This window comes from Paraburkholderia aromaticivorans (genome assembly GCF_012689525.1).
Taxonomy (GTDB): Bacteria; Pseudomonadota; Gammaproteobacteria; order Burkholderiales; family Burkholderiaceae; genus Paraburkholderia; species Paraburkholderia aromaticivorans_A.
The window spans coordinates 4,128,391-4,238,695 of sequence record NZ_CP051516.1 but is presented as its reverse complement, the minus strand read 5'-3'; the positions used below and the strand labels follow the sequence as shown (position 1 = coordinate 4,238,695).

At 62.8% G+C, this 110,305-nt stretch carries 122 protein-coding genes, 1 tRNA gene and 1 riboswitch (2 of these 124 running past the window's edge); of the genes, 91 read left to right on the top strand and 32 right to left on the bottom strand.

Annotated elements, in window-relative coordinates:
• The 24 genes from rplP to HF916_RS52190 form a co-directional block, all read left to right on the top strand.
• A protein-coding gene (gene rplP, locus HF916_RS47420) for a 50S ribosomal protein L16 (protein ID WP_013340739.1) crosses the window boundary here: on the top strand, positions 1-188 show its 3' end. Its footprint begins 229 nt before the window's first position; the window shows 188 of its 417 coding nt (coding positions 230-417); its start codon lies off the left edge, out of view; the stop codon is at positions 186-188.
• Positions 189-198: 10 nt separating this feature from the next.
• Positions 199-393: a 50S ribosomal protein L29 gene (rpmC, locus tag HF916_RS47415; RefSeq protein ID WP_007180130.1), complete on the top strand. Its 195-nt coding sequence runs from the start codon at positions 199-201 to the stop codon at positions 391-393.
• Positions 390-662, top strand: a complete 273-nt coding sequence (gene rpsQ / locus HF916_RS47410) for a 30S ribosomal protein S17 (protein ID WP_007180129.1) — start codon at positions 390-392, stop codon at positions 660-662. The genes rpmC and rpsQ overlap by 4 nt, the downstream gene beginning before the upstream one ends.
• 297 nt (positions 663-959) lie before the next feature.
• On the top strand, positions 960-1,328 hold the full coding sequence (gene rplN, locus HF916_RS47405) for a 50S ribosomal protein L14 (RefSeq protein WP_006052212.1): 369 nt from the start codon (positions 960-962) through the stop codon (positions 1,326-1,328).
• 9 nt (positions 1,329-1,337) lie between these two features.
• Positions 1,338-1,646: a 50S ribosomal protein L24 gene (gene rplX / locus HF916_RS47400; RefSeq protein ID WP_074766156.1), complete on the top strand. Its 309-nt coding sequence runs from the start codon at positions 1,338-1,340 to the stop codon at positions 1,644-1,646.
• Between the two features lie 17 nt (positions 1,647-1,663).
• Positions 1,664-2,203, top strand: a complete 540-nt coding sequence (gene rplE, locus HF916_RS47395; protein ID WP_006052214.1) for a 50S ribosomal protein L5 — start codon at positions 1,664-1,666, stop codon at positions 2,201-2,203.
• Positions 2,204-2,210: 7 nt separating this feature from the next.
• Complete coding sequence (gene rpsN, locus HF916_RS47390; protein ID WP_168795438.1) at positions 2,211-2,516, top strand: 30S ribosomal protein S14; 306 nt, start codon at positions 2,211-2,213, stop codon at positions 2,514-2,516.
• 14 nt (positions 2,517-2,530) lie between these two features.
• A complete protein-coding gene (gene rpsH / locus HF916_RS47385; RefSeq protein WP_006052216.1) occupies positions 2,531-2,926 on the top strand; it encodes a 30S ribosomal protein S8 in 396 nt (131 codons plus the stop codon).
• Positions 2,927-2,944: 18 nt separating this feature from the next.
• A complete protein-coding gene (gene rplF / locus HF916_RS47380; protein WP_168795437.1) occupies positions 2,945-3,475 on the top strand; it encodes a 50S ribosomal protein L6 in 531 nt (176 codons plus the stop codon).
• 12 nt (positions 3,476-3,487) lie between these two features.
• Positions 3,488-3,853 carry a 50S ribosomal protein L18 gene (rplR, locus tag HF916_RS47375; RefSeq protein WP_012434568.1) on the top strand — a complete coding sequence of 122 codons (366 nt, stop codon included), beginning with the start codon at positions 3,488-3,490 and terminating at the stop codon, positions 3,851-3,853.
• Positions 3,854-3,867: 14 nt separating this feature from the next.
• The gene (gene rpsE, locus HF916_RS47370; protein WP_006052219.1) at positions 3,868-4,386 is read left to right on the top strand and encodes a 30S ribosomal protein S5; all 519 of its coding nucleotides are present in this window, start codon (positions 3,868-3,870) and stop codon (positions 4,384-4,386) included.
• A gap of 10 nt (positions 4,387-4,396) precedes the next feature.
• A complete protein-coding gene (gene rpmD / locus HF916_RS47365; RefSeq protein WP_007180126.1) occupies positions 4,397-4,579 on the top strand; it encodes a 50S ribosomal protein L30 in 183 nt (60 codons plus the stop codon).
• A 29-nt stretch (positions 4,580-4,608) separates the two neighbouring features.
• Complete coding sequence (rplO, locus tag HF916_RS47360; protein ID WP_011490050.1) at positions 4,609-5,043, top strand: 50S ribosomal protein L15; 435 nt, start codon at positions 4,609-4,611, stop codon at positions 5,041-5,043.
• A gap of 46 nt (positions 5,044-5,089) precedes the next feature.
• Positions 5,090-6,436 (top strand): preprotein translocase subunit SecY, encoded by a 1,347-nt coding sequence (secY, locus tag HF916_RS47355; RefSeq protein WP_168795436.1) that lies wholly within the window; start codon positions 5,090-5,092, stop codon positions 6,434-6,436.
• 8 nt (positions 6,437-6,444) lie between these two features.
• A complete protein-coding gene (gene infA, locus HF916_RS47350) occupies positions 6,445-6,663 on the top strand; it encodes a translation initiation factor IF-1 (protein WP_004521905.1) in 219 nt (72 codons plus the stop codon).
• Positions 6,664-6,683: 20 nt separating this feature from the next.
• Positions 6,684-6,800, top strand: a complete 117-nt coding sequence (rpmJ, locus tag HF916_RS47345) for a 50S ribosomal protein L36 (protein ID WP_004199844.1) — start codon at positions 6,684-6,686, stop codon at positions 6,798-6,800.
• A gap of 41 nt (positions 6,801-6,841) precedes the next feature.
• The gene (gene rpsM, locus HF916_RS47340; protein WP_012434566.1) at positions 6,842-7,207 is read left to right on the top strand and encodes a 30S ribosomal protein S13; all 366 of its coding nucleotides are present in this window, start codon (positions 6,842-6,844) and stop codon (positions 7,205-7,207) included.
• 28 nt (positions 7,208-7,235) lie between these two features.
• Complete coding sequence (rpsK, locus tag HF916_RS47335; RefSeq protein WP_006052224.1) at positions 7,236-7,640, top strand: 30S ribosomal protein S11; 405 nt, start codon at positions 7,236-7,238, stop codon at positions 7,638-7,640.
• A 147-nt stretch (positions 7,641-7,787) separates the two neighbouring features.
• Positions 7,788-8,411, top strand: coding sequence for a 30S ribosomal protein S4 (rpsD, locus tag HF916_RS47330; RefSeq protein WP_168795435.1), 624 nt, complete (start codon positions 7,788-7,790; stop codon positions 8,409-8,411).
• 124 nt (positions 8,412-8,535) lie between these two features.
• Entirely contained in the window at positions 8,536-9,513 is a 978-nt protein-coding gene (locus tag HF916_RS47325) for a DNA-directed RNA polymerase subunit alpha (protein WP_006052226.1), read from the top strand.
• Positions 9,514-9,682: 169 nt separating this feature from the next.
• Complete coding sequence (gene rplQ / locus HF916_RS47320; protein WP_006052227.1) at positions 9,683-10,075, top strand: 50S ribosomal protein L17; 393 nt, start codon at positions 9,683-9,685, stop codon at positions 10,073-10,075.
• A gap of 170 nt (positions 10,076-10,245) precedes the next feature.
• The gene (gene cutA, locus HF916_RS47315; protein WP_168795434.1) at positions 10,246-10,578 is read left to right on the top strand and encodes a divalent-cation tolerance protein CutA; all 333 of its coding nucleotides are present in this window, start codon (positions 10,246-10,248) and stop codon (positions 10,576-10,578) included.
• Positions 10,571-12,451, top strand: coding sequence for a protein-disulfide reductase DsbD (gene dsbD / locus HF916_RS47310; protein WP_168795433.1), 1,881 nt, complete (start codon positions 10,571-10,573; stop codon positions 12,449-12,451). The genes cutA and dsbD overlap by 8 nt, the downstream gene beginning before the upstream one ends.
• Before the next feature lie 53 nt (positions 12,452-12,504).
• A complete protein-coding gene (locus HF916_RS52190; protein ID WP_168795432.1) occupies positions 12,505-12,609 on the top strand; it encodes a hypothetical protein in 105 nt (34 codons plus the stop codon).
• 246 nt (positions 12,610-12,855) lie between these two features.
• Here HF916_RS52190 and hemB read toward each other — a convergent pair whose 3' ends face one another.
• Together hemB and yihA are read right to left on the bottom strand one after the other, a co-directional pair.
• Positions 12,856-13,854, bottom strand: coding sequence for a porphobilinogen synthase (gene hemB / locus HF916_RS47300; protein WP_168795431.1), 999 nt, complete (start codon positions 13,852-13,854; stop codon positions 12,856-12,858).
• Between the two features lie 249 nt (positions 13,855-14,103).
• Positions 14,104-14,757, bottom strand: coding sequence for a ribosome biogenesis GTP-binding protein YihA/YsxC (gene yihA, locus HF916_RS47295; RefSeq protein ID WP_168795430.1), 654 nt, complete (start codon positions 14,755-14,757; stop codon positions 14,104-14,106).
• A 264-nt stretch (positions 14,758-15,021) separates the two neighbouring features.
• Between yihA and HF916_RS47290 the strand changes: the two genes are divergently transcribed.
• The 5 genes from HF916_RS47290 (at position 15,022) to msrQ (ending at position 21,126) form a co-directional block, all read left to right on the top strand.
• Entirely contained in the window at positions 15,022-15,675 is a 654-nt protein-coding gene (locus HF916_RS47290) for a c-type cytochrome (RefSeq protein ID WP_116118439.1), read from the top strand.
• Positions 15,676-15,792: 117 nt separating this feature from the next.
• The gene (locus tag HF916_RS47285; RefSeq protein ID WP_168795429.1) at positions 15,793-18,015 is read left to right on the top strand and encodes a cytochrome c biogenesis protein ResB; all 2,223 of its coding nucleotides are present in this window, start codon (positions 15,793-15,795) and stop codon (positions 18,013-18,015) included.
• Positions 18,016-18,019: 4 nt separating this feature from the next.
• Positions 18,020-19,225, top strand: coding sequence for a c-type cytochrome biogenesis protein CcsB (gene ccsB, locus HF916_RS47280; protein ID WP_168795428.1), 1,206 nt, complete (start codon positions 18,020-18,022; stop codon positions 19,223-19,225).
• 189 nt (positions 19,226-19,414) lie between these two features.
• A complete protein-coding gene (gene msrP / locus HF916_RS47275; protein WP_168795427.1) occupies positions 19,415-20,410 on the top strand; it encodes a protein-methionine-sulfoxide reductase catalytic subunit MsrP in 996 nt (331 codons plus the stop codon).
• An 11-nt stretch (positions 20,411-20,421) separates the two neighbouring features.
• The gene (gene msrQ, locus HF916_RS47270; RefSeq protein WP_206001994.1) at positions 20,422-21,126 is read left to right on the top strand and encodes a protein-methionine-sulfoxide reductase heme-binding subunit MsrQ; all 705 of its coding nucleotides are present in this window, start codon (positions 20,422-20,424) and stop codon (positions 21,124-21,126) included.
• A gap of 85 nt (positions 21,127-21,211) precedes the next feature.
• On the opposite strand, the gene lysA is transcribed toward msrQ, so the two are convergent.
• Positions 21,212-22,474: a diaminopimelate decarboxylase gene (gene lysA, locus HF916_RS47265; RefSeq protein ID WP_168795426.1), complete on the bottom strand. Its 1,263-nt coding sequence runs from the start codon at positions 22,472-22,474 to the stop codon at positions 21,212-21,214.
• A gap of 9 nt (positions 22,475-22,483) precedes the next feature.
• Positions 22,484-22,822, bottom strand: a complete 339-nt coding sequence (lptM, locus tag HF916_RS47260) for an LPS translocon maturation chaperone LptM (RefSeq protein ID WP_168795425.1) — start codon at positions 22,820-22,822, stop codon at positions 22,484-22,486.
• 35 nt (positions 22,823-22,857) lie between these two features.
• Here lptM and cyaY point away from each other — a divergent pair, with 35 nt between their 5' ends.
• The gene (cyaY, locus tag HF916_RS47255) at positions 22,858-23,175 is read left to right on the top strand and encodes an iron donor protein CyaY (RefSeq protein WP_168795424.1); all 318 of its coding nucleotides are present in this window, start codon (positions 22,858-22,860) and stop codon (positions 23,173-23,175) included.
• Between the two features lie 125 nt (positions 23,176-23,300).
• On the opposite strand, the gene HF916_RS47250 is transcribed toward cyaY, so the two are convergent.
• Positions 23,301-25,700: a penicillin-binding protein 1A gene (locus tag HF916_RS47250; RefSeq protein WP_168795423.1), complete on the bottom strand. Its 2,400-nt coding sequence runs from the start codon at positions 25,698-25,700 to the stop codon at positions 23,301-23,303.
• 253 nt (positions 25,701-25,953) lie between these two features.
• On the opposite strand from HF916_RS47250, the gene pilM reads away from it, so the two are divergent.
• The 7 genes from pilM (at position 25,954) to HF916_RS47215 (ending at position 33,456) form a co-directional block, all read left to right on the top strand.
• Complete coding sequence (pilM, locus tag HF916_RS47245; RefSeq protein ID WP_168795422.1) at positions 25,954-26,946, top strand: type IV pilus biogenesis protein PilM; 993 nt, start codon at positions 25,954-25,956, stop codon at positions 26,944-26,946.
• Positions 26,943-27,662 (top strand): fimbrial assembly protein, encoded by a 720-nt coding sequence (locus HF916_RS47240; RefSeq protein ID WP_168795421.1) that lies wholly within the window; start codon positions 26,943-26,945, stop codon positions 27,660-27,662. The genes pilM and HF916_RS47240 overlap by 4 nt, the downstream gene beginning before the upstream one ends.
• Complete coding sequence (locus tag HF916_RS47235; protein WP_168795420.1) at positions 27,659-28,591, top strand: hypothetical protein; 933 nt, start codon at positions 27,659-27,661, stop codon at positions 28,589-28,591. The genes HF916_RS47240 and HF916_RS47235 overlap by 4 nt, the downstream gene beginning before the upstream one ends.
• On the top strand, positions 28,591-30,348 hold the full coding sequence (gene pilQ / locus HF916_RS47230) for a type IV pilus secretin PilQ (protein WP_168795419.1): 1,758 nt from the start codon (positions 28,591-28,593) through the stop codon (positions 30,346-30,348). The genes HF916_RS47235 and pilQ overlap by 1 nt, the downstream gene beginning before the upstream one ends.
• Before the next feature lie 194 nt (positions 30,349-30,542).
• Positions 30,543-31,094 (top strand): shikimate kinase, encoded by a 552-nt coding sequence (locus HF916_RS47225; RefSeq protein ID WP_106284162.1) that lies wholly within the window; start codon positions 30,543-30,545, stop codon positions 31,092-31,094.
• The gene (gene aroB, locus HF916_RS47220; protein WP_168795418.1) at positions 31,094-32,179 is read left to right on the top strand and encodes a 3-dehydroquinate synthase; all 1,086 of its coding nucleotides are present in this window, start codon (positions 31,094-31,096) and stop codon (positions 32,177-32,179) included. Before HF916_RS47225 ends, aroB begins: the two co-directional genes overlap by 1 nt.
• A gap of 119 nt (positions 32,180-32,298) precedes the next feature.
• Entirely contained in the window at positions 32,299-33,456 is a 1,158-nt protein-coding gene (locus tag HF916_RS47215; RefSeq protein ID WP_240975872.1) for a deoxyguanosinetriphosphate triphosphohydrolase, read from the top strand.
• 134 nt (positions 33,457-33,590) lie between these two features.
• On the opposite strand, the gene HF916_RS47210 is transcribed toward HF916_RS47215, so the two are convergent.
• A complete protein-coding gene (locus HF916_RS47210) occupies positions 33,591-33,971 on the bottom strand; it encodes a DUF883 family protein (protein ID WP_168795416.1) in 381 nt (126 codons plus the stop codon).
• A 351-nt stretch (positions 33,972-34,322) separates the two neighbouring features.
• Entirely contained in the window at positions 34,323-35,048 is a 726-nt protein-coding gene (locus HF916_RS47205) for an OmpW/AlkL family protein (RefSeq protein ID WP_168795415.1), read from the bottom strand.
• A gap of 187 nt (positions 35,049-35,235) precedes the next feature.
• Here HF916_RS47205 and HF916_RS47200 point away from each other — a divergent pair, with 187 nt between their 5' ends.
• The 3 genes from HF916_RS47200 (at position 35,236) to HF916_RS47190 (ending at position 42,525) form a co-directional block, all read left to right on the top strand.
• A complete protein-coding gene (locus HF916_RS47200) occupies positions 35,236-35,943 on the top strand; it encodes a transposase (protein ID WP_007180173.1) in 708 nt (235 codons plus the stop codon).
• Between the two features lie 294 nt (positions 35,944-36,237).
• On the top strand, positions 36,238-40,941 hold the full coding sequence (locus HF916_RS47195) for a glutamate synthase-related protein (RefSeq protein WP_168795414.1): 4,704 nt from the start codon (positions 36,238-36,240) through the stop codon (positions 40,939-40,941).
• Between the two features lie 114 nt (positions 40,942-41,055).
• Complete coding sequence (locus HF916_RS47190; protein ID WP_168795413.1) at positions 41,056-42,525, top strand: glutamate synthase subunit beta; 1,470 nt, start codon at positions 41,056-41,058, stop codon at positions 42,523-42,525.
• A gap of 166 nt (positions 42,526-42,691) precedes the next feature.
• On the opposite strand, the gene HF916_RS47185 is transcribed toward HF916_RS47190, so the two are convergent.
• Together HF916_RS47185 and HF916_RS47180 are read right to left on the bottom strand one after the other, a co-directional pair.
• Entirely contained in the window at positions 42,692-43,966 is a 1,275-nt protein-coding gene (locus HF916_RS47185; RefSeq protein WP_168795412.1) for a D-amino acid dehydrogenase, read from the bottom strand.
• A 17-nt stretch (positions 43,967-43,983) separates the two neighbouring features.
• Complete coding sequence (locus tag HF916_RS47180) at positions 43,984-45,243, bottom strand: MFS transporter (RefSeq protein WP_168795411.1); 1,260 nt, start codon at positions 45,241-45,243, stop codon at positions 43,984-43,986.
• A 335-nt stretch (positions 45,244-45,578) separates the two neighbouring features.
• Between HF916_RS47180 and HF916_RS47175 the strand changes: the two genes are divergently transcribed.
• Positions 45,579-46,529, top strand: a complete 951-nt coding sequence (locus HF916_RS47175) for a tyrosine-protein phosphatase (RefSeq protein ID WP_168795410.1) — start codon at positions 45,579-45,581, stop codon at positions 46,527-46,529.
• Between the two features lie 178 nt (positions 46,530-46,707).
• Here the strand turns inward: HF916_RS47175 and HF916_RS47170 are convergent, their stop codons facing one another.
• A complete protein-coding gene (locus tag HF916_RS47170; protein WP_168795409.1) occupies positions 46,708-47,979 on the bottom strand; it encodes an ATP-binding protein in 1,272 nt (423 codons plus the stop codon).
• Complete coding sequence (locus tag HF916_RS47165) at positions 47,976-48,716, bottom strand: response regulator (RefSeq protein ID WP_012434533.1); 741 nt, start codon at positions 48,714-48,716, stop codon at positions 47,976-47,978. The genes HF916_RS47170 and HF916_RS47165 overlap by 4 nt, the downstream gene beginning before the upstream one ends.
• A gap of 409 nt (positions 48,717-49,125) precedes the next feature.
• Here HF916_RS47165 and HF916_RS47160 point away from each other — a divergent pair, with 409 nt between their 5' ends.
• The 4 genes from HF916_RS47160 (at position 49,126) to HF916_RS47145 (ending at position 50,972) form a co-directional block, all read left to right on the top strand.
• The gene (locus HF916_RS47160; protein ID WP_168795408.1) at positions 49,126-49,308 is read left to right on the top strand and encodes a hypothetical protein; all 183 of its coding nucleotides are present in this window, start codon (positions 49,126-49,128) and stop codon (positions 49,306-49,308) included.
• 45 nt (positions 49,309-49,353) lie between these two features.
• A complete protein-coding gene (locus HF916_RS47155; RefSeq protein ID WP_308706150.1) occupies positions 49,354-49,521 on the top strand; it encodes a DUF6726 family protein in 168 nt (55 codons plus the stop codon).
• Between the two features lie 3 nt (positions 49,522-49,524).
• On the top strand, positions 49,525-50,238 hold the full coding sequence (locus HF916_RS47150) for a hypothetical protein (RefSeq protein ID WP_168795407.1): 714 nt from the start codon (positions 49,525-49,527) through the stop codon (positions 50,236-50,238).
• Between the two features lie 62 nt (positions 50,239-50,300).
• A complete protein-coding gene (locus HF916_RS47145) occupies positions 50,301-50,972 on the top strand; it encodes a flagellar basal body L-ring protein FlgH (protein ID WP_168795406.1) in 672 nt (223 codons plus the stop codon).
• A gap of 73 nt (positions 50,973-51,045) precedes the next feature.
• On the opposite strand, the gene HF916_RS47140 is transcribed toward HF916_RS47145, so the two are convergent.
• From HF916_RS47140 to HF916_RS47120, 5 genes are all read right to left on the bottom strand, one after another.
• On the bottom strand, positions 51,046-51,774 hold the full coding sequence (locus tag HF916_RS47140; RefSeq protein ID WP_168795405.1) for a response regulator: 729 nt from the start codon (positions 51,772-51,774) through the stop codon (positions 51,046-51,048).
• A gap of 89 nt (positions 51,775-51,863) precedes the next feature.
• Positions 51,864-52,505: a hypothetical protein gene (locus HF916_RS47135; RefSeq protein ID WP_168795404.1), complete on the bottom strand. Its 642-nt coding sequence runs from the start codon at positions 52,503-52,505 to the stop codon at positions 51,864-51,866.
• A gap of 98 nt (positions 52,506-52,603) precedes the next feature.
• Positions 52,604-53,065, bottom strand: a complete 462-nt coding sequence (locus HF916_RS47130) for a hypothetical protein (protein ID WP_168795403.1) — start codon at positions 53,063-53,065, stop codon at positions 52,604-52,606.
• Between the two features lie 435 nt (positions 53,066-53,500).
• The gene (locus HF916_RS47125) at positions 53,501-54,301 is read right to left on the bottom strand and encodes an SDR family oxidoreductase (RefSeq protein WP_168795870.1); all 801 of its coding nucleotides are present in this window, start codon (positions 54,299-54,301) and stop codon (positions 53,501-53,503) included.
• Positions 54,302-54,306: 5 nt separating this feature from the next.
• Positions 54,307-56,058 (bottom strand): ABC transporter ATP-binding protein/permease, encoded by a 1,752-nt coding sequence (locus HF916_RS47120; RefSeq protein WP_168795402.1) that lies wholly within the window; start codon positions 56,056-56,058, stop codon positions 54,307-54,309.
• A 380-nt stretch (positions 56,059-56,438) separates the two neighbouring features.
• Positions 56,439-56,562: riboswitch (TPP riboswitch) on the top strand.
• Between the two features lie 214 nt (positions 56,563-56,776).
• On the opposite strand from HF916_RS47120, the gene HF916_RS47115 reads away from it, so the two are divergent.
• From HF916_RS47115 to tatC, 29 genes are all read left to right on the top strand, one after another.
• Positions 56,777-57,907, top strand: a complete 1,131-nt coding sequence (locus HF916_RS47115; RefSeq protein WP_168795401.1) for an FAD-dependent oxidoreductase — start codon at positions 56,777-56,779, stop codon at positions 57,905-57,907.
• 80 nt (positions 57,908-57,987) lie between these two features.
• On the top strand, positions 57,988-58,185 hold the full coding sequence (gene thiS, locus HF916_RS47110) for a sulfur carrier protein ThiS (protein ID WP_074265857.1): 198 nt from the start codon (positions 57,988-57,990) through the stop codon (positions 58,183-58,185).
• A 56-nt stretch (positions 58,186-58,241) separates the two neighbouring features.
• A complete protein-coding gene (locus HF916_RS47105; protein ID WP_168795400.1) occupies positions 58,242-59,057 on the top strand; it encodes a thiazole synthase in 816 nt (271 codons plus the stop codon).
• The gene (thiE, locus tag HF916_RS47100) at positions 59,054-60,157 is read left to right on the top strand and encodes a thiamine phosphate synthase (RefSeq protein WP_168795399.1); all 1,104 of its coding nucleotides are present in this window, start codon (positions 59,054-59,056) and stop codon (positions 60,155-60,157) included. The genes HF916_RS47105 and thiE overlap by 4 nt, the downstream gene beginning before the upstream one ends.
• A gap of 95 nt (positions 60,158-60,252) precedes the next feature.
• A complete protein-coding gene (locus tag HF916_RS47095; protein WP_168795398.1) occupies positions 60,253-61,074 on the top strand; it encodes an ABC transporter ATP-binding protein in 822 nt (273 codons plus the stop codon).
• Positions 61,071-61,838: a lipid asymmetry maintenance ABC transporter permease subunit MlaE gene (gene mlaE / locus HF916_RS47090; protein ID WP_168795397.1), complete on the top strand. Its 768-nt coding sequence runs from the start codon at positions 61,071-61,073 to the stop codon at positions 61,836-61,838. The genes HF916_RS47095 and mlaE overlap by 4 nt, the downstream gene beginning before the upstream one ends.
• A gap of 91 nt (positions 61,839-61,929) precedes the next feature.
• Positions 61,930-62,481 carry an outer membrane lipid asymmetry maintenance protein MlaD gene (gene mlaD, locus HF916_RS47085; RefSeq protein ID WP_168795396.1) on the top strand — a complete coding sequence of 184 codons (552 nt, stop codon included), beginning with the start codon at positions 61,930-61,932 and terminating at the stop codon, positions 62,479-62,481.
• Between the two features lie 11 nt (positions 62,482-62,492).
• Positions 62,493-63,527: an MlaA family lipoprotein gene (locus tag HF916_RS47080; RefSeq protein ID WP_168795395.1), complete on the top strand. Its 1,035-nt coding sequence runs from the start codon at positions 62,493-62,495 to the stop codon at positions 63,525-63,527.
• Positions 63,528-63,641: 114 nt separating this feature from the next.
• Positions 63,642-64,274 carry an MlaC/ttg2D family ABC transporter substrate-binding protein gene (locus HF916_RS47075; protein WP_168795394.1) on the top strand — a complete coding sequence of 211 codons (633 nt, stop codon included), beginning with the start codon at positions 63,642-63,644 and terminating at the stop codon, positions 64,272-64,274.
• Complete coding sequence (locus tag HF916_RS47070) at positions 64,271-64,564, top strand: STAS domain-containing protein (RefSeq protein WP_168795393.1); 294 nt, start codon at positions 64,271-64,273, stop codon at positions 64,562-64,564. The genes HF916_RS47075 and HF916_RS47070 overlap by 4 nt, the downstream gene beginning before the upstream one ends.
• Before the next feature lie 171 nt (positions 64,565-64,735).
• Positions 64,736-65,668, top strand: coding sequence for an ABC transporter ATP-binding protein (locus HF916_RS47065; protein ID WP_168795392.1), 933 nt, complete (start codon positions 64,736-64,738; stop codon positions 65,666-65,668).
• Positions 65,665-66,420, top strand: a complete 756-nt coding sequence (locus HF916_RS47060; protein WP_168795391.1) for an ABC transporter permease — start codon at positions 65,665-65,667, stop codon at positions 66,418-66,420. The genes HF916_RS47065 and HF916_RS47060 overlap by 4 nt, the downstream gene beginning before the upstream one ends.
• Positions 66,421-66,435: 15 nt before the next feature.
• Positions 66,436-66,675: a BolA family protein gene (locus HF916_RS47055; protein ID WP_168795390.1), complete on the top strand. Its 240-nt coding sequence runs from the start codon at positions 66,436-66,438 to the stop codon at positions 66,673-66,675.
• Between the two features lie 111 nt (positions 66,676-66,786).
• On the top strand, positions 66,787-68,049 hold the full coding sequence (gene murA, locus HF916_RS47050) for a UDP-N-acetylglucosamine 1-carboxyvinyltransferase (RefSeq protein WP_168795389.1): 1,263 nt from the start codon (positions 66,787-66,789) through the stop codon (positions 68,047-68,049).
• Positions 68,046-68,744, top strand: coding sequence for an ATP phosphoribosyltransferase (gene hisG, locus HF916_RS47045; RefSeq protein ID WP_168795388.1), 699 nt, complete (start codon positions 68,046-68,048; stop codon positions 68,742-68,744). The genes murA and hisG overlap by 4 nt, the downstream gene beginning before the upstream one ends.
• Before the next feature lie 53 nt (positions 68,745-68,797).
• Positions 68,798-70,120: a histidinol dehydrogenase gene (gene hisD, locus HF916_RS47040; protein ID WP_168795387.1), complete on the top strand. Its 1,323-nt coding sequence runs from the start codon at positions 68,798-68,800 to the stop codon at positions 70,118-70,120.
• A 169-nt stretch (positions 70,121-70,289) separates the two neighbouring features.
• Positions 70,290-71,360 carry a histidinol-phosphate transaminase gene (gene hisC / locus HF916_RS47035; protein WP_168795386.1) on the top strand — a complete coding sequence of 357 codons (1,071 nt, stop codon included), beginning with the start codon at positions 70,290-70,292 and terminating at the stop codon, positions 71,358-71,360.
• 115 nt (positions 71,361-71,475) lie between these two features.
• Positions 71,476-72,063 carry an imidazoleglycerol-phosphate dehydratase HisB gene (gene hisB, locus HF916_RS47030; protein ID WP_064267519.1) on the top strand — a complete coding sequence of 196 codons (588 nt, stop codon included), beginning with the start codon at positions 71,476-71,478 and terminating at the stop codon, positions 72,061-72,063.
• A gap of 89 nt (positions 72,064-72,152) precedes the next feature.
• Entirely contained in the window at positions 72,153-72,773 is a 621-nt protein-coding gene (locus tag HF916_RS47025; protein WP_116143896.1) for a MarC family protein, read from the top strand.
• The gene (hisH, locus tag HF916_RS47020; RefSeq protein WP_168795385.1) at positions 72,770-73,411 is read left to right on the top strand and encodes an imidazole glycerol phosphate synthase subunit HisH; all 642 of its coding nucleotides are present in this window, start codon (positions 72,770-72,772) and stop codon (positions 73,409-73,411) included. Before HF916_RS47025 ends, hisH begins: the two co-directional genes overlap by 4 nt.
• Positions 73,412-73,625: 214 nt before the next feature.
• Positions 73,626-74,378: a 1-(5-phosphoribosyl)-5-[(5-phosphoribosylamino)methylideneamino]imidazole-4-carboxamide isomerase gene (gene hisA, locus HF916_RS47015; protein WP_168795384.1), complete on the top strand. Its 753-nt coding sequence runs from the start codon at positions 73,626-73,628 to the stop codon at positions 74,376-74,378.
• A 235-nt stretch (positions 74,379-74,613) separates the two neighbouring features.
• The gene (gene hisF, locus HF916_RS47010) at positions 74,614-75,387 is read left to right on the top strand and encodes an imidazole glycerol phosphate synthase subunit HisF (protein WP_168795383.1); all 774 of its coding nucleotides are present in this window, start codon (positions 74,614-74,616) and stop codon (positions 75,385-75,387) included.
• 1 nt (position 75,388) lies between these two features.
• A complete protein-coding gene (hisI, locus tag HF916_RS47005) occupies positions 75,389-75,799 on the top strand; it encodes a phosphoribosyl-AMP cyclohydrolase (RefSeq protein WP_206001992.1) in 411 nt (136 codons plus the stop codon).
• Positions 75,796-76,191: a phosphoribosyl-ATP diphosphatase gene (locus HF916_RS47000; protein WP_168795381.1), complete on the top strand. Its 396-nt coding sequence runs from the start codon at positions 75,796-75,798 to the stop codon at positions 76,189-76,191. The genes hisI and HF916_RS47000 overlap by 4 nt, the downstream gene beginning before the upstream one ends.
• Before the next feature lie 92 nt (positions 76,192-76,283).
• Positions 76,284-76,679 carry a DUF4870 family protein gene (locus HF916_RS46995; protein ID WP_168795380.1) on the top strand — a complete coding sequence of 132 codons (396 nt, stop codon included), beginning with the start codon at positions 76,284-76,286 and terminating at the stop codon, positions 76,677-76,679.
• An 81-nt stretch (positions 76,680-76,760) separates the two neighbouring features.
• A complete protein-coding gene (locus HF916_RS46990; RefSeq protein WP_106284199.1) occupies positions 76,761-77,126 on the top strand; it encodes a histidine triad nucleotide-binding protein in 366 nt (121 codons plus the stop codon).
• 237 nt (positions 77,127-77,363) lie between these two features.
• The gene (tatA, locus tag HF916_RS46985; protein WP_168795379.1) at positions 77,364-77,603 is read left to right on the top strand and encodes a Sec-independent protein translocase subunit TatA; all 240 of its coding nucleotides are present in this window, start codon (positions 77,364-77,366) and stop codon (positions 77,601-77,603) included.
• A gap of 39 nt (positions 77,604-77,642) precedes the next feature.
• The gene (gene tatB, locus HF916_RS46980) at positions 77,643-78,161 is read left to right on the top strand and encodes a Sec-independent protein translocase protein TatB (protein ID WP_168795378.1); all 519 of its coding nucleotides are present in this window, start codon (positions 77,643-77,645) and stop codon (positions 78,159-78,161) included.
• Between the two features lie 34 nt (positions 78,162-78,195).
• Positions 78,196-78,975: a twin-arginine translocase subunit TatC gene (gene tatC, locus HF916_RS46975; RefSeq protein ID WP_168795377.1), complete on the top strand. Its 780-nt coding sequence runs from the start codon at positions 78,196-78,198 to the stop codon at positions 78,973-78,975.
• Between the two features lie 131 nt (positions 78,976-79,106).
• Here the strand turns inward: tatC and HF916_RS46970 are convergent, their stop codons facing one another.
• Positions 79,107-80,348 carry a Do family serine endopeptidase gene (locus HF916_RS46970; protein ID WP_168795376.1) on the bottom strand — a complete coding sequence of 414 codons (1,242 nt, stop codon included), beginning with the start codon at positions 80,346-80,348 and terminating at the stop codon, positions 79,107-79,109.
• 19 nt (positions 80,349-80,367) lie between these two features.
• On the opposite strand from HF916_RS46970, the gene HF916_RS46965 reads away from it, so the two are divergent.
• The 8 genes from HF916_RS46965 to HF916_RS46930 all read left to right on the top strand — a co-directional run bounded on the left by HF916_RS46965 (position 80,368) and on the right by HF916_RS46930 (position 87,020).
• Positions 80,368-81,114 (top strand): Nif3-like dinuclear metal center hexameric protein, encoded by a 747-nt coding sequence (locus HF916_RS46965; protein ID WP_168795375.1) that lies wholly within the window; start codon positions 80,368-80,370, stop codon positions 81,112-81,114.
• A gap of 231 nt (positions 81,115-81,345) precedes the next feature.
• Positions 81,346-81,966: a ubiquinol-cytochrome c reductase iron-sulfur subunit gene (petA, locus tag HF916_RS46960; RefSeq protein WP_012434493.1), complete on the top strand. Its 621-nt coding sequence runs from the start codon at positions 81,346-81,348 to the stop codon at positions 81,964-81,966.
• Complete coding sequence (locus HF916_RS46955; protein ID WP_168795374.1) at positions 81,966-83,345, top strand: cytochrome b; 1,380 nt, start codon at positions 81,966-81,968, stop codon at positions 83,343-83,345. The genes petA and HF916_RS46955 overlap by 1 nt, the downstream gene beginning before the upstream one ends.
• Before the next feature lie 21 nt (positions 83,346-83,366).
• Positions 83,367-84,122, top strand: a complete 756-nt coding sequence (locus tag HF916_RS46950; protein ID WP_168795373.1) for a cytochrome c1 — start codon at positions 83,367-83,369, stop codon at positions 84,120-84,122.
• A gap of 95 nt (positions 84,123-84,217) precedes the next feature.
• Positions 84,218-84,829: a glutathione S-transferase N-terminal domain-containing protein gene (locus tag HF916_RS46945; protein WP_006052302.1), complete on the top strand. Its 612-nt coding sequence runs from the start codon at positions 84,218-84,220 to the stop codon at positions 84,827-84,829.
• A gap of 68 nt (positions 84,830-84,897) precedes the next feature.
• Entirely contained in the window at positions 84,898-85,407 is a 510-nt protein-coding gene (locus tag HF916_RS46940) for a ClpXP protease specificity-enhancing factor (RefSeq protein ID WP_168795372.1), read from the top strand.
• A 19-nt stretch (positions 85,408-85,426) separates the two neighbouring features.
• Positions 85,427-85,502: transfer RNA gene (locus HF916_RS46935), tRNA-Thr, on the top strand.
• A gap of 393 nt (positions 85,503-85,895) precedes the next feature.
• The gene (locus HF916_RS46930; RefSeq protein WP_168795371.1) at positions 85,896-87,020 is read left to right on the top strand and encodes a methyltransferase; all 1,125 of its coding nucleotides are present in this window, start codon (positions 85,896-85,898) and stop codon (positions 87,018-87,020) included.
• A 52-nt stretch (positions 87,021-87,072) separates the two neighbouring features.
• On the opposite strand, the gene HF916_RS46925 is transcribed toward HF916_RS46930, so the two are convergent.
• Positions 87,073-88,338 (bottom strand): TIGR03862 family flavoprotein, encoded by a 1,266-nt coding sequence (locus tag HF916_RS46925; RefSeq protein ID WP_168795370.1) that lies wholly within the window; start codon positions 88,336-88,338, stop codon positions 87,073-87,075.
• 382 nt (positions 88,339-88,720) lie between these two features.
• On the opposite strand from HF916_RS46925, the gene HF916_RS46920 reads away from it, so the two are divergent.
• On the top strand, positions 88,721-88,930 hold the full coding sequence (locus HF916_RS46920) for a DUF1059 domain-containing protein (RefSeq protein WP_168795369.1): 210 nt from the start codon (positions 88,721-88,723) through the stop codon (positions 88,928-88,930).
• 89 nt (positions 88,931-89,019) lie between these two features.
• Here the strand turns inward: HF916_RS46920 and HF916_RS46915 are convergent, their stop codons facing one another.
• A complete protein-coding gene (locus HF916_RS46915; protein WP_012434486.1) occupies positions 89,020-89,340 on the bottom strand; it encodes a hypothetical protein in 321 nt (106 codons plus the stop codon).
• A gap of 385 nt (positions 89,341-89,725) precedes the next feature.
• Between HF916_RS46915 and HF916_RS46910 the strand changes: the two genes are divergently transcribed.
• Complete coding sequence (locus tag HF916_RS46910; RefSeq protein ID WP_168795368.1) at positions 89,726-90,568, top strand: class I SAM-dependent methyltransferase; 843 nt, start codon at positions 89,726-89,728, stop codon at positions 90,566-90,568.
• Positions 90,569-90,612: 44 nt separating this feature from the next.
• On the opposite strand, the gene HF916_RS46905 is transcribed toward HF916_RS46910, so the two are convergent.
• The gene (locus HF916_RS46905) at positions 90,613-91,167 is read right to left on the bottom strand and encodes a DUF1415 domain-containing protein (protein ID WP_168795367.1); all 555 of its coding nucleotides are present in this window, start codon (positions 91,165-91,167) and stop codon (positions 90,613-90,615) included.
• A 91-nt stretch (positions 91,168-91,258) separates the two neighbouring features.
• Positions 91,259-91,903 carry a TetR/AcrR family transcriptional regulator gene (locus tag HF916_RS46900; protein WP_168795366.1) on the bottom strand — a complete coding sequence of 215 codons (645 nt, stop codon included), beginning with the start codon at positions 91,901-91,903 and terminating at the stop codon, positions 91,259-91,261.
• Positions 91,904-92,060: 157 nt separating this feature from the next.
• On the opposite strand from HF916_RS46900, the gene HF916_RS46895 reads away from it, so the two are divergent.
• Positions 92,061-93,344 carry an MFS transporter gene (locus HF916_RS46895; RefSeq protein WP_168795365.1) on the top strand — a complete coding sequence of 428 codons (1,284 nt, stop codon included), beginning with the start codon at positions 92,061-92,063 and terminating at the stop codon, positions 93,342-93,344.
• Positions 93,345-93,522: 178 nt separating this feature from the next.
• Positions 93,523-94,116, top strand: coding sequence for a nitroreductase family protein (locus HF916_RS46890; RefSeq protein WP_206001991.1), 594 nt, complete (start codon positions 93,523-93,525; stop codon positions 94,114-94,116).
• 54 nt (positions 94,117-94,170) lie between these two features.
• Here HF916_RS46890 and HF916_RS46885 read toward each other — a convergent pair whose 3' ends face one another.
• Positions 94,171-95,646 carry an MFS transporter gene (locus HF916_RS46885; protein WP_168795363.1) on the bottom strand — a complete coding sequence of 492 codons (1,476 nt, stop codon included), beginning with the start codon at positions 95,644-95,646 and terminating at the stop codon, positions 94,171-94,173.
• A 189-nt stretch (positions 95,647-95,835) separates the two neighbouring features.
• Between HF916_RS46885 and HF916_RS46880 the strand changes: the two genes are divergently transcribed.
• Positions 95,836-97,086, top strand: coding sequence for an Hsp70 family protein (locus tag HF916_RS46880; RefSeq protein ID WP_168795362.1), 1,251 nt, complete (start codon positions 95,836-95,838; stop codon positions 97,084-97,086).
• Between the two features lie 110 nt (positions 97,087-97,196).
• Here HF916_RS46880 and HF916_RS46875 read toward each other — a convergent pair whose 3' ends face one another.
• Entirely contained in the window at positions 97,197-97,400 is a 204-nt protein-coding gene (locus tag HF916_RS46875; RefSeq protein ID WP_060858913.1) for a cold-shock protein, read from the bottom strand.
• Positions 97,401-97,882: 482 nt separating this feature from the next.
• Here HF916_RS46875 and HF916_RS46870 point away from each other — a divergent pair, with 482 nt between their 5' ends.
• Positions 97,883-99,478: an APC family permease gene (locus HF916_RS46870; RefSeq protein WP_168795361.1), complete on the top strand. Its 1,596-nt coding sequence runs from the start codon at positions 97,883-97,885 to the stop codon at positions 99,476-99,478.
• Positions 99,479-99,564: 86 nt separating this feature from the next.
• On the opposite strand, the gene HF916_RS46865 is transcribed toward HF916_RS46870, so the two are convergent.
• The 7 genes from HF916_RS46865 to HF916_RS46835 form a co-directional block, all read right to left on the bottom strand.
• Positions 99,565-100,350 carry a DODA-type extradiol aromatic ring-opening family dioxygenase gene (locus HF916_RS46865; protein WP_168795360.1) on the bottom strand — a complete coding sequence of 262 codons (786 nt, stop codon included), beginning with the start codon at positions 100,348-100,350 and terminating at the stop codon, positions 99,565-99,567.
• Positions 100,351-100,508: 158 nt separating this feature from the next.
• Positions 100,509-101,108: a UbiX family flavin prenyltransferase gene (locus HF916_RS46860; RefSeq protein WP_168795359.1), complete on the bottom strand. Its 600-nt coding sequence runs from the start codon at positions 101,106-101,108 to the stop codon at positions 100,509-100,511.
• 44 nt (positions 101,109-101,152) lie between these two features.
• Entirely contained in the window at positions 101,153-101,464 is a 312-nt protein-coding gene (grxD, locus tag HF916_RS46855; RefSeq protein ID WP_012434475.1) for a Grx4 family monothiol glutaredoxin, read from the bottom strand.
• Positions 101,465-101,568: 104 nt separating this feature from the next.
• Positions 101,569-102,432 (bottom strand): peptide chain release factor N(5)-glutamine methyltransferase, encoded by an 864-nt coding sequence (gene prmC, locus HF916_RS46850; RefSeq protein WP_168795358.1) that lies wholly within the window; start codon positions 102,430-102,432, stop codon positions 101,569-101,571.
• Positions 102,433-102,439: 7 nt separating this feature from the next.
• Complete coding sequence (gene prfA / locus HF916_RS46845) at positions 102,440-103,522, bottom strand: peptide chain release factor 1 (RefSeq protein ID WP_168795357.1); 1,083 nt, start codon at positions 103,520-103,522, stop codon at positions 102,440-102,442.
• A 122-nt stretch (positions 103,523-103,644) separates the two neighbouring features.
• Positions 103,645-104,931 (bottom strand): glutamyl-tRNA reductase, encoded by a 1,287-nt coding sequence (gene hemA, locus HF916_RS46840; RefSeq protein WP_168795356.1) that lies wholly within the window; start codon positions 104,929-104,931, stop codon positions 103,645-103,647.
• 63 nt (positions 104,932-104,994) lie between these two features.
• Positions 104,995-105,705 (bottom strand): response regulator transcription factor, encoded by a 711-nt coding sequence (locus HF916_RS46835; RefSeq protein WP_168795355.1) that lies wholly within the window; start codon positions 105,703-105,705, stop codon positions 104,995-104,997.
• 204 nt (positions 105,706-105,909) lie between these two features.
• Between HF916_RS46835 and HF916_RS46830 the strand changes: the two genes are divergently transcribed.
• From HF916_RS46830 to HF916_RS46820, 3 genes are read left to right on the top strand one after another with little or no spacing between them, the layout of a single operon-like run.
• Positions 105,910-106,164, top strand: coding sequence for a hypothetical protein (locus HF916_RS46830; protein ID WP_168795354.1), 255 nt, complete (start codon positions 105,910-105,912; stop codon positions 106,162-106,164).
• Positions 106,165-106,183: 19 nt separating this feature from the next.
• Positions 106,184-107,998, top strand: coding sequence for an aminopeptidase P family protein (locus HF916_RS46825; RefSeq protein WP_168795353.1), 1,815 nt, complete (start codon positions 106,184-106,186; stop codon positions 107,996-107,998).
• A 31-nt stretch (positions 107,999-108,029) separates the two neighbouring features.
• Positions 108,030-108,653: an HAD family hydrolase gene (locus HF916_RS46820; protein ID WP_168795352.1), complete on the top strand. Its 624-nt coding sequence runs from the start codon at positions 108,030-108,032 to the stop codon at positions 108,651-108,653.
• A 21-nt stretch (positions 108,654-108,674) separates the two neighbouring features.
• Here HF916_RS46820 and HF916_RS46815 read toward each other — a convergent pair whose 3' ends face one another.
• Complete coding sequence (locus tag HF916_RS46815) at positions 108,675-109,796, bottom strand: DUF748 domain-containing protein (protein ID WP_168795351.1); 1,122 nt, start codon at positions 109,794-109,796, stop codon at positions 108,675-108,677.
• Positions 109,797-110,102: 306 nt separating this feature from the next.
• Positions 110,103-110,305, bottom strand: partial view of an energy-dependent translational throttle protein EttA gene (gene ettA / locus HF916_RS46810; protein ID WP_168795869.1) — the final stretch only. Its footprint extends 1,465 nt past the window's final position; only the last 203 of its 1,668 coding nucleotides appear in the window; its start codon lies beyond the right edge, outside the window; the stop codon is at positions 110,103-110,105.

The window sequence follows — 110,305 nt, the reverse complement described above, 5'->3', positions numbered from 1 at the left end:
AGCCGGCTGAAGTACGGATGGGTAACGGTAAAGGTAACCCTGAGTACTACGTCGCAGAGATTCAACCGGGCAAGATGCTGTACGAAATGGACGGCGTAACCGAAGAGCTGGCACGCGAAGCGTTCCGTCTGGCTGCAGCTAAGCTGCCGCTCAAGACGACGTTTATCGTGCGTCAGCTCGGCGCCTAAGGAGCAAATGATGAAGGCTTCCGAACTTCACCAGAAAGATCAGGCCGCGCTCAACAAGGAGCTGTCGGACCTGTTGAAGGCGCAATTCGGCCTGCGCATGCAACTCGCGACCCAGCAGCTCACCAACACGAGCCAGCTGAAGAAGGTCCGTCGCGACATCGCACGTGTGCGGACCGTCCTGACTGAGAAGGCGAACCAGAAATGAACGATAGCGTAAAAACCTCGCTCAAGCGGACGCTGGTCGGCAAGGTCGTCAGCAACAAGATGGACAAGACGGTCACCGTGCTGGTCGAGCACCGCGTGAAGCACCCGATCTACGGCAAGTACGTTGTGCGTTCGAAGAAGTACCACGCGCACGACGATGCGAACACGTACAACGAGGGCGATCTCGTTGAAATCCAGGAAACGCGTCCGATTTCGAAGACGAAAGCTTGGGTTGTGGCTCGCCTGGTCGAGGCTGCTCGCGTCATCTGACGCCGCAAAGTTGTAGAAGCAACTAGTAACTGAAATCGCAGTAAGTTTCGCTTGCAAGGCCGGGATTATTTGTTATAATCTCGGTCTTCCCTCTTTTATGGGAGCCCCGTCGCGGGCGAAGTTGGTGGGGGAAGCGGTTCAGGCGCCAGTCTGTTCCGAAGGATTCACCGGATTGCGATGGCGGGTTTCGTTTGCCGTCGCTGCTGTTCATACCCAAGCAGCCGATTGGCTGACGGGACCAAGACTGACCGGGTACGCCATGGTGGTGTGACCGGATTAAGTTGGGAAAGATAAACCATGATCCAGACCGAAACTCGGCTTGAAGTGGCCGACAACACGGGTGCGCGTGAAGTCATGTGCATCAAGGTGCTCGGCGGCTCGAAGCGTCGTTATGCCAGCATTGGCGACATCATCAAGGTGACCGTCAAAGAAGCAACGCCGCGCGGGCGCGTGAAGAAAGGCGAAATTTACAACGCCGTGGTGGTTCGCACCGCTAAGGGCGTGCGCCGTCAGGACGGCTCGCTGATCAAGTTCGATGGCAATGCCGCAGTGTTGTTGAATGCAAAGCTCGAACCTATTGGCACCCGTATTTTCGGGCCTGTCACGCGCGAGTTGCGCAGCGAACGATTCATGAAGATCGTTTCGTTGGCACCTGAAGTGCTGTAAGGAGTCGCGATGAACAAGATTCGCAAAGGTGACGAAGTTATCGTCATCACCGGCAAAGATAAAGGCAAGCGCGGCGTCGTGCTGTCCGTTGGCGAAGACAAAGTGATTGTCGAGGGCATTAACCTCGTCAAGAAACACGTCAAGCCGAACCCGATGAAGGGTACGACGGGCGGTGTAGAAGCCAAGACGATGCCGCTGCAAATTTCGAACGTCGCATTGGTCGACGCGAATGGCAAGGCGTCGCGTGTAGGCATCAAGGTCGAAGGAGACAAGAAAGTCCGTTTCCTTAAGACGACCGGTGCCGAGCTGAGCGCCTGACGCTGCGGAGTAAAAAAATGGCTCGTTTGCAAGAGTTTTACAAAGAGAAGGTTGTACCCGGCCTCATCGAGAAGTTCGGTTACAAGTCCGTGATGGAAGTGCCGCGCATCACCAAGATCACCCTGAACATGGGCCTTGGCGAAGCGGTTGCTGACAAGAAGATCATCGAAAACGCCGTTGGCGACCTGACGAAGATCGCAGGCCAGAAGCCGGTGATCACGAAGGCACGCAAGGCAATCGCTGGCTTCAAGATCCGTCAAGGCTATCCGATCGGTGCAATGGTCACGTTGCGTGGTCAAGCAATGTACGAATTTCTGGACCGTTTCGTGACGGTCGCGCTCCCCCGGGTGCGTGACTTCCGTGGCGTCTCGGGTCGTGCGTTCGATGGTCGCGGCAACTACAACATCGGTGTGAAAGAGCAGATCATTTTCCCCGAAATCGACTACGACAAGATCGACGCACTGCGTGGGCTGAACATCAGCATCACGACGACTGCGAAGACCGACGACGAAGCAAAGGCTCTGCTCGCCAGCTTCAAGTTCCCGTTCAGAAACTGAGGTTACCGTGGCTAAACTGGCACTGATCGAACGTGAAAAGAAGCGTGCTCGCCTGGCCGCTAAGTACGCTCCCAAGCGTATTGAGCTGAAAGCGATCATTGGCGATATGAGCAAGTCGGACGAAGAGCATTACGCAGCACGTCTGGAACTGCAACAACTGCCGCGCAACTCTAACCCGACCCGTAAGCGCAACCGTTGCGCAATTACTGGTCGCCCGCGTGGCACGTTCCGTAAATTCGGGCTGGCGCGTAACAAGATTCGCGAAATCGCGTTCCGCGGCGAGATCCCTGGCCTGACCAAGGCGAGCTGGTAATAGGAGAAACGTAAATGAGCATGAGTGATCCTATCGCCGATATGCTGACTCGCATCCGCAATGCGCAGATGGTTGAGAAAGTCTCGGTGACTATGCCCTCGTCGAAAGTCAAGGTTGCGATTGCGCAGGTCCTGAAGGACGAAGGCTATATCGATGATTTCGCAGTGAAGTCCGAAGGTGCGAAGTCTGAATTGAACATCGTGTTGAAGTACTACGCCGGCCGTCCGGTCATCGAGCGCATTGAACGCGTCTCGAAGCCTGGTCTGCGTGTGTACCGCGGCCGTAACGACATCCCCGTGGTCATGAATGGCCTCGGCGTGGCAATCGTGTCGACGCCGAAGGGCGTGATGACGGACCGCAAGGCGCGTGCAACGGGCGTTGGCGGCGAAGTCATCTGCTACGTCGCTTAAGGCCGAAAGGAGAGAAACATGTCTCGAGTAGGTAAAAGCCCGGTCGCGCTGCAAGGCGCAGAAGTGGCCCTGAGCGACGATTGCATTACCGTCAAGGGTCCGCTGGGTACGATTTCGCAGGCTGCGAACAGCCTCGTGAAGGTGGTGAACGACAACGGCACGCTGAAGTTCGAGCCGGTTGGCGAAAGCCGCGAAGCGAATGCGATGTCGGGCACGATGCGCGCACTGGTGGCGAACATGGTGAACGGCGTGACGAAGGGTTTCGAGCGCAAGCTGACGCTGGTTGGCGTCGGTTACCGCGCACAAGCGCAAGGCGACAAGCTGAATCTGTCGCTGGGTTTCTCGCACCCCGTGGTGCACCAGATGCCGGAAGGCGTCAAGGCTGAAACCCCGACGCAAACCGAAATCGTGATCAAGGGGATCAATAAGCAACAAGTTGGCCAGGTCGCTGCAGAAGTGCGCGGCTATCGCCCGCCGGAGCCCTATAAGGGCAAGGGTGTGCGTTACGCCAACGAGGTTGTGATCCTCAAAGAAACGAAGAAGAAGTAAGGGTGCGCAATCATGGATAAGACTCAATCTCGCCTGCGCCGCGCTCGTCAGACGCGTATCAAGATCGCTGAGCTGCAGGTCGCGCGTCTCGCCGTGCATCGCACGAACACGCACATCTATGCGCAAGTGTTCTCGCCGTGCGGCACCAAGGTGCTCGCCAGCGCGTCGACGCTCGAGGCCGAAGTGCGTGCGCAACTCGCTGATCAGACGGGCAAGGGCGGCAACGTCAATGCTGCGACCTTGATCGGTAAGCGCATCGCAGAAAAGGCTAAGGCTGCCGGCATCGAATCCGTCGCCTTCGACCGTTCGGGTTTCCGTTACCACGGCCGCGTGAAAGCGCTGGCTGATGCGGCGCGCGAAGCCGGACTCAAGTTCTAAGGGAAGAATTCGTCATGGCAAAGATGCAAGCGAAAGTTCAGGCTGACGAACGCGACGACGGCCTGCGCGAAAAGATGATTTCGGTCAACCGCGTGACCAAGGTCGTGAAGGGTGGCCGGATTCTCGGTTTCGCCGCACTGACCGTGGTTGGCGACGGTGATGGCCGCGTCGGTATGGGCAAGGGCAAGGCGAAGGAAGTGCCGGTCGCTGTTCAGAAGGCGATGGAACAGGCTCGCCGCAACATGTTCAAGGTGCCGCTCAAGAACGGTACCCTGCAACACGAAGTGCACGGTAAGCACGGCGCATCGATGGTCCTCCTGGCTCCGGCCAAGGACGGTACCGGTGTGATCGCTGGCGGCCCGATGCGCGCAGTGTTCGACGTGATGGGCGTGCAGAACGTTGTGGCCAAGAGCCACGGTTCGACGAACCCGTACAACCTCGTTCGTGCAACGCTCGACGGTCTGCGTAAGCAGTCCACGCCGGGTGACATCGCGGCGAAGCGCGGCAAGTCCGTCGAAGATATTCTGGGCTAAGGTGGACACCATGTCTGATAAAACTGTCAAGGTCCAGCTCGTCAAGAGCCTGATCGGCACCCGTGAAACGCACCGTGCAACGGTGCGTGGCTTGGGTCTGCGCCGACTCAACTCGGTTAGCGAGTTGCAGGACACGCCGGCCGTGCGCGGCATGATCAACAAGGTTTCGTACCTCGTTAAGGTCATCAGCTAAGCGGCTGACCAGGACTCAAGGAGTTGATAATGGAATTGAATAACCTGAAGCCGGCTGAAGGCGCGAAGCACGCAAAGCGTCGCGTTGGACGCGGTATCGGCTCCGGCCTCGGCAAGACCGCTGGCCGTGGTCACAAGGGTCAGAAGTCGCGTTCGGGCGGCTTTCACAAGGTTGGCTTCGAGGGCGGTCAAATGCCGCTGCAACGTCGCCTGCCGAAGCGTGGCTTCACCTCGTTGACGAAGGAATTCGTCGGTGAAGTGCGTCTCTCGGATCTGGAAAAGCTGCCGGTCGACGAAATCGATCTGCTGGCTCTGAAGCAAGCCGGCTTGGTCGGCGAGCTGATCAAGAGCGCCAAGATCATCGCGACGGGCGAGCTCAAGCGCAAGGTCGTTGTGAAGGGTCTGGGTGCGACGAAGGGTGCGCGCGCTGCTATCGAAGCAGCCGGCGGCTCTTTTGCCGAGTAACGCGCAAGTTATTTGCCGTCACTAGCATTTGCATCGGAGAAGGTACTTGGCTAACAGCCCGAGTCTCGCAAAACCCGGTCGCAGCGCGGCGAAGTTCGGCGATCTGCGTCGGCGGGCAGTGTTCCTGCTGCTGGCGCTGGTCGTCTACCGTGTCGGCGCGCATATTCCGGTGCCGGGTATTGACCCGGACCAACTGGCAAAGTTGTTCCAAAGCCAGTCGGGCGGCATCCTTGGCATGTTCAACATGTTCTCGGGTGGCGCACTTTCGCGGTTCACGATTTTTGCGCTGGGGATCATGCCGTATATTTCGGCGTCGATCATCATGCAGTTGCTGGCAATTGTCTCGCCGCAACTCGAAGCGTTGAAAAAGGAAGGGCAGGCGGGTCAACGGAAGATCACGCAGTACACGCGTATCTTTACGGTCCTGCTGGCGACGTTCCAGGCGTTCGGCATTGCCGTGGCGCTGGAAAATCAGCCTGCTCTGGTGATCGATCCGGGAATGGTTTTTCGGTTGACGACGGTCGTGACGCTGGTGACCGGCACGATGTTCCTGATGTGGCTCGGTGAGCAGATCACGGAGCGCGGGCTTGGCAACGGTATCTCGATCATTATTTTCGGCGGGATTGCAGCGGGTTTCCCGAATGCGATCGGTGGTCTCGTTTCACTGGTGCAAACCGGTTCGATGAGTCCGATATCCGCGATTATCGTCGTCGCGCTGATTGCTGCTGTAACGTATCTGGTGGTGTTCATCGAACGCGGCCAGCGCAAGATTCTTGTGAACTACGCTAAGCGGCAAGTCGGTAACAAGATTTACGGCGGACAGTCTTCGCATCTGCCGCTGAAGCTGAACATGTCGGGCGTGATTCCGCCGATCTTCGCATCGTCGATCATTCTCTTCCCGGCAACCATCCTGAACTGGTTTAGTTCGGGGTCGCGTACCAGTTGGTTCGCAGACACGTTGCACAACGTGGCCGAAGCCCTTAAGCCCGGTCAACCCGTGTACGTGTTGCTGTACGCGTTGGCGATCGTTTTCTTCTGTTTCTTCTACACCGCACTGGTGTTCAACAGCAGAGAGACGGCCGACAACCTGAAAAAGAGTGGCGCTTTCGTTCCAGGCATCCGCCCGGGCGATCAAACGGCGCGATACATCGACCGCATCCTGACTCGTCTGACGCTGGCCGGTGCGATCTACATCGTGTTTGTTTGTCTGCTGCCGGAGTTTCTGGTGCTGCGCTGGAACGTGCCGTTTTATTTTGGTGGAACGTCGCTGCTGATCATTGTCGTCGTCACAATGGATTTCATGGCGCAGGTGCAGTCGTACGTTATGTCGCAACAGTATGAATCGCTGCTGAAGAAAGCTAATTTCAAAGGCGGCGGCGTCCCGATGCGTTGAAAGGACTTATGGCCAAAGACGATGTTATCCAGATGCAGGGTGAAGTCATCGAAAACCTGCCTAACGCTACCTTCAGGGTGAAGCTGGAAAACGGCCATGTCGTATTGGGACACATATCCGGGAAGATGCGGATGCACTACATCCGAATCTTGCCGGGCGACAAGGTGACGGTTGAATTGACGCCTTACGATCTGTCGCGTGCGCGGATCGTGTTCCGGGCGAAGTGATTTGAAAAAAGGGTAATATCATGAAAGTGATGGCATCGGTTAAGCGCATTTGCCGCAATTGCAAGATCATCAAGCGCAAAGGCGTTGTGCGCGTGATTTGCAGCTCTGATCCGCGCCACAAACAGCGTCAAGGCTGAACGCCGCGCTTTTTGCTGCGCTTTTTGTTTGAGGAAAAACAATGGCTCGTATCGCAGGGGTTAACATCCCGAATCACCAGCATACCGAAATCGGCCTGACGGCTATTTACGGTGTCGGCCGCACGCGCTCGCGCGACATCTGCGTCGCTGCTGGTGTGGCATTTTCGAAGAAGGTCAAAGACCTGAACGACGCAGACCTCGAAAAGCTGCGTGAAGAAGTCGGCAAGTTCATCGTTGAAGGCGATCTGCGCCGTGAAACGACGATGAACATTAAGCGCCTGATGGATCTCGGCTGCTACCGTGGCGTTCGGCATCGTAAGGGCTTGCCCCTGCGCGGCCAACGTACGCGTACGAATGCCCGTACGCGCAAGGGTCCGCGTCGTGCAGCGCAATCGCTGAAGAAGTAAGCGGAACTGACAGTTACAGGAAAACGTAATGGCTAAGGCTTCGAACAACTCCGCGGCGCAACGCGTTCGCAAGAAGGTCAAGAAGAACGTCGCCGAGGGCGTGGTTCACGTTCACGCGTCGTTCAACAACACCATCATCACGATCACCGATCGTCAAGGCAATGCACTTGCTTGGGCAACGTCAGGTGGTCAGGGCTTCAAGGGTTCGCGTAAATCGACCCCGTTTGCAGCCCAGGTGGCGGCCGAATCGGCTGGCCGCGTGGCGATGGAATACGGCGTGAAGAACCTCGAAGTGCGGATCAAGGGCCCCGGTCCTGGCCGCGAGTCGGCGGTGCGCGCGTTGCATGGTCTTGGCATCAAGATCACCGCGATCTCCGACGTGACCCCGGTCCCGCACAACGGCTGCCGTCCGCCGAAGCGTCGTCGTATCTAAGACGCCGATTTTGCTAGCGCCTGTTGCCGCCTTGGGCGGCGGCAGGCTGCTTGCGTTATTGAATTGACTAAGCCCACCGTTCGACCCAAAGGGTTCGGACTAGCGCGGGTGGATGCATCCGCGTGATCAATCAACAAAGGAATCAACGTGGCACGTTATATCGGCCCTAAGGCCAAGCTGTCCCGCCGTGAAGGCACTGACCTCTTCCTGAAGAGCGCCCGTCGTTCGCTCGCTGACAAGTGCAAGCTTGACAGCAAGCCCGGCCAACACGGCCGCACCTCGGGCGCACGTACGTCCGACTACGGCACGCAGTTGCGCGAAAAGCAAAAAGTGAAGCGCATCTACGGTGTCCTCGAGCGTCAATTCCGTCGTTACTTCGCTGAAGCCGACCGCCTGAAGGGCAACACGGGTGAAAACCTGCTGCAATTGCTCGAATCGCGTCTGGACAACGTTGTGTATCGCATGGGCTTCGGCTCGACGCGCGCTGAAGCACGTCAGCTCGTGAGCCACAAGGCGATCGTCGTGAACGGCGTTGTGTCGAACATCCCGTCGATGCAAGTGAAGGCAGGCGACGTCGTCGCAGTGCGCGAGACGAAGAAGAAGCAGGCGCGTATTCTCGAAGCGCTGTCGCTGGCTGAGCAAGGTGGTCTGCCGAGCTGGGTCGCTGTCGATTCGAAGAAGTTCGAAGGCACGTTCAAGTCGAAGCCGGAACGCAGCGACATCGCTGGCGATATCAACGAAAGCCTGATCGTCGAATTGTATTCGCGGTAATCGGATTAACGGCCGGGGCACCCCGATTGCGTTGCGCAAGGGGGCGTCTCGGCTGTTTATTTTCAGGTTGTTACCGGTCAGCCTTATCGGTGTAACGAGCCGAGGGTATTGAAAAGGAAAACCTATGCAAACCAGTTTGTTGAAGCCCAAGATCATCGCTGTTGAATCGCTTGGTGAGAGCCATGCGAAAGTGGTCATGGAACCGTTTGAACGCGGTTACGGCCACACCTTGGGTAACGCGCTCCGGCGCGTGCTGCTGTCGTCGATGATCGGCTACGCGCCGACCGAAGTGACGATCGCAGGCGTCGTACATGAGTATTCGACGCTCGACGGTGTGCAAGAGGATGTGGTCAACCTGTTGTTGAACCTGAAGGGCGTGGTGTTCAAGCTGCATAACCGTGACGAAGTGACGGTTACGCTGCGCAAGGAAGGCGAGGGCGTTGTCACCGCTGGCGACATCGAACTCGCGCACGATTGCGAAGTGATCAACCCGGATCACGTGATTGCGCATCTGTCGAAGGGCGGCAAGCTCGACGTGCAGATCAAGGTCGAGAAGGGCCGTGGTTATGTGCCGGGCAACGTGCGTCGTTACGGCGAAGAGTCGGCCAAGATTATCGGCCGTATCGTGCTGGACGCGTCGTTCTCGCCGGTTCGCCGCGTGAGCTACGCCGTTGAAAGCGCTCGCGTCGAACAGCGTACCGACCTCGACAAGCTCGTGATGAACATCGAAACCAACGGTGTGATTTCGCCGGAAGAAGCGATCCGCCAGTCGGCGCGCATTCTGGTCGATCAACTGTCGGTCTTTGCTGCACTAGAAGGCACTGAAGCCACGGCTGAAGCGCCGTCGCGTGCGCCGCAGATCGATCCGATCCTGCTGCGTCCGGTCGATGATCTCGAACTGACGGTTCGTTCCGCGAACTGCCTGAAGGCCGAGAACATTTACTACATCGGTGACCTGATCCAGCGCACGGAAAACGAGTTGCTGAAGACGCCGAATCTGGGCCGCAAGTCGTTGAACGAAATCAAGGAAGTACTGGCGTCGCGTGGTTTGACGCTCGGCATGAAACTCGAAAACTGGCCGCCGGCTGGTCTCGATAAGTAATCCCGGGACAGAACCCGCCGCTGCACTGGCAAAGACGCGGATTTTCCTTTAAAATCCGCGTCTTGCCTTTTTTCACTACCGGCCCGTGCACTCGCTACCTTTGGGAAACCGCAGGTAGTTCGAGCGCGATAGAAGAGCTGGACCAAAACTTTGAATCGAAGGAATTAACATGCGTCACCGTCATGGTTTGCGGAAACTGAACCGCACGAGCAGCCACCGTCTGGCAATGCTCCGTAATATGTCCAACTCGCTGATCGAGCACGAAGTCATCAAGACCACGCTGCCGAAAGCAAAAGAACTCCGTAAGGTTGTCGAGCCGCTGATCACGCTCGGCAAGAAGCCGTCGCTGGCAAATCGTCGTCTGGCGTTCAACCGCCTGCGCGATCGTGACTCGGTCACGAAGCTGTTCGAAGTTCTGGGCCCGCGTTACGCTACCCGTCCGGGCGGCTACCTGCGCGTCCTGAAGTTTGGCTTCCGCGTCGGCGACAACGCTCCGATGGCACTGGTCGAATTGCTCGACCGTCCGGAAGTTGAAGAAGTCGAAGTGCAAGAAGCTGAGTAAGCTTCCCAGCATCCAAAAAGCCAGGCATCAAGCCTGGCTTTTTTGTTTGGTGCGCCAGAAATGCGGTGGCAACGGCCATCTGCCGCATGGTCGCCGCGCGGCGGTCGGCGGGCGGACAAGGCTAGGTGATACGATATGCGCACCTGAATCGTGCCTTGCCGGAGCCATCTGTGAGCGTGAACGTGACCTTGATTCTGACGACGGTGCCGGATGCGGCCGCGGCTCAGAAGCTTGCTGCGAATGCCTTGGCCGCGCGGCTCTGCGCCTGTGTCACGCAATTAGGCTCCGTACAGTCCAGCTATCACTGGCAGGGCGCGATTGAAACGGCGCAGGAAATCCAGTTGCTGTTCAAGACCAGCGCGCCACGCGCGCTCGAACTCGAACAGTACATTCAGGCTCACCATCCCTACGACACGCCGGAAATCCTCTTATGGCAAGCGACGGCGTCGGCCGCGTACGGCCAGTGGATCACTGCTGAAACCCAACGTCCTCTCCATGTTTAACGGTCTCGACCGGCGCGCGCGCAATGCGCTACGCACCGTATTCTTCCTGCTTGGTTGCCTGATCCTCGGGCAGTTCAGCACGCTCGCCCGCGCGGCGGACGATTTCCTGGATCCCGCGGTCGCGTTCAAATTCAGCGCGTCGGAGAAGCCCGGCGAAGTCGACGTGACGTACCAAATCGCGGACGGCTACTACATGTACCGCGAGCGCTTCGCGTTCGCAACGCGCAACGGCACGACCACGATCGGCGAGCCGCAATTGCCGGCTGGCCACGTCAAGTTCGATCAGACCTTTAACAAGAACGTCGAGACGTATCGGAACGAACTGACTATCCGGATTCCCGTTAAACAGGCGGCCGGACCGTTCGATCTGGCGGTGACGTCGCAAGGCTGTGCCGACGCGGGCATCTGCTATCCGCCGATGGAGCGCGTGTATCACGTGAGCGGCGCAGCTCTTCAGCCGACCGGCAGCGCGGCAGCTCCCGCAGCCGACGTCGCGCCGCATTCCGCCGCTGCCGCAGGCACCTCGTGGTACGACCGCGCCACCAGCGCAGACTACGCGCAGTCGCTGCTGCAAGGCGGCGGCTTCTTCGCGATCGTCGGGCTCTATTTCGTCGCCGGCGCCGTACTCAGTCTGCTCCCCTGTTCGTATCCGATGATTCCGATTCTCTCGGCGATCATCATCGGCGAAGGCGCGCGCGTGACGCGTGCCCGTGGATTCGCGCTGTCGCTGGCCTACGTCATCGGCATGGCGCTCGTGTACACGGCGCTCGGCATCGCCGCTGCGCTGGTCGGGCAGAGTCTCGGCGCGTGGCTGCAAAATCCATGGGTGCTCGGTGCCTTTGGCGTACTGCTGACCATTTTTGCGTTGACCTTGATCGCCGGCTTCGACATCGCGCTGCCGCAACGTTGGCAGGACGGCGTTTCGCGCGCGTCATCAGGGCGCTCCGGGGGTAAGTTTGCGGCCGTTGCCGTGATGGGCGCGCTGTCCGCGCTGGTGGTCGGCGCGTGCATGACCGCACCGCTCTTTGCGGTGCTGGCGTTCATTGCGCATACTGGCGACGCGTTGCTCGGCGGTGCAGCGCTGTTCTCGATGGGACTGGGACTGGGCGTGCCACTGCTGATCCTCGGTTTTGGCGCAGGCACGCTGCTGCCGCGTGCCGGCGCATGGATGGACGGCGTCAAGGTGTTCTTCGGCGTCGTGCTGCTTGCGGCCGCGTTGTGGATCGTTTGGCCGGTGCTCGGCGCGACTGCGACGATGCTGTTGAGCGCGCTCTGGTTGTTGGTCGCCTCAGCCTCTCTTGGCTTATTTTCGGCTCCGACTGCGGAGGCTTCCGTTTGGCGCCGGCTTGGCCGAGGCATCGGCGCTGCGTTCGCCATCTGGGCTGCAGTCCTGCTGGTCGGGTTGGCGGCGGGCTCATCCGACCCGCTGCGCCCGCTTGCCGTGCTGGCGGCGCGTGGCGGGGAAACGGGTGTCGCGAACGCGTCGAATAGGCCGGACAACGCGCCGCAGAGCGATCTGACGTTCGCCCCGGTCCGCTCATCGAATGAACTCGACCAGGCCGTCAGAACGGCTGCACAGCCCGCCATGCTCGATTTTTACGCGGACTGGTGCGTCAGCTGCAAGGAGATGGAGAAATTCACCTTCAGCGACCCGCGTGTTCAGGCGAAATTAAAGCAGATGAACCTGCTGCGCGCCGATGTGACCGCGAACAACACCGACGATCAAACGCTGCTCAAGCGCTTCAGCCTGTTCGGGCCGCCGGGGATCATCTTTTTCGATCGGCGTGGCAAGGAAGTGCTGCGCGTCGTTGGATACGAATCGGCGGATAAATTCTTGCACAGTCTGGATCGGGCGAGTGCGCCTGGGGCGTAACGGATAACGGGGGGGCCGTTGCGGCGCCCGGCGCGCCGGCCGAACTCGCTGGCGTGAAACGCGGCGACCGGATCACGACAATCGACGGCCGGTCGACCGCCGAGATGTCGCTCACCCAGATCACGGATCTGATTCAAGCCAGCCGGCGACTTCAGTGAAGCTGGGAATCGGGCGCGAAGCGCGGCGTCTGGCGCTGACTGTGGAGCGCAAAGCAATCGTGGTGGAAGCGGACTAGCGAGCAGCCGGCCGCGGCGTGACTGCGACTTCGCAAAAACTAACGGGGCGTGTGGGGCAAGCGCCGAGCGCCAAACGCCCGCCGTCCAATAAAAAAACGGAGGCACGACACACAAGTCGTCCTCCGTTCATTGCAACGTCCGAACCGCCGCGGGCGGCATCTCGTCAAGTCACTTCTGCGAACGCAAGATCCGCGCGGCATCCAATGCGAAATAGGTTAGCACCCCGTCCGCACCCGCCCGCTTGAACGCCAGCAGCGATTCCATCATCGCTTTATCGTGGTCGAGCCAGCCGTTCTGCGCGGCCGCTTTCAGCATCGCGTATTCGCCGCTCACCTGATACACGTACGTCGGGAACTGGAATTCATCCTTCACGCGACGCACGATATCCAGATACGGCATGCCGGGCTTGACCATCACCATGTCCGCGCCTTCGTTGATGTCCGCCTGCACTTCACGCAGCGCTTCATTCGAATTGGCCGGGTCCATCTGGTAGGTCATCTTGTTGCTTTTGCCGAGGTTCGTCGCGGAACCGACGGCGTCGCGGAACGGGCCGTAAAACGCCGACGCGAACTTGGCCGCATAAGCCATGATGCGCGTGTGGATAAGACCTTCGCTCTCGAACATTTCGCGGATCGCGCCGATGCGGCCGTCCATCATGTCCGAAGGCGCGACGATATCGACGCCCGCTTCAGCCTGCTCGCGCGCCTGTTCGACCAGAATCTCGACAGTCTCGTCGTTGATGACATAGCCGGCTTCGTCGAGTACGCCGTCCTGGCCATGGCTCGTGTACGGATCGAGCGCCACGTCGGTGAGCACGCCCAGCTCGGGGAAATTCTTCTTCAGTTCGCGAACAGCGCGCGGAATCAAACCGGCCGGGTTGGTCGCTTCGCGACCATCTGGCGTTTTCAGCGACGGTTCGATCGCCGGAAACAGCGACAGCACGGGCACGCCCAGTTCGACGCATTGTTCAGCCACGCCCATCAGCAGATCGACCGACACGCGCTCGACGCCCGGCATCGACGGCACGGCTTGCCGCACGTTGATGCCTTCGACGATAAAGACCGGATAAATCAGATCGTTGGTGGTGAGGATGTTTTCCCGCATCAGACGGCGCGAGAAGTCGTCGCGGCGCATGCGGCGCGGACGGTGGTGCGGATAGAAGCTCATAGCGAATCGAAGAAACGTGGATGTGTGGAGTGGACAAGTAACGCCTGCCTCCGCTCCCGGAAACTTTTCGAGACAATGGTATATCATACCGATCGAGCAAGGCGCCTTGCGCTGACCTCCCCGCTTCTCCTCCCTGAGCGGGTGCCTGTCGTTTTTCGATTAGGCTGTTTGACCCGCCGTTAAAGCGGCGGGTTTTTTTATGGGCGGCCGGAATAGCGCTTTTGTCGTCTCCGGCGACGCTCGCCTCGCTTACTGGGCGGCGTCCGTTTCGCCTTTCGCGTTGGGGATCAGCCAGCTTTCGATCAGTTCGTGCGCTTCGTCGATGCCGACGCGTTTGAGCGCAGAGAACAGCTGGGCGGTCAGTTCGCCCTGGTAGCCGGCGGTACGGTACTCAGCCAGACCTTTCTGCGTCGCGCGCAACGCGTTTATGCTTTCCTGGCGCGTCAATTTGTCGCACTTGGTCAGGAGCGTGTGGATCGGCTTGCCGGTCGGCGCGAACCATTCGATCATGCGGCGATCCAGATCCGTCAGCGGGCGGCGCGAGTCCATCATCAGGATCATGCCGCGCAATTGCGAGCGCGATTGCAGATAGGTGGAGAGCAGCGCTTCCCAGTGCGCCTTGGCGGCGCCCGGCACTTCTGCGTAACCGTAGCCCGGCAGATCGACCAGATGCGCAGTCGGCTCGTCCGCCTTGCCCACCGAAAAGTAATTGATATGCTGCGTGCGTCCTGGCGTCTTACTGGCGAAGGCCAGCCGCTTCTGATTGCACAGAATATTGATCGCCGTCGACTTGCCCGCGTTCGAGCGTCCCGCAAAGCAGATCTCGGGTTGCGAAGTGGCCGGCAGATCACGTAAGTGATTGACGGTCGTGAAAAAGCGGGATTGGTGGAGCAGGAAGGACATGATCAGGCCAGGATTCGAGACGCCGGGGAACCCGGAGTGGGGACGGGTCAAGCCCGACTGGCGTCTTAGCGATTAGCGAGTTATTGTACAATACGATGGTTTACTGAAAACCTGAGGGGGCCAGCCCGCGTGCCTTGGCGGCTCCTACCGGTCACTCGGTCGCTGTCGTATTTTGCAAAACCTTCAAGAAGATGCCGAGCCTCGCGCGAAACGCGAGGTTTGGGGGCTCTCTAAAAATCCCACAAGACGAGACAGGGTGTGCGAATGAATCGACTGAGCAAGACTCTGATGGTGCTTCATGTAGCGGCAGGTCTTTCAGGTTTGGCAATTCAGGCACGAGCAGCAGAACCGGCAAAGCCGGACGTCAATCGGGGGCAGGCAATCGCGGTGCAGGTATGCGCGTCATGTCATGGGGCAGACGGCAACAGTGCCGGCGGCGCGTACCCGAAGCTGGCGGGCCAGCACCCTGAGTATCTCGTCAAGCAACTCAAGGACTTCAAGACCCAGCCGGGCGCCAAGCAGCCAGCGCGCAACAATGCGATCATGGCGGGCATGGCGGCGGCGCTGTCCGATCAGGATATGGTCAACGTCGCGGCCTATTTCGCGGCGCAAACCCCGAAGCCAGGCTACGCGCACAACAAGGATACCGTTCCGCTCGGTCAGAAGATTTATCGGGGCGGGATTGCCGACAAGGGCGTGCCGGCGTGCGCGAGCTGTCACGGACCGACCGGGCAAGGGATTCCGTCGCAGTATCCACGGCTGTCGGGGCAGTGGGCGGAATACACGGTGGCGCAGTTGCTGGCGTTCACGCAAGGCCCGGGCGCACGTAACAACAACGAGCCGATGCATGCGATTGCAACGCGTCTGTCGGACAGCGAGATCAAGGCAGTAGCCGATTACATCGCGGGCTTGCACTAAGGAAGTCCGCACGCAAGTGCAACCGACCCGGCGAGGTCGGTACAAAACAAGAAAAGGGTGAGGGCGTCGTGCCTACGACAGCCCTTCACCCTTTTTTGCTGTTCAGTCGGAGTATGAATGAGCGTCACCACGTCGGGTTTGCAGTCGAAGTCGGGCAATCGCACTACGCGCAGCGTCGTCGAAGTTTTGAGTTCGATGCGTTTCGCCATTTCGTTGCTCGTGATTTTGTCGATCGCCAGCATCATCGGCACCGTCCTCACGCAGGACGATCCGTATCCCAACTACGTCAATCAGTTCGGCCCGTTCTGGGCAGACATCTTCCGTTCGCTGAGTCTGTACACGGTGTACAGCTCGTGGTGGTTCATGCTGATTCTCGGCTTCCTGATGGTGTCGGTGTCGCTGTGCGTGATCCGCAATGCGCCGAAAATGGTCGCCGACGTGAAGAGCTGGAAGGACAAGGTCCGCGAAGGCAGCCTGCGCGCGTTCCATCACAAAGGCGAATTCGCGGTGCATGGCTCCCGCGCGCAGACCACGGCGTTGCTCGCCAGACTCTCGGCGAAGCTCGGCTACAAGTTCGTCACCCGTGAGTCCGATGGCGCGACCTTGATCGCCGCCAAGCGCGGCGCGCTAACCAAGTTCGGGTATATCTCCGCTCACATTGCGATCGTGGTGATCTGCCTCGGCGGCCTGCTCGACAGCAATCTGCCGATCAAGCTGCAAATGTGGCTGTTCGACAAGTCGCCGATCCGTGCCAACACGGTGATCAACGACATCACGCCGGATCATCGTCTGTCGCAGTCCAACCCGACGTTTCGCGGCTATGCATGGGTGCCGGAAGGCCAGCACGTGTCCACGGCGATCCTGAACCAGCCCGACGGCTCGCTGATCCAGGATCTGCCGTTTTCGATCGAACTGAACAAGTTCATCGTCGATTACTACTCGACGGGCATGCCCAAGCTGTTCGCGAGCGACATCGTGGTGGTGGATCACAAGACGGGCGCGCGCGTGCCGGCGCGCGTCGAAGTGAACAAACCGTTCACCTACGACGGCGTGTCGATCTACCAGTCGAGCTTCCAGGACGGCGGCTCGCAGATGCAGATGACCGCCTACCCGATGAGCGGCGCGAGCGCGAAGACCGCGCCGTTCGGTGGCACGATCGGTGGCAATGCGCCGTTGGGCACGGCCACGCCGCTGGCCGACGGCCAGACGGTCGAATTCACCGATTTCCGCGCGATCAACGTCGAAAACATCCAGAACGGCAGCGGCCAGACCGACGCCCGTGGCGTCGCGGCGCACCGCACGCTGAAAGAAGCGTTCGACGAGCGCCTCGGCTCCGGCGCGAAAACCTCGAAGCCGCTCGATCTGCACAACGTCGGCCCGTCGGTGCAATACAAGGTGCGCGACAAGGACGGCCAGGCGCGCGAATACAACAACTACATGCTGCCGGTCGACGTGTCCGGCGAAAAGATGTTCCTCGCCGGCATGCGTGTGAATCCGGACGATCCGTTTCGCTACCTGCGCATTCCCGCCGACAGCGGCGGCACCGTCAAGGAATGGATGAACCTGCGCGCCACGCTCGAGGATCCGGCCATGCGCGCCTCTGCGGCTCACCGTTTCGCGCTGCGCTCGGTGCCCGGCTCGAATGCCGAACTGCAACAACATCTGGAAGAAAGCGCGCTGCGCGTGCTGACCCTTTTTGCGGGCGCGGATAACAGCATCAAGATGCCGAACGGCCAGACGGTCGGCGGCTTCCAGGCCATCGCCGGTTTTATCGACCATTCGGTGCCGAAGGGCGAGCAGGAAAAGGCCGCCGGCCTGCTGCTGCGCATGCTGGAAGGCTCGACGTGGGACCTGTATCAGCTGTCCCGCCAGCAACTCGGCGAGCCCGAGGCGGCGGCCAATGCTGACGCCAGCCGCTTTATCCAGAGCTCGATCAACGCGATATCCGACAGCTTTTTGTATGGATCGCCGGTCTATTTACAGCTCGACTCATTCAAGCAGGTGCAAGCTTCGGTATTTCAGTTGACGCGCGCGCCGGGCAAAAAAGTCGTGTATCTTGGCAGCCTGCTCCTCGTGTTGGGCATCTTTTCGATGTTCTACGTCCGCGAACGGCGCCTCTGGTTCTGGCTCAAAGACACCGAGCACGGCACGAACGTCGTGATGGCAATGTCGAGCGCACGCAAGACGCTCGACTTCGAGAAAGAGTTCGTTCAGACGCGCGACGCGGTAGGCGCCGCGCTGGGCGCCAAACTCGTTGAAGCACCCGACGCCGCCGGCGCCTCCCATAAATCCGGCAACGCCGGCGCGCCGTCCGCAAGCTCACAAGATTCGACCCGGTAAGATCATGGACTTGACTCAGGTTTCCCAATCTCCCTCTTCGCGGCCCCAAAAGGCGCTGGCAGGCGAGTCACTCAACATCGGACAGTACGACGAGCGGCCGTTCCTGAAGCGGCTCGGCATCGTCGACTGGCTGTTTGCCCTCGCGATGGTCGCGGGCGCCGGGTTCGCGCTGTCGCGCTATCACCCGTTCATGAACTACTACGACAAGCTGGTGCTCTGCTGCGCCGTGCCGGTTTTCGTGGTGCTGGGCTGGCGCTGGAAACCAGTGCGTCCGCTAATGGTGAGCATCGCGGCGCTGTCGCTGCTGGCCATCCAGATCTACCACGGCGATCTCAGCCGCGCCGATAACGCCTTCTTCCTCAAGTATTTCCTGTCGAGCCAGTCCGCGATTCTGTGGATGAGCGCGCTCTTCGTGTTCGCCACGGTGTTCTACTGGATCGGCTTGCTGTCGCGTTCACCGACCGGCGCCGCGATCGGCTCGAAAATGACGTGGGCGGCGGTGGTCATGGGCTTTGTCGGCCTGATGGTGCGCTGGTACGAGTCGTACCTGATCGGCGCGGACGTCGGCCATATTCCTATTTCGAACCTTTACGAAGTGTTCGTGCTGTTCAGCCTGATCACCGCGCTCTTCTATCTGTACTACGAGCAGCACTACAACACCCGCGCGCTCGGCGCTTTCGTGCTGCTGGTGATCGGCGCGGCGGTAGGTTTCCTGATGTGGTACTCGGTGGCGCGCGACGCGCAGCAGATCCAGCCGCTGGTTCCCGCGCTGCAAAGCTGGTGGATGAAGATTCACGTGCCGGCGAACTTCATCGGCTATGGCAGCTTCGCGCTGTCGGCCATGGTGGGTGTCGCGTATCTGGCGAAAGAGCGCGGTGTGCTGGCCGATCGCTTGCCGGCGCTCGAAGTGCTCGACGACGTAATGTACAAGTCGATCGCCGTCGGTTTCGCGTTCTTCACGATCGCCACGATTCTCGGCGCGCTGTGGGCTGCCGAAGCCTGGGGCGGCTACTGGAGCTGGGACCCGAAGGAAACGTGGGCGCTGATCGTCTGGCTGAACTATGCGGCGTGGCTGCACATGCGCCTGATGAAGGGTCTGCGCGGCGCGGTCGCGGCATGGTGGGCGCTGACCGGCCTGCTGGTGACGACCTTCGCCTTCCTCGGCGTCAACATGTTCCTGTCGGGCCTGCATAGCTACGGCAAGCTGTAAGATCTGCCGCGCTGAACCGACTCAAAACCGCCGTGTGCTTCGCACCGGCGGTTTTTTTATGGTCGACGGAATATCCGCTGCATCTAAAGTGTTCGCCCTCACAGTACCTACAGATGGCTGGACGGACGAGCGATCATCAATATGGCCCCTTAAGATGCATAGACCGATGGGCCGGCAAGGAGCAGCACGATGTGGATCAAGCGTAGCGACAGAATTCAACTCAGCGGCGACGACATCGCGCGCAGCGAAATCACGCCGCAACGTGTTTTTCAGAACCGGCGGCGCGTGTTGCAGGCGGCCGGCGCGGTGGCGCTCGGCAGTTTGCTCGGGGTGAACGGCGAGGCGCTGGCGGCTTACACGTCGCCGGACCCGAAGGCGCAAAAGCTGGCGGCGAACACCAACGCAAAATTCGTCGCGCTCGACAAGATCACGCCGTACAAGGACATCACCACGTACAACAACTTCTACGAGTTCGGTACCGACAAGGCCGATCCCGCGCACAACGCCGGGACGCTGCGGCCGCATCCGTGGAAGGTGAGCGTCGAGGGCGAGATCAAGAATCCGAAGGTCTACGACATCGACGAATTGCTCAAGCTCGCGCCGCTCGAGGAGCGCGTGTACAGGATGCGCTGCGTTGAAGGGTGGTCGATGGTGATTCCGTGGATCGGCGTGCCGCTCGCAGAGTTGATCAAGCGCGTGCAGCCGACGGGCAATGCCAAGTACGTGCAATTCATCACGCTGGCCGATCCGTCGCAAATGCCCGGACTGTCGACGCCGGTACTCGATTGGCCGTACTCCGAAGGGCTGCGCATGGACGAAGCGATGAATCCGCTGACCTTGCTGACCATGGGCCTCTACGGCCAGGTGCTGCCCAATCAGAACGGCGCGCCGGTGCGCGTCGTGGTGCCGTGGAAATATGGCTTCAAGAGCGCGAAGTCGCTGGTGAAGATCCGCTTCCTCGACAAACAGCCGCCGACCAGTTGGAACTCGTACGCGTCGAGCGAATACGGGTTTTACTCGAACGTGAATCCGAACGTCGATCATCCGCGCTGGAGCCAGGCGACCGAGCGACGCATCGGCGAAGACGGTTTCTTCACGCCCAAGCGCAAGACGTTGATGTTCAACGGCTACGGCGATCAGGTCGCGTCGCTTTATCAGGGCATGGACCTGAAGAAGAATTTTTGAGCGGCGTGAACATGGCTTCCTCCGAGACGCAATCCGCTACGCAGACCGAACGCAAAGCGCCGCGCGCGCAGGCGTCCGCGACAACGACGACGGCGAAGCGGCCCACAACCGGCGCGCGCTGGATCGTGCCGGCCAAGATCGCGGTATTTATCGCGGCGTGGTATCCGCTCGCGCGTATCGTGCTGTTCGGCCTGACCGACCGGCTCGGTGCAAATCCGATCGAGTTCATCACGCGCTCGACGGGTCTCTGGACGCTCATTTTCCTCTGCATCACGCTGGCCGTGACGCCGCTGCGCCGACTCACCGGCGTCGCTGCGTTCGTGCGCTTTCGCCGCATGCTCGGGCTCTATGCGTTCTTCTACGCGACGCTGCATTTCACCACTTACCTGTGGTTCGACAAATGGTTCGACGTCGCCGCGATCATCAAGGACATCGGTAAGCGGCCGTTCATCACGGTGGGCTTCGCGGCGTTCGTGTTGCTGATCGCATTGGCCGTGACATCGCCGCGCGCGATGGTGCGCAAGCTCGGGCGTCGCTGGCAGATGCTGCATCGGTCCATCTATGCGATCGGCGCGCTCGCGATCCTGCACTTCTGGTGGATGAAGGCGGGCAAACACGATCTGATCCTGCCGAAGATTTACGGCGCGGTCATGGTGGCGTTGCTCGGTTGGCGTTTGATCGTCTGGATGCGTGACAGGATGTCGAAGACGCGTTGACCGGCGCCGGCGCGGTTCACGTAAACACAAAAAAGGCGATGCCGCAGTGGCATCGCCTTTTTGACGTTGGCGCAACTCTTGAAGGTTACGCCGGCAGAATCGTTTCGCCCGCAAACAACTGCTTCACCTCTTCGCGTGCGCGAACCACATGCACCTGTGTACCATCAACCATCACCTCGGCCGCGCGCGGACGTGTGTTGTAGTTGGAGCTCATCACGAAGCCGTACGCGCCGGCTGAGCGGATCGCCAGCAGATCGCCCGGTTCGACCGCCAGCAGGCGTTCGCGGCCGAGCCAATCGCCGCTCTCGCACACCGGACCGACTACGTCGTAAACGTGAGCCGGCACGTCGCGCTTCACAACTGGATCGATCGCGTGATACGCCTCATACATGGCGGGGCGCGCGAGATCGGTCATGGCCGCATCGACGATAGCGAAATTCTTTTCCGCGCCCGGCTTCAGAAACTCGACGCGCGTAAGCAGCACGCCCGCGTTGCCGACCAGCGAACGGCCCGGCTCGAAATACACTTCACGATGGCCGTGACCGCGCGCTTCGATCCGATCGAGCACAGTGCGGACGAACTCGCCGATTTCCGGCGGCGTTTCATCGTCGTACGTGATGCCGAGACCGCCGCCCACGTCGATGTGACGAATCTTCACGCCGTCCTGCTCGATCTGTTCGACCAGTTCCAGCACTTTGTCGACCGCGTCGAGATACGGCGCGACTTCGGTGATCTGCGAGCCGATATGGCAGTCGATGCCGACCACCTCGAGATTCGCCATGGCCGCGGCCGCCTGATACGTGGCGCGCGCGTCTTCGAACGCGACGCCGAACTTGTTCGACTTCAGGCCCGTGGAAATATACGGATGCGTCTTCGCGTCAACGTCCGGATTCACGCGCAGCGAGACAGGCGCCTTCTTGCCCATTTCCGCGGCAACCGCATTCAGGCGATCGAGCTCGGGAATCGATTCGACGTTGAAGCATTTCACGCCGGCCGCGAGCGCGTCGCGCATTTCGTCCGCGTTCTTGCCGACGCCGGAAAACACGGTGTTTTCCGCTTTGCCGCCGGCGGCCAGCACACGCGCCAGTTCACCGCCCGAAACGATGTCGAAGCCGGCGCCCAGGCGCGCGAACACGTTCAACACGGCGAGATTGCTATTGGCCTTCACGGCGACGTGCACGCTCGCGCGACGGCCGGCGCAAGCGCCTGCATAGGCGTTCCACGCTTCAGTGAGCGCGGCGCGCGAGTACACGTACAGCGGCGAGCCGAACTGCTTGGCGAGAGAGACGGCGGACACGCCTTCGGCGTGCAGCACGCCGTCGACGTAGTCAAATGCGGATCGAGTCATGCGAAAGTCTTATTGAACAGGTGTGGCGGCGGAAGCAGGCAGCGGAGCCGCCGTAGCGGATGCGGCGGAGGCGGGCGGCGCGGCGAGTTCGTTTTCCGGCGCCAACGAAAGCGGTGTGCCGGAGGTATCCGGGACGGTGCTCATATCACTGGATGTAGCCGACGCGGGTTGCGCGACGTCCGGCGTTTGCGTGCGATCGATCGGCTTGGCCGGTAGCGGCGGTACGTTGGGCAAATAGAGCGAACCGCGTTGTCCGCAGCCGGCAAGTGCACAACCTGCGAGAATGGCTAAAACCGCTACAATCGCGCGGCCGGGCGCCGCCGCGCGCATCCGAGATACGACTCGCATGACTGTCCCTGAATAAATAATCGATGGAGTTTAGCATGTCCGATAGTGAATACCTGACCCGCGCGGAAGCCGCGCTAGCCGCCATCGAACGCGCGCTCGACGACACGGATGCCGACATCGAACTGGAGCGCAGCGGCAACGTCCTGACCCTCGAATTCGAGAACCGCTCGAAGATCATCGTCAATCTTCAGCCGCCCATGAGCGAGATCTGGATCGCCGCGAAAGCGGGCGGTTTCCACTTCCGTTTCGTCGATGGCGAATGGCGCGATACGCGCGGCGGCACGGAGTTTTTCGCCGCGCTGTCGGAGTACGCGACGCAGCAGGCCGGCGAGCCGGTTCACTTCGAAGCGTAAGAGCCGCCGATCGGGCGAGCGTCGCCAACGTGGCCGAATCGATTCGCCCTGAACGCACGAAGCAAAATGGCCACGCATTTAGCGCGGCCATTTTGCTTTTCTGCTGGACTGTGTGAACGTGTCCGTCAGTGTCCGCGGAACAGATTCATGATGTCCTGTTTCTCCTGTTCGCCGACCTGCTCAGGCGCGGCCGCCGACGCTGCACTCGACTCGGCGTCCAGTGAAGCCTGACTGACGCCGACCGTTGCGATGAAACCATGCCCGGGCGTGAAGTCATTGAAATAAAGCTCTGAGCCGATTTCCGTGACGTCGTCGGGCATCGGCATCTTGTACTCCGGCACGCCCTTCAGCGCGCGACCCATGTATTCGACCCATACGGGCAACGCGAGGCCGCCACCGGTTTCCTTGTCGCCGAGACTGCGCGGGTTGTCGTAGCCGATCCACGCGATGGCGGTGAGCGTGTGCTGATAACCGGCGAACCACGCGTCGCGCGAATCGTTGGTCGTGCCCGTCTTGCCGCCAAGGTCGGTGCGTTTCAGTACATTGGTTTTCGCACCCGTGCCGCGTTGCGCGACGCTTTGCAGCAGGCTGTTCATCACATACGCATTGCGCGGCTCGATTGCGTGCGGCGCGCTTTGCGCGGCCACCAGCGGTTGCGCATGCGCGACCACCATGCCGCGCTGATCCGTGACTTCGGCGATCAGATATGGGTTGATCCGATAGCCGCCATTGGCGAACACCGAGAACGCGCCCGCCATCTGCAGCGGAGTGACGAGACCGGCACCCAGCGCCATCGGCAGATAAGCCGGGTGACGATCCGCGTCGAAGCCGAAACGCGTGATGTACTGCTGCGCGTACTTCGTGCCGATCTGGTTCAGGATACGAATCGACACTAGGTTCTTCGAGCGCTGCAACGCGGTGCGCATGGTCATCGGGCCGTCGAAGCCGCCGCCGTAGTTCTTCGGCTCCCACGCCTGGCCGCCGGTCTCAGCCGCGCTGAAGAAGAGCGGTGCATCGTTGATCACGGTTGCCGGTCCGAGTCCCTTTTCGAGCGACGCCGAATAGATGAACGGCTTGAAGCTCGACCCCGGCTGACGCCACGCCTGAGTCACGTGATTGAACTTGTTCTTGTTGAAATCGAAACCGCCGACCAGCGCGCGGATCGCGCCATCTTGCGGGATCACCGAGACGAACGCGCCTTCCACTTGCGGCAATTGCGTGATCGACCAGTTGCCGTCGTCGTTCTTGACGAGCCGGATGATCGCGCCGGGCCGCACGCGTTGATTCGGCTGCGCGCGCGGACCGAGCGCGAACTGCGCAAAGCGCAGGCCGTCACCTTGGATCGTCGCGACATTGCCGTCGATGAACGCAGCCTGCACCTGCTTCGGACTCGCCGCGGTGACTACCGCGGCAATGATCTCGCCGTTGTCCGGGTGTTCGAGCAGCGCGTCGTCGATGGCCTGTTCGCGGTCGTCGGCGTCGGACGGCAGATCGATGAACGCCTCCGGACCGCGATAACCGTGACGCCGTTCGTAGTCCATCAGACCTTTGCGCAGCGCCCGGTAAGCGACGTCCTGGTCGGCAGAATCGATCGTGGTCACCACGTTCAGGCCGCGCGTATAGGCTTCCTCGCGATACTGCGCGTACATCATCTGACGTACCATTTCCGCGACGTATTCCGCGTGCACGCTGAATTCCTTGCCCGCGCCCTTGACCACGAGCGGCTGTTTGCTCGCTTCGTCGTATTGTTCCTGCGTGATGTAGTGCAACTCGTACATGCGCTGCAGGATGTACTCCTGACGCACCTTCGCACGCTTCGGATTGACGACCGGGTTATACGCGGATGGCGCCTTTGGCAAGCCGGCCAGCATGGCCGATTCCGCCAGCGTCAGATCCTTCAGATCCTTGCCGAAGTACACGCGCGCTGCGCTCGCGAAACCGTAGGCGCGCTGACCGAGATAGATCTGATTCATGTACACCTCGAGAATCTGATCCTTGGACAGCTTCGACTCGATCTTGTACGCCAGCAGCATCTCGTAGATCTTGCGCGTGTAGGTCTTTTCGCTGGAGAGGAAGAAGTTGCGCGCCACCTGCATGGTGATCGTGCTCGCGCCTTGCGTGGCGTGGCCATTGGTGAGCGCGACGAAGCCCGCGCGCGCGATGCCCATGAGGTCTACGCCGCCGTGATCGTAGAAGCGTGCGTCTTCGATGGCGAGGATGGCCTTCTTCAGACTATCGGGCACATCCTGAATATGGACGATGTCGCGCCGTTCCTCGCCAAATTCGCCGATCAGCACATGGTCGGCCGTGTAGATGCGCAGCGGCACCTTCGGCCGATAGTCGGTCAGCGCATCGAGCGACGGCAGATTGGGCGTGGCGACGACGAGCGCATAGCCGAGCACCAGCAGCACGCACAGAACGCCTGCGACGATCAGACCCACGAAGCCCAGGATGAGTTTCAGCCACAACGGGCGTTTGCGCTTCTTTGGCGCGGGCGGCGGGGACGTAGGAGACGTGGATTGCATATAGGCACCGAAAAACAGTCCCGCGATTATAGCCGCCTCGCTTTTCAGCTTTCGGCATGCTTACTGACACTTCTTGACAAGTCTGCGCGCCGCGCGGGAATGACTTCACTGTAGTCCCTTTGATGGCGTACAGGACGTGCGTCGCTCAACGTTAGCCATTTGGCTGAGTGTCGCGCGGCGGCGCGGCTACGCACAATTCTTCCTCATCACTCGCGTTCGAATGGTTCGTCGCGTGAGTCAGAGGGAGGGCGTCATGGCGTTGAAAAGATCTTGGCTTCAGGCAGTGCAACCCGGTGCGCAGCGTTTTGCTGCGGGGATCGATGTTGGCTCGCAGGCCGTGCGTCTGGTCGTGCTGAGTCAGCGCGTGCGCTCACCTGGCGCGCTGCATATCGAATACGCGAGCACCGTCCCGCTTGTCGCCGGTGCAATGGCCGGCAGCGAGATCGCCGACCGGCACGCGGTCGCGCGTGCGTTGCGCGACGCGTTTGCCGGTCTGCCGCGCGCATGCGCGACGCACGCCTTGCGGTGCGCGATGGCGCTGCCCGCATCGGCCACCATGACCACCACCGTGCCGCTCACGCGGCTTGCCGCGCAGAGCGGTTGTTCGGAAGACGGCGGGCATCAACTGGCTGAGCTGGAGCCGGCGGTGATGAGCGAAGTCGAGCGCATTGCCGGCCTTGAGCGGCATGCTCTCGCTGTCGACTGGTATCTCGACGAAGCGTATTCGCCAGTCCGCTCCGTGACCATCGCCGCCACCGCGCGACAACATCTCGAAGCGCGAATCGAATGCGCGGCGATTGCCGGCATCTCGCTCACGGCCATCGACGGCGAGCCGCATGCGGCGTTGCGCGCCATGCGCTACGCGGCGAGTTACGAACTCGATCCGCACGAGCCGTATGTCGCGTTGTGGATCGGCACGGACGGCGTGTACGGCTGGCGGATCGTGGACGACATCGTCGCCCGCGAAATGCGCTACCCGGCGCCGGAGCACACCGATCTCGCCGATGCGTTGCGCGACCTGGCACACGGCCCGGAACTCGACTGCGCGTTGTTGAGCGGCGAGGTCGATCTGCTCGACGGCGTGGGTTTCTCGACTGCGGATATCGCGGACGTATTGGGCTGCACGGTCCTGCCGTTCGAATGCGCGGCGCTCGGCGGCCTCGTTCGACCGTTGGACGATTCGCTGTTGCACGAGCCGTCCGGCGCGGTCGCGTTCGGGCTTGCGTTGCGCGGGGTGCTCGAATGACCGGCGGCCTGTTGCACGCGGCGACTTCGAACAGGCGAGCGCCGGAACGCAGCACGCGCTTCGCGCGATCCTGGCTTGGCGGTTTCAATCTACTGCCATACCGGCAACGCAATGCGCGGCTCGCGCGCCGACGACGCGTGCTCGAATGGATTGGCGCGGTCTGCGCCGGTTTTGCCGCTGTCTTCGTATTGGCCGGCTGGCAGGCAATCGAGAGGGCGCGGTTCGATGCGCAGCGCGTGTCGGTCGAACACACGCTCACGCAACTATCGGCGCCGCTCGCCGAGCACGCCACATTGCTGCGCGCGCAAGACGAACAGCGGCGGAACATCGCACGCGCAAAAAGCCTGTCGGAACCGCTCACGCATCTACGCGATCTGCTCGACGCGCTGAGTTTCGAACCGGGCGACGGCGTGGTGTTGCAGCAGTTGCGCCAGCGTGAGGACGAGACCGAGTTGCTGGCGACGTCGCGTGGACATCTCGCTTCGGCCGACTGGCTCAAGCGCTTGAGTGCGATCCGTGGCGTGAAGGGGGCGGAAGTGAGCGACCTGCATCGATCGGTCCCACGCGGCGGTGCGGCTGCGCAGGCGAGCGTTGCCGGTCCGATCGAATTCGGCGCGCATCTGCGTTGGAACGAGCCGGTGCAAAAAACGGCTCGCCCGGCTGGGTCCGCGGCGCAGCACCCTGTGAAACCTGAACAATCAAGAGGTGCGAAATGAGTACGACTTTTGTCGAGTTCGGCGGCGCGGCAAACGCGCGGCTTTTTCTTTCCCATTGGATGAAGCGCGTGCGCTTGCCGCTCGATGCATGGAGCCTGCGCCGCCGCTGGGCGGTCGCCTTGTTGATTGCCATAGTGGTGTTCGGTTTGGGCGCGCACGGCTGGGTGGTGGCCGATCTCGGTGGCGTCGAAGCGAGCCGGGCGGCGTTGGAGGCCAGTCGCTTGCGTCTCGCGAACGCGCGGCACGCGCTTGCGCAATTGCCTGCGCTGCGCCGCGAAGCTGCCGCCATGTCCGTTGCTGCTTCGACTGCACGTTCATCCGGGCCGTGGAGTTCCGCCGACGACGTCCGCATTGTCTCCGAACTGGCTGCGCAAAATAGCGTCGCGTTGCTGGCGGTGGAACCCGGCGCGGTCAGCGGCGCGGGCGTTGAAAGCATGCGTCCGCTGCAACTGACCGCGCGCACGGACTTCGTTCACCTGATGGCATTTCTGCGCGGGCTGTCCGATCTGCCGGTGCTGATCGTGCCTGTCGATGTGACCGTCAAGCGGGATGCCGCGGCGTTGTCGGTGAGCGTCGCGCTGCATGTGTTCGACGCGCTGCGGCCGGCGTCATCGGCAAACTCAGTGGAGGCATTCGACGACGACAGCCTCGATTCGGATGACGATGAAGAGGTCGTCTTCTTCGATCCGTTTGCACAGTTGCAGATGCAGGCTGCCGGCGAACTACCCGATGTCTCGCCACTGCGTCTGGTCGGATTGCTGAGCGATCGCACGCGTGGATTGGCCGTGTTCGATACACCGGACGGCGTGACGACCGTCGAGGCCGGAGAGCGGATCGGTGCCGAGCGTGTCACGAAGCTGGACGCGTCCGGCATTACGCTCGCGAAGGACGGCGCGACGCGTACGCTAGCGCTGACGGAGGCTTCCTGATGAGACTGGCGAAGCCATTTCCCTTTGCATTGTCGAGTTCCGATACGCGTGCGTCGCCTCGCCTGAAAGTGTGTCTCGGCCTGTATCTCAGCGCGGCGCTGGGCGCCGGCGTCACGCAGGCGTCGACTCCACCGCTGCCGCCGCTGCCTGGCTACATGCCTCTCGACGACGCGGTATCGCCACGCGATGCTCCGTACAGCGGCACACCGCCGCTGCCACGCGACGTTTCCGCCGAGGTGCCCAATCCGTTTCGTCAGGATTCCGCAGACGATCCAGACGCACCGCGTATGAGCGCGACAGCGGCCAATACTCGTACGGACGAGCCTGCCGCCGACGACGCCGACGGCTTACTGCCGTCGCAGTCGCGAAGGCAATCCGCCGCTCCAATTCTCGCCGACGCCGACGCAGACGGTTCCGTGCCGCTGCGAAGGCAATCCGCCGCTTCGACTCGTGAAGATGCCGCTAGCGGTCCAGCGCTCGAAGGTCCGCCGGTGCCGCTGCCGCCGCTCGCGCGTCTGAGCAACGCGCCACGCAGCGCCGCCGACGCAGCCCTCGCCCCTGACGACAAACCGATCTCGCTGAATTTCCAGCGTGCCGAACTCGGTGCCGTCCTGAATGCGTTCGCCAGATTCACCGGGCTGAACATCGTCGCGAGCGAGAGAGTGCGCGGCGCGGTCTCGTTACGGCTCGACAAGGTGCCGTGGCGCACCGCGTTCGACACCTTGCTCGACGTCAACGGCCTCGCGATGGAGCGCCACGGCAACGTGATCTGGGTCGCGCCGATCGCGGATCTGGCCGCGCGCGAGCGGCAGCGCTTCGAAGCGCATGCCCGGGCCGCCGATCTCGAACCGCTCGCGAGCCGCACGTTCGAACTGCATTACGCGCACGCCGAGGACGTCAGGCGTCTGCTCACCGGTTCGGGCGCCCAGCGCGTACTGTCCAAGCGCGGTGCCGCGACTGCCGATCCGCGCACCAATCTGCTGTTCGTGACCGATCTCGAAGGGCGCCTCGCGCAGATTGCGGCCCTGCTAGCTTCCGTCGACCGGCCGACGCGCCAGGTGTTGATCGAAGCGCGTATCGTCGAGGGCGAACATGGTTTTTCGCGCAATCTCGGCGTGAAGCTCTCCATGGCGGCCACGAACGCCGATGGCACCGCGAAAGGCTTGACCGACGCCGGCTATGATCTGTCGGCCCGCCCGATTTCCGGCTTCGACGCCGCGACCGCCGGCCTGACCTTGTTCGCCGCCGGCGCGACGCGGCTGCTGAACATCGAACTGAGCGCGCTGGAAGCGCAGGGGCGCGGCGAAATCGTCTCGAGCCCGCGCGTGGTTACGGCCGACCGGATGAAAGCGGTCGTCGAGCAGGGCACCGAGCTGCCGTATCAGGCGAAAGTGGGGCAGGGCGTGTCGGGCGTGCAGTTTCGCCGCGCCACGCTCAAACTGGAGGTCGAGCCGCAAATCATGCCGGACGGCCGGGTGGTGCTGGACCTCGACGTCGCCAAGGACAGCGTCGGCGAACAGACCGACGCCGGGCCCGCGATCAACACAAAGCACGTGCAAACGCGCGTCGAGGTCGAGGATGGTGGTACGGTGTCGATCGGCGGAATTTATGCGACCGACGACCGGGACGATGTGACGCGGGTCCCGGTCCTGGGCAAAATACCGGTTTTGGGTGCGCTTTTCCGCCATCGGGCTCATCGCGACCAGCGCAGCGAACTGGCTGTTTTCATCACGCCGCGCGTCGTTCAGACAAATTAGGGGCCCGCTGCCGCCGCTTGCGAGTGAACGCCGGACCGCCCCAAGGATTTCCGCTCCGCCGGAAGCCCTCTTAGGAGGCCTGGCGCGAAGCGACAGGGCTGAGGGCACTCTCAAGCGGGGCGCAGGCTCGACAAGGCGGGCGCTTTGCCAGTAAGCTGCGGCACGAACCAAACCGGATTAGCCAGAGGACACCGTTGCAAGCGCGGGACGCACACGCCAATGTATTTTTCGTAGGGCTCATGGGGGCAGGGAAAACCACCGTGGGCCGGGCCATTGCGCGCCGTCTCGATCGCCCGTTCTTCGATTCCGACCATGAAATCGAAGCGCGCACGGGCGCGCGCATCCCGGTGATCTTCGAGCTGGAGGGAGAAGCGGGCTTCCGCGAGCGCGAAGCCAGTGTGATTTCCGACCTGACCGGGCGCGACAATATCGTGCTTGCGACCGGCGGAGGCGCGATTCTGCGGCCGGAAAACCGCGAAGCCTTGCAGAATCGCGGCGTGGTGATCTATCTGCGCGCCAATCCGCACGACCTGTGGCTGCGCACCCGGCGCGACAAAAATCGCCCGCTGTTGCAGACGGAAGACCCCAAAGCGCGTCTCGAAGCACTCTATGAAGTGCGCGACCCGCTATACCGGGAATGCGCGCATTTCGTGATCGAAACCGGCCGGCCTTCGGTCAACGGACTCGTCAACATGGTTCTGATGCAGCTCGAGATGGCCGGCGTCGCCAAACATCCTGCGTCATAATGGACCGTATGAATACCGTCAACGTCGAACTGGGCGAGCGCGCCTACCCCATCCATATCGGTGCCGACCTGATCGGCCAGACCGCGCTGTTCGCGCCGCATATCGCCGGCAGCTCGGTCACCATCGTCACCAATGCCACCGTCGATCCGCTGTACGGCGACAAGCTGCGCGCCGCGCTGGCGCCGCTCGGCAAGCAGGTGTCCACAGTCGTATTGCCGGATGGCGAGGCGTACAAGAACCTCGAAACCCTGAACCTGATTTTCGACGCGCTGCTCGGCGGCCGCGCCGATCGCAAGACCACGCTAATCGCGTTGGGCGGCGGCGTGATCGGCGACATGACGGGTTTTGCGGCCGCCTGCTACATGCGTGGTGTGCCGTTCATTCAGGTGCCGACCACGTTGCTGTCGCAGGTCGATTCGTCGGTGGGCGGCAAGACGGGCATCAATCACCCGCTTGGCAAGAACATGATCGGCGCGTTCTATCAGCCGCAGGCCGTGATCGCCGACATCGGCGCGCTGCGCACGCTGCCGGCCCGTGAACTGGCGGCGGGCATCGCCGAAGTGATCAAGACCGGCGCCATCGCCGACGCGGGTTTCTTCCGCTGGATCGAAGCCAATATCGAGGCGTTGAATCGCTGCGAACCCGAAGCACTGGCCGAGGCGGTCAAGCGGTCGTGCGAAATCAAGGCGTCGGTGGTCGCGCAGGACGAGCGCGAAGGCGGACTGCGCGCCATCCTCAATTTCGGCCACACCTTCGGTCATGCGATCGAAGCCGGCCTCGGCTACGGCGAGTGGCTGCACGGCGAGGCAGTGGGCTGCGGGATGGTGATGGCGGCGGATCTGTCCGTGCGCCTCGGCTATCTCGACGAAGCCGCCCGCAAGCGTCTGGTCGACGTGATCGTCGCCGCGCACTTACCGACCCGTGCGCCCGCGCTCGGCGACGCGCGCTATGTCGAACTCATGCGGGTCGACAAGAAGGCGGAAGCCGGCGCGATCAAATTCATTCTGCTGAAGCGTTTCGGTGAGACGCTGATCACCCAGGCGCCCGACGCCGAGGTGCACGCCACGCTGGCCGCCGCCGTCTGAGTCTCGAGGGGCATCCAGCAACGCAGCACGCACTCGCGTCACGAGGCGCCGCCCATGTTTCGGAGAACCCGGTGACTGACAGGCGCAGCGACGATGTAAAGCATGAACCGGCGGCAGGCATGGCGACGATAGGCGTGCCTTCGCAGGAAGCACTCGAAGCGCACCTCGCGCCGTACGCGGCGCATTCCGCGCAGTCGCGCGGTCGCCGCTATCCGGAAGCCGCTCCCAGCGCGCGCACTGAATTCCAGCGCGACCGTGACCGCATCGTCCATTCGACGGCATTCCGCCGGCTCGAGTACAAAACTCAGGTGTTCGTGAACCACGAGGGCGACCTGTTTCGCACACGTCTGACTCACAGCCTGGAAGTCGCGCAGATCGCGCGGTCGGTCGCGCGCAATCTAAGGGTGAACGAAGACCTGGTCGAAGCCATCTCCCTCGCCCACGACTTGGGTCATACGCCGTTCGGCCATGCCGGACAGGACGCGCTCAACGAATGCATGCGCGAGCATGGTGGCTTCGAGCACAATTTGCAGAGCCTGGCGGTCGTCGACGATCTGGAGGAACACTACGGTGCGTTCAACGGCCTGAACCTCTGTTTCGAAACGCGTGAGGGGATTCTGAAGCACTGCTCGCGCGAGAACGCGCGGCGGCTCGGCGCATTGGGCGAGCGCTTTCTGGAAGGACGGCAACCGTCCATCGAGGCGCAGATCGCGAATGTTGCCGACGAGATTGCGTACAACAACCACGACGTCGACGATGGTTTGCGCTCTGGCCTCCTCACCGTCGAGCAACTCGCCGAAGTGGAGTTGTGGCAGCTGCACTATGAAACGGCGCGCAGCGATTTTCCGCAGATTGAAGGGCGCAGGCTTATTCACGAAACGGTGCGCCGCATCATCAATACACTGATCGTCGATCTGATCGATACGACCAAGCTGAATCTGGACCGGCACGCGCCGGCGTCGCTCGACGCCGTGCGTTCATCACCCGCGCTCGTCGCGCATAGCGACGCGATTGCCGCGCAGGCTGCGGCGCTGAAGCGCTTTCTGTTCAAGAACCTGTATCGCCATTACCGCGTGATGCGCATGGCCAACAAGGCACGCCGTGTCGTCGCCGGTTTGTTCGACGCGTTCACGGACGATCCGCGGCTGCTGCCGCCGAGCTACCAGTCGACCGACGCGACGCAGCAACCGCGTCTTATCGCCCACTACATCGCGGGCATGACGGATCGCTACGCGGTCAAGGAATACCAGCGGCTATTCGTGATCGACGACAACTGAGCCGCGCGGCCCGAGGCTGCGCAATCTGAATGCGTTCGAAGGGGAGGACCGGCACCGGTCCCCAACGCCGTTTCAACACATTCGCAGCCGCCCGCCCGAGAGCGGGGGCCGCTTGTCGTGATTCAGCCAGCGCTTTAACGCAGCCGCGATGCGAACAACGCGCCCGCAATCAGCGCGACGCCGCCGACGATCGCAATCGTCTGCCACGGATTTTCATGTACGTAGTCGTCGGCATCGGCGACCGCCACTTGGGCGCGTTCGCGCACGGCTTCGCGCGTATCGTTCAAGCGGGCGCGCGCGACCTCGAGTTGTTTGCGAAGTTTGCTGCGCAACGCTACCGCGTCGGCCTGGGTGCCGTCCGCCAGCGTGGATTCGAGTTCCGACATTAGCGTGCGCAGTTCGCCGGCGATATCTTCGGCCGCGTGGCGGCTGTGGCGAGCGATACGCCGCGCACGGCGGCTGGTGCTGGTCCAGGATTCGCCGAGGGCGTCTCGCGTATTCGGAAGTGCAGTCATGGTCGCTCCGTCGATGAGGTGAAAAAGGGTCCCACGCGTTGTCATGAAGACGCAGTGTCACGTCGCGACGCGGGAAACACCTGCGAACGCAACTTCGGTGCCAAACCCCGCAGGCCCACCGGTCGTGGCCCGAAGGCAGATTCGTCGGCAGATATTGCACTGGCTGGCGCGGTTCCGGGTCAAATTTACAAACGCCGACAGGCGGTCGGCGCGTGGCTTCCATGAGCGCCGAACCGGCCTCCATGAAGCGAGCAAAAAATAAAAACGCCGCCATTGGATGTATGACGGCGTTGTCCAAGCCACGAAAATTCGACTACCCTACCTCAACGGCCCCTAATTTTTTTCGAAGCGTTAGAAACGGTAACCGATGTTGACGTAGGAAACGATCGGGTTCAGCTTGATCTTGGTTTGCGACTGCACGTTCAGCGTGCCGACCGGCGTGTTCGCAGCGGTGTTCAGCTTGGCGGTCGTGCTGAGCGGCAGGTACGAAATCGAGACGCCCGCGAACCAGTGCTGGTTGAACGCATAAGTGAAGCCGGCATTAAACACCGGCTCCCACGAACTATCCGTAGTGACGGTGGTCGGACCATGCAGAACATTTGCCTCGAATGCGCTGTTGGTGATCTTTTCGTCGGTGAACCAGATGCGGCTCACGCCAATGCCGAGATACGGGCGGAACGTGGCAGTCGGGGCATTGAAGTAGTACTTGAACAGCAGAGTCGGGCTCCACTGTTTTGCCTGGCCCAGCTTGCCGAACTGGGCGAGACTGCCCGAACCTTCCAGGTCGAACGAAGGCGGAACGCCAATGACGAACTCGGCTGCGATGTGATCGGTAACGAAGTAGCCGGCAGTGAAACCGATGGTGTCGGCTGAACTAAGTGTTGCACCGGTGTTGGCTTCGGTGATGTTGGTCGGGCTGCCGCCGATGCTCGTCACTGTCAACGGTTGGCTGCTCGATTGAGGCGCTAGATGGAACCAACCCGATGTGACGAAAAAGCTACCGGCCGATTGCGCATGCGCTGCCGTTGTCATGCAGGCTAGCGCCGCGATCCCCGTTACGGCCTGTTTTAATTTCATATGTGCTCCTCCAAAAAAGGCCCGCTCATTATGACTACAACGTTTGAAACAAACCATACGCGGCAGTTAGAGCTTTCTCCCTAAGCTCCGCGTGGTTTCTGGCTCTGCCGCATGGCGCCGAACCTTGAGCGCATGCGGTTCTTCGGACCTTCGGGTATGTACCAACGCGACTATCGGATACTCCAGCATGGCACGGCTTGCACGTCTCTATGTCCCTGACCAGCCGCAGCACGTCATCCTCCGCGGGCTCGATCAGCAGCCCGCCTTCGTCGACGACCAGGACTACGAGCTCTTCATCGATTGTTTGAAAGCGGCTTCGCGCGATCACCATCTATCCATCCACGCGTATGCGCTGATGCCGGGCGCGGTGCAACTGCTCGTCACGCCGACCGAGGAGTCGAGTCTGCCGAAGGCGATGCAGGCGGTCGGGCGCCGTTACGTGGCGCACTTTAACAGGCGCTACGCGCGCCGTGGCACATTGTGGGAAGGGCGCTACAGGGCCACGGTGATCGAAGGTGAGCGCTACTTTCTGCTAGCGAGCCGCGTCGTCGAGATGTGTCCGGTGCGCGCGGGGCTCGTGAGCGCGCCGGAAGACTATCGCTGGTCGAGCTACCGCCATCACATCGGCCTGACGCTCGACAGCCTGATTACCGACCATCCGCTGTACTGGTCGCTTGGCAATACGCCGTTCGAACGCCAGCGTGCTTACCGCGAACTGTGCGAGCAGCCGCTGGACGAACGCGAAGCCAGTCAGCTTCAGCAGGCCACCTTGAAGGGCTGGGTTTTGGGCAGCGATACGTACCGCGAATGGGCGGCGCGGGCTGCCAACCGGCGTGTATCGCCCCTGCCACGCGGACGGCCGCGCAAGGTGCGCGAGACGCCGCAGCAGCAATAAAGCGTTTCGCATCAAAGGGCTGCATCGAAACGGCATCTTCGCATGCCGTTTTCTTTTGCCCCATTTTGATGTGGCACCAATAAAAATAGGGTGCAATGCACCAACTTGATAATTGGGGTTCAATGAGCATGTTTTATTTGCTATTCCATTGATTCGTCGCGTATATTCCGAATTCCGGCGCTTTTTGACGCGCGTAGCATCGAGCGTTCAGCGCGCCGTCGCGGTTGTGAATCGCACTGCGGCAATAGAAAAACGGTTTAACGGCCTGTCCGGCCCCTCACAGACGGTGTCCCCATGAACGACCACCAGCAACCGACTCACCCGGTTCCCGCCGCGCAAGGTCTGTACGACCCGCAAAACGAGCACGACGCCTGTGGCGTCGGCTTCGTCGCTCACATCAAGGGCAAGAAAAGCCACGAGATCATCGAGCAGGGCCTGAAGATTCTCGAGAACCTCGACCACCGGGGCGCCGTCGGCGCCGATCCGCTGATGGGCGACGGCGCGGGCATCCTGATCCAGATTCCGGACGGCTTCTATCGCGAGGAAATGGCCAAGCAGGGCGTAGTGCTGCCGCCGCACGGCGAATACGGCGTCGGCATGGTCTTCCTGCCAAAGGAACACGCGTCGCGTCTCGCCTGCGAGCAGGAACTGGAACGCACGGTGAAGGCCGAAGGCCAGGTCGTGCTCGGCTGGCGCGACGTGCCGGTCGACCACACCATGCCGATTTCGCCCACCGTCAAGGCGAGCGAGCCGCTGATCCGCCAGATCTTCATCGGCCGCGGCAAGGACATCATGGTGACGGACGCGCTCGAGCGGAAGCTGTACATCATCCGCAAGACCGCGAGCCACCGCATTCAGGCGCTCAAGCTCAAGCACGGCAAGGAATACTTTGTGCCGTCGTGCTCGGCGCGCACGGTCGTCTACAAGGGCCTGCTGCTGGCCGGCCAGGTCGGCGTGTATTACCGCGACCTGCAGGACGAGCGCACGGTGTCGGCGCTGGCGCTGGTGCACCAACGCTTCTCGACCAACACGTTCCCGGCGTGGGAACTGGCTCACCCGTACCGCATGATCGCCCACAACGGCGAAATCAACACGGTGAAGGGCAACGTCAACTGGCTGAACGCGCGTACCGGCGCGATCGCGTCGCACGTGCTCGGCGACGATCTGCCGAAGCTCTGGCCGCTGATCTATCCGGGCCAATCGGACACCGCCTCGTTCGACAACTGTCTCGAACTGCTGGTGATGGCCGGCTACCCGCTCGTCCACGCCATGATGATGATGATCCCGGAAGCCTGGGAACAGCACACGCTGATGGACGACAACCGCCGCGCGTTCTACGAATACCACGCCGCGATGATGGAGCCGTGGGACGGCCCCGCTGCGATCGCCTTCACCGACGGCCGCCAGATCGGCGCGACGCTCGACCGTAACGGCCTGCGTCCGGCGCGCTACATCGTCACGGATGATGATCTCGTCATCATGGCGTCGGAAGCCGGCACGCTGCCTATCCCTGAGTCGAAGATCGTCAAGAAGTGGCGTCTGCAGCCGGGCAAGATGTTCCTGATCGACATGGAGCACGGCCGCATCATCGACGACAAGGAACTGAAGGACAACCTCGCGAACGCCAAGCCGTACAAGAGCTGGATCGACGCCGTGCGCATCAAGCTCGACGAAATCGAGCCGAAGGCCGAAGACGTCGTGACGGAACGCCGCGAAGCCGCCGCTTTGCTGGATCGCCAGCAGGCCTTCGGCTACACGCAGGAAGACCTCAAGTTCCTGATGGCGCCGATGGCGCAAGCCGGCGAAGAAGCCGTCGGCTCGATGGGCAACGACTCGCCGCTGGCGGTCATGTCCAACAAGAACAAGACGCTGTATCACTACTTCAAGCAGCTGTTCGCGCAAGTGACGAACCCGCCGATCGACCCGATCCGTGAAAACATGGTGATGTCGCTGGTGTCGTTCGTCGGTCCGAAGCCGAACCTGCTGGACACGAACAACATCAACCCGCCGATGCGTCTCGAAGTGTCGCAGCCGGTGCTCGACTTCAAGGACATCGCGAAGATCCGCGCGATCGATCAGTACACGGGCGGCAAGTTCAGTTCGTACGAGCTGAACATCTGCTATCCGGTGGCGTGGGGCAAGGAAGGCATCGAAGCGCGCCTCGCCTCGCTGTGCGCGGAAGCCGTGGATGCCGTCAAGTCCGGCTACAACATGCTGATCGTGTCGGACCGCAAGACCGACCGCGACAACGTCGCGATTCCGGCGCTGCTCGCTACCGCCGCGATCCACACGCATCTCGTGCAGCATGGTCTGCGCACGAGCGCGGGCCTGGTCGTGGAAACCGGCTCGGCGCGTGAAACGCACCACTTCGCGCTGCTCGCAGGCTACGGCGCGGAGGCCGTTCACCCGTACCTCGCGATGGAAACGCTCGGCCAGCTCGCAGCCGGCCTGAAGGGCGACCTGTCGGCGGAAAAAGCGGTCTACAACTTCACCAAGGCTGTCGGCAAGGGCCTGATGAAGGTCATGTCGAAGATGGGCATTTCGACGTACATGTCGTACACCGGCGCGCAAATTTTCGAAGCGGTCGGTCTGGCTGAAGACCTGGTGGTGAAGTACTTCAAGGGCACGTCGTCGAAGGTCGGCGGCATCGGCCTGTTCGACGTCGCGGAAGAAGCGATCCGTCTGCATCGCGACGCGTTCGGCGACAACCCGGTGCTCGCCAACATGCTCGACGCGGGCGGCGAATACGCTTACCGCGTGCGCGGCGAGGAACACATGTGGACGCCGGATGCGATCGCCAAGCTGCAGCACTCGGCGCGTAGCAACTCGTATCAGACGTACAAGGAATACGCGCATCTGATCAACGATCAGACCAAGCGTCACATGACGTTCCGCGGCCTGTTCGAATTCAAGTTCGATCCGACCAAGGCGATCCCGCTCGACGAAGTCGAATCGGCGAAGGACATCGTCAAGCGTTTCGCCACCGGCGCGATGTCGCTGGGCTCGATCTCGACTGAAGCGCACGCCACGCTGGCGGTCGCGATGAACCGCATCGGCGGCAAGTCGAACACCGGCGAAGGCGGCGAGGACGTGAACCGTTACCGCAACGAACTGCGCGGCATTCCGATCAAGAACGGCGACACCATGAAGTCGGTGATCGGCGACGAAGTGATCGTCGACATTCCGTTGAAGGACGGCGATTCGTTGCGCTCGAAGATCAAGCAGGTGGCGTCGGGCCGTTTCGGCGTGACGGCGGAATATCTCGCGTCCGCTGATCAGATCCAGATCAAGATGGCGCAGGGCGCGAAGCCGGGCGAAGGCGGTCAGTTGCCGGGTCACAAGGTGTCGGACTACATCGGCAAGCTGCGTTACTCCGTGCCGGGCGTCGGCCTGATTTCGCCGCCGCCGCACCACGACATCTACTCGATCGAAGATCTGGCGCAGCTGATCCACGATCTGAAGAACGCCAACTCGGCGGCCAGCATCTCGGTGAAGCTGGTGTCGGAATCGGGCGTCGGTACGGTTGCCGCAGGTGTCGCCAAGGCGAAGGCCGATCACGTCGTGATCGCCGGCCATGACGGTGGCACGGGCGCGTCGCCGCTGTCGTCGGTGAAGCATGCCGGCACGCCGTGGGAACTGGGTCTCGCCGAAACGCAGCAAACGCTGGTGCTCAACCAGTTGCGCGGCCGTATCCGCGTGCAGGCCGACGGTCAGATGAAGACCGGCCGCGACGTCGTGATTGGCGCGCTGCTCGGCGCAGACGAGTTCGGTTTCGCGACAGCGCCGCTCGTCGTCGAAGGCTGCATCATGATGCGCAAGTGCCATCTGAACACGTGCCCGGTCGGCGTCGCGACGCAAGATCCGGTGCTGCGTGCGAAGTTCCAGGGCCAGCCGGAACACGTCGTGAACTTCTTCTTCTTCGTTGCGGAAGAAGCGCGCGAAATCATGGCGCAACTGGGCATCCGCAAGTTCGACGACCTGATCGGTCACGCCGAACTGCTCGACATGAAGAAGGGCATCGAGCACTGGAAGGCCAAGGGTCTCGACTTCTCGCGCGTGTTCTATCTGCCGCAAGTGTCGGCTGAAGTGGCGCGCAAGCATGTCGACGTGCAGAACCACGGTCTGGACAAGGCACTCGACCACACGCTGATCGAGAAGGCGAAGGCGGCGATCGAGAAGGGCGAGCACGTCTCGTTCATCCAGCCGGTGCGTAACGTGAACCGTACGGTCGGCGCCATGCTGTCCGGCATGATCGCGAAGAAGTACGGCCACGACGGCCTGCCCGACGACTCGATCCACATCCAGTTGAAGGGCACCGCGGGTCAGAGCTTCGGCGCGTTTCTCGCCAGGGGCGTCACGCTGGATCTGGTTGGCGACGGCAACGACTACGTCGGCAAGGGCCTCTCGGGCGGCCGCATCATCATCCGTCCGACCAACGACTTCCGCGGCAAGTCGGAAGAGAACATCATCTGCGGCAACACGGTGATGTACGGCGCGATCGAAGGCGAAGCGTTCTTCCGCGGCGTCGCCGGCGAGCGTTTCTGCGTGCGTAACTCGGGCGCGACGGCGGTTGTCGAAGGCACGGGCGACCACGGTTGCGAATACATGACGGGCGGCACGGTGGTCGTGCTCGGCGAAACGGGCCGTAACTTCGCGGCCGGCATGTCGGGCGGCATCGCCTACGTGTACGACCCGGACAACTCGTTTGCCGGCAAGTGCAACAAGTCGATGGTCGCGCTCGATCCGGTCTTGCAAACGGCCGAACAGGAACGCACGGTCGACAAGGGCCTGTGGCACGCCGGCACAACCGACGAAGCGCTGCTCAAGGGACTCATCGAGCGTCACTTCCAGTTCACGGGTTCGCCGCGCGCCAAGGCGCTGCTCGAAAACTGGGACGCGTCGCGCCGTCAATTCGTGAAGGTGTTCCCGACCGAATACAAGCGCGCGCTGGGCGAAATGGCAGCGAAGAAGGCGAACAAGGAAGTGCTCGCCGCCTAACTGGCCTTAAGCCAAAGACGTCACATTAAAGCCGTACCCGCCGCGCCCCGCCGTTCAACGGTGCACGCGGCGGGTGTAGATCACCCCACCTGATTAGATAGAGAAGAGAACCACATGGGCAAGGCAACCGGTTTTCTCGAGTTCGAACGCCGCCACGAGGCGTACGAAGCTCCGCTCACGCGTGTGAAGCACTACAAGGAATTCGTCGCCGCACTGACCGACGACGAAGCGAAGATTCAAGGCGCACGTTGCATGGACTGCGGTATTCCGTTCTGCAACAACGGCTGCCCGGTGAACAACATCATCCCGGACTTCAACGACCTGGTGTTCCATCAGGACTGGAAGAACGCGATCGAAGTGCTGCACTCGACGAACAACTTCCCCGAGTTCACGGGCCGCATCTGCCCGGCGCCGTGCGAAGCGGCGTGCACGCTCGGCATCAATGACGACCCGGTCGGCATCAAGTCGATCGAACACGCGATCATCGACAAGGCATGGGCCGAAGGCTGGGTTGCACCGCTGCCGCCGAAGCACAAGACCGGCAAGAAGGTCGCCGTGGTCGGTTCGGGCCCCGCTGGTCTCGCCGTCGCGCAACAACTCGCGCGTGCGGGGCACGATGTCACCGTGTTCGAAAAGAACGACCGCATCGGTGGTTTGCTGCGTTATGGCATTCCTGACTTCAAGCTGGAGAAGTGGCTGATCGATCGCCGCATGCGTCAGATGGAAGCCGAAGGCGTGACGTTCCGCGCGGGCGTGTTCATCGGCAAGGCGGATTCGCTGCCGGCGCATATCGGCAACACGGCGAAGGAAACCGTGTCGCCGGAGCAGTTGAAGGAACAGTTCGACGCCGTGGTGATCGCGGGCGGTTCGGAAACGCCGCGCGATCTGCCGGTGCCGGGCCGCGAGCTGGAAGGCATCCACTACGCGATGGAATTCCTGCCGCAGCAGAACAAGGTCAATGCCGGCGACAAGGTCGCGAACCAGCTGCTTGCGAAGGGCAAGCACGTGGTCGTGATCGGCGGCGGCGATACGGGTTCGGACTGCGTGGGCACGTCGAATCGTCATGGCGCGAAGAGCGTCACGCAATTTGAATTGCTGCCGCAGCCGCCGGAAGAAGAGAACAAGCCGCTCGTGTGGCCGTACTGGCCGATCAAGCTGCGCACGTCGTCGTCGCATGACGAAGGCTGCTCGCGTGATTGGGCGGTCGCCACCAAGCGCCTCGAAGGCAAGAACGGCAAGGTCGAGAAGCTGATCGCGGCGCGCGTCGAATGGAAGGACGGCAAGATGCAGGAAGTGCCGGACTCCGAATTCGAAATGAAGGCCGATCTGGTGCTGCTCGCCATGGGCTTCACGCAGCCGGTGTCGCCGGTGCTCGAAGCGTTCGGCGTCGACAAGGACAATCGCGGCAACGTGCGTGCGTCGACCGAAGGCGACAAGGCGTATTACACGTCGGTGGACAAGGTGTTCACCGCGGGCGACATGCGCCGTGGTCAGTCGCTGGTGGTGTGGGCGATTCGTGAAGGCCGTCAGTGCGCGCGTTCGGTCGACGCGTTCCTGATGGGTCATTCGGAACTGCCGCGCTAAACGTCTCCTGTCCGGTTTTCGCGCGTCGGCGCGGAAACCGGCTACTGCTTGCAGGAAGAGGTGGAGACGACAATGTGCCGCGTCAGCGGCACATCAAGCGGTGAAAAAACAAAGCCGGGCACCTGAGAGGGTGACCCGGCTTTTTACATGTCCTCTCGATGCGATGTTAGCTGCGCGACTTGCGATACCGCGCCAAGGTCAGTCCATCGAGATCGATCTCCGGCTTGCGGTGCGTGATCAGATCCGCGACCACGCGGCCCGAACCCATCGACATCGCCCAGCCCGTCGAGCCGTGTCCGAGGTTCAGCCACAGTTTTTCCACGCCGGACGGACCGAGCAGCGGCGCGCCGTCGGGTGTCATCGGACGGCGGCCTACCCAGAAATGCGCGGACGTGGAATTGGCCGCGTGCGGAAACCAGTCGCTCAGTACTTTCATCAGCGTTTGCAGAGCCTGTTCGCGCAAGGTGGTCTGGCGATTGCCGAGTTCCGCGGTGCCGGCCACCCGCAGGTTGTTGCCGAAGCGCGTGATCGCTGTTTTCAGCGATTCGTCCATCAGCGCGCCGCGCGGGGCTTTTTCTTCATCGGTGACGGGCAGCGTCGCCGAATAGCCTTTCACCGGATAAAGCGGCACCTTCACGCCGAGCCGCGCGAGCAGCGTCGCGCTGTCGACGCCCAGCGCCACCACCACGGCATCCGCGTGCAGCATCTCGGCGCCGCGTTCGCTCGCCACACGCACCGCGCGCACCGCACCGCCTTGCACATCGAGCGACGTGACGCGCGTGTCGAAACGGAAGCGCACGTCGTTACGTTCACAAATGGCGCGCAGTTCGCGGGTGAAGCGGGCGCAATCGCCGGCTTCGTCGTCGGGTAGATAGAGGCCGGAGAGCGGCGCCTGACGTGCCCAGCTCAAACCCGGCTCGATCTCGACACACTGCGCCGCGCTGACTTCCCGATGCGCGATACCGGCGTCGCGCAACACGGCGAGCGCCGGCTGCGCGAGTTCGACGTCGTACTCGCTGCGGAACAACTGCAGATAGCCTTGGCTGCGGCTGTAGTCGAATGGATAGCAGGCGCGGAATTCGTGCAGACAGTCGCGGCTGTAGTAAGCAATGCGCTGCATGCGCTGCTTGTTGACGCGAAATCGTTCGAGATCGCACTCACGCAGCCAGCGCGCGATCCAGCGCCACTGAGCCGGATCGAAGGTCGGGCGGAAGATCAGCGGCGAGGCCGGCTTGAACAGGTATTTGAGGATCTTCGCCGGCATGCCGGGCGCGGCCCAGGGCGTTACATAGCCCGGCGCGATCACGCCCGCGTTGCCGAAACTGGTGGAGAGCGCGACGTCCGGCTCGCGCTCGATCACGGTGACTTCGCAGCCCTGCTGACGCAGGTAAAAAGCAGTGGCGACGCCGATCACGCCGCCGCCCAGAACAATCGTTTTCATGTGTGTGTACTGCGGATTCAGGCGGCAGGCTGGGTCGCGCCGAGTACCTTGCCCTTGGTTTCGGGCAGACACAACGCGGCGACGATCACGAGCAGATAGCCTGAGCCGGCCACGATGCCCATCGCCTTCACCAGCGTCATGGTTTGCGACAGTGTACCGACCAGAATCGGAAAGAACGAGCCGAGTCCACGCCCGAGGTTGTAGCAGAATCCTTGTCCCGAGCCGCGTATCCCATTCGGATAAAGCTCCGACAGATACGCACCCACGCCGGCGAAAATCCCTTGCACCACGATCCCGAGCGGAAAGCCGAGCGCCAGCATCATGCCGTCGGTGATCGGCAGCATGGTGTAGAACATGCCGAGCACGAACGAGCCGATCGCGAACAGCACGAACGACGCGCGCCTGCCGATCTTGTCGCACAGAATCGCGCCGACGATATACCCCGTGAATGAACCGACGATCAGCACGATCAGATAACCACTCGTGTTGAACACCGACAGATGCCGCACAGTCTTCAGATAGGTCGGCAGCCACGTGGTGATCGCGTAATAGCCGCCGAGCATGCCGGTGCACAGCACGCTGCCGAGCAGGGTGATTTTGAGGTGAGCGCCCGAGAAGATCTGCAGGAAGTGCGAGGTGTCGAAACCGCTCTCACGAGCCCGGCGCGTTTTGAGAAAGATATCCGGATCGCTCACGTTGCGGCGAATGTAGATGATCCACGCCGCGGGCAGCAGGCCGATCCAGAAGCAGGCGCGCCATGCATATTGCTCTGGCAGCAGCGCGAAGAATGCCCAGTAAATGATGGCCGCGGCCGCCCAGCCGAACGACCAGCTGCTTTGCACGGTGCCGACTGCTTTCGCGCGATGCTGAGGCGAGCGAATGGTCTCGGCCATCATGATCGTCACGACCGACCATTCACCGCCGAAGCCGATGCCCTGTAGCGTGCGCGTGGTGAGCAACTGCCAGAACGAGTGCGTGAAGCCGGATAGAAAGGTGAACAGCGCGAAGGTGGCGATGGTCCACTGCAGCACGCGAATGCGGCCGTAGCGGTCAGCGAGAATGCCGGCGAGCCAGCCGCCCACCGCCGACGAGATCAGCGAACTGGTGGCGATCATGCCGGCTTCGCTTTTGGTCATGCCCCACGTCGCGATCAGCGTCGGAATGAGGAAGGAGTAAATCATGAAGTCGAAGGCGTCGACCGCGTAACCGCCGAAGCCGGCGTACAGCGTGCGGCGTTCTCGCTGGGTCAGTTCGGTGAACCATTGGAGAGAAGGCATGTTTTGTTGTGGTCTCCAGGGCTTGTTGGCCTGCCGTCGGCTTGAATGTGGGGTGTTTGTATTCTACGGGGATGGGGCGTCGTGAGGCCAGTTGTGGTCAAAAATGGCGGGGAGCGGTAAGAAACCGATAAGAGATGAAAAGCCGGAGAAATCTTGCCGAGGAAAAGCCAGAGTCGCGGCCAGGCTGGCGATCGCGCTGTTCGGGCGACGCGCGCGAACTGCTTTTTCCTTACCAACTACTACCGTGTAACCCAAACGATATTGCGCATGGTTAAACTGCGCTCGCAGCGCCGTTGCTGCGACTTATCCACTCACGCCCGCGCCAGCCACGCCGAATGCCCGCTACCGCAAAAACCTGCTCGCCATCCCGTCGCTCCGCGAGCACTTTTCCGCGGACAAGCCAACTCTCGGACGAGACGCCGCTGGCCTCGCGCCGGACTTTTCTGAAGCGCTCAGCCAGCGTGCTGCTGGCCTCCGGCATGGGCAGCTCGCTGCTGTCCGCGTGTGGCGGCGGCAATCTCGACGCCGATCAGCCGGCCACGCCGCGCCTTGCGTCGGTCGATAACTTCCGCGATCTGGCGGGAGCGGCCGCGGGGTATCCGACCGTCGACGGCAAACAGATGCGCCGAGGCGCGTTCTATCGTGCGAACGCATTGACGCTCAACACCACCGACCAGGCCACGATCGACCGGCTCGGCATTGCCTCGGTCTACGATCTGCGCACGCCCGGTGAAATCGCGCGCACCGCCGATATCCTGCCGAGCGGCGCGACCACTCAGACGCTCAACGTGCTGGGCATCACGGACTTCGTCGCGCCGAACTTCGAGACGCCGGGCGCCGCCGTCGCGTTCATGGAGACGCAGGCGCGCGGCTACGTCACCGGCGCCACCCAACGCGCAGCGTATGGTGCGCTGCTGACGAGTCTCGCCGACGGGCCCGGTGCGCAACTCTTTCACTCCAACGCGGGCAAGGACCGCGCCGGCTGGGTCGCGGCGCTCCTGCTCAGCATTGCGAACGTTCCGCTCGACGTCATCATGCAGGACTATCTGCTGAGCAACGTCTATCTGGCGCCGTCGATCGAGACGCAAACCGACAGGCTGCGCGCACAGGACGGCGACGCCATCGCTTCCGCCGAAGCGCCGTTGATGAATGTTCAGGAAAATTATCTGCAGGCCGGGTTCGACCAGGTGCAGGCGATCTACGGCACGATGGTGACCTATCTGACGCAAGGCCTCGGCGTCTCGCAGACGACCATCGACACCTTGCACAGCCGCCTCGTGGTCTGATCCGTCAATGCGGCGAGCCGCGCATTCGACGTCGTTAGACGCGGGCAAAAAAAAGTCCGCCCTAAATGACTGCGCGGACAGAGAAGGGCGGCATCGAGGTTGCCGAGGGCGACTATAAAGCCGCCGCGCCTGCGATGGTTCATCCAGTAAGGGCGCGTAAGCGCCCGCCCAACTTCTCTCACGTCAACGCCGGTACAACCGGCAATTCGATCCGCACTTCCAGACCGCCCCGCGCGTGATTACGCACGTGGCAGTGTCCGCCGCGATCGTGCGCGAGCCGTGCGACGATCGCGAGGCCGAGGCCGCAATGGCCCTCGCCGCCACGCGCCGCGTCGAGCCGGACGAACGGCTTCATTGCGGCTGCGATGCGGTCGTCGGGAATGCCGGGACCGTGGTCGCGCACGCTGATCACCCAATGGCCATCAGTGCGGGCGGTGGCGATATCCACCGGCGGCGCGCCGTGTTCGAGCGCGTTGTCGACGAGGTTCGTGACCAGCCGGTCGAGCAGCGTGCGCGGCAGCTTGAACGACGAGCCGGCGCGCAGATCGAGTGTGAAAAGCGGTGCTTCGGTGCTGTCGCTGGCGGAGAACTGTTCCTGCAAGAAGTCGTCGACTTCGACCGGCGGCCCGGCGTCGGCGGACTGGCCCGCGAATTCGAGAAACTGCTGGACGATGTTGGTGAGCGAATCGACATCGCGGATCAGACCGGCGCGCTCGTTTTCTGCCACCAGCACGCTCGCGCGCAGCTTCAGGCGCGTGAGCGGCGCCTTCAGATCGTGTGCGACGCCGGCCAGCATCACGGCCTGGTCGTCGCCGGCTTCGTTCAGGCGCCGCATCATGTCGTTGAACGAACCAATCAGATCGCGCAGCTCGCGCGGGCCTTGCACCGTCACCGGTTCCGGACGGCCACCCGAGCCGAACGCACGCGCGGCATCGGCGACGCGCGAGAGCGGCCGCTGCATCTGCCAGACCGCGAACAGCGAGAGGATCAGCGCGGCGAGCAGCATCGAGATCGACTCGATCAGAAAGCGCGGGCGCGGCGGCACGTCGACCGGCACCACGACCCAGTTCGACTTGCCGGGAAACAGCACCCATAGCTGCGGCGGGCGTAGATCGTCGACGGCGATCTGCGTGCCGGGCGGCAGGTTCTCGCGCAAATGCCGGCTCAGTTCTTCCAGCGGACGCTGAGTCGGCTGGTGCAGATGCACGCTCGCCGGCATGTTCCACGTGGGCACGAGATGCACGCGCATGGCGGGCGCGAGCGCGGCGCCTTTCATCGGCTCGCCGTTGACGGCTTGCAGCACCAGCAGGATGCCGCGCGCGAAGCCGTCGATTTCATGGCGCGGCGGTTGCATCACCACCAGCACGAACCAGCCGGCCTGAATTGCGAACAACACCGCCGCCGAGAGTAACGCCATTCTGCCGAACAGCGTGTTCAGCGGGTTTTTCATGCGCTTGAGGCGGCCTCGTCGGCGAAGGGCGTGCCGTCGGCGTCGGGCACGAACACGTAGCCTTTGCCGCGTACCGTTTGCACGTAGCAGGGATTCGACGGGTCGTCTTCGATCACGCGGCGCAGGCGCCAGATCGGCACGTCGAGGCTGCGGTCGCGGAAGGCGAGATTGTCGCGATGCACGAGATCGTGAATCAGCACGCGCGACAGCACCTTGTACGGATTGTTGACGAAGATCTTCAGGAGCGCGAACTCACTGTCGCGCAGCGGCAGCTTTGAATTGTCGCGACACAGCGAACGCGTGGCGAAGTCGAGTTCGAACGGGCCGAAGCGATACGGCTTGCGGGCTTCCGGCGCGCTCGTGGTGGACGGCCCGCGGCGGCGCAAAACCGTGTGGATGCGGGCGAGCAATTCGCGCGGATCGAACGGCTTGGTCAGGTAGTCGTCCGCGCCGAGCGAGAGCCCGACGATGCGGTCGGCCACCGTGCCGCGCGCCGTCACGAAGATCACCGGAATGTCATCACCAGCGGCGCGCAACGCGGTGAGCGCGCGCAAGCCGTCGGTGTTCGGCATCATGATGTCGAGCACGACGACGGACGGCCGTTCGCGTTCGAGCCGGCGCTGGAGATGTGTGCCGTCGTGGAGCACGGACGCGTCGAAGCCGTTCGACTGCAGAAACTTGCAAAGCAGATCGCGTACGACCGGATCGTCGTCGACGATGAGGACCTGTGGATTCATGCCGAAATTTTAAGCTGGCGCGCGCGACGCGCGGCCGACTGTTTTCTTACCAATGCTTACGACAGGCCGCGCCGCTTTGGCCGGCTCGGTTGTCAGGCCCGCCACGCAAGGCTCGCCGCATATTTCAGCCGCGCCATATTGGGCAATGCGCGCAGCGGCGCCGAATTCGTTTCGCAGCGCGAACATTCCTCGCAGGAAAGAATTTGCACGTATCTGGAACCGGTCGAAACAGGTCGGAACGGGTCGTAAGAACCGCCGGAAAGCGCGCTTTCCTTCGTGCATCGGCATCGCGTGGTCAGCGAGATGATTCGTCGTGCAGTACGTTGCGCCGCATGCTGAAAACAGCCTAACGCCTTGGGCCCACGGCAGGCGGCGTGAAATCGAAACCTAGCGCCACGCGAGGCTCATCATGACCGTTCCCAGCAATCTCTCTTCAACACGCTTTTCTTCTCTGGCGCCGACGTCGCCGGCCGAAAGGCCCGCAGCCGCCAACAACTCGGGCGCCGCCGCGCCGACCCGCGAGTCCGCCACTCAGGCGCCGCCGTCGCTGCCCGCCGGCCTGGTCGGGCACCACGTTAATACGACAGCCTGACGTACCGAGGCCCGTGTGTCGACCCCGAGAATTCTTCACCGCTTCATGCGTGTCGTTGCGTGGTTGACGCTCGGCGCGGCGCTGCTGCCCCTAGGTGGCTGCGCCGTCGCCGCGCTGCCGTGCCGACTGACTTCGGCCACGCTGAAAATCATCCCGGTCGTGGGCCATGCCGCGGCCTCGCCGTTCGACATGTGTTCATCCGCCATCGACTGAATCATGACACTCAAACGGATTGCCTGGGCGCTGGCGTTGCTGGGCGGCGTGTTGTCGTCGAACGCTGAAGCGCAGCCGCCCGCACGCGACGCGAGTGCGGCGAGCGCCGCGTCGAAAGAGCCTTCCGTCGATGCGCGGCGGCGCCCGCAAGACGCGCCGTTCGCGTTCCGTGGCGTGGCGCTCGGCATCACGCTCGACGAATTCCGCGCGGGCTCGAGCGTGCGGGCGACGCCGCTCGGTAGCGTGCCGGTCTGCGAGACGGACGTGCAGGCGGGCGCGCTCGGCATGCGGCTCAAGTCGCACGACAGTCTGATGGTGGCCTGCCGCTGGGCGCATCGCGCGGACAGCGGCTGGGCCGTGTCACAAGCGGTGGTCGACGGCGCGCCCGCGCTGGAGCACGTGCTGCGCTTCGCGCGCGTGGACGGGCAAAGCGCGCTGCATCTGTACGAGATTTCTTTCGTGATCGACGAGGTCACCGCAGAGGATTTGCGCGACGCGCTCGCGGACCGTTACGGGCCGCCGCGTCTCGCGACGCAGAACGTGTCGGCGACTGGCGCGATGCCCACGTATGTCTGGGAAAACGCGGTGAGTTCGATCACGTTGTGCTTTCTGCCGGGCACGCGTAACGGCACGCTCACCTATCTGCTGAAGGGCTCCGACGCGTGGGTGAAGTCGGTCGTCCGGCAATGGCAGGCGAGCGGCGCGGAGGCGGGTTGATGAGCGGCAATGAGTGCGGCCGTGAGTATGGCCATGAGGCCCGTTTCGAACAAGGAGCAGGCATGACTGCGCTACGTCTGACTGTCGCGCTAGGCGCGGCGGCTTGCCTTGCGGCTTGCGCGAGCCACCAGCAAAATTCGATCGTCGATACGCCGATGGCGCCGCCGCTCGCCTCGGCGCCGCTGAACGTCAACATGCAAGGCGCGATCTACCAGGCCGGCACGCCGCTGCTGCTGTACGAAACACCGCGCGCGCAACATATCGGCGACGTGCTGACGATCCGTCTTTCGGAATCGTACAGCGGCAACAACAGCGCGACCGCGGCGGCGAGCCGTTCGAGCAGCATCACCGCCGACGCCGCCGATCATTCCACCAACGCCGCCGCGCGGCTCGCGCGACTGTTCAACATCGGCTCGGCGAGCACCGAATACAAAGGGCAGGGCACTCTCAACGACGTCAGCGGCATGAACGGCACGCTCGCTGTCACCGTGATCGGCACGATGTCGACCGGCAATCTCGTGGTGTCGGGCGAGAAGGTGATTGCGATGAGCGGCAACCGCGACCGGCTGCGCCTGTCGGGCATCGTCAATCCTAAGGATATCGAAGCGGGCAACTACGTGGCGTCGAGCAAGGTGGCGAACGCGCGCATCGAGCAGGCCGGCGTGGGCATGGTGTCCGACTCCACGACGATGGGCTGGCTGCAGAGAATGTTCATGAGCGTGCTGACGTTCTGAGCCGGCGGCGCGGTGGATGTCCGAGACGCAAGAGATGCATGACGTGGGATGTCCATCGCACTTCATGCACCCGTCAGGCGTCGCGTTCAGCCGCGCCGATTTCACCGTCCGGCACGAACACGTAGCCGCGTCCCCACACGGTTTGCACATAGCGCGGCTCGGACGGGTCGACTTCGATCAGCCGGCGCAAACGCCAGATCGACACGTCCAGGCTGCGATTGCGATGCAACTCGCTATTGCCGTGCAGTTTCTCCAGCAACTGCGCGCGCGTAAGCACGGTCATCGCGTGGCTGACGAATACCTTTAGCATGGCGAATTCGCTCGAACGCAGCGTGATGCGCTCGCCGTCCCGGCGTAATTCGCGCGCCGGGAAATTCACTTCGAAACGGCCGAAGCGATACGGCGCGCGCTGCTCCGGCGCGCTCGGCGCAATCGTGCCGCGACGGCGCAGCACGGTGCGAATCCGCGCGACCAGTTCGCTCGGTTCGAAGGGCTTGCCGAGATAGTCGTCCGCGCCGAGTTCGAGGCCGATTACGCGGTCGATCGGATCGGAGCGCGCGGTCAGCAGAATCACGGGAATGTCGTCGCCGGCCACGCGCAAGGCGCGCAGCGCGCTGATGCCGTCGAGTTCCGGCATCATGATGTCGAGCACGATCAAGGCGGGACGCTCGTCCTGCAAGCGACGCTGCAGCGCCATGCCGTGTTCGAGCGTGTCGACCTTGAAGCCGCGCCCTTGCAGATAGCCGCTGACGAGCTCACGTACGACGGGGTCGTCGTCGACGACCAGAATGGATTGGTTCATTCAGGTCATCTTAGAGAAGCACGCGCGCGGAGCAAAGCGCGTAACGCTTTCGAATCCTTTCCCGTGTAAGAGAAAGCAAGAGTCCGCGCCTAGTTCGCCTGGGAGGTCTGAATGGTCTGCAGCGGCTGCCGCGCGAAATCGGTTCGATCGACCACCATTCGCTCGATCAGGCCGTTGAGCTTGGTCGACGCCGAAGAGAAGCGGTCGGTGTTCAGGCCGCCGGTCTGATAGCGGGCTGTGACGAGAATGCGGCCGTTCTGAATCAGCGTCAGGTCGATGATCGACAGATACTGAATTGTTTCGTCGCTGAACGAGCGGCGGCCGTAATCGATCGCAGCGTTGTAGACGAGGCGCGCTTCGCAGCCGGCGGGCGAGGTGCCCGGATTGTAGACGTCCGAACGAATGCCGCGCCGGTCGAGCGCGAGTTGCAGCGCCGGCACGAAATCGCCGACCGACACGTTCTGGTTCACTTCGATGCAGACGTTGCTCACCTCGGCCGGCCGGCCATTGACGAAGGTCGGCGACGAATAGTTTGCCGCGATCGCGTAGCCCGCCTGAATCACGGAGCCGGTGGCGTCGGCGGCCTGGATCAGCGTCCAGGCGCAGCCGTTCAGGCCGACCGCCAGCGTGGCGGACACGGTGAGCCACGCGCAGGGACGCCGCAACGTGACCCACGCGGCCCGTGGGGCTCGCGTGAAAGCATAAGCGCGCATGCTCGGCATGAAGGTCATGAGACGGTGCCTGGTGGCGGTCAGTGGATGCGGTGGATCGCGGCGAGTCACGGCGAGTCACGGCGAATCACAGCGGCTAGCTGCGCGGCGGATCAAGCTCAGCGCGTGATGCGCAAGCGCAATTCGTTTAGCCCTTGCACGCTTGCCGTGACGCTGACGCGTCGTTTGTCGGACGTCACGATGAAATGCTGGCGCGTCGGCGTGTTGACGTCGTGCACGACGTTCGGAAAGCAGGCAGCGATATCGGCGCCGAATTCTTCGAGCGGATCGGTGACAACGCCGTCGGCTTGCCAGTGCGCGCGCCAGTGGCAATCGTAGGCGTGCGTGCCGGCGCGGCAGTCGTCGGCGCTCGACGTGCCCGGCAATTGAGCGGCGGCCTGGGTTTGCAACTGCCGGAAATCGGCAGCGTCGACGATGTGCTTGAGCGCGGGGCAAACGTCGGCGGGCTCGTTGGCCAGGCTAGCCTGGGCTGCATGCGCGGCGCTCGTGACGAGCAGCGCGGCGCCGAGAGCAAGCGCAAGGCGCTGCGTCAAAGGATGGGAGCGGCGATCGAATGACATGGGTGGAGAATCCAGTAGCGATGAATGACGTGGGGCGGGACCTGGTACGGCCCGCACGACTATCGTCGCCGCTGGGAGGCGTTTCCAAAGCGCGGAACAGCTTGCCCGCTTCGCAAATGCTTTCGAACTCTTCGCGCGTGTTTCGGGATGTTGCGGCGTATTGCCTGGGATCGCGAAGGGACGCGGCGGGGCGCTGCGATTTGGCGTGGCTGGGAAAGACGGTACGGCGTGGGGCGGTGAGGCGTGGAGGATGGAGCGTGAGACGTTGCGGCGGTGAAGCGTGAGGCGTTGCGGCGGTGAAGCGTGAAGCGGTGAGGCGTGAGGCGTGAGGCGGCAAAACGGTAAGACCTGAGGCTGTGCGGCGTGAGCCAGTGTTCCGGTTGCGTTGCCGCCATCTGCGGCTCACGGCGTTGGCGCGACACGCTCGCCTGTCACTCAACCAAGCGTGAGACCACCGTCTACATGAATCACCTGGCCGGTGATATGACGCGCTTCGTCGGAGAGCAGGAACGCGATCAGCGCGGCGACATCCGCTGGTTCGGCGACATGGCCGAGCGGCGTCGCCTCCGCGGCGCGAGTCCACACCGATGCATTATCGGCACTCGGCCCGCGATCTTTACGGGTATAGCCGGGCGCCACGCAATTGACCGTCACGCCATGCGATGCTAGTTCGGCGGCCGCGGTTTTCGCCAGCGACTCGAGCGCCGCTTTCGCAGCGGCCGTCGCGGCAAACGGCGTGTCCGCGCGATAGCGGTGCGCGACGAACGAACTGAGCGCGACCACGCGGCCGCGCTTCGAGGCTTCCAGCGCGGGCGTCGCGCGTTTGACCAGCGCCGCGAAGGCGGCCGGCATCGTGGCGAACGCTGCGCCGAGCGCGTCGGGATCGAGCGCATTCAGGGTTTGGCGCTGCGCGTGTCCCGCGTTGGCGACCAGTTGATCGAGTGCACCGAAGCTCGCCAGCGTTTGATGGATCACGTGTTCCGCGGCGCCGCGTTCGGCGAGATCGCCGAACACCGTCGCGCAGCGCGCACCGTTCGCGCTGCAGTCGGCGGCGACTTGCGCGAGCCGTTGACGCGCTTCCTGATCGGCACCGCGTGCGTGCAACATCAAGGCCGAGCGCGGCGCGGCGATGCGCCGGGCCAGCGCCGCGCCGATACCGGAGCCCGCGCCGGTAATCAGCACGACGCGCTCGAAGCCGGCGCCGCCGGCGTCGTTCCGGTCACCCACGCCGCTCATGCTGCTCATGCCGCGACCGCTTCGCCCGAACGCTCGACGTCGAGCGTCTCGTCATGGAACGCAGCCAGCGACTCGCGATGCGCGACGCTGACAATCGCTGCCTTCGGCAGCCGCTCCGTGAACAGGCGATACAGACGCGCCTCGTTTTCCGCGTCGAGGGCGCTGGTGGCTTCGTCGAGGAACAGATAGTCCGGCTTGTGCAGCAGCACGCGCGCGGCGGCGAGGCGCTGTTGCTCGCCCGGCGAGAGAATGCGGGTCCAGTGTCCCGATTCCTGCAGACGGTCCGCGTATTCCGACAGATGGCAGACGATGAGCGCTTCGCGGCATTCGTCGTCGGTATAGGTGCCGGCGGCGGACGGATAAGCGAGCGCCGCTTTGAGCGTGCCGATCGGCATGTAGCTGACCTGCGGAATGAACATCATGCGCGCGTTGACCGGGGCGTCGATCGAGCCGTCGCCGAACGGCCACAAGCCGGCGAGCGCGCGCATCAGCGTGCTCTTGCCCGAGCCAGACGGACCGCGCACCAGCCAGCGCGAGCCCGGTTGAATCGCGACATCGCGAATGCGCGACAACGGGTTGCCGTTGGGCAGGGCGAGCTTGAGGCCGTCGGTGGAGAGTTTGTCCTCGTCGACGAAATGCAGATTGATGCCCCCATGCTCGGTAGCCGGCGAGACCGATTCCTTCAGATGCGGCGAGTGTACGACGCGCTTGAATTCACGCAACCGGTTCACGGTGGCGCGCCATTCGACCAAGGTGCCGTAACTGTTGATGAACCACGAGAACGAATCGCTGACGGTGCCGAAAGCGCTGGAAATCTGCATCAGCACGCCGAACGTGAAGGCGCCAGCGAAGTAGCGTGGCGCGGCGACGACCAGCGGGAAGATGATCGCGATCTGGCCATAGAAGCTCAGCACGAAAGTGAGCCGCTTGGTGTACTTCATCACCTGCCACCAGTTGTCGCGGATGCGGCCGAACAACGAGTGCGCGTTCGTCTTCTCGGTTTCCATGCCGTTGTAGAAGGCGATCTGCTCGGCGTTTTCACGCAGACGGATCAGGCCGAAACGGAAATCCGCCTCGACTTTCTGCGCCTGGTAGTTGATCGGCACGAGCGGATGGCCGACCTTCTGGATGATCAGCGAACCGATCACGGCGTAGAGCGCCGCGGCCCACACCATGTAGCCGGGGATCTCGATCGGCATGCCGCCGAGTGAAATAGTCAGCGCGCCGGCCAGCGACCACAGGATCGTGATGAACGACACCAGCGTGACGACGGTGGACAGCAGGTCGAGCGTCAGCGAGAGCGTGCTGGTGGCGAATGACTGCAGGTCGTCGCTGATCCGCTGGTCGGGGTTGTCGGCGAGGCGGTCGCGTTCGATCCGATAGAACGCGCTGTCTTTCAGCCACTCGTTCAGATAGCGCGTGGTCAGCCACTGGCGCCAGCGGAAGCCGAGCATCTGGCGCAGGTAACGGCCGTACACCGCGAGGATGATGAAGCCGAACGCGAGCCCCGAGAACACCATCAGCAGTTGGGGGAAGTCGTGCACGTTCTTGGTTTGCAGCGCGTTGTAGAAGTCGGCGCTCCAGCGGTTCAGGCGCACGTTGATCCACACGACGAGCAGATTCATCACGATGATCGCGATGAGCAGGCCCCATGCCGTTTTTCGTTCTTCGGAAACCCAGTAGGGTTTGATCAGGCTCCAGGCGGAGACTTTATCGTCCGGCGGCAGCACGGGTCTGGCAGAGGTATTCGGTGTCATGAGCATCCTGAAGTAGTGCTGGCCCATTCGGGGCTGACCCATTGGGGCAGGCCCGTCTGCGGGCTGCCCTGCGGCGGGTTTGCGGTACATGCCCGGGCGTCGTGCTCGACGAACGCACGCCCGGGCGAGCGTCAGATTCTGGCGTGAAGCCCTTAAGCGAAAATTAATTTGCGCCGCGAGGCCCCGCGCCGGTGCCGTTGCGAACATGGCGGGACGGCGTGCCGCCCGCGCCGCGTTCGTGCGGCATCCTGTGCTGGCATTGTGCCAGAGCGCTGCCTTCGGCCGTATTGATAACGTGAAAGATGGTGCCGGATCAAATCGCACGCGACGCCGCCAGCCGCCGGTTTGCGGGCGCCGCGCCTTTTATGGTCTAATGACCTTCGACGAAACAGGGGTGCTTCGCGCACAGGCGGCATGATTTTCATGGCGCAGCGGCGAGGCTGAGAGACACCCTTTGCACCCGATCCGGGTAATACCGGCGCGGGAAGTTTCCGGAAGCAGCCAGTCTCCAATCCCCGCCGGGCAGCGTCCGTCATGGAACGCGCATTGCCCGGCCGGCCTCACCCGCCGGTTTCGTCCTGGGTACGTGCGTTTTTTTGCCGTACGGAAAGGACTCGATGACCGCCTATTCTTCAGATATGTGTTTTGCTCTTCGTCACGCCGTCGTCGGCGCGCCGTGCTTCAGCTTTGCTCGCCGTCCTGAAACGGAGTGTGCGCGATGACGCGTCCTGCACAACCCGATTTCGCCGTGCTCGGCGGTGGCCTGTGCGGGAGGCTGGTGGCGTGGCGGCTCGCCGGTCAGGGGCATCGCGTGGCGCTCTATGAGCGTGGCGATGCCGCCGGTACGCAATCGGCTGCGTGGGTCGCCGCGGCGATGCTGGCACCGCTCGCGGAAGCCGCCAGCGCTGAGCTGCTGATCACGCGCCTGGGCGCAAGTTCGCTCGATACCTGGCCACAAGTGCTTGCCGAGTTGCCCGAGCCGGTGTTCTTTCAGCGCAATGGCACGCTGGTCGTCTGGCATCACGCTGACCGCACCGAAGCACCGCTGTTCGAGCGCCGGGTGCGCTCGAATGCCCCGGCTGAGTTGCTGAACGGCGGCTTTGTCACCCTGGCGGGCGCGCAGCTCGGCGCCGCCGAGCCTGCTTTGGCGGGCCGCTTTAACCAAGGCTGGCTACTGCCGCGTGAAGGGCAATTGGATAACCGTCAGGTGCTGACCGCGCTCGCCGCGGGCCTCGCGCAGCGCGGTGTCGACACGCATTGGAATACGCCGGTCGACGAGCGTGCGCTGCCGCCCGCCCGCATTACGATCGACTGCCGCGGCCTCGGCGCCAAGCCCGTGCTGCCCACGTTGCGCGGTATTCGTGGCGAAGTCGCGCGGGTGCATGCGCCCGGTATCAAGCTGACGCGGCCGGTTCGGCTGCTGCATCCGCGCTATCCGCTCTACATCGCGCCGAAGCAGGACGATCTGTACGTGATCGGCGCCACCGAAGTGGAAGGCGAGGACATGTCGCCGGTCAGCGTGCGCTCCGCGCTCGAACTGCTGAGCGCGGCGTTTTCCGTGCATCCCGGCTTCGGCGAGGCACGCATCCTCGAACTGAATTCGCAGTGCCGCCCAACTCTGCCGGACCACCGTCCGGCCTTGCTGTGGGACGGCGCACAGACACTGCGCGTGAACGGCCTGTACCGGCACGGCTACATGATCGTGCCCGAAGTCGCCGACGAAGCCGTGCGCTTCGCCGCGGCGCTGCTCGACGGCCGCATCGGCGACGCCGATGCCTTCGCCGACTGGCAGCGCGATGCGCGCTGGAGCGAGCTTTTTCAACTGGATTCCGCGCGGGAGCCGGCATGAGCATTGCGCGACTCGTCATTACTCAGACGAGCGCGCACGCCACGCCGCTTTCGCCATCGACTGAAACGTATTCGAACACCATGGACATTCATATCAATCAGAAGCCGTTGTCGCTGCCCGAAGGCGCAACTGTCGCCGACGCGCTCGCCGCGTTCGGCGCACGTCCGCCGTTCGCGGTTGCGCTGAACGGCGACTTCGTGGCGCGCACCCAGCATGCGGCGCGCGCACTGCAGGCGGGCGACAAGCTCGATGTCGTGCAACCCGTGGCCGGCGGCTGAACGCCCGCCATGCACTGCCTGAAACGCCGGATTGCCGGAGACAAAAGATTATGCAAATGACTTCCCCAAAAACCGCCGACGCGCTCACGCTCTACGGCCAGACCTTCGCGAGCCGCGTGCTGCTCGGCACCTCGCGCTATCCGTCGCTGCAATCGCTGTCCGATTCGATCGACGCCGCACGGCCCGGCATGGTGACCGTCGCGCTGCGCCGGCAGATGAACGAGGGCGGCGCGGAAGCCGGCTTCTTCGACCTGCTCAAGCGCCGCGGCGTGCCGCTACTGCCGAACACGGCCGGCTGCCTGACCGTCGGCGAGGCGGTGACGACCGCGCATATGGCGCGCGAAATCTTCGAAACCGAGTGGATCAAGCTCGAACTGATCGGCGACGACTACACGCTGCAGCCCGACCCGGTCGGCCTGATCGAAGCGGCCGCGCAACTGGTCAAGGACGGCTTCAAGGTGCTGCCGTATTGCACGGAAGACCTGGTGATCGGCCGCCGTCTGCTGGACGCCGGTTGTGAAGCGCTGATGCCGTGGGGCGCGCCGATTGGCACCGGCAAGGGCGTGATCAATCCATATGGCCTGCGTGTGTTGCGTGAGCGGCTGCCGGACGTGCCGCTGATCGTCGACGCCGGTCTCGGCGTGCCGTCGCACGCGGCGCAGGTGATGGAATGGGGTTTCGACGGCGTGTTGCTGAACACCGCCGTTTCGCAGGCCACCCACCCCGACGCGATGGCGCGCGCCTTCGCGCTGGGTGTCGAAGCGGGCCGCCAGGCTTTTCTGGCGGGGCCGATGGCCGAGCGCGAAAGCGCGCACGCGAGCACGCCGGTGGTCGGCATGCCGTTCTGGCATCAAGACGGGAGCGCCGCATGACGCAGACTTTGACCTTGAAAGACCGCGACCTTTTCTGGCCGCCCGCCGACGAACTCACCGAAGCCGCCGAGCGCATTCGCGCCCGGCTGGGCGACTGGCCGCCGACGCATGCGCCGTGGCGCATCTGCCTGACCGCGCCGGACGAACCGAACGGCGGCGACCTGATCGTGATCGCCGACGCGCAGCAGCATGGCGAGCAGGTGGCGCGCTGGCTGGTGCGGGGCGCCGGCGTGATCGAAGCCGCCGAGGACAAGGCCACGCTGCATCTGGGCGGCGAAAAATACCGCCTCGAAGGCCATCTGGCGGAAGACTGGATTGTCGCGCTGGCGGCGTTCCTCGACTGCGGCTTCGACCCGCATGACGCGCTGGTGCTGGCGCTGGCCTGGCGCGACGGCGACGAAACCCGTGCCGACGACGCCTTTCCCGCCGATCTCAGCCGTTTCCCGCGTCTCGCCGGCTTGCCCGACGCGCCGGCGCAGGCGTTCGCGCGCTGCCCGGACCGGCTGGGGCTGTATCCGGTGCTGCCGACGGCGGAATGGGTCGAGCGGGTGGTGGGCTTCGGCGTGAAGACGGTGCAGTTGCGCCGCAAATCGGCCGAACCCGCCGACGAGCTGAAGCGCGAAATCGCCCGCTGCGTGGCCGCCGGCCGTCAGCACGACGCTCAGGTGTTCATCAACGACCACTGGCAGGCCGCGCTCGAAGCCGGCGCGTACGGTGTCCACCTCGGTCAGGAAGACGTGCATACGGCGGATCTCGCCGCGCTCGCCGCGGGCGGCGTCCGGCTCGGCCTGTCGACCCACGGTTTCTACGAGATTCTGAAAGCACTGCATTTCCGGCCGAGCTACATTGCACTGGGTGCGGTGTTCCCGACCACTACCAAGGTCATGCCGACCGCGCCGCAGGGCCTCAGACGTCTAGCCCGTTACGTGCGCTTGCTCGACGGCGTCGTGCCGCTGGTGGCGATCGGCGGGATCGACCTGCAGGTGCTGCCCGACGTGCTGGCGACGGGTGTCGGCTGCGCGGCCGTCGTGCGGGCGGTGACGGAGGCGGCGGATCCGGCTGCCGCCGTTTCTGCATTGCAGCAAGGGTTTACGCGATAATCGTCATGATTAGTTAGGGACAGGGCACCCCCACGGCAACTTTTGCACGGTGGCCCTATAATTCGGCCTTCCGTGTAAAAGGGACTGTCAGTTTCGTGTCTTCCTCCCCCGAGACCCTACTCGAGCTGCGTGATGTCGACTTCGGTTATGGCGACCGGCTCGTCCTGTCGAACCTGAATCTGCGCTTCAAGCGCGGCCAGGTGGTCGCGGTCATGGGCGGGTCGGGTTGCGGCAAGACCACGGTGCTGCGTCTGATCGGCGGCCTGGTGCGCGCGCAGCGCGGCCAGATCCTGTTCCAGGGCCAGGACGTCGGCCGGCAAACGCGCGACGGCCTGTATGCACTGCGTCGCAAGATGGGCATGCTGTTCCAGTTCGGCGCGCTATTCACCGACATGTCCGTGTTCGAAAACGTCGCCTTCGCGCTGCGTGAACACACCGACCTCCCCGACGAATTGATCCGCGACCTCGTGTTGATGAAGCTCAACGCGGTCGGGTTGCGCGGCGCGCGCGATCTGCTGCCGTCGGAGATTTCGGGCGGCATGGCGCGGCGCGTGGCGCTGGCACGCGCCATCGCGCTCGATCCCGAATTGATGATGTACGACGAGCCGTTCGCCGGTCTCGACCCGATCTCGCTCGGCATCACCGCGAACCTGATTCGCACGCTGAATCAGGCGCTCGGCGCCACCTCGATCCTCGTCACGCACGACGTGCCGGAATCGTTCGCGATCGCCGACTACGTCTACTTTCTCGCCAACGGCGGGGTTCACGCCGAAGGCACGCCCGCCGAATTGCGGGCCTCGACCGATCCCACCGTGCGTCAATTCATCGACGGCGCGCCGGACGGCCCCTTCAAATTTCACTATCCCAGCAAGACGCCGCTCGCGGCGGACTTCGGCATCGGCGGAGGTCAGTCATGATCAGTGCGATCGGCCGCTCGGTGATCGACGGACTGGGCACAGCCGGCTACGCCACGCGCTTTTTCTTCCGGCTGCTGCTCGAGTTTTTCCCGTTGTTGCGCCGTCCGCGTCTTGTCACGAAGCAGATCCACTTCGTAGGTAATTATTCGCTGGTGATCATTGCCGTGTCGGGTCTGTTCGTCGGCTTCGTGCTCGGCTTGCAGGGCTATTACACGCTGAACCGCTACGGCTCCGAGCAGGCGCTCGGCCTGCTGGTCGCGCTGTCGCTGGTGCGCGAGCTCGGCCCGGTGGTCACGGCGCTGCTGTTCGCCGGGCGCGCCGGGACGTCGCTCACCGCCGAGATCGGCTTGATGAAGGCAGGCGAGCAACTGACCGCGATGGAAATGATGGCCGTCGACCCGGTCAAGGTGGTGATCGCGCCGCGTCTGTGGGCCGGCATTATCTCGATGCCGATCCTCGCCGCGATCTTCAGCGCGGTCGGCGTGTTCGGTGGTTATGTGGTGGGCGTGCTGCTGATCGGCGTCGATGCCGGCGCGTTCTGGTCGCAGATGCAAGGCGGCGTCGATGTCTGGCGCGACGTCGGCGCCGGCGTCGTCAAGAGCGTGGTGTTCGGCCTCGCGGTGACGTTCATTGCACTGTTTCAAGGCTATGAAGCCAAGCCGACGCCGGAAGGCGTTTCGCGTGCCACGACCAAGACGGTCGTGTACGCGTCGCTTGCGGTGCTCGGCCTCGATTTTCTGCTGACCGCACTGATGTTCAGCTAAGACTGCGCTGCACGTTTTCCGCCGGCGGCGCGTCACTGGGCGCACGCGGCGGGGAGTATCGGCGGCGTGGCGGATTCACTTTGGGATGACGATGAAAAAGACTGCTGCTCTCGACTTCTGGGTCGGCCTGTTCGTGGTGTTGGGTTTTGTGGCGTTGCTGTTTCTCGCGCTGAAGGCCGGCAACATGAGCTCGTTGTCGTTCCAGGCAACTTATCCGGTCAAGCTCAAGTTCGACAATATCGGCGGACTGAAGGCGCGCGCGCCCGTGAAGAGCGCGGGTGTAACGGTCGGCCGCGTCGCTTCGATCGGCTTCGACAGCAACGCGTACCAGGCGCTCGTCACGATCGACCTCGACAAGCAATACCAGTTTCCCAAAGACACCTCGGCGAAGATCCTGACTTCGGGTCTGCTCGGCGAGCAATACATCGGGCTCGAACCCGGCGGCGACACCGAAATGCTCAAGGCGGGCGACACCATCTCCATGACGCAATCGGCGATCGTGCTGGAAAACCTCATCGGCCAATTTCTGTACAGCAAGGCCGCGGATTCGGGTGCGTCCAAGTCTGGCGCGGCGGCGGGCACGCCCGCGCCCGCGCCCGCTGCGGCGCCGAGCCTGCCCGCCTCCGGCGCGGCCGCTCAATAAGGAGAACAAGAATGCAGACCACACGCATCAGCGGCGCGCGCGCCTTCCAGGTCGGCAAGTTTGCGGTAGCCGCAGCGTTGCTCGCCGGCTGTTCGACGGTGCAGACGCCGACCCAGGGCGATCCGCTCGAAGGCTTGAACCGCACGATCTTCACCGTCAACGACAAGCTCGATCAATACGCGCTCAAGCCGGTCGCGAAGGGCTACGTGTTCATCACGCCGCAGCCGGTGCGCGACAGCGTGACGAACTTCTTCTCGAACATCGGCGACGTCTACATTGCGGCGAACAACCTGCTGCAGTTGAAGATCACCGACGGTGTCGAAGACATCATGCGGATCGTGATCAACACGGTGTTCGGCGTCGGCGGTCTGTTCGACGTGGCGACGCTCGCCAAGCTGCCCAAGCACGACAACGACCTCGGCCTCACGCTCGGCCACTATGGCGTGCCGGCGGGTCCGTACCTCGTGTTGCCGCTGTTCGGGCCGAGTACCGTGCGCGACGCGGTTGGCTCGATCGGTAACTACTATGTGAATCCGCTCAGCTACATTCATCCGGATGGGCTGAGCTGGGCGTTGTACGGCCTGAACGTCGTCAACACGCGCGCGAATCTACTGAACGCCGGCGATGTGCTGGAAGGCGCCGCGCTCGACAAATACTCGTTCGTGCGTAGTGCCTATCTGCAACGCCGTCAGTACCTGCTGTCGGACGACAAGCAGTCGCAGGCGCTGCCCAACTATGGCGACGAAGCACCGCTGCCGAAGTACGACGACGTCGACACCGGCGCGGCGGGTGCGGCGGCAGGCGCCGCGACCGGCGCGGCGGGCACGCAGGGTGCTGCTGCCGCGAAGGCGGCGCCGGCTTCGGGTGCGACTGCGGCCACGCCGCCGCAAGCGGCGTCGGGCACGGCGGCTGTTCCTGAGGCTGCTTCGGGCAGCTCCGAGACACCGCCGCTCGACCTGAACGGCGGCCCTGAAACGACGCAGATTCCGGCCGGCCAGTTGGTTCCGCCCTCGCGTTTCAACTTTCCGTCATTCAAATTGCGTTGATCGTGCAGCCGTAACAGATCGATACGACTCTCGCAGTTTGCGCATGGATTGCTGCTGAACTCGCGTGTTAATGTCGGCTCAAACGGTTGCACTATTTTTAAGGCAAGGCTCCAAATGAAAAAATTCTTCCTGATTCCGCTGTTCGCCGCGTTGTTCTCGTTTGCCAGTGTTGGCGCTTCGGCACAAACGGTCGACACCAATTCTCCCGACGGCATGATCAAGACCATCACCCAGCAGGTGATCGACGCAATTCGTGCAGACAAGTCGATCCAGCAGGGCGACATCTCGCACATCACGCAGCTGGTCAACGAAAAGATCCTGCCGTACACGGATTTCCGCCGCACTACGCAACTGGCCATGGGCCGCAACTGGCGCACCGCTACGCCGGAGCAGCAAAACGCGGTGGTCGAGCAGTTCAAGATGCTGCTGATCCGTACGTACTCGGGCGCGCTGGCTCAGGTGCGCGATCAGCAGATCCAGTACAAGCCGTTCCGCATGAACCCGGACGACACCGACACGGTGGTGCGCTCGGTCGTGATGAACAACGGCTCGCCGATCGAACTCGACTACCGTCTCTACAAGACGCCGCAAGGCTGGCGCGTGTATGACATCAACGTGCTCGGCGCATGGCTGATCCAGGCATACCAGCAGCAGTTCAACGAGCAGATCCAGCAGAAGGGCGTGGACGGACTGATCCAGTTCCTCACGCAGCGCAACCAGCAACTCGCTGCGGGCAAGCAGTCGTGAGCGAAGTGTTGAGCCCCGTCGTCAGCCGCTTCGAGAGCGGCGCGACGCTGATCCACGCGAGCGCGAATGCCGCGCTCGCGGCGGGTTTGCAGCGTATCGCGGCGGGCGCGAACGGCGTGGACTGCGCACCGCTCGCGCAGTTCGATTCGTCCGCGCTGGCCGTCCTCCTCGCGTGGCAGCGTGCCGCCCAGGCACGCGGCGCCGCGTTCGAGATCGTCAATCTGCCGGCTGGTCTCGCCAGTCTTGCGCAAGCCTACGGCGTCGATATTCTCTTGTCGGCGCGACATTGACGCTCCAATAGCGTCACCTCCCAACACCTCCTACTGAGATAGGGCCACAGATTTTTGCCCTATAATCAAACGTTTTTTGGGGCACATAACCGGCCCCAATTCCGTTCCTTCCAGCATTTGTGCGCCCTCTCAGGGCTCCTTTAGGCGCCGCGACGCACGCGGCCCACAGTCATGTCAGCCATAGAAATTCGTAACGTCAAGAAGCGCTACAAGGATTTGCAGGCGCTCAAGGGCGTCAGCCTTACAGTTGAAGAAGGCGAGTTCTTCGGACTGCTCGGTCCGAACGGCGCGGGCAAGACGACGCTCATCAGCATCCTCGCCGGGCTCGCGCGCGCCGATGAAGGCAGCATCGCGGTGCGCGGCCACGACGTCGTCAGCGATTTCCGCGACGCGCGCCGCGCACTCGGCGTGGTGCCGCAGGAACTGGTGTTCGATCCGTTCTTCACGGTCCGCGAAACCTTGCGGATCCAGTCCGGCTACTACGGGCTGCGCAACAACGACGCGTGGATCGACGAGATCATGGCCAATCTCGACCTCACCGACAAAGCCGACGCCAACATGCGCGCGCTGTCGGGCGGCATGAAGCGCCGCGTGCTGGTCGCGCAGGCGCTGGTGCACCGGCCGCCGGTGATCGTGCTCGACGAACCGACCGCGGGCGTCGACGTCGAACTGCGGCAAACGCTGTGGAAATTCATTTCGCGCCTTAACCGCGAAGGCCACACCATCGTGCTGACCACGCACTATCTGGAAGAAGCCGAATCGCTGTGCGACCGCATCGCGATGCTGCGGCGCGGCGAGGTGGTGGCGCTCGAACGCACCAGCACGCTGCTGCAACGCTTTGCCGGCATGCAACTGTTTCTGCGTTTCTCGCAAGGCGTCTTGCCGACCGATCTGCGTCCGCTCGAAGTGGAAAGCGGCACGGGCAACGGCAATGGCCGCCAGCATCTGCTTCGTCTGGCGAGCTACGACGACGTCGAAAAAATTCTCGCGCAGTGCCGCGCAGCGGGCTGCATATTTGAAGAAATCGAGGTGCGCAAAGCCGACCTCGAAGATGTGTTCGTTCAGGTGATGAACGGTCCGGAAGTGATCGAGGGGCTTGCATGAGCGGTTTCCGTACGCTGTTTTACAAGGAGCTCCTGCGTTTCTGGAAGGTGGCGTTCCAGACCGTGCTGGCGCCGGTCATCACCGCGCTCCTGTATCTGACGATTTTCGGCCACGCGCTGAGCGGTCACGTGCAGGTTTATCCGGGCGTCGAATACACGAGTTTTCTGATTCCGGGTCTCGTGATGATGAGCGTGTTGCAAAATTCGTTTGCCAATAGCTCGTCCTCGCTGATCCAGTCGAAGATCACGGGCAATCTGGTGTTCGTGTTGCTGCCGCCGCTGTCGCACTACGAGATGTTCGGCGCCTATGTGCTCGCGGCCGTGGCGCGCGGGCTGGCGGTCGGCTTCGGCGTATTCATCGTGACGATCTGGTTCGTGCCGGTCAGTTTCAGCGCGCCGCTCTACATCATTCTGTTCGCGATTTTCGGCGCGGCGATTCTCGGTACGCTCGGTTTGATCGCCGGTATCTGGGCCGACAAATTCGATCAGCTTGCGGCGTTTCAAAATTTTCTGATCATGCCGCTCACGTTCCTCTCGGGCGTGTTCTACTCCACGCACACGCTGCCGCCGGTGTGGCGCGAAGTGTCGCGGCTGAATCCCTTTTTCTACATGATCGACGGCTTTCGCTACGGTTTCTTCGGGATGTCGGATATCAATCCGCTCGCGAGCCTCGCGATCGTTGCCGGTTTCTTTGTGGTGCTGGCCGTGGTGGCGATGCGCATGCTCGCCTCCGGCTACAAACTGCGCCACTGACCAGGAGCTTCTCTCATGTTGCCGACTCCCGAACAGGTCAAGCAATACATCGCGGCTGGGCTCACCTGCCAGCATCTCGAAGTCGAAGGCGACGGCCAGCATTTCTTTGCGACCATCGTTTCGCCGAGCTTCGAAGGCAAGCGTCTGATCCAGCGACATCAACTCGTGTATGCGGCGCTCGGCGACCGCATGCGCGAAGAAATCCACGCGCTCAGCATGAAGACGCTGACGCCCGCCGAATGGCAGAACGCGTAATCTGGAAATTTAGTGCGAATTACTCAAGAAGGGCGTGACGCCGGTAGCGGCGCGCCGAACACAGTCAAAGCAGCCCCGGCCGAAGTCCGGGTTAATCAGGAACTGACAGGCATGGATAAACTCGTCATTGAAGGTGGCTACCCGCTGTCGGGTGAAGTCGTCGTCTCGGGTGCGAAGAATGCGGCGTTGCCGATTCTGTGCGCGAGTCTGCTCAGCGCGGAGCCGGTGCATCTGGAAAACGTGCCCGACCTGCAGGACGTGCGCACGATGCTCAAGCTGCTCGGCCAGATGGGCGTGCAGATCGAAAGTGGCGAGGGGCGCGTGTCGCTGAACGCGTCGAAGGTGGATAACCTCGTCGCGCCGTACGAAATGGTGAAGACCATGCGCGCGTCGATCCTCGTGCTCGGGCCGCTGCTCGCGCGCTTCGGTCACGCGCGGGTTTCGCTGCCGGGCGGCTGCGCGATCGGCGCGCGTCCGGTGGATCAGCACATCAAGGGCCTGCAGGCCATGGGCGCCGAGATCACGATCGAGCACGGCTTCATCGAAGCGCGCGCGAAGCGTCTGAAGGGCGCGCGTATCGTCACCGACATGATCACCGTGACCGGCACCGAAAACCTGCTGATGGCAGCCGTGCTGGCCGAAGGCGAAACCGTCATCGAGAACGCGGCGCGTGAGCCGGAAGTCGGCGACCTCGCGCATCTGCTGGTCGCGATGGGCGCGAAGATCGACGGCATCGGCACGGACCGCCTCGTGGTCCAGGGCGTCGACAAGCTGCATGGCGCGAAGCACACGGTGATTCCGGACCGGATCGAAGCCGGCACGTTCCTGTGCGCGGTGGCGGCGGCCGGTGGCGACGTCACCCTGCGTAAAGTGCGTCCGCTGATTCTCGAAGCGGTCACCGAAAAGCTGCGCGAAGCCGGCGTCAACATCGAAGAGGGCGACGACTGGATGCGCGTGCGCATGGACAAGCGCCCGAGCGCGGTCACGTTCCGCACCTCGGAATACCCGGCGTTCCCGACCGACATGCAGGCGCAGTTCATGGCGCTGAACACGATCGCGACCGGCACCTCGCAGGTCGTCGAAACGATCTTCGAAAACCGCTTCATGCACGTGCAGGAACTGAACCGCCTCGGCGCCAATATCACGATCGACGGTAACACCGCGCTCGTGAACGGCGTCGACAAGCTGTCCGGCGCGAAGGTGATGGCGACCGATCTGCGCGCGTCCGCGAGTCTCGTGATCGCCGCCTTGCGCGCCGACGGTGAAACGCTGATCGACCGGATCTATCACCTCGACCGCGGTTATGACCGGATGGAAACCAAGCTCACCGCCCTCGGCGCGAAGGTGCGCCGGGTCTCGGGGAGCCAGGCATGAGCGCCATGCCGCAAACTTCGTCGTCGCCGGCGGTGAGCGCACCGCTCACGCTGGCGTTGTCGAAAGGGCGTATCTTCGAGGAAACGTTGCCGCTGCTCGCCGCAGCCGGCATCGAAGTGGCCGAAGACCCGGAGACCTCGCGCAAGCTGATTCTGCCGACCACGGACGCGAACCTGCGCGTGATCATCGTGCGCGCCACCGACGTGCCGACCTATGTCGAATACGGCGCGGCCGACTTCGGCGTCGCGGGCAAGGACGTGTTGCTCGAACATGGCGGCAGCGGCCTGTATCAGCCGGTCGATCTGGATATTGCGCGCTGCCGCATGTCGGTCGCGGTCGCCGCCGGTTTCGATTACGCGAACGCGGTGCGCCAGGGCGCGCGCTTGCGCGTGGCGACCAAGTACGTCGAAACCGCCCGCGAGCATTTCGCTGCCAAGGGCGTGCACGTCGATCTGATCAAGCTGTACGGTTCGATGGAACTGGCGCCGCTGGTCGGTCTCGCCGATGCGATCGTCGACCTGGTGAGTTCGGGCAATACCTTGCGCGCCAACAATCTGGTCGAGGTGGAAGAGATCATGCAGATTTCGTCGCGCCTCGTGGTGAACCAGGCGGCGCTGAAGCTCAAGCGCGCCGCGTTGCGGCCGATCCTCGACGCGTTCGAACGCGCGTCGAAAGCCGGCGCCACGACGGCCTGATAGTGTCAGTGTGACCACGTTCTAAAGCGCGCATTACCGAAACGGATACCCGTATGTCTATCAAGATTCGCAAACTCGATTCCACCGCTCCCGACTTCCAGAAGTCGCTGCACGCGGTGCTCGCGTTCGAGGCGAGCGAAGACGAAGCAATCGAGCGCTCGGTCGCGCAGATTCTGAACGACGTGAAGGCGCGCGGCGATGCTGCGGTGCTCGAGTACACGAAGCGCTTCGACCGTGTCGAGGCGAAGAGCGTCGACGCGCTCGAACTGCCGATGTCGGAACTGGAAGCGGCGCTCGAAAGCCTTGTGCCGAAGCGCCGTGCGGCGCTCGAAGCGGCGGCGGCGCGGGTGCGCGGCTACCACGAGAAGCAGAAGATCGAATGCGGCAGCCATAGCTGGCAGTACACGGAAGCCGACGGCACCGTGCTCGGCCAGAAGGTCACGCCGCTGGATCGCGCGGGTATCTACGTGCCTGGCGGCAAGGCGGCGTATCCGTCGTCGGTGCTGATGAACGCGATTCCGGCGCGAGTGGCCGGCGTGCGCGAAATCGTCATGGTCGTACCCACGCCGGACGGTGTGAAGAATCCGCTGGTGCTCGCGGCCGCGCTGCTGGGCGGCGTGGACCGCGTGTTCACGATCGGCGGCGCGCAGGCGGTGGGCGCGCTGGCGTACGGCACGGCAACCATTCCCGCGGTCGACAAGATCTGCGGTCCGGGCAACGCGTATGTCGCGTCGGCCAAGCGCCGCGTGTTCGGCACGGTCGGCATCGACATGATCGCCGGGCCGTCGGAAATCCTCGTGCTGTGCGACGGCACCACGGACCCGCGCTGGGTCGCGATGGACCTGTTCTCGCAAGCCGAGCACGACGAACTCGCGCAGTCCATCCTGCTGTGCCCGGACGACGCGTTCATCGGCCGCGTGAAAGACGCAATCGACGAACTGCTGCCCACCATGCCGCGCCGCGACGTGATCCGCGCGTCGCTGGAAGGCCGCGGCGCGCTGGTCAAGGTACGCGATATGGAGCAAGCCTGCGCGATCGCCAACGACATCGCCCCGGAACACCTCGAAATTTCCGCGCTGGAGCCGCATCAGTGGGGCCAGCTGATCCGCCATGCCGGCGCGATCTTCCTCGGCCGCTACACCAGCGAGAGCCTCGGCGACTACTGCGCGGGGCCGAATCACGTTTTGCCTACGTCTCGTACCGCACGGTTCTCGTCTCCGTTGGGCGTCTATGATTTCTTCAAACGTTCGAGCGTGATCGAGGTCAGCGCGGAAGGCGCGCAGACGCTCGGCGAGATCGCCGCCGAACTCGCTTACGGCGAAGGCCTGCAGGCGCATGCCCGCAGCGCCGAATACCGGATGCGGCAAAACGGCTGAGCGCGCTTGATCCGGCGCTGAAGCCGCGGGCATCGAACCGGTGCCCGCGAACGCCGGCGACGGATTGCGCGCGGTTCTTCGTTTAATAAAGACAATACAGACAACCTGTGGCGGCCCGCATGCCGCCAACGCCGGGCCGGCGTTCCCTTGCGACCCGCTTCACCGACCTATGACGACACCTCAAGACATCATCCGCCGCGACGTGCTCGCGATGACGAGCTATCCAGTTCCGGACGCCACGGGCTACATCAAGCTCGACGCGATGGAAAATCCGTTCACGCTGCCGCCGGTGCTGGCCGCGCATCTGGGCGAGCATCTGGCCGGCGTCGCGCTGAACCGCTATCCGGCGCCGCGTCCGGACGCGCTGATCGAGAAGATCAAGCGTGTGATGGGCGTGCCCGCCGGCTGCGACGTGCTGCTCGGCAACGGGTCGGATGAAATCATCAGCATGGTGTCGATCGCGTGCGCGCAGCCGGGCGCCAAGGTGCTCGCGCCGGTGCCGGGTTTCGTCATGTATCAGATGTCGGCGAAGCTGGCGAATCTGGAGTTCGTCGGCGTGCCGCTGAAAGCGGATTTCACGCTCGACACCGAAGCGATGCTGGCCGCAATCGCCGAGCACCAGCCGGCGATCATCTATCTGGCCTACCCGAACAACCCGACCGGCACGCTGTACGACGACGCCGAGATGGAGCGCATCATCGCCGCGGCTAATAAGAGCCTCGTGGTGATCGACGAGGCTTACCAGCCGTTCGCGCAGCAAAGCTGGTTGCCGCGCGCCGACGCGTTCGACAACGTCGTCGTGATGCGCACGGTGTCCAAGCTCGGCCTCGCCGGCATCCGTCTCGGCTATCTGGTCGGCAAACCCGGCTGGCTGACCGAATTCGACAAGGTGCGGCCGCCGTACAACACCAACGTGCTCACGCAAGCCGCCGCCGATTTTCTGCTCGACCACGTCGACGTGCTCGACTCGCAAGCCGCGCAATTGCGCGACGAACGCACGAAACTTGCGCACGCGGTGTCCCAATTACCGGGCGCCGAAGTGTTCCCGAGCGCCGGCAATTTCCTGCTGGTGCGCGTGCCCGACGCGTCGGTTCTGTTCGAAACGCTACTGACGGCGCGGGTTCTGATCAAAAACGTGAGTAAAATGCATCCATTGCTGGCCAATTGCGTGCGTTTGACCGTCGGTTCGCCGGAAGAAAACGCCCAATTGCTCGCTGGACTGAAACTCGTGCTGAACTGAATGGTGTGCCGAACGGCCGCGCAAGCGTTTTCCCATATCGCGGAAAAGCGCGCGTGGCCCGCCGTTTTCCCATCCCACCTACCTGACGCTTTCTAGCTAGATCCGAGGAATTACCATGCGCCTTGCGGAAGTCGTTCGCAACACCAGCGAAACGCAGATCCGTGTGAAGATCAATCTGGACGGCACCGGTCAGCAAAAGCTGGCCACCGGCGTGCCGTTTCTGGACCACATGCTCGACCAGATCGCGCGGCATGGATTGTTCGACCTCGAAATCGAAGCGCATGGCGACCTGCATATCGACGACCATCACACGGTCGAAGACACCGGTATCACGCTCGGCCAGGCCGTCGCGAAAGCGATCGGCGACCGCAAGGGCATCCGTCGTTACGGTCATTCCTACGTGCCGCTCGACGAGGCGCTGTCGCGCGTCGTGATCGATTTTTCCGGCCGTCCGGGCCTCGAATTCCATGTGCCGTTCACGCGTGCGCGCATCGGCACGTTCGACGTCGATCTGTCGATCGAATTTTTCCGCGGCTTCGTGAATCATGCCGGTGTAACACTGCATATCGACAACCTGCGTGGCCTGAACGCCCACCATCAGATGGAAACGGTGTTCAAGGCGTTCGGGCGTGCGTTGCGCATGGCCACCGAACTGGACGAACGCGCGGCGGGGCAGATTCCGTCGACCAAGGGCAGCCTTTAAGCGCTCATGAGTCGGCTATAGCCGGCTCATAGGCCAACTCAATTACCAGGACCGGGATCAGCGCTGATTGCGCTCGCGCCCGGTGTGCGATGGACATTCTGAAGTCGTTTATTTCGCTGCTGGCGTTGATCAACCCGGTCGGCGCCATCCCGTTCTTCATGAGCCTGACGGCGAATCAGAGCGATGCCGAGCGGCGTAGAACCATTCGGATCGCGGCCATTTCAGTGTTCTGCGTGATCGCGATCACCACGCTGCTCGGGCAGCAGATCATCAGCTTCTTCGGCATTTCGGTCGGATCGCTCGAAGTGGGCGGCGGGATCATCATGCTGCTGATGGCGATCAACATGCTGAACGCGCAGATCGGCAACAGCCGTTCGACGCCGGAGGAGCGCCATGAAGCCGAGCAGAAGGACAACATCGCGGTCGTGCCGCTGGCGATTCCGCTGCTGACCGGTCCGGGCGCGATCAGCACCACGATCATTTACGCGGCCGGTTCGGCGCACTGGTACGACCGGATCAGCCTCGTCGCGATCGGCGCGGTGCTGGCGGCGATCTGCTTTTTTTCGCTGCGGCTCGCCGAACCGATTGCCCGCTGGGTCGGTCGCACGGGTATCAATATCGGCACGCGGCTCATGGGTTTGATGTTATCGGCGCTGGCGGTGGAATTCATCGTCGATGGATTGAAGGCATTGCTGCCTAACTTGAAATGAAAACTTCGATAGCGATTGTGGATTACGGAATGGGCAACCTGCGTTCGGTTGCCCAGGCACTGCGCAAAGCCGCGCCGGAAGCGGACGTGGCGATCGTCGACCAGCCGGAAGCGATTCGCGCGGCCGACCGCGTGGTGCTGCCCGGCCAGGGCGCGATGCCCGACTGCATGCGCAGTCTGGCTGAATCCGGGCTGCAGGAAGCCGTGGTTGAAGCGTCGCGCAGCAAGCCGCTGATGGGCGTATGCGTCGGCGAGCAGATGCTATTCGACTGGAGCGCGGAGGGCGGCACGCCCGGCTTGGGCCTGCTGCCCGGCAAAGTGCTGCGCTTCGACCTGGAAGGCCAGGTGCAGGACGACGGCTCGCGCTTCAAGGTCCCGCAAATGGGCTGGAACCGCGTGCGCCAGGCGCAGCCGCATCCGTTGTGGGACGGCGTCGCGGACAACGCGTTCTTCTACTTCGTGCACAGTTATTACGTGGTGCCGGACAACGCCGCCCATACCTCGGGCGAAACGGTGTACGGTGTGCCCTTTACCTCGGCGGTGGCGCGGGATAACATCTTTGCGACCCAATTCCACCCGGAAAAGAGCGCCGAAGCGGGGCTGCGCGTGTATCGCAACTTCGTGCACTGGAACCCGTGAGCGTCTTTCTTCATCCTGTTGCCGTGCGCCGTTCCGCCACAAGCGGGACGTGTGCCGCGCGCCGCAAACACAGCACCGCGATCTCGTTCTGCCATGACGCCGTAGAAGGGCGTCGAAAGAGTTGTACTAAACTAGCGAAACGGCATCCCGGCGGGCTGGACCTTCAGCCGCCACTGCCGACCTTCAACCCCTTCCCAGACAACACCCGATTGCTATGCTGCTGATTCCCGCCATCGACCTGAAAGACGGTCAGTGTGTACGCCTCAAACAAGGCGATATGGACCAGGCGACGATATTTTCCGAGGAACCGGCGGCGATGGCCCGACATTGGGTCGATCGCGGTGCCCGGCGTCTCCACCTCGTCGACCTGAATGGCGCGTTCGCCGGCAAGCCGAAAAATGAAGACGCGATTCGCGCGATCATCGAAGAAGTAGGCGGCCAGATCCCCGTGCAACTGGGCGGCGGCATTCGCGACCTGAATACGATCGAGCGCTATCTGGACGACGGTTTGTCGTACGTGATCATCGGCACGGCGGCGGTGAAGAACCCCGGCTTTCTGAAAGACGCCTGCACGGCGTTCGGCGGCCATATCATCGTCGGACTGGATGCGAAAGACGGCAAGGTCGCGACCGACGGCTGGAGCAAGCTGACTGGCCACGAAGTGGTCGATCTCGCGCGCAAGTTCGAGGACTACGGCTGCGAGTCGATCATCTACACCGACATTGGCCGTGACGGCATGCTTCAGGGCATCAACATCGAAGCGACAGTGCGCCTCGCGCGCGCGGTGAAGATTCCGGTGATCGCGAGCGGCGGCTTGTCCAACCTCGCCGACATCGAATCGCTGTGCGAAGTCGAAGACGAAGGCATCGAAGGCGTGATCTGCGGCCGGGCGATTTACTCGGGCGATCTCGACTTCGCGGCCGCGCAAACCCTCGCGGACCGGCTGCGCGAATCGGACGACGCTTAAGGTCGCTAAGGCGAGCCTTAGGCTCGCCGCCCGCGTCTCGTGTTTCCGGCCGCCATCGTGGTGAACGAATCACCGGCAGCCGAAACGGACGCGGCCATGCACCGACAGAGCGCCTCAAGCCGTCCGCGTGCGACTCACCGGCAGCGCGGCGCGACTGGCCGCGCCGGCCTTGCGCCGCTCGTTGAAGTTCCAAAGCGAGCGGCCTCATCAGCGGTATTGGCAGAATTGCAAGATCATGGCTCTAGCTAAACGCATCATCCCCTGTCTCGACGTCACGGCTGGCCGCGTGGTCAAGGGCGTCAACTTCGTCGAACTGCGCGATGCGGGCGACCCGGTCGAAATCGCCCGCCGTTACGACGATCAGGGCGCCGACGAACTCACCTTCCTCGATATCACCGCGACCTCTGATCAACGCGATCTGATCCTGCCGATCATCGAAGCGGTCGCCTCGCAGGTGTTCATTCCGCTGACGGTCGGCGGCGGCGTGCGCGCTGTCGAAGACGTGCGCCGCCTGCTGAACGCGGGCGCGGACAAGATCAGCATGAATTCGTCGGCGGTGGCGAATCCGCAGCTCGTGAAGGACGCGACCGACAAATACGGCTCGCAATGCATCGTCGTCGCGATCGACGCGAAACGCGTCTCCGCGGACGGCGAAGCGCCGCGCTGGGAAGTCTTCACGCACGGCGGACGCAAGGCGACCGGTCTCGAAGCCGTCGAATGGGCGCGCAAGATGGCCGAACTCGGCGCCGGCGAAATCTTGCTGACCAGCATGGACCGTGACGGCACCAAGAGTGGCTTCGACCTCGCGCTCACGCGCGCGGTGTCCGACGCGGTGTCGATTCCGGTGATCGCTTCGGGCGGCGTGGGCAACTTGCAGCATCTGGCCGACGGCATCAAAAGCGGCCATGCGGACGCGGTGCTCGCCGCGAGCATTTTCCACTACGGCGAACACACCGTGGGCGAGGCCAAGCGCTTCATGGCCGATCAGGGCATTTCGGTGAGGTTGTGACGTGGTGAATCCTTCGGCAGTCAATTGGCTCGACAAGGTCAAGTGGGACGCGAACGGCCTCGTGCCCGTGATCGCGCAGGAAGCGTCGTCGAACGACGTGCTGATGTTCGCGTGGATGAACCGCGAAGCCCTGGCGAAGACCATCGAAACGAACCGCGCGGTGTATTTCTCGCGTTCGCGCCAGCGCCTGTGGTTCAAGGGCGAAGAGTCCGGCCACGTGCAGCACGTGCACGAAGTGCGGCTCGATTGCGACGAAGACGTCGTGCTGCTGAAAGTGGAGCAGGTGTCGGGCATTGCCTGCCACACCGGCCGTCACTCGTGCTTTTTCCAGAAATTCGAAGGCTCGGCGGAGGATGGCGACTGGGTCGCCGTCGATCCCGTGCTGAAAGACCCCGAACACATCTACAAATGACGCAATCCACGCAAACCACGTCGTCCAACCCCGCGTCCACGAACGACACGCTGCTGCGCCTCGCGGCGATCATCGACAGCCGCAAGGGCGGCGATCCCGACGTCTCGTACGTGTCGCGCCTGTTCCACAAGGGCGACGACGCGGTGCTGAAGAAGATCGGCGAAGAAGCCACCGAAGTCGTGCTGGCCGCCAAGGACGCACGCCACGGCGGCGCGCCGAAAGCGCTGGTCGGCGAAGTCGCGGACCTGTGGTTTCACTGCCTCGTGATGCTGTCGCACTTCGATCTGAGCCCGGCAGACGTGCTCGCTGAACTGGAGCGCCGTGAAGGCTTGTCGGGTATCGAGGAAAAGGCGCTGCGCAAGAGCCGCGACCGCGAGCAGAACGGCGACTGATCGTCGTGGGTCCGCGCGAGTCTTGAAGTGGAGAGCGCCGGCGCCCATATTGCACTGAACGCATCTGATCGCATCCTCGGGAGGACGCAAGCATGGAACAGTCGCACGACAGCTATCCGCCGCCGGTCTATCGCAATGCTATCGAGCCTGAGCGTGAGCGCAGCCTGCGCACGCTCACCCACGTGCTGTACGCGCTGTATGCGGTCCACTGGCTGACGGGCGGCCTGACGATTCTGATCGCGATCATCATCAACTACGTGAAGCGGGCCGACGTGGTGGGCACGCCGTACGAAGCCCATTTCGAGTGGCAGATCCGCTCCTTCTGGATGGCCTTGCTGGGTTATGCGATCGGCGGCGTGCTGCTGTTCGTCGTGATCGGCATTCCGGTTCTGTGGGCCGTGAGCATCTGGATGTTGTACCGTATTATCAAGGGCTGGCTGTATCTGTACGATAACAAGCCGCTCGCGAATCCACGTGGCTGGTTCTGAGTTTCGTCCGATGGTTGCCGGGCCTGACATGAATCGCGCCGCGTCGGCTTCGCGCTTCAGCCATACTGTGTCAGGAAATCGATGAGCCACGACCCGAACTGCCTTTTCTGCAAGATCGCCGCCGGCGAGATCCCGTCGACCAAAGTCCACGAAGACGACGAGTTCGTCGCCTTCCGCGACATTCGTCCGGCTGCGGATACGCATGTGCTGGTGATCCCGCGCAAGCACATCGCCACGCTGTCGAGCTGTACCGAAAGCGATGCTCCGCTGCTTGGTAGAATGCTGGTCTTGGCGGCGCGTTTGGCCGATCAGCTGGGCGTGGCGTACACCGGCGGCGAAACGGGTTTTCGCACGGTAATCAATACCGGTCCGGGCGGCGGCCAGGAGGTGTATCACCTGCACGCGCATATTCTCGCGGGACCGCGCCCCTGGCAGCGCATGGGCTGACGCGGCAGTGCGGGTGTGTGTGGCGAGTTTTGGTCACGGACAATAGCGCGGCCGTTGTTTTTGCCGCATTGTAACGACGCCGACGCGATCGTCTGGTCACAATGACATTCCGTGTCGCGGGTTGCAGCCGAAAGGTTCGCGGTAACGTATAGATGAAGCGTACGCGCTTCGATTCATGCCGCAAGGCGCCCGAGTTTCGCCGCATCCGGTGCGGTATCGGGGTTAAGGAGAGTAGTCATGGGTTCGTTGAGTATTTGGCATTGGCTGATCGTGTTGTTGATCGTGGCGCTCGTGTTCGGCACGAAGAAGCTGCGCAATATCGGCACCGATCTGGGTGGCGCGGTGAAGGGCTTCAAGGAAGGCATCAAAGAAGGCGAAACGCCGGCAGGCGAAGCGCAGCAGCGCGAACTGCCGCGCAACGGCGCCGTGGACGTGGAAGCAAAGGAAAAGACGCCGCGTTCGGGCGATTACCGCTAAGCCGCGGCTCAACCGCGTTACTGACGGACATTCCACTTCATGCTGGACCTCGGTCTAACCAAGATGGCGCTGATCGGCGTCGTCGCGCTGGTCGTACTCGGGCCTGAGCGCCTGCCACGCGTCGCCCGCACGGCCGGCGCGTTGTTCGGCCGCGCGCAGCGGTATATCAACGACGTGAAGGCCGAAGTCACGCGCGAAATCGAACTCGACGAACTGCGTCGGATGAAAAGCGAGTTCGAGGCCGCCGCGACCAACGTCCAAAACTCCGTTCAGGACAACCTGCGCAAGCACGAGACCGAACTGAACGACGCGTGGAGCAGCGGCACCCCGGTGTCGCCGAGCATTGCCGGCGGCGCGCTCGAAGATGTCGGCAATACGTCGTGGCCGAGCAGCACGCCGGCTGCGGCGGCCAAACGCAAGAACTGGCGCGTCAAGCAGACGGCCATGCCCACCTGGTACAAGCGCGCGACCACGCGCCGCACGCGTGTGCAGTCGGGCGCGGCGCGCGTGGCGCGGCATACGCCGGCCAGCATGCGTCGTCCGACGCGGTTCTTCTGATGATCAGAACGACAAACTCTAACCGAGGGCCGGCGTGAGCGACCCCCAGCAAACCCAGGACGAAGGCACTGAAGAGACCTTCATTTCCCACCTCGTTGAATTGCGCGACCGCATCATTCGCGCCGGCCTTGCCGTCGTCGTGGTGTTCGTCGGGCTCGTGTACTGGGCGCCGGATATCTTCCGGTTGCTGGCGCGGCCCTTGATGCAGAACCTGCCGAAGGACGGCAAGATGATCGTCACCGACGTCACCGGCTCGTTCTTCGTGCCGATGAAGGTGACCATGCTGGTGGCCTTCGTGATCGCGCTGCCGATCGTGCTGTACCAGATCTGGGCGTTCGTCGCGCCGGGTCTTTATCAGCACGAGAAGAAACTGGTTGGGCCGCTGGTGGGCAGCAGCTACACGCTGTTCCTGTGCGGCATGGCGTTCGCGTACTTCGTGGTGTTCCCGACCATCTTCCGCGTGATGGCGCACTACAACGCGCCGCTCGGCGCGGAGATGACCACGGACATCGACAATTACCTGAGCTTCGTGCTGACCATGTTCATCGCGTTCGGTGTGACGTTCGAAGTGCCGATCGTCGTGGTGCTGCTCGTCCGCATGAATGTGGTGTCGCTCAAGAAGCTCAGGGAGATTCGTCCGTATGTGATCGTCGGCGCGTTTGTTATTTCCGCCGTGGTCACGCCGCCGGACGTCTTCTCGCAACTGATTCTGGCGATTCCGCTGATCGTGCTGTACGAGGCAGGGATTATTGCGGCGCGGTTGATCGTTGGCAAGCAGCCGGTGGTGATCGAAGACGCGAGCCCGTCAGATTGATGGTTTAGCGCTTCGGCGAACTCACGCAAACAAAAAGGGCAGTCCGTAATGGACTGCCCTCTTTGTTTGGCACGCGGCGCATTGCTTGTGCTTGTCGCCGGCCATTGCGCTCGGATTGCCCTTCGCTACGGTCAGCCGCCGTCGTCGTCCTGATCACCGCCACCGCCACCGCCACCGCCACCGCCACCGTTGTCCTCGGCCGGCTGCTTCGGCGGAGGCGGGCGTTTGCCGATGGTGACATCCAGATCCATCTCCCGGCTCTTGCGCACCAGATGCACCTTCGCGGCGGTGCCCGGCTTGATCTGCGCGATCACATTCAGAAGACGCGTGGTGTCGGTGATTTCCTGACCGTTCACGCTCACGAGAATGTCGCCCGGCTTGATGCCCGCACGGTCCGCGGGGCCGTTCTTCAGCACACCCGCGACAATCGCGCCCGACTTCTGCTCCAGCCCGAACGATTCGGCGATCTCCGGCGTGACGTCCTGCGGCTCGACGCCGATCCAGCCGCGTGTGACCGAACCCGTGGTGATGATGCTCTCGAGCACGCTGCGCGCCGTGGAGACAGGAATCGCGAAGCCGATGCCGAGCGAGCCACCCGAGCGCGAATAGATGGCGGTGTTGATGCCGAGCAGATTGCCGTTTACATCGACCAGCGCGCCGCCCGAGTTGCCCGGGTTGATAGCCGCGTCGGTCTGAATGAAGTTTTCGAACGTGTTGATGCCGAGGTGATTACGCCCTAGCGCGCTGACGATGCCCATGGTCACCGTCTGGCCGACGCCGAACGGATTGCCGATGGCGAGCACTACGTCGCCCACGCGCGTCTGGTCCATGCGGCCGAGCGTGATGGTGGGCAGATTGGTCATGTTGACCTTGAGCACAGCCAGATCCGTTTCCGGGTCGACGCCGATCACCTTCGCATTCGTGGTGCGGCCGTCGGCCAGCGCGATTTCGATCTGATCGGCGCCGTCCACGACGTGCTGGTTCGTTAGAATGTAACCTTCCGAACTCACTATCACGCCGGAGCCCAGATTGGACGCGGGTTGTTCCTGCTGCTTGCGGTTCTTGTCGCCGAAGAAGTAGCGGAACAGCGGATCTTTCGCGCGCGGGTCGGGTGGCAGTGAGCCATCCTTGCTGGAGAACACATTGACGACCGCGGGCATGGCCTTTTGCGCGGCGTCTGCGTACGACGCCTGAGCTGGGCCGCTACCGATGCCTGGCGCCACTTCCCGCAGGGCGACGATCGGTTCGGCGAGTTGCTTGCCGAATTGCCCTTGACGCTGGAGCCACTGCGGTTTGAGGGTCGCAATGATGAACATGAGCGCCAACAGCACGGTCACCGCTTGGGCAAAGAACAGCCAAAAGCGTCTAAGCATCTGAAGACTAGAGGTTTATATGGATCGGATCGAACTTGAATTGTACTTGAACAATCTCCTTGAAACCGCGCGCTTCAAGGACTATTGCCCCAATGGATTGCAGGTCGAAGGGCGTCGCAAGATCAATAAGCTCGCGACCGGCGTGACCGCTTCGGCGGCCTTCCTGGAGGCCGCGCTCGACTGGGGCGCGGACGCCGTGCTGGTTCATCACGGCTACTTCTGGCGCAACGAAGCGCCGCAGATCACCGGTCGCAAACACGCGCGGCTGAAACTGCTGATCGCCAACGACCTGAACCTGTTCGCCTATCACCTGCCGCTCGACGACCATCCCGAGTTCGGCAACAACGCGCAGATCGGCGCGAAGATGGGCTGGATCAGCGACGCGCGCTTCGGTGAGAACGACCTCGGCTGGCTCGCCACGTTTCCGATGCCGATCACGCTCGCGCACTTCACAGCGCAAATCGAGCAGACGCTTGGCCGCACGCCGCTCGTATTCGGCGACGCGGAGCGCGAACTGCGTCGCGTGGGCTGGTGCACGGGTGCCGCGCAAGGCATGTTCGACGCGGCCATTAACGCTGGCGCTGACGTTTATCTGACCGGCGAAGTGTCGGAATCGGTGATGCACACATCGGCGGAAAGCGGCGTCGCTTTCCTCGCGGCGGGCCACCATGCCACCGAGCGCTTCGGTGTGCAGGCGGTGGGCAAGCATCTGTCCGAGTCGTTCGATATCGAGCACCTCTTTATCGATATCTCTAATCCCGTTTGAATCGCAAGATTGACGCAAAACGCATTAGCGTTGCAAAAGGCAGGAATAACGGAGAGGGCACTTAAAAGGAGGCGCAAAAAGGTCTGCGATTCGTACGGAGAAACCCTGATTTATCAAAGGCTTCGCACGGTTTTTGGCAATCGGGCCTTGTAAATGGCGACTCCATTCGCGCAAACTAGCGGCGGAAGAAGCGACGTGAAGGAAAAATCCAACTCAGAAGTGGGGCGTGTGATGCGAGACAAGGAAGATGAACGCGTCGACGGCAGCCGCCGTACCTGGCTGATAGCGACGACCGTAGCAGGTGGCATAGGAGGCGTAGCCACTGTCGTACCCTTTGTTAGTTCGTTTGCACCATCTGAAAAGGCCAAGGCAGCAGGTGCCCCGGTCGAAGTCGATATCAGTGATCTCAAGCCCGGCGACATGAAGACCGTTGCCTGGCGAGGTAAGCCGGTGTGGATCATCAACCGCACCGACAGAATGCTCGCCGATGTCCAGAAAGCCGATAACGAAGTAGCGGATCCCCACACCAAGAATCCTTTTTCGATGCCGTTGCCGGAGTACTGCAACAACGAATTCCGTTCACGCACCGACCACAAGAACCTTTTCGTCGCCGTCGCCGTGTGCACCCATCTGGGCTGTACGCCGACGCCGCGCTTCCAGGAGGGCGCGCAGCCCAATCTTCCAGACGACTGGCCAGGCGGCTTCCTGTGCCCTTGCCACGGCTCCACCTATGACATGGCCGGCCGCGTCTTCAAGAACAAACCAGCGCCGCAGAACCTCGACATCCCGCCTTACATGTTCACGTCGGCCACCGGCCTCGTGATCGGCAAGGACGAGAAAGGAGAAGCGTAATGGCGATCGAACACGAAGTAGAGACGACCGGGCTGGTCGGCTGGATCGACCGGCGCTTTCCCCTGACTTCTACCTGGAAGAAGCACGTTTCCGAGTACTACGCTCCGAAGAACTTCAACTTCTGGTACTTCTTCGGTTCGCTTGCGCTGCTAGTGCTGGTCAACCAGATCGTCACCGGCATCTTCCTCACTATGAACTACAAGCCCGACGCGACGCTCGCGTTCTCGTCGGTCGAGTACATCATGCGTGAGGTGCCGTGGGGCTGGCTGATCCGCTATATGCACTCCACGGGCGCGTCGATGTTTTTCGTCGTCGTCTATCTGCATATGTTCCGCGGGCTGATGTACGGCTCGTACCGCAAGCCGCGCGAACTGGTGTGGATTTTCGGCTGCGCGATTTTCCTGTGCCTGATGGCCGAGGCGTTTTTCGGCTATCTGCTGCCGTGGGGCCAGATGTCGTTCTGGGGCGCGCAGGTGATCGTGAACCTGTTCTCGGCGATCCCGTTCATCGGTCCGGATCTGTCGCTGTGGATTCGCGGCGACTATGTGGTCTCGGACGTCACGCTAAACCGCTTCTTCGCGTTTCACGTGATCGCGATTCCGCTGGTGCTGATCGGTCTGGTGGTCGCCCACCTGGTCGCGCTGCACGAAGTGGGATCGAACAACCCGGACGGCATCGAGATCAAGGCGAAAAAGGATCCGGACGGCATTCCGCTCGACGGCATTCCGTTCCACCCGTACTACTCGGTGCACGATTTCATGGGCGTCACGGTGTTCCTGATTATCTTCGCGGCGATCATTTTCTTCGCGCCGGAGATGGGCGGCTACTTCCTCGAAGCGAACAACTTCGTGCCGGCCAATCCGCTGCAAACGCCGCCTGAAATCGCGCCAGTGTGGTACTTCACGGCCTTCTACGCGATGCTGCGGGCCACCACGGATTCGTTCAAGATCGTGCTGATGGTCGTGATCGGCCTGCTCGGCCTGCTCGCGCTGGTGCGCGCGCGCGGCAAGTGGAAACTCGGCCTGCCTGTGCTCGCGGTGCTGGTGATTCTGGTCATGGCGTTCACCGAGTCGAAGTTCTGGGGCGTGGTGGTGATGGGCGGCGCGGTGGTGTCGCTGTTCTTCCTGCCTTGGCTCGACCGCTCGCCGGTCAAGTCGATTCGCTACCGGCCGTTTTTTCACAAGGTGTTTTACGGAATCTTCGTGGCGGTGTTCCTGACGCTGGCCTTCCTCGGCACTAAACCACCGTCGCCGGCCGCCACGTTGATCGCGCAAGTCTGTGCGCTGATCTACTTCGCGTTTTTCCTCGGTATGCCGTTCTGGACGCGGCTTGGCACGTTCAAGCAGCCGCCCGAGCGGGTGCGGTTCAAGCCTCACTAATCGCGAGCCAGGAGAACACGAATGAAAAAACTGCTTACGAAGTGCGCGCTGATCGGCGCAACACTGCTCGCGGTGCTGGCCGCCCCGGCTTACGCGGACGAGAATTTCCCTCTCGACCGCGCGCCGGATAACGCGGAGAATTTCGCTTCCTTGCAGCACGGCGCGCAATTGTTTGTAAACTACTGCCTGAATTGCCACAGCGCGAACCTGATGCGCTACAACCGCCTGACTGACATCGGCATCGCGCCGAACGAAATTCAGGCGAACCTGCTGTTCACCACGGATAAAGTCGGCAACACCATGACCGTGGCGATGCGGCCGGCCGACGCGCAAGCGTGGTTCGGCGCGAGTCCGCCGGATTTGTCGGTGGAAGCGCGAGCGCGGGGCAAGGACTGGCTGTACACGTATTTGCGCAGCTTTTACCGCGACAATACGCGGCCGACCGGCTGGAACAATCTGGTGTATGAAAACGTGAGCATGCCTCACGTGCTGTGGCAGCTTCAGGGGCAACGTACCGCGAAGTTCGGTGACGAAACCGACGAAAGAACTGGCGAGACGGTACACAAATTTGTCGGCTTCCAGCAGGTCACTCCGGGGACGATGTCGCCGGTAGATTATGATTCTGCTGTGGCCGACCTCGTGTCGTACCTGTCATGGATGTCCGAACCGACCCAGAAAACCCGCAAACAGCTTGGCGTGTGGGTCCTGTTGTTCCTCGGTATCCTGAGCTTTTTCGCTTGGCGATTGAACGCCGCGTACTGGAAACATATCAAATAATCACGCCGTTACCCGGCGTGGGGCCGGCGCCAGGAAAAACCTGTTGAACGGTTTTTCCGCGCGCTGGCCTTTCAGCTTTTTGAGGAAACGTAAACATGATGGTTCTGTATTCCGGCACAACTTGCCCGTTCTCCCAGCGCTGCCGGCTGGTGTTGTTCGAAAAGGGCATGGACTTCGAGATCCGCGACGTCGACCTGTTTAACAAGCCGGAAGACATCGCCGTGATGAATCCGTATGGTCAAGTGCCGATTCTCGTCGAACGGGACCTGATTCTGTACGAATCGAACATCATCAACGAGTATATCGACGAGCGCTTCCCGCACCCGCAACTGATGCCGGCCGATCCGGTTCAGCGCGCCCGCGCCCGCCTGTTCCTGCTGAACTTCGAGAAGGAACTGTTCGTTCACGTCGGCACGCTCGAAAACGAAAAGGGCAAGGCTGCCGAGAAAAATCACGAGAAGGCCCGTCTCGCAATCCGCGATCGTCTGACGCAACTCGCGCCGATCTTCCTGAAGAACAAGTACATGCTCGGCGAAGAGTTCTCCATGCTCGACGTCGCGATCGCGCCGTTGCTGTGGCGTCTGGATCACTACGGCATCGAGCTGTCGAAGAACGCCGCACCGCTGATGAAGTACGCCGAGCGCATTTTCAGCCGCCCGGCTTATATCGAAGCGCTGACGCCTTCGGAAAAGGTGATGCGTCGTTGAGTTTGGCTTTGGGGTGAGGGCCGCGCGGCTGACTGAGCGCGGGCCCGCGCCCGGTAAGAGGACTGTTGATGCAAGAGATTTCCACCAAGCCTTACCTGCTCCGCGCGCTCTATGAGTGGTGCACGGATAACGGCTATACGCCGCACATCGCGGTCCGGGTCGACAATCAGACGCGCGTGCCGCGTCAGTTTGTGCGCGACAACGAAATCGTGTTGAACATCAGCTTCGAGGCGACCAGCCAGTTGCAGATGGGCAACGAGTGGATCGAGTTCAGCGCGCGTTTCTCCGGCAAGTCGCACAAGATCGAGGTGCCGATCGCCAATATTCTTGCGATCTATGCGCGCGAGAATGGTCAAGGCATGGCGTTTCCGGTCGAGTCGACAGGCGGCGAAGCGCAGGATTCCGGCGCCGACGCGGAACTGGCCGACGAGACCGAAGCGCCCGCGCCACGTGCGGTCGAAACGGCGCCGGCTACGGATGTCGCCACCGCCAAAGCGGATAGCGAGACGGCCGGTCCGCAGCCTGACGACGATGGATCGAAAGGCGGCGGAAGGGCTCGCCTCAAGATAGTAAAATGAAGTAGAATCACGGCCTCATGCCGGCTTAGCTCATCAGGTAGAGCGCTTGACTTGTAATCATGAGGTGGCGGGTTCGAGTCCTGCAGCCGGCACCAGTTGTACTAAACGGGGTTTCTGTTCAGTCAGAAACCCCGTTTTTATTTGTGCTCGCTCGTTGATAGAGGCGCTGTGTTAAAGCCGCTGCACGGCCCTGCAGCTTGCGAAGAGAGTCGGCTCCGTGAAGCATTGGTGAGACTCGTAACGGTCCAAAATCACCATATCTCTTTCACCTTGTCGATTGTGGACGTTTTAGTCTACGGTTTCCCGGTCGAGGCCAGTAGATAGCGCGCTTCACCCGTTCCCGTCGGCGAATAGCGCACCGCGAACCCGGACGACAGAGGTACTATTCGGGCGTCAGTCGGCAACGCTTCCAAGTACTCCGGCGGGCAACGCCCCCGATGACGCGGCTTCTCAGCGCGTCGCTCCCGCAACACCGATCCCACCTCACCATGACCAGCCCTGCAACCATCACCTGGCCCGAAGCCGACGGCCCCCGCTCCGCGCGTTGGCGCTCCGAAGCAGCCGTGCCGCCGCCCAAGCGTGTCATCGTCGCAGACGACCGCACCACCGCCGATTCCGCGTACCGACTCGCGTGCGAAGGGACGGCGCTCCTGTGGAACGGCGACTTCCAGAACGCCCGCCAACTGCTGCAAGCAGTGACGCGCCGGCTGGAGCGCAAACCGCGCAAGCAGGGCGAAACGCCGCTCGACGCATTCAATCTGCATCGGCAGGCGCAGTCGCAACGCGCGCGCACGCTCGGCATGATCCTGATTCCGCTCGACGCCGCATACGGTATTCCGCTGCGCCGCGCGCCCGATGTTCAACAAGCCTGCATCGAAACCTACGGACCGTCGACCGACGAGCCGTCCGTCGTGTCGCTTCGCGAACTGCTCGGCATGATTGGCGCGCACGAGTGGCGCAAGAAGGGCGTCGAGATTCCCGCGCTGGGCGACCGGATTCATCCGCACTACGGCGTGTTCTCACCGGTGCGCGGCGAGTATGTGGATCTCGTCGCGCGCACGCCGCTGCCTTCGCTGAACAAGGCGTTTGATATCGGCACGGGCACGGGCGTGTTGTCGGCGCTGCTCGCCAAACGCGGCGTGAAGAAAATCATCGCCACCGATCAGGATCCGCGCGCGCTCGCTTGTGCGCGCGAAAACCTGACGCGTCTCGGCTACGACCAGCAGATCGACGTCGTGCAAGCCGATCTGTTTCCGGAAGGCCGCGCGCCGCTGGTGGTGTGCAATCCGCCGTGGGTGCCGGCAAGGCCGGCTTCGCCGATCGAGTACGCGATCTACGATGCGGAAAGCCGCATGCTGCTCGGTTTCCTGAACGGTTTGGCGGAGCATCTGTCGCCGGGCGGCGAGGGCTGGCTGATCATGTCGGATTTCGCCGAGCATCTCGGCTTGCGCACGCGCGACTGGCTGCTTGCCGCCATCGACAAGGCGGGTTTGACCGTGTTGGGTCGCGAGGACATTCGTCCGCGGCACCCCAAGTCGACCGACGAAACCGATGCGCTGCACGCGGCGCGCATGGCCGAAGTGACGTCTCTGTGGCGTCTGAAGGCGCGATAAGCGGTGAGACGCAGTGCGGCTCTCTCAGCAACGAGAACTGCAATGCGGCGCGTCAGGTCGATGCACCGCCGACATACGCCGCCGCCCCACGCCCTGCCGCGAGGCCGCTGGCAAAACAGGCGGTGAGCAGGTAGCCGCCCGTCGGTGCTTCCCAGTCGAGCATTTCGCCCGCGCAGAAGACGCCGGGCAGGCGCTCGATCATCAGATGCTCGTCGAGCGCCTCGAAGGGAATGCCGCCGGCGGTGCTGATCGCTTCCTCGATCGGCCGGGCACGCGTGAGCCGCACCGGCAGCGCCTTGATGGCGTGCGCGAGGCCGTTGACGTCGGCGAAGGCTTCCTTCGACAAAATCTCGTGCAACAAAGCCAGTTTTACCCCGCCAATGCCGATCCGGCCGTGCAGATGGCTCGACATCGAGCGTGAGCCGCGCGGTCGCGTGACTTCGGCGACGACCCGCTCCAAGGCCAAGCCTGGCGCCAGATCGAGCGTGATCGTGACGTCGCCGTCAGTCAGAATCCGCTCCCGAATCACGGCCGATAAGGCATAGATCAGACTGCCTTCGAGGCCCGTTTCGGTCAGAAGTATTTCACCTTGTCGATTGTGGACTTTATTGTCTACATCGGTGAGCGCGATGGCCACCGGCTTGACCGGTTGACCCGCGAAACGCTCGCGCAGATAGGGGCTCCAGTCCACGTCGAAGCCGCAGTTCGCGGGCAGCAAGGGCGTGACTGGCACATCGCGCGAGGTCATCAGCTGAACCCACGCGGCGTCCGATCCCAGACGCGGCCAGCTTGCGCCGCCCAGCGCGAACACCACGGCGTCGAAGGTGACGGCTTGCTCGCCGTCGGGCGTCGCGAAACGGAGCGTATGCGTGGCGGCGTCGCCAGCTTCAGTATCCCAGCCGCTCCACTTGTGGCGCATGTGAAACCGCACGCCCGTCTCGCGCAGTCGATGCAGCCACGCACGCAGCATCGGCGCGGCTTTCATATCGGCCGGAAAAACGCGCCCCGAACTGCCGACGAATGTCTCCACGCCCAAACCGTGCAGCCACGCGCGCAAGGCGTCGGGATCGAAGGCCCGCACGAGCGGCGCGATCTGCTCGCGGCGCGCCCCGTAGCGGCCGAGAAACGGCTCCAGCGGCTCCGAATGCGTGATGTTCATGCCACCTTTGCCCGCCATCAGAAACTTGCGGCCGACCGACGGCATGGCGTCATAGACGTCGACCTGCACGCCTTGCTGAGCGAGCGCCTCGGCGGCGATCAAGCCGGCGGGGCCGCCGCCGATCACGGCGACGCGGGCGGAATCGAATGAGGATGACATGCGGGCCTGCGGAGGAGCGGAAGAGGCGGCGCGCCGACGGTTTGGATGATCCGGCAGCGCGAAGGGCGCTATTTTCACACCGCGGGCAGCGCAGGGCAAACGCGCGGGCGGGTCGGCGGGACGAAAAAGGCTGGGCTCAGGCGGTCCTGCATCCGCCTGGCTTGCATCCGCTGCTGTGTTATCCGACGGCGCGACCTATACTTTTCAGACACCTTGCATCGGACGCCGCGCGCGTCTTCCTCGCGTCAGACCAACTCGCCGCCTTCCCCGCCAACCGGCGCTATCCGTGCGATCGGAGCCGCCGTGTCACGGCCGGCGATCTGGTCCGCGCGTCTGCTGCCTGCGTGGATGTCCGAACGTCGTCTGAATCAAGGAGACTGCCATGTCCCGCAAATACATCGATTGCCGCGAGTTTCCGAGCGAAACGAACTGCACCGTCGCCCTGTCCGCCGACAGCGAGAGCGAATTGCTCGACGCCGCCGTGCAGCATGCGGTTGCGGTGCACAAACACACGGATTCGCCGGAATTGCGCTCGCAACTCAAGACGCTCTTTCACGACGGCACACCGCCGGCCGAGGCGCCGCGCGCGTGAACTGCTGTCTTTCGGGAAGTACAGAAGGAGCGACCCGCGCGAACGGCGTCTTGCCGCCCGCGCGGGTCGCAGCATCGTTGAGCGATGTCCTAGCCGGGGTACGCCTCGTCCACCTTCAACCCGGCGAGCTTGAAGATGACCCGCAGCGTTTGCGGTTTGATATCGCGCCGCGAAGCAAGCGTAGTCATGACGAAGTCGAGCACTTTGGCGTACTTGAGCATGGTCAGGCAGGTTTCCATGTCCACGCTGCCGTCGCGCATGACTTCGGCCAGACGGAGCATTTCCGTCGAGATATCGCGGGCCATTTCCAGTTCGAGTTGCTGCTTCTCGGACCACGCCGGGGTGGCGATGAGTTTCGCCAGCATTTCCTGAAATTTCTGCTCGACGTTTCCGTTGGGTACCGTATCCATTGCCGCCTCTTCTATTTTCCGAGCACGCATCCGCTTGAAGTCTCGGCGCGCTGCTGGTTACGTAACGTTCGGCCCGTGTTCCGGGACCGTCCTCCCCACATGCATTCGGTTCGCGTGGTGAAAGCCACGGCCGCAGCCCGTTGTTATAGGCGCCACGGCCAGCGCCATCGGGGCTGGCCGTTACGCAAGCTGCTTTTGCGCCTTTCCGGAACCTTCCACTTGACGCTTTTTTGAGCAGGAAGTGTTCCAGGTTTATGCCCTTTCTGACATGCTTTGCGCGGCTCCTTCGGTCAGCAAGCCGCACTTTGGGTAAACTGGCAGCAACTTTTCCCTTTTTCCGTCACCTGTCGCACGTTCGCGCTGCAATTATTGGCGGTTTCCCCCGATGTCCAGCAAAACGCACGAAATCCGTCCGAACCAATCCGTCGAGTTGTTGAAGGAGCTTCACATCCTCACACGCGACGGCAAGATGAACCAGGACAGCCGTCGCAAGCTGAAACAGGTCTATCACCTGTTCCAGTTCATCGAACCGCTGCTCAAAGACCTCAAGAACCAGCAGGGCGCCGTGACCCTCATCGACCACGGCGCGGGCAAGTCCTATCTAGGTTTTATCCTGTATGACCTTTTCTTCAAGGAGTTTCAGGAAGAAGCGGGTGGTGCGTCGCACATATACGGCATTGAGACGCGCGAGGAGCTTGTCGCGAAGTCGGAGGAACTGGCGGGCCGGCTGGGATTTACGGGCATGTCGTTTCTGAATCTGTCGGTGGCGGACTCGATCACGTCGGACCGCTTGCCGGCCCAGATCGACATCGTGACCGCGCTGCACGCCTGCAATACCGCGACCGACGACGCGCTGCGCTTCGCGCTCGAAAAGAAGGCGAAGTACATCGTGGTCGTGCCGTGCTGTCAGGCCGAGGTGGCAGGGGTGTTGCGGCAGAACAAGGGCAAATCGCTCGGCAACGCCCTGACGGAGATCTGGCGGCATCCGTTGCACACGCGGGAGTTCGGGAGCCAGATCACGAACGTGCTGCGATGTTTGCAGCTCGAAGCGCACGGCTATCAGGTCAGCGTGACCGAACTGGTGGGTTGGGAGCATTCCATGAAGAATGAACTCATCATCGCCCAGTACAAGGATTTGCCGAGGCGCCGGCCGGCCGAGCGTCTGAACGAGGTGATGGAAACGCTCGGAATCGAGGAACTGAAGGAACGGTTTTTTGTTTCAGCCTGATCGGGCGGCATCGCGCGGTCGCTTGTTGCGAGCCGCTACGCGACTTACCGCGTCATCAACGCGGCCCAGCCGGCCAGGCCGATTCTGCGGAGCGTTTCCTGATTCCGCTCGTAAATCGCTTCAGCGTCGGGAAAAGCCTGAACCGCGCGTTCGATGCTGTCCTCGCGTAGCAGATGCAAAATCGGATACGGCGCGCGATTCGTGTAGTTCTCGATATCGTCGGGCTCGCTGCCTTCGAACTGATAAAAGGGATGGAAGCTCGCGATCTGAACGACGCCTTCGAGCCGAAGCTGCTTGAGCATGCGTTCGGCGAAAAACAGGCAGTCGTTGTAGTCGAGAAAATCGCTGAGCGCCTGCGGCACGATTAACAGCGTCGTATCCACGGCATCCGGGTCGGCGGCGACCAGCGTCTGAAGCTCGGTTTCAAGATCGGTCAGCACGCCTTCCATGTCCACGGCATCGCTGACGGCATAGCGAATCTGCCCCTTCACGTGGACTGCCTTCGCGAACGGACACAGGTTGAGGCCGATCACAGCCTCGGTCAGCCAGTGACGAGTAGCGGCAACAACGGCATCGTGGGATTCGGTGGACAACGGCATGGCAGGCGGCGCGGGAGATAAAGCGCCATTTTAACGGGGCGGCTCGGCATCGATTCGCGCCTCGCTCAAACAGAGCCGCGAAGCAGAAAATTCAGTCAGCCGCTGCCGCCGCGCCGCACGCCGCGGCGATCAACTGTGCGGCGACTTTCGGCGCGGCCAGAACGGGCCCGCATCCGGGCCCGTAGGTCTGGCTGGCCGCATACACGCCTTCGATCATCAAACCCAGCGCATTGGCGAGCGCTGCGGGATCATCGGCGCCCGCCGCCGTCGTCAGTTCCGTGAGCCGCGCCATCAAGCGCGCCTTGTTGCGAAACACGAACTGCCGCACCGGATGCGCCGCCTCCGGAAACTCCACCGACACGTTCACGAAAGGACAGCCGCGATAATCGTCGACGGACGCGCGCACCGCGAGGTCGTCGAAATATTGCTGAAGCTGCCTTGCCGGCTCGCCCGGATGCTTAGCGAAGCTCCGCTCCACGTAGCCGAAGAACTGCTCGTCCTTGCGCTCCAGATAAGCCATGACCAGTTCGTCCTTCGACGAAAACTGCCGGTACAAGCTCATCTTGTTCACGCCGGCGCGCTCGACCACCGCGTCCACGCCGACGGCTCGCACGCCCTCACGGTAGAACAGCTCGTCCGCGGCACGCAGCAAATGCTGCTGCGCCTGCGGTCCGGCGGTCTGCGCGCCGCGCGTGCGCCGGGCAGCCGCTGGCTTTGGGGTTTCACTGTCGGACATGGATGGTCACCTGAACTCAATTAACGCCTTGACATGTTACCGACCAGTAACTAGTATCGCAACACCTATTGTGACTGATCTGTCACAGATCCTTTACTGAATGCGTAACAATACACAAGCGGCGTCGCCTGCGGGGCAGGTGTCGATTGGAGAACTGATGAACTGGGCAGCAAGACTGATTGGCGGACGTTTCCACTACGGCTGGCTGACCGTCGCGGTGGTGTTTCTGGTACTGCTGGCGGCGGCCGGCACGCGCGCCACGCCGAGCGTGATGATGTTGCCGCTCGAGCATCAATTCGGCTGGAGCCGCGCAACGATTTCCCTGGCGATCTCGGTGAACATCGCGCTGTACGGTCTGATGGGACCGTTCGCGGCGGCGGCGATGCAACGTTTCGGCGTGCGCCCCACGCTGCTGGCTGCGCTGGGGACGATGGCGGCGGGCGTCGCGCTGTCGTCGCTGATGACGCACCCGTGGCAGATGGTGCTGATCTGGGGCGTGATGGTCGGCGGCTCGACGGGCGTCGCGGCGCTGTCGTTGTCGGCGACGGTGGTGACGCGCTGGTTCACCACGCGGCGTGGCCTCGTCATGGGTATTCTCACGGCGAGTTCAGCGACCGGCCAACTCGTGTTCCTGCCGATGCTCGCGGCCATCGCCGAGCACGACGGCTGGCGGCAAGTGGTATGGGTCGTCGCCATTGCGGCCGCGATCGTGATTCCGCTGGTTGCGTTTCTGTTGCCCGAGCGCCCGGCCGACATGAAGCTGCGTCCGTACGGCGAACCGCACGATTCGCCCATCAACAGCACCTTCACCAAACAGAATCCACTGGCGATCGCCTTCGGCACACTCGCCATGGCAAGCAAAACGCGCGACTTCTGGCTGCTGTTCTTTAGCTTCTTTATCTGCGGCGCGAGCACCAACGGCTATGTCGGCACCCATCTGATCGCGATGTGCGGCGACTACGGCATGACGGAAGTGCAGGGCGCTTCGCTGCTCGCCGCGATGGGCATCTTCGATCTGTTCGGCACGACCCTCTCGGGCTGGTTGTCGGACCGCTTCGATAGCCGCGTGCTGCTGTTCTGGTACTACGGTCTGCGCGGTTTGTCGCTGATGTTTCTGCCGCACGCGTTCGGCATCGACTTCTTCGGTCTGCCGCTGTTCGCCGTGTTCTACGGACTCGACTGGATCGCGACCGTGCCGCCGACCGTGCGTCTGGCCACCGACGTCTACGGCAAGGAATCGGCGCCGGTGGTGTTCGGCTGGGTCGTCGCCGGCCATCAACTCGGCGCGGCTTTCGCAGCCCTCGGCGCCGGCATGCTGCGCGCGAGCCTCGGCACCTATACGGTTGCGTCGATGATTTCCGGCGGTTTGTGCCTCGTGGCCGCGATGATCGTGTTGCGGATCAACCGGCCCGTCAAAGTGCCGGAACCGCAGGCGGCATAAAACCGCGCGCGGCGAACCGAGCATCGCAAGAATCGCGGCCCCGCAAGGGGCCGTTTCGCTGTTGCAGGCAGCGCTAAACAAACTACTCGCTTGTTGGCGCACGCGCGCCGAAGCCCGGTTATGCTATGTGACCCCGGGCAGTTGCCCGTCGATCATGAATTTCGACCGAGAGAAGCGCATGGCCAACAAACCCGCCCCTACCGCAATTGCCATTCACGAGCTGATTGCAGGCCGCTGGAGCCCGCGCGCGTATTCGAGCGAGCCGGTGAGCCGTGAGCATCTGCAAGCCGTGCTCGAAGCGGCACGCTGGGCGCCGTCTTCGTACAACGCGCAGCCGTGGCGTTTTCTCGTATTCGACCGCAGCGTCGATGAAGTCTCGTTCAAGCAGGCCTTCGCCACGCTGGTGCCGTTCAACCAGGGCTGGAATGCGCCGGCGCCGGTGCTGATCGCCGTGACCACGCACACGCTCACCAACAAGGGCGAGGTGAATCGCTGCGCACCGTACGATGCGGGCGCCGCCGCGATGGCGCTGGTCTTGCAGGCGCATGCGCTCGGACTGGCCGCTCACCAGATGAGCGGTTTCGACCCGAACGCGTTCCGCACGGCATTCAAGCTGCCGAGCGACGTCGAAGTGATCGCGATGATTTCGCTCGGTCATTACGGCGACGTGGACAAACTGGATCCGGTGTTGCGTGAGCGCGAGAAGTCGGTGCGTCAGCGTCTGCCGCTGGCGGAAATCGCCTATAGCGGTGGCTGGAAGAAAGCGTTCTGAGCGGCTCGCAATTCGTGTATTGAAGTAGAACGCGCGGCGAAGACCGCGCGTTTTTTATTCCGCATCCTCCGCGACGCTCGACAGCGGCGTGGCCACGCTCTCCAACGACTTTCGCTCCGCATCCACGCCCCAGATCGCCGCGATCACCGCCGCCGCGAGCATCAGCCCAGAGCCGACCAGATAGCCCGAAAAGACCTCGCTGCGCTGATGCGTGTCGATCAGCCGGCCGAAAAACGCCGGCCCGGCGATGCCGCCGAGCGCCGTGCCGAACGCGTAGAAAACCGCGATGGCCAGCGCGCGAATTTCCAGCGGAAACGATTCGCTGACCGTCAGATAAGCCGAACTCGCGGCCGCCGATGCGAAGAAGAAAATCACCATCCACGCGATCGTCTGCGTCACGACGGTGAGCATCTGCTGCTCGAACAGGTAGCCGCTCAGCGTCAGCAGGATGCCGGAGATCGCGTAAGTTGCCGCGATCATCTTGCGCCGCCCGATCACGTCGAAGAACCGGCCGAGCAGCAGCGGGCCGAGGAAATTGCCGAGTGCGAAGGGCAGCAGATACCAGCCGATGTGGTCACCCGGCACGTTGTAGAAGTCGGTGAGCACCAGCGCGTAGGTGAAAAAGATCGCGTTGTAGAAGAACGCCTGCGCGGTCATCAGCGACAGGCCGACCATCGCTCGCCGTCGATGCACGTTGAAGAGCGTATGGAATACCTCGCGCAGCGGGGTATGTCCGCGAGCGCGTAACCGCAGGCGCGTGAGGTCGTCGTCGGAGAGTGTGTGGCCTCCGTTGCGAAAGCGCGTTTCGATGCCTTCGACGATCGCGCGGGCGTCGCGCTCGTCGCCGTGAGTGAGCAGCCAGCGCGGGCTTTCGGGCACCCAGATGCGCATCGGCAGAATCCCCAGCGCGAGCACCGCGCCGATGAAAAAGCAGGCGCGCCAGCCCCAGTCGGGCGGCAGCAGATGCGGATCGAGCAGCACCAGCGAGCCGGCCGCTCCGAGTCCCGCGCCGATCCAGAACGTGCCGTTGATGCCCAGATCGGTCCAGCCGCGCACGCGCGCCGGCGTAAATTCCTGGATCGTCGAATTGATTGCCGTGTATTCGCCACCGATCCCGGCGCCGGTCAGGAAGCGAAACAGCAGAAAGCTGGCCAGATTCCACGACAGCGCGGTTGCCGCAGTCGCCGCCAGATACAGGGCGAGCGTGATGAAAAACAGCTTGCGGCGTCCGAGCCGGTCGGTCAGCCAGCCGAATCCCAACGCGCCGAACACCGCCCCGGCGATGTAGGCGCTACCGGCCAGACCGACGTCGGCGTTGGTAAAGTGCAACGATGGACTAGACTTCAACGCACTTGCGACCGCGCCCGCCAGCGTGACTTCCAGACCGTCGAGCAGCCACGTCACGCCAAGCGCCACCACGATCAGCGAGTGAAACCGGCCCCAAGGCAGGCGGTCGAGCCGTGAGGGCAGATCCGTTTCGACGACCGAGGCGTTTTTTTCGTGGACAGCGGCAGTAGGCGGCGCGCTCATTGCTTGAAGTCTCCTCAATTCCGAAAATTGGCGGCGTATCCTGTCAAAATGAGCAATATTCGTTCCGTCGAGCTGGGCTTTTGCGTAACCGCGAGCGCGCCCGAAACGTCAGTTGATGCTGATTGGGCTTTCGTGTTACAAAGCCGCTCCCCTTTCTGTCCGCGCCAGCCGTGAGCGGCGATTCCTGCCATGAACTATTGCGCGATTGACTTTGGTACTTCCAACTCGGCCGTGGCCGTTCCTGTCGGCGGCGCGCTCAAGCTCGCGCCGGTCGAGGGCGCCTATACGACGCTGCCCACCTCGGTCTTTTTCAATACCGACGAAAACACCCGAGAATTCGGACGGGCGGCGCTCGCAGCCTATATCGACGGCTTCGACGGCCGTCTGATGCGTTCGATGAAGAGCATTCTCGGCTCGCCGCTCGCCGAGAACTCTACCGATCTCGGCGACGGCTCCGCGATCAAGTACACGGACGTGATCGCGATCTTCGTCGAGCATCTCAAGCGTTCGGCGGAAAAAAGCGCCGGCGGCCCGATCCATCGTGCCGTGCTCGGCCGCCCGGTGTTTTTCGTCGACGACGACCCGCGTGCCGATCACATGGCGCAGCAGCAGCTCGAAGCCGCTGCGCGCTCAGTCGGCCTGCGGGAAATCCACTTTCAGTATGAGCCGATCGCGGCCGCGTTCGACTACGAATCGCATCTGACGGAAGAAGGGCTCGTGCTAGTGGCCGACATTGGCGGCGGTACCTCGGACTTTTCGCTGGTGCGGGTCGGGCCGGAGCGGATGAAGCGCGTCGAGCGCAAGGATGACGTGCTGGCGCACCACGGCGTGCACGTCGCGGGCACGGATTTCGACCGTCGCGTGGAATTGGCGACGATCCTGCGCGAAATGGGCTATCAGACGCTGGACCCGGAAGGCCGTGAGATTCCGAACCGGATTTATTTCGATCTGGCGACCTGGCATCTGATCAACACCGTCTACTCCCCGAAGCGCGTCAGCGAACTGACGCTGATGCGGCACCTGTTCACCGAGGTCAAGCATCACGACCGTCTGATGCGCGTCGTGGACCGCCGCCTGGGTCATGCGCTGGCGGCGCATGCGGAAGAGGCGAAGATCGGCGTGGCGGCGGGCGGAGAGACCGTGATCGACCTCGATGAAGTGGAAGACGACCTGCGCCTCGCGTTCGACGAAGCGCAACTCATCAAGGCCGGCCAGGACGAAACGCTGCGCATTGTGCAGGCGGCGCGCGACACGGTACAGGCGGCCGGCGTGGCGACACGCGACGTCAACGCGATTTACTTTACGGGCGGTTCGACCGGATTGGCGTTTCTATCGGGCGCATTGGCGGCGGCATTTCCGGATGCTAGAGCGGTATTCGGCGACCGTCTCGCGAGTGTCGCGACTGGACTCGGCATTCACGCGCGGCGTCTATTCGGATAACCAAAAGCACCAACCGCATACTGCGAAGATAATCACCGTTCGCAATAGCGGTGGATATAAAAAAACCCCGCCGAGGCGGGGTTTTTTGCGTCCAGAAGGAAGCGTGTTGCTTACGCCGGCTTGATGTTAGCAGCTTGCTTGCCCTTCGGGCCCGTCTTCACTTCAAACGTAACCTTTTGGTTTTCTTGCAGCGTTTTGAAGCCTTCCGTGCGGATTTCCGAGAAATGCGCGAACAGATCTTCGCCACCGCCGTCCGGCGTGATGAAGCCAAAGCCCTTTGCGTCATTGAACCACTTGACGGTACCGGTTTCCATATTACTTGTTCCTAAAGATGGTAAATAAGGCCGAAGCCCAGAGGGTGCATGAAAATCAAGGAAGGGGTAATGGGACCAACCGGAGTACCGTTGATGGGCGAACTACGAAAGACCAATTCACTCGCCGCTTGAAATCCTGCCCGAACGTTATACGGCGATTTTGAGAGAAGGTCAACAGTCTCCCCACAACTTTACGAATTTTCGCCACCTTGGCGTAAAAGTTGCTTACAAAGCTTGCCATTCATCTGAATTTTTTGCTAGGGAGAACCCTTGGTTTCGCGACAGGTGCTGGGTGCAACCGTTAAACTACGCGCCTCGCGTCGGTTGCACCTTTTTTGGACTGGGCCGTCGCGTACGCATGCGTGTCACCCGTCTCCAGCGCCTCCAGGCGATGTCACGCGGTGCCGACATGGTTCTGCTGCAAACTTGCATGGGGCGGGGTCGGTGCCAAAGCGCACACTCCGGCCGACACAGGAGAAGACGTGAAAAGTTCTATACAACGGAACATCGGGCCGTTCGCGCTGATGCTGACGGGCTTAGGTTCCATCATCGGATCGGGCTGGCTGTTCGGCGCGTGGAAGGCTGCAAAAATTGCCGGCCCCGCTGCCGTTTGTGCATGGGTGATCGGCGCGGTTGTGATTCTCGCGATCGCGTTGGCCTATGCGGAACTCGGCGCGATGTTCCCGGAGTCGGGCGGCATGGTGCGTTATGCGCGCTATTCGCACGGTGCGCTGGTGGGATTCATTAGCGCATGGGCCAACTGGATTGCCATTGTCTCGGTGATTCCGATCGAGGCTGAAGCGTCCATTCAATATATGAGTACGTGGCCCTATCCCTGGGCGCATGCGCTATTCGTGGATGGGTCATTAACCATTAACGGGTTATTGCTGTCCGCTGCGCTCGTGATCATTTACTTCATGCTGAACTATTGGGGCGTGAAACTGTTTGCGCGCGCCAATTCGGCGATCACGATCTTCAAGTTTCTGATTCCCGGCGCGACGATCCTCGGCTTGATGCTGACGGGCTTCCACAAGGAAAACTTCGGCGAAGCGAGTACTTTCGCGCCGTACGGCTGGTCGTCGGTGCTGACGGCGGTATCGACGAGCGGCATCGTGTTCGCGTTCAACGGTTTCCAGAGCCCGATCAATCTCGCGGGTGAAGCGCGCAATCCGGCCAAGAGCGTGCCGTTCGCGGTGATCGGCTCGATCCTGCTCGCGCTGGTGATTTACGTGCTGCTGCAGATCGCGTATATCGGTGCGGTGAATCCGAGTGACGTGATGAAGGGCTGGAGCCACTTCAACTTCGCTTCGCCGTTCGCGGAACTCGCAATCGCGCTGAACCTGAATTGGCTGGCAATTCTGCTGTACGTCGACGCATTCGTCAGCCCGAGCGGCACCGGTACGACCTACATGGCGACCACCAGCCGCATGATCTACGCGATGGAACGCAACAACACGATGCCCAAGATGTTCGGCAACGTGCACCCGTTCTACGGCGTGCCGCGTCAGGCGATGTGGTTCAACCTGCTGGTGTCGTTCATTTTCCTGTTCTTCTTCCGCGGCTGGAGTTCGTTGGCGGCGGTGATCTCGGTCGCAACCGTGATCTCGTACCTGACCGGCCCGATCAGCCTGATGGCCCTGCGCCGCGCGGCGACGGACCTCGAACGTCCGCTGCATATCCCGGGCATGAAGATCATTGCGCCGTTCGCGTTCGTCTGCGCGTCGCTGATCCTGTATTGGGCGAAGTGGCCGCTGACCGGCGAAATCATTCTGCTGATGGTCGTCGCACTGCCGGTGTACTTCTACTTTCAGGCAAAGTCGGGTTTTGCCGGCTGGGGGCGTGATCTGAAGGCGGCGTGGTGGCTCGTCGCTTATCTGCCGGTGATGGCGATTCTGTCGCTGATCGGCAGCAAACAGTTCGGCGGTCACGACCTGATCCCTTACGGCTGGGACATGGTGGTGGTTATCGCGTTTTCGCTAGTGTTTTATTACTGGGGCGTGACGAGCGGTTATCGCTCGGAATATCTGGACGAGCGCAGCGAGCATGACGAAGTGCTCGAAGGCATGGGCGCGCATTAAGGTGCTGCGCTTAAGTCTGTAGAAACCCCCCGCCTAACGTGCTCAGGCGGGGGTTTTTTCTTTTCTGCCGAGCTTATGACGCTGCGTCAGGCTGTGCCGAACACGTAGTTCGTCATGGCCAGCGAGCGCTGGTAGGTTCCGAGCGACTGGATGGCCAGCGAATAATCGTCGTCCGCCGCGCCCAATGCGGCGAATACCGGCAGCAGATGCTCGTCGGTGGGATGCATCAGCACTGCATGCGGCGCCTGGCGGCGATAGTCGAGCAGCGCGTCGATATCGTGCGCGGTGAGTTTTTCCTCGAACCAGTCGGTGAATTCGGCGACCCGTGGATCGGCGTCCTCAGGGCGCGCGGAGAAGTCGGCGGCGCGCAGATTGTGCGTGATCTGGCCGGAGCCGATCACCATCACGCCATCGTCTTGCAACGACCGCAGCGCCCGGCCGACGCGAAAGTGATGCGTCGCGTCCATGTGCGGCTGGATCGACAATTGAGCGATGGGCACGTCGGCGGACGGGAACATGAGCAGCATCGGCACCCACGCGCCGTGGTCGAGTCCGTGCGGCTGGGCGCCCGCGAGGATGCCGCTCTCACCGAGCAGCACGGCCGCGCGGCGCGCCACATCGGGCGCGCCCGGGGCCGGATACTGAATTTCGTACAACTGACGCGGAAAGCCATAGAAATCGTGGATGGTTTCCGGCGCCGTGGACGTGCTCGCCACCGGCTGCGCCGTGCCCCAATGGGCCGACAGCATCAGCACGGCCTCCGGACGCGGCAACTGGGCGCTCAGCGCGCCGAATTCGGCGGACGGCAACGACGGGTCGATCGGCAGCGTGGGCGCGCCGTGGGACAGGAAAAGCGAGGGTAAGCGGTTCATGGCAGCAACGCGGCCGCGGGAGCGCGGCGCAGAGATTGGGTTGCTACCAATATAGGGCTGCACCGCAATTTGATAAACGGGCTAAAACAGAATTGATTGTGTCGCGGATGTTGTGAATCCGTGCGTATGCGCGGACATCGCCCGCCGGGGCTGACGCGCTATTCCTGCGCGCCGCGCAGCCCAGCCCACGCCGGCGACAAAGCCGGTCCGAGCGCGAACAGATCCAGCACGCGCGCCACGGTGTGATCGACCATTTCGTCGATGGACGCGGGTTGGTTGTAGAAGGCAGGCAAGGGCGGGAAAATCACGCCGCCCATTTCAGTGACGGCCGTCATGTTGCGCAGATGCGCCAGATTGAACGGCGTCTCGCGCACGAGCAGCACGAGGCGGCGGCGCTCCTTGAGCGTGACATCGGCGGCGCGCGTGATCAGATTGTCCGAGAAACCGTGCGCGACGCTGGCGAGCGTCCTCATGGAGCAAGGGGCGACGACCATGCCGTCGGTGGCAAACGAGCCGGACGCGATGCTAGCACCGACGTCGCGCACCGAGTGAACGACATCCGCGAGCGGATGCACGTCTTCTTTGCTCAACTGGAGTTCGTGCTGGATATTGAGCCAGCCCGCGCTGGAAATCAGCAGATGGCTCTCGACACCGCCCAGCCTGCGCAGCGTTTCGAGTATCCGGATGCCGTAGATGGCACCGGTCGCGCCGGTGATCGCGACGATCAGCCGGCGTGGCGCCGCAGCGCGTGTTTCCATGGCTCGCGGCGCCTTGGGGATAGAAGCGTGTGAACCGTGGCCGCTCAGGCCGCGGCGAACAGTTGCTGCAGTTCGCCCGATTCGTACATTTCCATCATGATGTCCGACCCGCCGACGAATTCGCCCTTCACGTACAGCTGCGGAATGGTCGGCCAGTTCGAGAACTGCTTGATGCCCTGGCGGACTTCGTCGTCTTCGAGCACGTTGACGGTCTTGATCTCACCGACGCCGCATGCCTTCAGAATCTGGATGGCGCGGCCCGAAAAGCCGCACATCGGGAACTGAGCGGTGCCCTTCATGAAGAGGACGACATTGTTTTCGTCGACGATTTGCTTGATGCGTTGTTGCGTATCCATGACTGACCTTGCGGTTCCGTTATGTGTAGGGAATAGGCTGAAATGATAGCGGATTTCGATACGGCCGGCCGAGCGCCGCTTTGTCCGTGCAGCGTTTGTGGATATTAGGCGATGCGCGAGCCGTCCAGACGCCCGCCACTGATCCGTTCGATGCCGGCCAGATCGCGCTCTGAGCGGACTTGCGCGAAACCTTGCGCCGTCAACAACGCGCGCACGGCTTCGGCCTGATCGTAGCCGTGCTCGATCCACAATACGCCATCGGCGGCGAGCCGTGTGGGCGCACCGGCGATGATCGCGCGGATCGCGCTGAGCCCGTCGGCTTCATCGGTGAGCGCGCCGCGCGGTTCGAAGCGCAGATCGCCTTCGTCCAGATGCGGATCACCGCTCGCGATATACGGCGGATTGCTGACGATCACGTCAAAGCGCAACGTGGCGTCGAGGGAGTCGTACCAGTTGCTTTGCGTCAACGACACGACGCCGCCGGGGCGTTGCACGTCGAGCAGGCGGGCGGCGTTGCGCGTGGCGACCGCCAGTGCTTCGGCGGAACGGTCGAGCGCCCAGACCTGCGCGTCTGGCCGCATCGACGCAATCGCGACGGCAATGGCGCCTGTGCCGGTGCCAAGATCGAGCACGCGAGGTCGCGAGAGGTTTTCCAGCGCCGTCAGTGCGGTGTCGACCAGCAATTCGGTTTCGGGGCGCGGAATGAGCACGTGCGGCGTGACTTCGAAATCCAGCCCGAAAAATTCCCGGGCGCCGACCAGTTGCGCCACCGGTTCGCCGGCAACGCGCCGTGCTTCCAGTGCCTGGTAACGCTCGACGAATTCAGTGTCGAGCGCTTCGTCGCTGCGCGTAATCAGCTGCGTGGGCCGCCAGCCGAGCACATGCGTGAGCAGGATGCGCGCTTCCAGCGGCCGCAGCGGCGAGGCGCGCAACAGCGCGGCGGGTGTGGCGGGTGTGGCCGAACTCATGCGCGGGTTAGTCCGCGTCGCCCAGCGAGGCCAGCAATTCGGCCTGATGCTCGCTGACGAGCGCCGCGATGAGCTCGTCGAGATCGCCGTCCATGATCGCGTCGAGGCGGTAGAGCGTGAGGTTGATCCGGTGATCTGTCAGACGCCCTTGCGGGAAGTTGTACGTGCGAATCCGTTCCGAGCGGTCGCCCGAGCCGATCAGGCTCTTGCGCGTGGCGGCTTCCTTCGCCTGCTGCTCGTGCGATTGCTTGTCCTTGATGCGAGCCGCCAGCACCTTCAGCGCGCGGTCCTTGTTCTTGTGCTGCGAACGGTCGTCCTGACATTCGACGACGATCCCGGTCGGCAAGTGCGTGACGCGCACCGCGGAATCGGTCTTGTTGATGTGCTGCCCGCCCGCGCCGGACGCGCGGAACGTATCGATCCGCAAATCCGCCGGATTGATCTCGACTTCGCCGATTTCGTCCGCTTCCGGCATGACCGCGACCGTGCACGCCGACGTGTGAATGCGCCCTTGGGTTTCGGTCGCCGGCACGCGTTGCACGCGATGGCCGCCGGACTCGAACTTGAGCTTCGAATAAGCGGCTTCGCCGGCGATCCGCACGATTACTTCCTTGTAGCCGCCCAGATCCGATTCGCTCGCCGACATCATCTCCACTTGCCAGCGGCTGCGTTCGGCAAAGCGCAGGTACATGCGCAGCAGGTCACCCGCGAACAGCGCGGATTCGTCGCCACCCGTTCCGGCACGGATTTCGAGGAAGATGTTGCGGTCGTCGTTCGGGTCTTTCGGCAGCAGCATTTTCTGCAACTCGGCGCCGAGCTTTTCCATGCGCTCGCGGGCCGCGCGAATTTCGTCTTCGGCGAAGTCGCGCATCGACGCATCCGCCAGCAATTCCTGCGCGGTGGTTGCGTCGTTCATGGCTTGGCGCCACAGCGCGTAGTGGTCGACCAGCGGCCCGAGCTCGGCGTGTTCCCGCGTGAGCTTGCGGTATTGGTCGAGATTCGAGGTGATGTCCTCGCGGCTCAACAGATCGTTCAGTTCGGCCAGCCGGGTAGTGAGCTGGTCGAGCTTGCGTTGCATGCTCGTTTTCATCGGACGGGTATCGGAGCGGGCTCCGGCAAGGATGACAACTAGGGAGTGGGCTGATGCCCTGGTCAGAAGCACGTCGCGGGCCACTTGCGGGTAGCCCGGACAGCGCGGCGGTGGCTGCGCCGCTAACGCTCCGTGGAACCGGAGTGTTTGTAGAAACCGCCCATGAGTTCGATGAGCGTGTCACGGTTCTCGCTGCTCGCGCGATTGAGCGCGTGCGTGGGACCGTGGATCAGTTTATTGGTGAGCGATTGCGACAGCGCTTCGAGCACGACGGCCGGATCGTCGCCGCGCGCGAGCATTTTCTGCGCGCGTTCGACTTCAGCGCGACGCAGCACGTCGGCCTGCGTGTGCATATGGCGGATTACCGGCACGATGCTGCGCGCGTCCAGCCATTGCATGAAATTCTGCACGCGCGTCTCGATGATCGCTTCGGCCTGCGCAACCGCGGCTTGCCGCGACGCATTGCCTTCGCGGACGATCGCGCCGAGGTCGTCGACGGTGTACAGGAACACGTCTTCGAGCTTGCCGACTTCGGGTTCGATATCGCGCGGTACGGCCAGATCGACCATGAAAATCGGCCGGTGGCGGCGCGCTTTCACCGCCCGCTCGACCGCGCCCAAGCCGATGATCGGCAAGGTTGACGCGGTGCACGACACGATGATGTCGAACTCATGCATGCGCGAGGGCAGGTCCGACAGCGGAATGGCGCGGCCGCTGAAGCGCTCGGCGAGACGCGTGCCGCGCTCGGCCGTGCGGTTGGCGACCACGAGTTCCTTCGGCTGCTGCGCGGCAAAGTGCGTGGCGCACAACTCGATCATTTCACCCGCGCCGATGAACAGCACGCGCTGGTTCGCGACTTTGTCGAAAATCCGCTGGGCGAGGCGCACGGCGGCGGCCGCCATGGAAACCGACTGCGCGCCGATTTCGGTCGTGCTGCGCACTTCCTTCGCCACGGCGAAGGTGCGCTGGAACAGCTGGTTCAAATAGGTGCCGAGCGCGCCGGCTTCCGACGCGGTACGCACTGCATCCTTCATTTGTCCGACGATTTGCGTTTCGCCCAGCACCATCGAATCCAGCCCGGACGCGACGCGGAACGCGTGGCGCACGGCTTCCGACTGCGGCAGCGCGTAGACGTGCGGCGCGAGTTCGTCGATGGGCAGGTTATGGTACTTGGACAGCCACTGGATCGCGGCTTCACGCGCGGCCTGGTCGTCGGTCGCGCAGTAGAGTTCGGTGCGATTGCAGGTGGACAGAATGGCCGCTTCCGGCGCCGTGCGGGCCGACGGGCCCAGCCAGACGCTCTTGAAGGTGTCCAATGCAGGCTTGATCTGTTCGAGCGGAAACGCCACGCGTTCGCGCAAGGCGACAGGCGCAGTGTGGTGATTGATTCCGATCGTTAGAAGCTGCATTTGGGGGCGCTATGGTTTAGCGGAATATTATAGCGTTTCCACGATTTTCACATTGTGCGTGGCTTATTCCGCGTTTACCACGGCGTCCGGCGGGATCGCGTCGAGTTGATAGCCGTAGCCGTAAAGCGGTGTCAGACAATAGCCGTGTTCAGGATGAAGCTGCAATTTGCTGCGCACCCGCGACGCGTGGGTGTCCACCGTGCGCGACCTTACGTCGCGTCGGCGCGTCCAGACGTTTTCAAGAATATGCGCTCGCGACACCGGCCGCGAGAGATTGCTGAACAGCAGCAGCGCGAGGCGAAATTCTTTCGGTGTGAGCGTGACCGTTTGCTTACGGAATGTGACGGCAAATTGCGCCACATCGAACGCATATTCGCCAATGATGTCGCGCCGCCGGTTGGGCGGCCGCCGCAAGCCTGCGCGGCGCAGCAGCGCGTCCATGCGGGCCAGCATCTCCGGACCGCGGACCGGTTTGGTCAGGCAGTCGTCGGCGCCGGCGTGAAGCGCGGCGACAATCTGGCTTTCGCGCGGCGCCGACATCAGCACAATCACTGGCAAGCCCGGCAGGATGGCGCGGGCGCGCGGAATGACGTCTTCGGCGGAATGGTCGCCGGCCCAGCTTTCGGTGATGAGAAGGTCGAAGAATTCTTCGTTGGCGCGCGTCAGAAACGGCACGCTCGCGGTGAAGTGCTGACACAGATGACCGCCGGCGAAGACCAGCCGGCCGACCAGTTCAGCATGCCGCAAGTCCGGCTCGATAAGGGCGATTCGCATGACGCGCTTTCAGCGTGGCAATGACCGGGGACCAGGCTTTTCCGTAAGGCCGACAGCTTGCCTAACATCACCCCGACCCCTAAACTCAACCGCTATGCGGAAAGCGCCGTGCTGAACTTCTATAGTTAATGAGACAAAAATGCTAGCTGTGTTAGCCCCTTGCGCCAATGAGACGAATCCGAAATTGCGCGAGGCCAGCCGTTAATGGGGTGGCCCGGCCTTGTAGTGTTGGGGGCGGCGATTGGTCTCGCGGGCTGGTGGTTGCATCCGCTGCGACGCGCGAGTCGCGCCCGGTGGTGGGTGGCGCTGCTGGCCGGCGTGCTGGGCGCAGCCGTCGCGCACATGGCCGGCAACGTGATTGGTCTCTTCCATGACGGTGATACGCTCGAATGGCCGGTATGCACCGGCGTCGCGTTGATCTCCGTTGCCGTGACGGTCGGCTTGCTTTCCCGTCGATGAATATTTGCAGGTGACTCCGATGAATGCCCGACTCCCCGAAACTTCCTCCATTCCCGAACGGCTTGCCACCTTGCGCAACGCAATGGCGCGCGAAGGCGTCGCCGCCTACTTGGTGCCGTCCGCCGACCCGCATCTGTCCGAATATCTGCCCGGCCGCTGGCAAGGCCGGCAGTGGCTGTCCGGCTTCACCGGCTCGGCCGGCACGCTGGTCGTGACCGCGGACTTCGCCGGCGTCTGGACAGACAGCCGCTATTGGGAACAGGCCAACGCGCAACTGGCCGGCACCGGCGTTCAGCTGATGAAGATGACCGGCGGCCAGCAGACCGTGCCGCATTTCGAATGGCTTGCTCAGAACGTGCCGGCAGGCGCCACGGTCGGCGTGGACGGCGCCGTGCTCGGCGTGGCGGCCGCGCGGGCCTTGAGCCAGGCGCTGGACGCGCGCGGCGTGCAGTTGCGCACCGACGTCGATCTGTTCGACGCGATCTGGCCGCAGCGTCCGTCGCTGCCGGCGGCCGCCGTGTTCGAGCACGTCGCGCCGCATGCTAGCGTCGCCCGGTCGGACAAGCTGGCGCAGATTCGCCGCGCAATGGCGGACAAAGGCGCGCAATGGCACTTCATCTCCACGCTCGACGACCTCGCGTGGCTGCTGAATCTGCGTGGCGCCGACGTCAGCTACAACCCCGTGTTCGTGGCGCACGCGCTGATCGGCGTCGACCACGCGTCGCTGTTCGTCGCCGACGGCAAGGTGCCGCAGGCGCTGGCCGATGCGCTGGCGAAAGACAACATCAGCGTCGAGCCGTATGCCAAGGCGGCGGACGCGCTGGCCGCGCTGCCCGCCGGCAGCACGCTGCTGATCGACCCGCGCCGCATCACGTTCGGCTCGCTGCAATCGGTGCCGTCCGCGGTCACGGTGGTCGAGGCCGTCAATCCGTCCACCTTCTTCAAATCGCGCAAGACCGAGGCGGAAGCCGAGCATGTGCGCGAAACCATGGAACAGGACGGCGCGGCGCTGGCGGAATTCTTCGCATGGTTCGAAGGCGCGCTGGGTCGCGAGACGATCACCGAACTCACCATCGACGAACGGCTGACGGCGGCTCGCGCGCGCCGTCCGGGCTTCGTGTCGCTGAGCTTTGCGACGATCGCCGGCTTCAACGCGAACGGCGCGATGCCGCACTACCGCGCCACCGAGGAATCGCATTCGGTGATCGAGGGCAACGGCCTGTTGCTGATCGATTCCGGCGCGCAGTACCTGAGCGGCACGACCGACATCACGCGTGTGGTGCCGATCGGCACCCCTAGCGATGCGCAGCGTCGCGATTTCACGATCGTGTTGAAGGGCACCATGGCGTTGTCGCGCGCGCAGTTCCCGCGCGGCATCCGTTCGCCGATGCTCGACGCCATCGCCCGCGCGCCGATCTGGGAAGCCGGCGCCGATTATGGCCACGGCACCGGTCACGGCGTGGGCTACTTCCTGAACGTGCACGAAGGTCCGCAGGTGATCTCGCACTACGCGCCGGCCGAACCGTGGACCGCGATGGAAGAGGGCATGATCACCTCGGTCGAACCGGGCATTTACCGTCCGGGCAAATGGGGCGTGCGGATCGAGAACCTCGTGCTGAACGTGCCTGCCGGTCAAACCGAGTTCGGCGATTTCCTCAAGTTCGAAACCTTGACGCTGTGCCCGATCGATACGCGTTGCCTCGATCTGTCGCTGCTGCGCGAGGACGAACGCGCGTGGCTGAACGCGTATCACGACACTGTGCGCACGCGTCTGTCGCCACACGTGTCGGGCGACGCCAAAGCGTGGTTGGAGTTGCGAACGCAACCCATCTGATCGCGATCGGGAACGAGCTTACGGAGAATGCATGGCCATCAAGGCAGTGGTGTTCGATTTCGGCGGCGTGCTGATCGACTGGAGCCCCGAGTATCTGTATCGGGAACTGATCCCTGACGAGACCGAGCGCCGCTGGTTTCTGACTCACGTCTGCTCGATGGACTGGGTGATCCGTCAAGACGGTGGCCAGCCGATCGTCGAGGCCACCGCCGAACTGGTTGCGAAGTTTCCCGATCACGAAGCGCTGATCCGTGCGTTCTACGAACGTTGGCACGACATGGTGGCCGGTGTGCTGGAGGAGGGTGTGGCGCTCATGGAAAAGCTCGAAGCGGCCGAGGTGCCGCTTTTCGGGCTGACCAACTGGTCGGCGGAGACCTTTCCGTATGCGTGGGAACATTACCCGGTGCTGCGGCGGTTTCGCGACATCGTCGTGTCGGGGCGGGTGAAGCTGGTGAAGCCCGATCCGGCCATTTTCGCGGCCATGCGCGAGCGGATCGAGGCGCAATTGCCGGGCGTCGAGCCCGCCGAACTCGTCTTCATCGACGACAACCCGAAGAACGCCGAGGCCGCGACGGCGCTCGGTTGGCACGGCGTGCATCACACCAGCGCCGCGCGAACCGAAGCGAAACTGCGCGAGTTGGGGCTGCCGGTTTAAGGCTGAGGCGTCTGCCTCGGCCTACTGCCCAAGTAGATTCTTCAACGCGTTACCCAAGCCTTTCACTGTTTCTCCCGCACCCTTTGCCACGTCCTCGACGCTCACCCCGAGCGCCTTCGCAAAACCGGTGCCGATGCGCTTCATCAGGCCTTCCTGCACCGAGAATTTCGGGTCACGCAGATTCCCATCCAGAACGAAATGCAGCGTGATGTCGCCGTTGTGCGCTTTGAGCGCGGCGACGGCAGCCTTGGTCGGAATCGACATGAAGGTGTCGAGAGGACTGCCGCTGTCGGCGAGTTGCAGATTGTGGATCGTCAGCGTGCCGGGTGCGTGCAACTGGTAGTTGCTCACCGTCGAGTCGATCGTCAGATCGACCGTGCCGCCTGTCACTTGCGCCTTGGCGCCGGCCTTCTTGATCAGATACGGGTCGAGCATCACGAGGTCGACGCCGCGCAGCTTGCTCGTAGTCTGCGAATCCTTGTTGGCGACCTTGATCCAGCCACCGAACGAGACCGTGCCCGTATGCGCCGGGCCCTTGATCGAGCCCGTGACATTGACGTTGGTCGGCTCAGTGAGGGCGGGCAGGCGCAGATTGTCGACAGTCGCGTTGGCATCGCTGACCGTCACTTTGAACGCCGGCGGCCCGACCGTCATGTCGTAGAAATGGAAGTTGCCCTGCTCGAAGCTGATGTGATCGATCTGCTTTTCGCGGGGAATGGACGCCGCCGCGCCACTGGCTTCGATATCGGATTGATTCACCGTTTCTCGCAGATTCGGCATCAAGCGAATCGTGCCGTCCTTCGTGCGCAGCACGGCGATGTCGAAGCCGCGCACCACCACGCTGCGAACATGCATGCGCCGCGCGATCAGATCGCGAATGTCGGGAGTAAGGGTGATTTCGTCCGCTCGGAGCGGATCTCCGGCCGGCCAGCCGGGCGGCGCTTTGAGAACAACGTTGGTGAGATGAACCGAAGTGAGGCCGACGTCGATAGTTTCGGCGCTGCCCAAGGGACCGAGCGCCGCGATCACGCGCTCCTTGACCTCGCGTTGCGCGAACTGCAGAGCACCGACCACGACGACAATCAGCACCAGCAGCACACCGCCCACAGCGACGGCCCAGCGCTTGCCCTTCGACATCGCCATGCTTGCCTCCTCGTCACCGCGTCGGCGCGGTGTGGCAGTGATTGGCTTATGCGCACGCCGGGTGGGCGCGCGCTTAGATGTGTTCGTCCAAGGCGGAACGTGCAACACACGCATCCCGCCGCGATGACGTGTATCACGCCATGGCACGCAATGCGTGTGCCCTACCGCTCATACGGTTGACGCCAGGCGTGTTTGCCGCGCGAGCCACGTTGCGCCGCGAAGTGACGCCGTTCGAGCGCCTGAAAAACGGCCATCGAGGCGGCCCACGCGTCAATAAATCCGACGCGCAGGCCACCCGATCCGAACTTATCGTGCGATCGGCTTGTAACGCAGACGCTTCGGACGCGCAGCTTCTTCACCCAGACGCGCACGCTTGTCCGCTTCGTATTCCTGGTAGTTGCCGTCGAAGAACGTGATTTGCGAATCGCCTTCGAATGCCAGAATGTGCGTGGCGATCCGGTCGAGGAACCAGCGATCGTGCGAGATCACCATCACCGAGCCGGCGAACT

Bases quoted from the DNA above. Each gene is read 5' to 3' on its own strand.
- hisG (WP_168795388.1), top strand. From the start codon at position 68,046: ATGAGCGCCATGCCGCAAACTTCGTCGTCGCCGGCGGTGAGCGCACCG.
- dsbD (WP_168795433.1), top strand. From the start codon at position 10,571: ATGTTTAACGGTCTCGACCGGCGCGCGCGCAATGCGCTACGCACCGTA.
- HF916_RS46885 (WP_168795363.1), bottom strand. From the start codon at position 95,646: ATGAGCGCGCCGCCTACTGCCGCTGTCCACGAAAAAAACGCCTCGGTC.
- rpmD (WP_007180126.1), top strand. From the start codon at position 4,397: ATGTCTGATAAAACTGTCAAGGTCCAGCTCGTCAAGAGCCTGATCGGC.
- rplX (WP_074766156.1), top strand. From the start codon at position 1,338: ATGAACAAGATTCGCAAAGGTGACGAAGTTATCGTCATCACCGGCAAA.
- HF916_RS47080 (WP_168795395.1), top strand. From the start codon at position 62,493: ATGCAGACCACACGCATCAGCGGCGCGCGCGCCTTCCAGGTCGGCAAG.
- mlaD (WP_168795396.1), top strand. From the start codon at position 61,930: ATGAAAAAGACTGCTGCTCTCGACTTCTGGGTCGGCCTGTTCGTGGTG.
- HF916_RS46835 (WP_168795355.1), bottom strand. From the start codon at position 105,705: ATGCGAATCGCCCTTATCGAGCCGGACTTGCGGCATGCTGAACTGGTC.
- HF916_RS46830 (WP_168795354.1), top strand. From the start codon at position 105,910: ATGGGGTGGCCCGGCCTTGTAGTGTTGGGGGCGGCGATTGGTCTCGCG.
- hisD (WP_168795387.1), top strand. From the start codon at position 68,798: ATGTCTATCAAGATTCGCAAACTCGATTCCACCGCTCCCGACTTCCAG.
- HF916_RS46950 (WP_168795373.1), top strand. From the start codon at position 83,367: ATGAAAAAACTGCTTACGAAGTGCGCGCTGATCGGCGCAACACTGCTC.
- HF916_RS47185 (WP_168795412.1), bottom strand. From the start codon at position 43,966: ATGAAAACGATTGTTCTGGGCGGCGGCGTGATCGGCGTCGCCACTGCT.
- rplE (WP_006052214.1), top strand. From the start codon at position 1,664: ATGGCTCGTTTGCAAGAGTTTTACAAAGAGAAGGTTGTACCCGGCCTC.
- rpsH (WP_006052216.1), top strand. From the start codon at position 2,531: ATGAGCATGAGTGATCCTATCGCCGATATGCTGACTCGCATCCGCAAT.
- hisA (WP_168795384.1), top strand. From the start codon at position 73,626: ATGCTGCTGATTCCCGCCATCGACCTGAAAGACGGTCAGTGTGTACGC.
- HF916_RS47215 (WP_240975872.1), top strand. From the start codon at position 32,299: ATGGCGACGATAGGCGTGCCTTCGCAGGAAGCACTCGAAGCGCACCTC.
- HF916_RS46815 (WP_168795351.1), bottom strand. From the start codon at position 109,796: ATGGCGATGTCGAAGGGCAAGCGCTGGGCCGTCGCTGTGGGCGGTGTG.
- rplR (WP_012434568.1), top strand. From the start codon at position 3,488: ATGGATAAGACTCAATCTCGCCTGCGCCGCGCTCGTCAGACGCGTATC.
- grxD (WP_012434475.1), bottom strand. From the start codon at position 101,464: ATGGATACGCAACAACGCATCAAGCAAATCGTCGACGAAAACAATGTC.
- HF916_RS47060 (WP_168795391.1), top strand. From the start codon at position 65,665: ATGAGCGGTTTCCGTACGCTGTTTTACAAGGAGCTCCTGCGTTTCTGG.
- HF916_RS47190 (WP_168795413.1), top strand. From the start codon at position 41,056: ATGGGCAAGGCAACCGGTTTTCTCGAGTTCGAACGCCGCCACGAGGCG.
- HF916_RS47195 (WP_168795414.1), top strand. From the start codon at position 36,238: ATGAACGACCACCAGCAACCGACTCACCCGGTTCCCGCCGCGCAAGGT.
- rplQ (WP_006052227.1), top strand. From the start codon at position 9,683: ATGCGTCACCGTCATGGTTTGCGGAAACTGAACCGCACGAGCAGCCAC.
- HF916_RS47130 (WP_168795403.1), bottom strand. From the start codon at position 53,065: ATGTCATTCGATCGCCGCTCCCATCCTTTGACGCAGCGCCTTGCGCTT.
- tatB (WP_168795378.1), top strand. From the start codon at position 77,643: ATGCTGGACCTCGGTCTAACCAAGATGGCGCTGATCGGCGTCGTCGCG.
- msrP (WP_168795427.1), top strand. From the start codon at position 19,415: ATGTGGATCAAGCGTAGCGACAGAATTCAACTCAGCGGCGACGACATC.
- thiE (WP_168795399.1), top strand. From the start codon at position 59,054: ATGACGCAGACTTTGACCTTGAAAGACCGCGACCTTTTCTGGCCGCCC.
- HF916_RS47120 (WP_168795402.1), bottom strand. From the start codon at position 56,058: ATGACACCGAATACCTCTGCCAGACCCGTGCTGCCGCCGGACGATAAA.
- HF916_RS46890 (WP_206001991.1), top strand. From the start codon at position 93,523: ATGGCCAACAAACCCGCCCCTACCGCAATTGCCATTCACGAGCTGATT.
- rpsK (WP_006052224.1), top strand. From the start codon at position 7,236: ATGGCTAAGGCTTCGAACAACTCCGCGGCGCAACGCGTTCGCAAGAAG.
- hemB (WP_168795431.1), bottom strand. From the start codon at position 13,854: ATGAGCTTCTATCCGCACCACCGTCCGCGCCGCATGCGCCGCGACGAC.
- petA (WP_012434493.1), top strand. From the start codon at position 81,346: ATGCGAGACAAGGAAGATGAACGCGTCGACGGCAGCCGCCGTACCTGG.
- HF916_RS46865 (WP_168795360.1), bottom strand. From the start codon at position 100,350: ATGAACCGCTTACCCTCGCTTTTCCTGTCCCACGGCGCGCCCACGCTG.
- rpsQ (WP_007180129.1), top strand. From the start codon at position 390: ATGAACGATAGCGTAAAAACCTCGCTCAAGCGGACGCTGGTCGGCAAG.
- HF916_RS47135 (WP_168795404.1), bottom strand. From the start codon at position 52,505: ATGACCTTCATGCCGAGCATGCGCGCTTATGCTTTCACGCGAGCCCCA.
- HF916_RS47150 (WP_168795407.1), top strand. From the start codon at position 49,525: ATGACACTCAAACGGATTGCCTGGGCGCTGGCGTTGCTGGGCGGCGTG.
- HF916_RS47240 (WP_168795421.1), top strand. From the start codon at position 26,943: ATGACCGGCGGCCTGTTGCACGCGGCGACTTCGAACAGGCGAGCGCCG.
- hisH (WP_168795385.1), top strand. From the start codon at position 72,770: ATGAAAACTTCGATAGCGATTGTGGATTACGGAATGGGCAACCTGCGT.
- HF916_RS46920 (WP_168795369.1), top strand. From the start codon at position 88,721: ATGTCCCGCAAATACATCGATTGCCGCGAGTTTCCGAGCGAAACGAAC.
- murA (WP_168795389.1), top strand. From the start codon at position 66,787: ATGGATAAACTCGTCATTGAAGGTGGCTACCCGCTGTCGGGTGAAGTC.
- HF916_RS46925 (WP_168795370.1), bottom strand. From the start codon at position 88,338: ATGTCATCCTCATTCGATTCCGCCCGCGTCGCCGTGATCGGCGGCGGC.
- pilM (WP_168795422.1), top strand. From the start codon at position 25,954: ATGGCGTTGAAAAGATCTTGGCTTCAGGCAGTGCAACCCGGTGCGCAG.
- hisC (WP_168795386.1), top strand. From the start codon at position 70,290: ATGACGACACCTCAAGACATCATCCGCCGCGACGTGCTCGCGATGACG.
- rpsM (WP_012434566.1), top strand. From the start codon at position 6,842: ATGGCTCGTATCGCAGGGGTTAACATCCCGAATCACCAGCATACCGAA.
- tatA (WP_168795379.1), top strand. From the start codon at position 77,364: ATGGGTTCGTTGAGTATTTGGCATTGGCTGATCGTGTTGTTGATCGTG.
- HF916_RS46955 (WP_168795374.1), top strand. From the start codon at position 81,966: ATGGCGATCGAACACGAAGTAGAGACGACCGGGCTGGTCGGCTGGATC.
- HF916_RS46940 (WP_168795372.1), top strand. From the start codon at position 84,898: ATGCAAGAGATTTCCACCAAGCCTTACCTGCTCCGCGCGCTCTATGAG.
- HF916_RS47140 (WP_168795405.1), bottom strand. From the start codon at position 51,774: ATGAACCAATCCATTCTGGTCGTCGACGACGACCCCGTCGTACGTGAG.
- pilQ (WP_168795419.1), top strand. From the start codon at position 28,591: ATGAGACTGGCGAAGCCATTTCCCTTTGCATTGTCGAGTTCCGATACG.
- HF916_RS47210 (WP_168795416.1), bottom strand. From the start codon at position 33,971: ATGACTGCACTTCCGAATACGCGAGACGCCCTCGGCGAATCCTGGACC.
- mlaE (WP_168795397.1), top strand. From the start codon at position 61,071: ATGATCAGTGCGATCGGCCGCTCGGTGATCGACGGACTGGGCACAGCC.
- HF916_RS47170 (WP_168795409.1), bottom strand. From the start codon at position 47,979: ATGAAAAACCCGCTGAACACGCTGTTCGGCAGAATGGCGTTACTCTCG.
- yihA (WP_168795430.1), bottom strand. From the start codon at position 14,757: ATGTCCTTCCTGCTCCACCAATCCCGCTTTTTCACGACCGTCAATCAC.
- lptM (WP_168795425.1), bottom strand. From the start codon at position 22,822: ATGCGAGTCGTATCTCGGATGCGCGCGGCGGCGCCCGGCCGCGCGATT.
- HF916_RS46875 (WP_060858913.1), bottom strand. From the start codon at position 97,400: ATGGAAACCGGTACCGTCAAGTGGTTCAATGACGCAAAGGGCTTTGGC.
- HF916_RS46820 (WP_168795352.1), top strand. From the start codon at position 108,030: ATGGCCATCAAGGCAGTGGTGTTCGATTTCGGCGGCGTGCTGATCGAC.
- HF916_RS46915 (WP_012434486.1), bottom strand. From the start codon at position 89,340: ATGGATACGGTACCCAACGGAAACGTCGAGCAGAAATTTCAGGAAATG.
- HF916_RS47165 (WP_012434533.1), bottom strand. From the start codon at position 48,716: ATGAATCCACAGGTCCTCATCGTCGACGACGATCCGGTCGTACGCGAT.
- HF916_RS47250 (WP_168795423.1), bottom strand. From the start codon at position 25,700: ATGCAATCCACGTCTCCTACGTCCCCGCCGCCCGCGCCAAAGAAGCGC.
- prmC (WP_168795358.1), bottom strand. From the start codon at position 102,432: ATGAGTTCGGCCACACCCGCCACACCCGCCGCGCTGTTGCGCGCCTCG.
- rpsE (WP_006052219.1), top strand. From the start codon at position 3,868: ATGGCAAAGATGCAAGCGAAAGTTCAGGCTGACGAACGCGACGACGGC.
- HF916_RS47025 (WP_116143896.1), top strand. From the start codon at position 72,153: ATGGACATTCTGAAGTCGTTTATTTCGCTGCTGGCGTTGATCAACCCG.
- HF916_RS46895 (WP_168795365.1), top strand. From the start codon at position 92,061: ATGAACTGGGCAGCAAGACTGATTGGCGGACGTTTCCACTACGGCTGG.
- HF916_RS47125 (WP_168795870.1), bottom strand. From the start codon at position 54,301: ATGAGCGGCGTGGGTGACCGGAACGACGCCGGCGGCGCCGGCTTCGAG.
- HF916_RS47145 (WP_168795406.1), top strand. From the start codon at position 50,301: ATGACTGCGCTACGTCTGACTGTCGCGCTAGGCGCGGCGGCTTGCCTT.
- HF916_RS47175 (WP_168795410.1), top strand. From the start codon at position 45,579: ATGCCCGCTACCGCAAAAACCTGCTCGCCATCCCGTCGCTCCGCGAGC.
- rplF (WP_168795437.1), top strand. From the start codon at position 2,945: ATGTCTCGAGTAGGTAAAAGCCCGGTCGCGCTGCAAGGCGCAGAAGTG.
- rpmJ (WP_004199844.1), top strand. From the start codon at position 6,684: ATGAAAGTGATGGCATCGGTTAAGCGCATTTGCCGCAATTGCAAGATC.
- HF916_RS46825 (WP_168795353.1), top strand. From the start codon at position 106,184: ATGAATGCCCGACTCCCCGAAACTTCCTCCATTCCCGAACGGCTTGCC.
- HF916_RS47160 (WP_168795408.1), top strand. From the start codon at position 49,126: ATGACCGTTCCCAGCAATCTCTCTTCAACACGCTTTTCTTCTCTGGCG.
- HF916_RS47180 (WP_168795411.1), bottom strand. From the start codon at position 45,243: ATGCCTTCTCTCCAATGGTTCACCGAACTGACCCAGCGAGAACGCCGC.
- hisF (WP_168795383.1), top strand. From the start codon at position 74,614: ATGGCTCTAGCTAAACGCATCATCCCCTGTCTCGACGTCACGGCTGGC.
- HF916_RS46995 (WP_168795380.1), top strand. From the start codon at position 76,284: ATGGAACAGTCGCACGACAGCTATCCGCCGCCGGTCTATCGCAATGCT.
- hisB (WP_064267519.1), top strand. From the start codon at position 71,476: ATGCGCCTTGCGGAAGTCGTTCGCAACACCAGCGAAACGCAGATCCGT.
- HF916_RS47055 (WP_168795390.1), top strand. From the start codon at position 66,436: ATGTTGCCGACTCCCGAACAGGTCAAGCAATACATCGCGGCTGGGCTC.
- HF916_RS46990 (WP_106284199.1), top strand. From the start codon at position 76,761: ATGAGCCACGACCCGAACTGCCTTTTCTGCAAGATCGCCGCCGGCGAG.
- HF916_RS46945 (WP_006052302.1), top strand. From the start codon at position 84,218: ATGATGGTTCTGTATTCCGGCACAACTTGCCCGTTCTCCCAGCGCTGC.
- HF916_RS47200 (WP_007180173.1), top strand. From the start codon at position 35,236: ATGGCACGGCTTGCACGTCTCTATGTCCCTGACCAGCCGCAGCACGTC.
- thiS (WP_074265857.1), top strand. From the start codon at position 57,988: ATGGACATTCATATCAATCAGAAGCCGTTGTCGCTGCCCGAAGGCGCA.
- msrQ (WP_206001994.1), top strand. From the start codon at position 20,422: ATGGCTTCCTCCGAGACGCAATCCGCTACGCAGACCGAACGCAAAGCG.
- cyaY (WP_168795424.1), top strand. From the start codon at position 22,858: ATGTCCGATAGTGAATACCTGACCCGCGCGGAAGCCGCGCTAGCCGCC.
- HF916_RS47105 (WP_168795400.1), top strand. From the start codon at position 58,242: ATGACTTCCCCAAAAACCGCCGACGCGCTCACGCTCTACGGCCAGACC.
- HF916_RS47075 (WP_168795394.1), top strand. From the start codon at position 63,642: ATGAAAAAATTCTTCCTGATTCCGCTGTTCGCCGCGTTGTTCTCGTTT.
- rpmC (WP_007180130.1), top strand. From the start codon at position 199: ATGAAGGCTTCCGAACTTCACCAGAAAGATCAGGCCGCGCTCAACAAG.
- HF916_RS46880 (WP_168795362.1), top strand. From the start codon at position 95,836: ATGAACTATTGCGCGATTGACTTTGGTACTTCCAACTCGGCCGTGGCC.
- rplN (WP_006052212.1), top strand. From the start codon at position 960: ATGATCCAGACCGAAACTCGGCTTGAAGTGGCCGACAACACGGGTGCG.
- HF916_RS46970 (WP_168795376.1), bottom strand. From the start codon at position 80,348: ATGCTTAGACGCTTTTGGCTGTTCTTTGCCCAAGCGGTGACCGTGCTG.
- HF916_RS46860 (WP_168795359.1), bottom strand. From the start codon at position 101,108: ATGGAAACACGCGCTGCGGCGCCACGCCGGCTGATCGTCGCGATCACC.
- hemA (WP_168795356.1), bottom strand. From the start codon at position 104,931: ATGCAGCTTCTAACGATCGGAATCAATCACCACACTGCGCCTGTCGCC.
- HF916_RS46900 (WP_168795366.1), bottom strand. From the start codon at position 91,903: ATGTCCGACAGTGAAACCCCAAAGCCAGCGGCTGCCCGGCGCACGCGC.
- HF916_RS47235 (WP_168795420.1), top strand. From the start codon at position 27,659: ATGAGTACGACTTTTGTCGAGTTCGGCGGCGCGGCAAACGCGCGGCTT.
- HF916_RS46930 (WP_168795371.1), top strand. From the start codon at position 85,896: ATGACCAGCCCTGCAACCATCACCTGGCCCGAAGCCGACGGCCCCCGC.
- HF916_RS47290 (WP_116118439.1), top strand. From the start codon at position 15,022: ATGAATCGACTGAGCAAGACTCTGATGGTGCTTCATGTAGCGGCAGGT.
- lysA (WP_168795426.1), bottom strand. From the start codon at position 22,474: ATGACTCGATCCGCATTTGACTACGTCGACGGCGTGCTGCACGCCGAA.
- HF916_RS46965 (WP_168795375.1), top strand. From the start codon at position 80,368: ATGGATCGGATCGAACTTGAATTGTACTTGAACAATCTCCTTGAAACC.
- HF916_RS47155 (WP_308706150.1), top strand. From the start codon at position 49,354: ATGCGTGTCGTTGCGTGGTTGACGCTCGGCGCGGCGCTGCTGCCCCTA.
- ccsB (WP_168795428.1), top strand. From the start codon at position 18,020: ATGGACTTGACTCAGGTTTCCCAATCTCCCTCTTCGCGGCCCCAAAAG.
- HF916_RS47205 (WP_168795415.1), bottom strand. From the start codon at position 35,048: ATGAAATTAAAACAGGCCGTAACGGGGATCGCGGCGCTAGCCTGCATG.
- HF916_RS47285 (WP_168795429.1), top strand. From the start codon at position 15,793: ATGAGCGTCACCACGTCGGGTTTGCAGTCGAAGTCGGGCAATCGCACT.
- rplO (WP_011490050.1), top strand. From the start codon at position 4,609: ATGGAATTGAATAACCTGAAGCCGGCTGAAGGCGCGAAGCACGCAAAG.
- prfA (WP_168795357.1), bottom strand. From the start codon at position 103,522: ATGAAAACGAGCATGCAACGCAAGCTCGACCAGCTCACTACCCGGCTG.
- aroB (WP_168795418.1), top strand. From the start codon at position 31,094: ATGGACCGTATGAATACCGTCAACGTCGAACTGGGCGAGCGCGCCTAC.
- HF916_RS47325 (WP_006052226.1), top strand. From the start codon at position 8,536: ATGCAAACCAGTTTGTTGAAGCCCAAGATCATCGCTGTTGAATCGCTT.
- HF916_RS46905 (WP_168795367.1), bottom strand. From the start codon at position 91,167: ATGCCGTTGTCCACCGAATCCCACGATGCCGTTGTTGCCGCTACTCGT.
- infA (WP_004521905.1), top strand. From the start codon at position 6,445: ATGGCCAAAGACGATGTTATCCAGATGCAGGGTGAAGTCATCGAAAAC.
- HF916_RS47065 (WP_168795392.1), top strand. From the start codon at position 64,736: ATGTCAGCCATAGAAATTCGTAACGTCAAGAAGCGCTACAAGGATTTG.
- HF916_RS47000 (WP_168795381.1), top strand. From the start codon at position 75,796: ATGACGCAATCCACGCAAACCACGTCGTCCAACCCCGCGTCCACGAAC.
- HF916_RS46910 (WP_168795368.1), top strand. From the start codon at position 89,726: ATGTCCAGCAAAACGCACGAAATCCGTCCGAACCAATCCGTCGAGTTG.
- HF916_RS47115 (WP_168795401.1), top strand. From the start codon at position 56,777: ATGACGCGTCCTGCACAACCCGATTTCGCCGTGCTCGGCGGTGGCCTG.